Annotated in this window: 70 protein-coding genes (1 of these 70 running past the window's edge); 16 read left to right on the top strand and 54 right to left on the bottom strand. The window is 56.8% G+C overall.

Annotation, left to right across the window (positions count from 1 at the left end; genetic code table 11):
• The 15 genes from CUU80_RS08210 to CUU80_RS08145 all read right to left on the bottom strand — a co-directional run.
• Nucleotides 1-435, bottom strand: the start of a protein-coding gene (locus tag CUU80_RS08210) for a CHAP domain-containing protein (RefSeq protein ID WP_100496828.1). Its footprint begins 924 nt before the window's first position; 435 of the gene's 1,359 nt are visible here — the first part of the coding sequence; the start codon lies at nucleotides 433-435; the stop codon falls past the left edge of the window.
• 133 nt (nucleotides 436-568) lie between these two features.
• Nucleotides 569-1,492: a permease-like cell division protein FtsX gene (gene ftsX, locus CUU80_RS08205; protein WP_100496827.1), complete on the bottom strand. Its 924-nt coding sequence runs from the start codon at nucleotides 1,490-1,492 to the stop codon at nucleotides 569-571.
• A gap of 3 nt (nucleotides 1,493-1,495) precedes the next feature.
• A complete protein-coding gene (gene ftsE / locus CUU80_RS08200; RefSeq protein WP_100496826.1) occupies nucleotides 1,496-2,761 on the bottom strand; it encodes a cell division ATP-binding protein FtsE in 1,266 nt (421 codons plus the stop codon).
• A gap of 93 nt (nucleotides 2,762-2,854) precedes the next feature.
• On the bottom strand, nucleotides 2,855-3,976 hold the full coding sequence (gene prfB, locus CUU80_RS08195; RefSeq protein WP_100496825.1) for a peptide chain release factor 2: 1,122 nt from the start codon (nucleotides 3,974-3,976) through the stop codon (nucleotides 2,855-2,857).
• A gap of 271 nt (nucleotides 3,977-4,247) precedes the next feature.
• Nucleotides 4,248-4,379 carry a hypothetical protein gene (locus tag CUU80_RS11135; protein ID WP_279324995.1) on the bottom strand — a complete coding sequence of 44 codons (132 nt, stop codon included), beginning with the start codon at nucleotides 4,377-4,379 and terminating at the stop codon, nucleotides 4,248-4,250.
• 319 nt (nucleotides 4,380-4,698) lie between these two features.
• Nucleotides 4,699-5,355, bottom strand: coding sequence for a peptide deformylase (locus CUU80_RS08190; protein WP_100496824.1), 657 nt, complete (start codon nucleotides 5,353-5,355; stop codon nucleotides 4,699-4,701).
• A gap of 86 nt (nucleotides 5,356-5,441) precedes the next feature.
• A complete protein-coding gene (gene glmM, locus CUU80_RS08185; protein WP_100496823.1) occupies nucleotides 5,442-6,827 on the bottom strand; it encodes a phosphoglucosamine mutase in 1,386 nt (461 codons plus the stop codon).
• A gap of 297 nt (nucleotides 6,828-7,124) precedes the next feature.
• The gene (locus CUU80_RS08180) at nucleotides 7,125-8,018 is read right to left on the bottom strand and encodes a sulfite exporter TauE/SafE family protein (protein ID WP_100496822.1); all 894 of its coding nucleotides are present in this window, start codon (nucleotides 8,016-8,018) and stop codon (nucleotides 7,125-7,127) included.
• A gap of 543 nt (nucleotides 8,019-8,561) precedes the next feature.
• Entirely contained in the window at nucleotides 8,562-11,171 is a 2,610-nt protein-coding gene (gene pepN, locus CUU80_RS08175) for an aminopeptidase N (RefSeq protein WP_100496821.1), read from the bottom strand.
• A gap of 179 nt (nucleotides 11,172-11,350) precedes the next feature.
• Entirely contained in the window at nucleotides 11,351-13,204 is a 1,854-nt protein-coding gene (locus tag CUU80_RS08170; protein WP_100496820.1) for a ribonuclease J, read from the bottom strand.
• 69 nt (nucleotides 13,205-13,273) lie between these two features.
• On the bottom strand, nucleotides 13,274-14,179 hold the full coding sequence (gene dapA, locus CUU80_RS08165) for a 4-hydroxy-tetrahydrodipicolinate synthase (RefSeq protein ID WP_100496819.1): 906 nt from the start codon (nucleotides 14,177-14,179) through the stop codon (nucleotides 13,274-13,276).
• Between the two features lie 226 nt (nucleotides 14,180-14,405).
• Nucleotides 14,406-15,161, bottom strand: coding sequence for a 4-hydroxy-tetrahydrodipicolinate reductase (dapB, locus tag CUU80_RS08160; RefSeq protein WP_100496818.1), 756 nt, complete (start codon nucleotides 15,159-15,161; stop codon nucleotides 14,406-14,408).
• Between the two features lie 306 nt (nucleotides 15,162-15,467).
• The gene (locus CUU80_RS08155; RefSeq protein WP_417852227.1) at nucleotides 15,468-16,730 is read right to left on the bottom strand and encodes an MFS transporter; all 1,263 of its coding nucleotides are present in this window, start codon (nucleotides 16,728-16,730) and stop codon (nucleotides 15,468-15,470) included.
• Nucleotides 16,731-17,051: 321 nt separating this feature from the next.
• Complete coding sequence (locus CUU80_RS08150; protein WP_100496817.1) at nucleotides 17,052-20,960, bottom strand: ATP-dependent helicase; 3,909 nt, start codon at nucleotides 20,958-20,960, stop codon at nucleotides 17,052-17,054.
• Nucleotides 20,957-25,390, bottom strand: a complete 4,434-nt coding sequence (locus tag CUU80_RS08145; protein WP_100496816.1) for a PD-(D/E)XK nuclease family protein — start codon at nucleotides 25,388-25,390, stop codon at nucleotides 20,957-20,959. The genes CUU80_RS08150 and CUU80_RS08145 overlap by 4 nt, the downstream gene beginning before the upstream one ends.
• 130 nt (nucleotides 25,391-25,520) lie before the next feature.
• Between CUU80_RS08145 and CUU80_RS08140 the strand changes: the two genes are divergently transcribed.
• The 8 genes from CUU80_RS08140 to CUU80_RS08105 all read left to right on the top strand — a co-directional run bounded on the left by CUU80_RS08140 (nucleotide 25,521) and on the right by CUU80_RS08105 (nucleotide 40,934).
• Complete coding sequence (locus CUU80_RS08140; RefSeq protein ID WP_100496815.1) at nucleotides 25,521-26,939, top strand: serine/threonine-protein kinase; 1,419 nt, start codon at nucleotides 25,521-25,523, stop codon at nucleotides 26,937-26,939.
• A gap of 106 nt (nucleotides 26,940-27,045) precedes the next feature.
• Entirely contained in the window at nucleotides 27,046-33,111 is a 6,066-nt protein-coding gene (locus tag CUU80_RS08135) for an Ig-like domain-containing protein (protein WP_100496814.1), read from the top strand.
• Nucleotides 33,112-33,120: 9 nt separating this feature from the next.
• Nucleotides 33,121-34,737, top strand: a complete 1,617-nt coding sequence (locus CUU80_RS08130; protein WP_100496813.1) for an AAA family ATPase — start codon at nucleotides 33,121-33,123, stop codon at nucleotides 34,735-34,737.
• A 117-nt stretch (nucleotides 34,738-34,854) separates the two neighbouring features.
• Nucleotides 34,855-36,081: a DUF58 domain-containing protein gene (locus tag CUU80_RS08125; protein WP_100496812.1), complete on the top strand. Its 1,227-nt coding sequence runs from the start codon at nucleotides 34,855-34,857 to the stop codon at nucleotides 36,079-36,081.
• 215 nt (nucleotides 36,082-36,296) lie between these two features.
• The gene (locus tag CUU80_RS08120) at nucleotides 36,297-38,723 is read left to right on the top strand and encodes a transglutaminase-like domain-containing protein (protein WP_243388700.1); all 2,427 of its coding nucleotides are present in this window, start codon (nucleotides 36,297-36,299) and stop codon (nucleotides 38,721-38,723) included.
• A complete protein-coding gene (locus tag CUU80_RS08115) occupies nucleotides 38,720-39,667 on the top strand; it encodes a PP2C family protein-serine/threonine phosphatase (protein ID WP_100496810.1) in 948 nt (315 codons plus the stop codon). The genes CUU80_RS08120 and CUU80_RS08115 overlap by 4 nt, the downstream gene beginning before the upstream one ends.
• A 26-nt stretch (nucleotides 39,668-39,693) precedes the next feature.
• A complete protein-coding gene (locus CUU80_RS08110; protein WP_100496809.1) occupies nucleotides 39,694-40,296 on the top strand; it encodes a variant leucine-rich repeat-containing protein in 603 nt (200 codons plus the stop codon).
• A gap of 14 nt (nucleotides 40,297-40,310) precedes the next feature.
• Nucleotides 40,311-40,934 (top strand): FHA domain-containing protein, encoded by a 624-nt coding sequence (locus tag CUU80_RS08105; RefSeq protein WP_100496808.1) that lies wholly within the window; start codon nucleotides 40,311-40,313, stop codon nucleotides 40,932-40,934.
• Nucleotides 40,935-41,112: 178 nt separating this feature from the next.
• Here CUU80_RS08105 and CUU80_RS08100 read toward each other — a convergent pair whose 3' ends face one another.
• The 9 genes from CUU80_RS08100 to CUU80_RS08060 all read right to left on the bottom strand — a co-directional run bounded on the left by CUU80_RS08100 (nucleotide 41,113) and on the right by CUU80_RS08060 (nucleotide 66,426).
• Nucleotides 41,113-43,089 carry a zinc ribbon domain-containing protein gene (locus CUU80_RS08100; RefSeq protein WP_133119409.1) on the bottom strand — a complete coding sequence of 659 codons (1,977 nt, stop codon included), beginning with the start codon at nucleotides 43,087-43,089 and terminating at the stop codon, nucleotides 41,113-41,115.
• A gap of 165 nt (nucleotides 43,090-43,254) precedes the next feature.
• Nucleotides 43,255-44,904, bottom strand: coding sequence for an FHA domain-containing protein (locus tag CUU80_RS08095; RefSeq protein ID WP_100496806.1), 1,650 nt, complete (start codon nucleotides 44,902-44,904; stop codon nucleotides 43,255-43,257).
• A gap of 261 nt (nucleotides 44,905-45,165) precedes the next feature.
• Entirely contained in the window at nucleotides 45,166-54,081 is an 8,916-nt protein-coding gene (locus CUU80_RS08090) for a beta strand repeat-containing protein (protein WP_100496805.1), read from the bottom strand.
• A complete protein-coding gene (locus CUU80_RS08085; protein WP_100496804.1) occupies nucleotides 54,081-54,740 on the bottom strand; it encodes a hypothetical protein in 660 nt (219 codons plus the stop codon). The genes CUU80_RS08090 and CUU80_RS08085 overlap by 1 nt, the downstream gene beginning before the upstream one ends.
• Nucleotides 54,737-56,464, bottom strand: coding sequence for a serine/threonine protein kinase (locus CUU80_RS08080; protein ID WP_100496803.1), 1,728 nt, complete (start codon nucleotides 56,462-56,464; stop codon nucleotides 54,737-54,739). The genes CUU80_RS08085 and CUU80_RS08080 overlap by 4 nt, the downstream gene beginning before the upstream one ends.
• A gap of 255 nt (nucleotides 56,465-56,719) precedes the next feature.
• On the bottom strand, nucleotides 56,720-60,763 hold the full coding sequence (locus tag CUU80_RS08075; RefSeq protein ID WP_100496802.1) for a DNA-directed RNA polymerase subunit beta': 4,044 nt from the start codon (nucleotides 60,761-60,763) through the stop codon (nucleotides 56,720-56,722).
• A gap of 147 nt (nucleotides 60,764-60,910) precedes the next feature.
• Complete coding sequence (gene rpoB / locus CUU80_RS08070) at nucleotides 60,911-64,474, bottom strand: DNA-directed RNA polymerase subunit beta (RefSeq protein ID WP_100496801.1); 3,564 nt, start codon at nucleotides 64,472-64,474, stop codon at nucleotides 60,911-60,913.
• Nucleotides 64,475-64,662: 188 nt separating this feature from the next.
• Complete coding sequence (locus tag CUU80_RS08065) at nucleotides 64,663-65,436, bottom strand: hypothetical protein (RefSeq protein ID WP_165775896.1); 774 nt, start codon at nucleotides 65,434-65,436, stop codon at nucleotides 64,663-64,665.
• Between the two features lie 66 nt (nucleotides 65,437-65,502).
• Entirely contained in the window at nucleotides 65,503-66,426 is a 924-nt protein-coding gene (locus tag CUU80_RS08060; protein ID WP_100496800.1) for an iron-sulfur binding domain-containing protein, read from the bottom strand.
• Nucleotides 66,427-66,692: 266 nt separating this feature from the next.
• Between CUU80_RS08060 and CUU80_RS08055 the strand changes: the two genes are divergently transcribed.
• On the top strand, nucleotides 66,693-67,292 hold the full coding sequence (locus CUU80_RS08055) for a tRNA (cytidine(34)-2'-O)-methyltransferase (RefSeq protein WP_100496841.1): 600 nt from the start codon (nucleotides 66,693-66,695) through the stop codon (nucleotides 67,290-67,292).
• 191 nt (nucleotides 67,293-67,483) lie between these two features.
• On the opposite strand, the gene CUU80_RS08050 is transcribed toward CUU80_RS08055, so the two are convergent.
• The 7 genes from CUU80_RS08050 to CUU80_RS08020 form a co-directional block, all read right to left on the bottom strand.
• The gene (locus tag CUU80_RS08050) at nucleotides 67,484-69,256 is read right to left on the bottom strand and encodes a zinc-ribbon domain-containing protein (protein ID WP_100496799.1); all 1,773 of its coding nucleotides are present in this window, start codon (nucleotides 69,254-69,256) and stop codon (nucleotides 67,484-67,486) included.
• A 314-nt stretch (nucleotides 69,257-69,570) separates the two neighbouring features.
• Nucleotides 69,571-70,935: a PFL family protein gene (locus tag CUU80_RS08045; protein WP_100496798.1), complete on the bottom strand. Its 1,365-nt coding sequence runs from the start codon at nucleotides 70,933-70,935 to the stop codon at nucleotides 69,571-69,573.
• Between the two features lie 32 nt (nucleotides 70,936-70,967).
• Complete coding sequence (locus tag CUU80_RS08040) at nucleotides 70,968-71,240, bottom strand: ACT domain-containing protein (protein ID WP_100496840.1); 273 nt, start codon at nucleotides 71,238-71,240, stop codon at nucleotides 70,968-70,970.
• Between the two features lie 139 nt (nucleotides 71,241-71,379).
• Nucleotides 71,380-72,879 (bottom strand): MFS transporter, encoded by a 1,500-nt coding sequence (locus CUU80_RS08035; RefSeq protein WP_243388699.1) that lies wholly within the window; start codon nucleotides 72,877-72,879, stop codon nucleotides 71,380-71,382.
• A gap of 284 nt (nucleotides 72,880-73,163) precedes the next feature.
• Nucleotides 73,164-74,414, bottom strand: a complete 1,251-nt coding sequence (gene galK, locus CUU80_RS08030) for a galactokinase (protein WP_100496797.1) — start codon at nucleotides 74,412-74,414, stop codon at nucleotides 73,164-73,166.
• Nucleotides 74,415-74,455: 41 nt separating this feature from the next.
• Nucleotides 74,456-75,706, bottom strand: a complete 1,251-nt coding sequence (gene galT, locus CUU80_RS08025; RefSeq protein WP_100496796.1) for a galactose-1-phosphate uridylyltransferase — start codon at nucleotides 75,704-75,706, stop codon at nucleotides 74,456-74,458.
• Between the two features lie 6 nt (nucleotides 75,707-75,712).
• Entirely contained in the window at nucleotides 75,713-76,516 is an 804-nt protein-coding gene (locus CUU80_RS08020) for a DeoR/GlpR family DNA-binding transcription regulator (protein WP_100496795.1), read from the bottom strand.
• A gap of 155 nt (nucleotides 76,517-76,671) precedes the next feature.
• Between CUU80_RS08020 and CUU80_RS08015 the strand changes: the two genes are divergently transcribed.
• The gene (locus CUU80_RS08015) at nucleotides 76,672-77,820 is read left to right on the top strand and encodes a quinone-dependent dihydroorotate dehydrogenase (protein WP_100496794.1); all 1,149 of its coding nucleotides are present in this window, start codon (nucleotides 76,672-76,674) and stop codon (nucleotides 77,818-77,820) included.
• Nucleotides 77,821-77,956: 136 nt separating this feature from the next.
• On the opposite strand, the gene CUU80_RS08010 is transcribed toward CUU80_RS08015, so the two are convergent.
• From CUU80_RS08010 to CUU80_RS07960, 11 genes are all read right to left on the bottom strand, one after another.
• Nucleotides 77,957-79,402: an NADH:flavin oxidoreductase/NADH oxidase gene (locus CUU80_RS08010; RefSeq protein ID WP_207760107.1), complete on the bottom strand. Its 1,446-nt coding sequence runs from the start codon at nucleotides 79,400-79,402 to the stop codon at nucleotides 77,957-77,959.
• Nucleotides 79,403-79,587: 185 nt separating this feature from the next.
• Nucleotides 79,588-81,900 carry a transglycosylase domain-containing protein gene (locus CUU80_RS08005; RefSeq protein WP_100496793.1) on the bottom strand — a complete coding sequence of 771 codons (2,313 nt, stop codon included), beginning with the start codon at nucleotides 81,898-81,900 and terminating at the stop codon, nucleotides 79,588-79,590.
• Between the two features lie 151 nt (nucleotides 81,901-82,051).
• The gene (locus CUU80_RS08000; protein WP_100496792.1) at nucleotides 82,052-82,771 is read right to left on the bottom strand and encodes a Crp/Fnr family transcriptional regulator; all 720 of its coding nucleotides are present in this window, start codon (nucleotides 82,769-82,771) and stop codon (nucleotides 82,052-82,054) included.
• A gap of 49 nt (nucleotides 82,772-82,820) precedes the next feature.
• Nucleotides 82,821-84,029, bottom strand: coding sequence for a lipoate--protein ligase family protein (locus CUU80_RS07995; protein WP_100496837.1), 1,209 nt, complete (start codon nucleotides 84,027-84,029; stop codon nucleotides 82,821-82,823).
• A 281-nt stretch (nucleotides 84,030-84,310) separates the two neighbouring features.
• On the bottom strand, nucleotides 84,311-85,342 hold the full coding sequence (locus tag CUU80_RS07990; RefSeq protein WP_100496791.1) for a 3-isopropylmalate dehydrogenase: 1,032 nt from the start codon (nucleotides 85,340-85,342) through the stop codon (nucleotides 84,311-84,313).
• A 171-nt stretch (nucleotides 85,343-85,513) separates the two neighbouring features.
• Nucleotides 85,514-88,060, bottom strand: a complete 2,547-nt coding sequence (locus CUU80_RS07985; protein ID WP_100496790.1) for a S9 family peptidase — start codon at nucleotides 88,058-88,060, stop codon at nucleotides 85,514-85,516.
• Nucleotides 88,061-88,104: 44 nt separating this feature from the next.
• A complete protein-coding gene (locus tag CUU80_RS07980; protein ID WP_165775895.1) occupies nucleotides 88,105-89,439 on the bottom strand; it encodes an App1 family protein phosphatidate phosphatase in 1,335 nt (444 codons plus the stop codon).
• 98 nt (nucleotides 89,440-89,537) lie between these two features.
• Complete coding sequence (gene gcvH / locus CUU80_RS07975) at nucleotides 89,538-89,942, bottom strand: glycine cleavage system protein GcvH (protein ID WP_165775898.1); 405 nt, start codon at nucleotides 89,940-89,942, stop codon at nucleotides 89,538-89,540.
• A gap of 42 nt (nucleotides 89,943-89,984) precedes the next feature.
• Nucleotides 89,985-91,262: an NAD(+) diphosphatase gene (gene nudC, locus CUU80_RS07970; RefSeq protein WP_100496787.1), complete on the bottom strand. Its 1,278-nt coding sequence runs from the start codon at nucleotides 91,260-91,262 to the stop codon at nucleotides 89,985-89,987.
• 42 nt (nucleotides 91,263-91,304) lie between these two features.
• Nucleotides 91,305-92,150: an alpha/beta fold hydrolase gene (locus tag CUU80_RS07965; RefSeq protein ID WP_100496786.1), complete on the bottom strand. Its 846-nt coding sequence runs from the start codon at nucleotides 92,148-92,150 to the stop codon at nucleotides 91,305-91,307.
• Between the two features lie 143 nt (nucleotides 92,151-92,293).
• Nucleotides 92,294-92,926 carry an NUDIX hydrolase family protein gene (locus CUU80_RS07960; protein WP_100496785.1) on the bottom strand — a complete coding sequence of 211 codons (633 nt, stop codon included), beginning with the start codon at nucleotides 92,924-92,926 and terminating at the stop codon, nucleotides 92,294-92,296.
• A 212-nt stretch (nucleotides 92,927-93,138) separates the two neighbouring features.
• On the opposite strand from CUU80_RS07960, the gene trxA reads away from it, so the two are divergent.
• The 3 genes from trxA (at nucleotide 93,139) to CUU80_RS07945 (ending at nucleotide 95,391) form a co-directional block, all read left to right on the top strand.
• The gene (trxA, locus tag CUU80_RS07955; RefSeq protein ID WP_100496784.1) at nucleotides 93,139-93,495 is read left to right on the top strand and encodes a thioredoxin; all 357 of its coding nucleotides are present in this window, start codon (nucleotides 93,139-93,141) and stop codon (nucleotides 93,493-93,495) included.
• A gap of 180 nt (nucleotides 93,496-93,675) precedes the next feature.
• Nucleotides 93,676-94,677 (top strand): resuscitation-promoting factor, encoded by a 1,002-nt coding sequence (locus CUU80_RS07950; RefSeq protein ID WP_100496783.1) that lies wholly within the window; start codon nucleotides 93,676-93,678, stop codon nucleotides 94,675-94,677.
• A gap of 279 nt (nucleotides 94,678-94,956) precedes the next feature.
• Nucleotides 94,957-95,391, top strand: a complete 435-nt coding sequence (locus CUU80_RS07945) for a hypothetical protein (protein WP_100496782.1) — start codon at nucleotides 94,957-94,959, stop codon at nucleotides 95,389-95,391.
• Nucleotides 95,392-95,505: 114 nt separating this feature from the next.
• Here CUU80_RS07945 and CUU80_RS10875 read toward each other — a convergent pair whose 3' ends face one another.
• From CUU80_RS10875 to CUU80_RS07920, 5 genes are all read right to left on the bottom strand, one after another.
• Nucleotides 95,506-97,098: a hypothetical protein gene (locus CUU80_RS10875; RefSeq protein WP_207760106.1), complete on the bottom strand. Its 1,593-nt coding sequence runs from the start codon at nucleotides 97,096-97,098 to the stop codon at nucleotides 95,506-95,508.
• Between the two features lie 267 nt (nucleotides 97,099-97,365).
• A complete protein-coding gene (locus CUU80_RS07935) occupies nucleotides 97,366-98,784 on the bottom strand; it encodes a tyrosine-protein kinase domain-containing protein (protein WP_100496781.1) in 1,419 nt (472 codons plus the stop codon).
• A 104-nt stretch (nucleotides 98,785-98,888) separates the two neighbouring features.
• A complete protein-coding gene (rfbB, locus tag CUU80_RS07930) occupies nucleotides 98,889-99,911 on the bottom strand; it encodes a dTDP-glucose 4,6-dehydratase (RefSeq protein WP_100496780.1) in 1,023 nt (340 codons plus the stop codon).
• A 112-nt stretch (nucleotides 99,912-100,023) separates the two neighbouring features.
• Nucleotides 100,024-101,472 carry a flippase gene (locus CUU80_RS07925; RefSeq protein WP_100496779.1) on the bottom strand — a complete coding sequence of 483 codons (1,449 nt, stop codon included), beginning with the start codon at nucleotides 101,470-101,472 and terminating at the stop codon, nucleotides 100,024-100,026.
• A 34-nt stretch (nucleotides 101,473-101,506) separates the two neighbouring features.
• Nucleotides 101,507-102,877 (bottom strand): O-antigen polymerase, encoded by a 1,371-nt coding sequence (locus CUU80_RS07920; RefSeq protein WP_100496778.1) that lies wholly within the window; start codon nucleotides 102,875-102,877, stop codon nucleotides 101,507-101,509.
• Between the two features lie 138 nt (nucleotides 102,878-103,015).
• On the opposite strand from CUU80_RS07920, the gene CUU80_RS07915 reads away from it, so the two are divergent.
• The 3 genes from CUU80_RS07915 to CUU80_RS07905 are packed head-to-tail and all read left to right on the top strand — an operon-like array spanning nucleotide 103,016 to nucleotide 105,917.
• On the top strand, nucleotides 103,016-103,855 hold the full coding sequence (locus tag CUU80_RS07915; RefSeq protein ID WP_133119408.1) for a hypothetical protein: 840 nt from the start codon (nucleotides 103,016-103,018) through the stop codon (nucleotides 103,853-103,855).
• A 23-nt stretch (nucleotides 103,856-103,878) separates the two neighbouring features.
• On the top strand, nucleotides 103,879-105,618 hold the full coding sequence (locus tag CUU80_RS07910) for an ABC transporter ATP-binding protein (RefSeq protein ID WP_100496776.1): 1,740 nt from the start codon (nucleotides 103,879-103,881) through the stop codon (nucleotides 105,616-105,618).
• A gap of 32 nt (nucleotides 105,619-105,650) precedes the next feature.
• Nucleotides 105,651-105,917 (top strand): PqqD family protein, encoded by a 267-nt coding sequence (locus CUU80_RS07905; protein WP_100496775.1) that lies wholly within the window; start codon nucleotides 105,651-105,653, stop codon nucleotides 105,915-105,917.
• A 641-nt stretch (nucleotides 105,918-106,558) separates the two neighbouring features.
• On the opposite strand, the gene CUU80_RS07895 is transcribed toward CUU80_RS07905, so the two are convergent.
• The 7 genes from CUU80_RS07895 to CUU80_RS07870 all read right to left on the bottom strand — a co-directional run bounded on the left by CUU80_RS07895 (nucleotide 106,559) and on the right by CUU80_RS07870 (nucleotide 115,182).
• The gene (locus CUU80_RS07895; RefSeq protein ID WP_165775894.1) at nucleotides 106,559-107,611 is read right to left on the bottom strand and encodes an acyltransferase family protein; all 1,053 of its coding nucleotides are present in this window, start codon (nucleotides 107,609-107,611) and stop codon (nucleotides 106,559-106,561) included.
• Between the two features lie 91 nt (nucleotides 107,612-107,702).
• Nucleotides 107,703-108,752 (bottom strand): glycosyltransferase family 2 protein, encoded by a 1,050-nt coding sequence (locus tag CUU80_RS07890; protein ID WP_165775893.1) that lies wholly within the window; start codon nucleotides 108,750-108,752, stop codon nucleotides 107,703-107,705.
• A gap of 34 nt (nucleotides 108,753-108,786) precedes the next feature.
• On the bottom strand, nucleotides 108,787-109,719 hold the full coding sequence (locus CUU80_RS07885; protein ID WP_100496772.1) for a glycosyltransferase: 933 nt from the start codon (nucleotides 109,717-109,719) through the stop codon (nucleotides 108,787-108,789).
• Between the two features lie 17 nt (nucleotides 109,720-109,736).
• Nucleotides 109,737-110,828 carry a glycosyltransferase family 1 protein gene (locus CUU80_RS07880; protein ID WP_100496771.1) on the bottom strand — a complete coding sequence of 364 codons (1,092 nt, stop codon included), beginning with the start codon at nucleotides 110,826-110,828 and terminating at the stop codon, nucleotides 109,737-109,739.
• A 101-nt stretch (nucleotides 110,829-110,929) separates the two neighbouring features.
• A complete protein-coding gene (locus tag CUU80_RS11130; RefSeq protein ID WP_279324994.1) occupies nucleotides 110,930-111,055 on the bottom strand; it encodes a hypothetical protein in 126 nt (41 codons plus the stop codon).
• Nucleotides 111,056-111,075: 20 nt separating this feature from the next.
• Nucleotides 111,076-112,947, bottom strand: coding sequence for a glycoside hydrolase family protein (locus CUU80_RS07875; RefSeq protein WP_100496770.1), 1,872 nt, complete (start codon nucleotides 112,945-112,947; stop codon nucleotides 111,076-111,078).
• A 180-nt stretch (nucleotides 112,948-113,127) separates the two neighbouring features.
• Nucleotides 113,128-115,182 (bottom strand): Ig-like domain-containing protein, encoded by a 2,055-nt coding sequence (locus CUU80_RS07870; protein ID WP_100496769.1) that lies wholly within the window; start codon nucleotides 115,180-115,182, stop codon nucleotides 113,128-113,130.
• Nucleotides 115,183-115,343 lie beyond the last annotated feature (161 nt).

Genomic DNA, 115,343 nt, shown 5'->3' with positions numbered 1-115,343 from the left:
CTCGCGGGCCAACTGCGCGACGGCGGCATGGGCATCGTCATAATCCTTACCGGTCTGCTTGATCTGTTCCTCAAGCGTCGCCTGGTCTTTCTGTGCGGCGGCAAGTCGATCCGCAGCGGCATCCGCCTCATCCTGAGCCGTAGCCGCGTCTTCATTGGCCTGCGTAACCTTGGCCTGAGCGGCGACAATCTTGTTGTTGGTCAGATCATCCAGCTCAAGCACCTTGGCAGCCAGTTCCGCGTTGGCACCGGCCAACTGCTGCTTGAGCTCCGCCTCGCGCTGGGCGGATGCCGCATGCTGATTCTGAGCGTTGACCAGATCGGAATACGTGTCCGCCTGGGCAGGAATCACAGGGGTCATTGCCAAACCGGCCAGGCAGGCAGCCCCTGCCACCACAGCCGCCAGCATCGGCTTCATCACGTGTGACTTCGTCATGCGCTCAGAGTCCTTTCATTATTGTCAAGCCCTCACCATAACACGTGTTGCTGAATGAGCGTTCGTCAAGAGAGAAGTCGCATAAGACCGACTCCCCTCTCGTTCAGAAGTTCCGCTCACATGCCGCAACCGGTTAGGCCTTGAGGTATCGCCTCAGAGAAATCGTCGAAGCAACGACCGACAGCAGCACCGCGCCCAATACTAGGAACGGAGAAATAATCAGGACGGTCCACTGATTGACGTATGGAATCCACGTCACCGATTGCGCCAGCCATCCGGTGATGAACACCCGCACGATCACCGATAGCATCAGACACGACAACAGCGAGCCGATCATCGAGGCGATCATGCCTTCCAAGATGAACGGCAATCGAATCGTCCAATTCGAAGCACCCACATAACGCATGATTTCGGTTTCCGTACGTCGTGACGCTGCGGACATGCGGATGGTGGTGCCAGTCAGCAGAATGGCGACCAGCACCATGATGCCGGCGAGCACGGCCGTAACGGCCGTGGCACGATTAAGCACCGCGAAAACCGGATCGAAGATCTGCCGTTGATCGGTGACATCCTCCACGCCTTCCTTGCTGGAAAGCACTTCAGAGACCACCTGATATTTAGTGGGGTCCTTGAGCTTAAGCCACAGGGAGTCCTGCATATCGTCCGCGGTCAGCGTACGGCCTTGGAATTCGCCGTTCGGATACTGCTTGGTAAAAGTGTTGTCGTAGAAATCCTGCTTGCTGACGTATGTGATTTCGGATACCACATCGCTCAGCTCGTCACGGATGGTTTTCTGCAATGCCGTGATTTCGCTGGCAGATGGCGCGGTGCCGGAAGCGCAGTTGGCGGATTGGCTGGTGCCATCCGGGCAAAGCCAGACCACCACTTCGACCTTGTCGTACCAATCGCCCTTGGCCTTGGTGATCTGGGCCTGAGTGAGGACCGAAGCACCGATGAACAGGAACGAAATGAACGTGACCAACGTCAACGACAGCAGCATGGACAGGTTACGGGTCAGATTGGTCCAGGTTTCAGACAGGATGAATCGTGCGCGCATGCTTTAGTCTTCCTTCTCCTGTGTGTGCTGCGAATGCTCTGTATTCTGGTTTCGCCCAGCGGATGGACGCGATGGCCCGACTGGCGGAGCCGGCGGCGCAGGCGGCAGCGGAGCAGGTGGCAAAGTGGATGCAGAGGCCTCAGCAGTCTCCTTCTCGTCCTTTGGCGTATCCATTGAAGGCGTTTCGGTCTTGTACGGCGCTGCGGTATCTTGCGAGTCGGTCACGGTATCGGAAGGATTCGCAGACTTCGGCTGAGCGGTCTGATCGCTGTCATCGGTCTGATGCTCCCCATCGGCCCCGGCAGACTCACCAGACTCACCAGTCAGCGGATTGTAAGCCTGCGTACGTTCCATGGCCGCTGCCGGATCGTCAAGCGGAATGCCCTTGCCCCACGTCAACGTATCTTCGATCGGGGCGAAAGTCTCCCCATAGCGACCGGTGCGGCCGGAATGTACGGAATTAGCCAAGCGCGCGATGCCCTCGGACGGGCCTTCAGGATCGTCGGCAACCGAAACAGACGGCAACATATGATTTGCGGCCCCGGATTTGGCTTCGACCTGAGCATCCGGGAAATACAGTGCCGAATCATACGAGCCATGGGCCTCATCACGTACGATCTTGCCGTTGTGCAACTCAATCACACGCTTGCGCATCGAATTGACGATCTCTTCGTTATGCGTGGCCATCACCACGGTGGTACCGGTGCGGTTGATGGCATCCAGCACCTCCATGATGCCCAGCGACGTGGTCGGGTCGAGGTTACCGGTGGGCTCGTCCGCCAGCAGAATCTGCGGATGGTTCACATAGGCGCGGGCGATGGCCACACGCTGCTGCTCGCCACCGGACAGCTCATGCGGATAGTTCTTTTCCTTGCCGGTCAGGCCCACGGTGTCCAGCACCTTGGGAACCAACGACTTGATGGTGGAGCGGCGCGTGCCGATCACTTCGAGAGCGAACGCCACATTCTCCCAGACGGTTTTGTTGTTCAGCAGCTTGTAGTCCTGAAACACGAACCCCAAAGAGCGACGGTACTGCGGCACCTGACGGTTGGCGATACGGCGCAGATCGTTGCCGGCGACACGAATCTCACCGCCGGTGGCCTCCTCTTCACGCAGCAGCAGACTCAGCAGCGTGGTTTTGCCGGAACCGGAAGCACCCACCAGAAATACGAAGTCGCCACGCTCGATATTGAGATTGATGTTGTCGAGCGCCGGACGCGTGCCTTTGGGGTAGATCTTGGATACGTTGTCCAACGAGATCAGTGCCATAATGCTTTCCCTTGTGTAGCTCTGTAGCTCTTATGATCCGTTCCGGCCTCCTGATCCAGGAAGCCGGAACGATGGAAGTCGCTCCGCGAGAATTTACTCCTCGGAAGCGGCGCGACGCTGCTCGTGACGCCAACGGATGCCAGACTCGATGAAACCGTTGATGTCGCCATCGAATACGGCCTGAGTCTGGCTGGTTTCGTAACCGGTCCTGAGATCCTTGACCATCTGATACGGATGCAGCACATAGGAGCGCATCTGATCGCCCCAGCTGGCCTTGATGTCGCCGGCGAGTTCCTTCTTCTTCTTGGCTTCCTCTTCATGACGCAGCACCAGCAGTCGAGACTGCAGCACGGCCATGGCGGAAGCGCGGTTCTGAATCTGCGAGCGCTCGTCCTGCATGGTCACCACAATGCCCGTGGGAAGGTGGGTGATGCGCACGGCGGAGTAGGTGGTGTTCACACCCTGACCGCCAGGACCGGAAGAGCAATAGGTGTCCACGCGGATATCCGTGTCCGGAATGTCGATGTGATCGGTGGCTTCGACCAGCGGCACGACCTCGACGGCAGCGAAGCTGGTCTGACGACGGCCCTGATTATCGAACGGGGAGATACGCACCAGACGGTGGGTACCGCCTTCCACGGAAAGACGTCCGTAGGCGTACGGGGCATCCACCTGGAAGGTGGCGGATTTGATGCCGGCTTCTTCAGCGTAAGAAGTATCCATCACCTTGGCCTTGAAGCCGTTGCGCTCGCAGTAACGCAGGTACATGCGCAACAGCATCTGGGCGAAGTCAGCCGCATCCACGCCGCCCGCGCCGGAGCGGATAGTTACCACTGCGGAGCGCTCGTCGTATTCGCCGTCAAGCAGGGTCTGGATCTCCATGGAGTCAAGATCGTTCTTGATGTCGCCGATTTCGTTCTGGGCTTCATCCAGCGACTCCTGATCACCTTCCTCGCGTCCGAGCTCCACCAGCGTCTCCACATCGTCGATGCGCTGGGCCGCGGATTCAAGCCTTTTCAGCTGTGATTCGGCGGCGGACAGCTTGCTGGTGATCTTCTGCGCGTTCTCAGGATCGTCCCACAGGCCAGGTGCCGCCGCCTGTGCTTCGAGATCCTTGATTTCAGCCTTCAGTCGGTCGACATCCAACGCCTTGGCGATGGAATCATATTTGGCGCGGGCTTCGCCTATCGCCTGGGAAAAATCAAATTCAGCCATCGTTTGTTACCTTACTGTTCGTACTGTGCAATACCTTGGACTATCACGTCTTCGTTGACAGCCTGCACACATTTCCGCGACCTGTAGACGCCAGATGATGTTGAGTTTGATTCGTCATCGTTATGGCGCCTTCTGCGTATCGCTGCGCGATATCGTAGCGTTAGGACTGCGCCGTGCATCTCCATCATTCAGTTTCGCGCGAACGATGGCATGGCCAAAAGCGCTTCCGGACGCTTGCCGAGTCGCGGGGGGGCAATGTGTGCAGGCAGCGTCAAAGCCCCGCGTAGATTGCGGGAATGACCAGGGAACCCAGCATGGCCACGGCGATGACAACGCACACCACACGCACAATGATGCGGCGGCGGTTCTCACGCTGCTGGCGGCTGTCCTGATAGTTACTCACGAGGTCAGGAGTATAGCGATGGCCTGAGACGGGAATCGTGTTGAGCTGAAGCGTATCAGAGCGCCGGCCGTCTCGGCGATTCCAGCCGTCGAGGATGCCGGATCGGCCAACACGCTTCCTATCTCCTCCCTATCTCCTCCCAATCCTGACGTTACGTCGCGCACGATAACCGGGAACTTCGTGAAAAAGGTACGCTGAGTGACGGTAAGCGTTACATTTTCACGAGATATGGCCTTATTGCGGGAACAAGGAACGGCTGACGGCCGTTCATCAGCGGCGTCACAGCATCACCGCGTCACAGCGTCGCGGCGTCACAGCGTCACAGCGCGAAGCCGAGCTCTTCAGAAGCTTCGGTGGGCACCGGATCCTCGCACCAGTAATCCTCAAGATTCTCGTTGGTGGTCAACGAGCGGATTTCGGCGCGATCGATGTACAGCTCACCACTGAGGTGGTCGGTTTCATGCTGGAAGATTCGCGCAGGCCAGCCGTGCAGATGTTCTTTATGACGTTTGCCATCCTCGTCATCCCACTCGGCTTCAATATCCAACCAGCGTTTGCGTACGGCTTGATACCCGTCGAAGCTCAGACAGCCCTCATAGAAGCTGGCGGTTTTATCGCTGGCAGGCTTGTAGGAGGGATTGATGATCACATGGAACGGGAATTCAGCGATCTCACGCGGATCATCCTCGTCATCACGCACATGGTCCTCAACCACGGCGAGAGCCAGTCCCAGCCCGATTTGCGTGGCTGCAAGGCCTACACCGGGCGCTTCGAGCATAGTGGTGTGCATGGTGTCGATGAGTTTGGACAGCGTGCGCTTGGACAGCTGACCATGGTAGGCAACCGTCTGCTGGCGCAGGACCGGCTCGCCGGCCTGTACGATCGGCAGAATCCGTTCTTTGCCACCGGTTTTGATGAGTTGCTCAACGATGCGGTTGAGCTCCAGATCTACTTTGTTGTTGTTGTTACCGAACATGAATGGTGTTCCTTGAGATGGGGACGGTGTGGGTGATTCAGTCAGGAGAGCCGGAACCGTTTTCGGAAAATCATTTCCGAAAACGGTCACAAGGCGAGTTCTTCGGCCACGATCTTGGCCAGACGGGTGCAGACCTCATCCGCATACGCCTGAGTTGAGGCCTCGGCCATCACACGCACCAACGGTTCAGTGCCGGAGGGGCGCAGCAGCACACGACCGGAATCGCCCAGCAGCTCCTCTTCGTGGGCCACTGCTGCTTGAATACGTTTGTTGGTCGCGGCGGCCTTCTTGTCGACGTTCGGCACGTTAATCAGGGTCTGCGGCAGCTGCGGGAAGTCAGCGGCGAGTTCCTTCAGGCTCTTGCCGGACTTGACGACCTCATTGCACAGGGTCAGAGCCGTCAGGGTGCCGTCACCGGTGGTAGCGAATTCGCGGTTGATCACGTGGCCGGACTGCTCACCGCCGAGCGTGTAGCCGCTCTTGAGCATCTCTTCCAGCACGTAACGGTCGCCCACCGAGGTCTCCACGGTCTTGATGCCCATGTCTTTCAGGGCGAGCTTCAAGCCCAGATTGCTCATCACCGTAACCACCAGCGTGTCATGGGCCAACTTGCCCTCACGCTGCTTGGCACGGGCCAGAATACCCATGATCTGATCGCCGTTGACCATGTTGCCGTCTTCATCGACCGCCAGACAGCGATCGGCGTCGCCGTCGAAGGCCACGCCCATCACGGCATCGGTGGCCTTGACCATGGCCTGCAGCTGCTCAGGGTGAGTGGAACCGGCGTTCTTGTTGATGTTGTAGCCATCCGGCGAAGCGTTGATGACGATCACATCGGCGCCGGCACGACGCAACGCTTCAGGAGCCACTACGGAGGTGGCGCCGTTGGCGCAGTCAGCGACGATCTTCAGCCCTTTCAACGGCTTGGGCTGAGTCTTGTCATCGTTCAGCGGGGCGATGGTGGATACCAGATGATCGATGTACAGGTTGGTTGCGGTGGTCTGGTCGTGGCTCACACGCCCCACACCGGCACCGGTCGGACGCTCCCAGTCCTCGCCGAGCACCGCTTCGATCTCGTCTTCCTTCTGGTCGGGCAGCTTGAAGCCGCCACGGGCGAAGAACTTGATGCCGTTGTCCGGCATCGGATTATGGGAAGCGGAGATTACCGCGCCCATTTCCACGTTGAGCACGCTGGTCAGGTAAGCCACACCAGGGGTTGGGATGATACCGGCATCGATCACGTCAAAGCCGCCTGCGGACATGCCGGCCGAAAGAGCCGAAGCCAAGAAGTCGCCGGAAACACGGGTATCGCGTCCCACCAACGCACGGCGACGACCCTCCGGCTGGTTGTCTTTGGTGCCGGCATCGCCCAGCACACGCACGGCGGCATCGCCCAGATCCAGCGCCAATCGGGCGGTCAGATCACGGTTGGCCAGGCCACGAACACCATCGGTTCCAAACATTTTCGGCATACTCTTGCATCCTTCACTTGAGCGGCTTCATACCGTCTCATCCAATAACGTGACCCATGGTAATCGGCCCAAGGCACGATGTCATACTGATTTGCGGAATACTGCTCAATTCGGTTGCAATTGCCTGCCTAGTACCATATAAATCCCAGCAAATACATCTCCTCGCCCCGTGGTCCAATCACCCGGCTTTTCTCCTCGCTTCCCTGCTTCCGCCCCCTTGCACGTTTCGCGCGAATCGGGCGTAAAGAGGGCGTACGAAGCCGGTTTTACGTACTTTTCGCACGAAAACACGTAAGATCAGTAGGTCTTGAGGGCCAGATCGATGGTGAGCACGATGCCGGCGATCACGGCGGCTGCACGCATGATATTCGCGGGGATGCGCCGGGTAATCGGTGGGGCGATATATCCGCCGATGAAACAGCCGAGGCACAGCATGATGGCAGCCGGCCAGTCGACCGCACCCTTGATGATGAACACCACGGAAGCAGTGATATTCGCACCGGTACCGATCAACGTTTTCAACGCGTTGATCTTGTGAAACGGCCCGATTTTGGCAGCATCCAGAACGGCGAGCGCGCAGGTGCCGGCACCGGCTCCGAAATAACCGGAGTAGATGGCCACGGCCCATACGCCAATCCAAACCCACCAGGAATCCTGATTCATCGGCTGTACCGGTTGATCAATGGGAAATCCCGCTGCGCGATCTTCGGCTTTGCGCTGTTCGGCAGCCGGCTCCGATGCCACGGCTTGCACGGCTGAATTGATGTTGGCCAGCTGTGCTGCGGCATCGGCAGCGGCCTGTTTGGCCTGCATACGTCCACGTGGATTGACGGCGATGATCAACGAGCTGAACAGAATCAACGCAGGGGCCGCGAATTCGAATACCTTGGGGTCGAGTTCCAGCAGCAAATACGCACCTATGACGCCGCCAATGGCGCCGATGGCCACATAAGTGATGACGCGCAGGGTCTGGCCTTTGAGCTCACGACGCGCTCCCATCACACCGCCGATACCCGTGCCTACCACGCCGACGGTATTGGATGCGTTCGCAAGCACCGGCGGAATGCCGAAGGCGAGCAGCGCCGGATAGGAAACCAGCGAGGATGCACCTACCGCGTATCCCACGAATCCGGCACCAATACCGGCCAGCAGAATTAACAGCAGTGACAGTATGGAGAAGCCTGCAATCATCCTGTGACATCCTTTCTCACGAACCGGACGCTTCCGGCCTTGAGCGAGCTTAAGGACGTCAATGACTGATTGCGGTTGTTTTTCTGCTATATGGAATAAAGATTCTTTGGTCACGGCAAGAGCTAATTGTCCGCGTGGTGTATGACGCGTTGGGCAACGTATGGTGTGTCATGCGTGGCACTTCATTGGAAAATCATTGGAATCCGCATTATGTACCAATCTAGCCAACGGGCCAACAAACTTTGCAACCGAAAACCTGCGGAATTTCGTGGGATTATTATGCGAAACCTCGTATTTATTGATAACGTACCGCAGCACCGTGGTACATCATCCGAATAGCACCCGCTATGAAATCATGTGTACAAACCACATCAGAGAGATGATACGGGCAATCGCAATTGCCTGCCATCCCCTGAGAACTATGCCAATCGGCATTCTATAAACGCACGGTATTGGCTCCGGCATCAGGCCAACGCCAAGGGCCAAGAGCTGCGAGAAACCGCAGCTCTTGGCCCCTAGTAGCGGAAACGACGCAGATTTGCTTTACAGGGCGGCGTTGTAGTCGCGGACCTTCAGCGTACGGTGCGAGGAGGCCACGTTCTCCACGATCAAACGCTTCAGGGCATTGTCAGCGGCGAAATGTTCCTCCAGCCATGCATCGCCGAGACGGGTCAGCGTGGCCGGATCAGCGTATCCGGGATACAGGCCATTGAGCAATGCCTCGGCCATATGGTAGGTCTTGTTGGCCCAGATCCAGTCCACGGTCTCGAAGTACTTGGCGGCGAATGGCTCGGCCAGTTCGGTGTCCGGCGTGGCGGAGAAGCCACGAGCCACGGCCTCCAGCTGGGAGTTGGTCAAATCGTCATTGTGCAGAGCCTGATCCCATGCCCAATCCTTGGCCTCGGCCGTGCCCTTGACGGCACGTGCGCCGAGCGCGAACTCACGGTTTTCAGTGGTGTCTCGCCTGGCAAGCTGTGCCTCGATATCACTGTCGCCGAATTCGTTCACGCTGGCCAGCGCGTTGACGATGGTCCACGTGAAGTTGTTATCGATGTCAAGGCCCGGCAGGCTCACCGTGCCATCGAGCAGACCACGAGCGTTGGCGGCAAATGCCTCGTCGCCTTCCTCTCCGTAACCGAGGTAAGCGGTGATGAGCTGGAACTGGGTGTCGGAGCCGGCTTCAGCGGCGTTGGCCAGCTTCCACAGTCCGGCGGCCACGTGGCGCAGCACGTCTTCGCGACGAGCCGGTGCCACATAATGGTGGGCGGTGGTGCTCATGCAGGCCAGAGCGTAGCGGAAGGTGGTGGATTCGGTTTCGGTGGCCAGCAGACGCAGGGTCATGTCCACGAAACGTTCGGCCGGGAATTCGCCATCGCGGGTCATATCCCAGAACGCCAGCCAAGTCACGGCGCGGGCCAGAGCATCGTCGAAACGATGCAGGTTGGCTTCGGCGAAGGCTTGAGACTCAGCGTCGAAGCGAATCTTGGTGTAGGTCAGATCATCGTCATTCACCAGAATCAGGGCCGGTCGCGGCTTACCTGCGGCGGCCTGAACAATGGTGGTCTCGCCATCCACATCAAGTTCGAACTGCTCGGTGCGTACGATCTTGCCAGTGGCCTTGTCTTCGTTGTAGAAGCCGATGGCCAGGCGGTGCGGGCGCAGCACCGGGTGCTCTTCAGGAGCGGTTTGGGTGAGCTTGAGCTCGGCAATAGTGCCGTCAGCAGCTTCGGCCACCGACGCTGCGATGGTGTTGATGCCGGATTCCTCCAGCCACTTCGCGCTCCAAGCCTTCAGATCACGACCTGAGGTCTTCTCCAGCTCGCCCAGCAGATCGGCAAGCGTGGCGTTGGAATAGGCATGCTTGTTGAGGTAGCTGTGAATACCTTCGAAGAAGCGTTCACGTCCAACGTAGAACACCAGCTGCTTCAGCACGGAGGCACCCTTGGCGTAGGTGATGCCGTCGAAGTTCACGTAGGTATCGTTGAGGTCATTGATCGGGGCGACGATCGGATGCGTGGTGGGCAACTGGTCCTGACGCAGGGCCCAGCTCTTCTCGCCGGAGCAGAAGGTGGCCCATGCATCATGCCATTCGGTGGCTTCCGCAGTGGCGAGAGTGGAGGTGAATTCGGCGAAGGATTCGTTGAGCCACAAATCGTTCCACCACTTCATCGTCACGTAATCGCCGAACCACATATGGGCCAGCTCATGCAGCACGGTCACCACACGACGTTCGGCCAAAGCGTCGGTCACCTTGGATTCGAACACATAGGAGTCGCGAATGGTGACCATGCCGATGTTCTCCATGGCACCGGCGTTGTATTCCGGCACGTAGATCTGATCGAACTTGGCGTACGGATACGGCACGCCCCAAGTCTTGGCATAGAAGGCGAAGCCCTTCTTGGTGATGTCGAACAGGTAGTCCACATCCTTGGCGAAGGCCTCGGCCAGAGACTGGCGGCAGTACTGAGCCATCGGCACGGTACGACCATCCTCGTTCAGGTATTCGGTGTGCCATTCGGCGTACGGGCCGGCGCAAATCGCAGTCAGGTAGGAGCTCATCACCGGAGTCGGCTCGAACACCCACAGACGGGTGGTTTCGTTCGGCTTGTCGCCCAAGGTTCCATCCTGTGTTTCCCGCGGATCATCTTCGACGCTGGAAGCCGGCATGTTGGAGGTAACGATCCAGCTTGCAGGAGCAAGCACCTTGAAATCGAACGTGGCCTTCAGATCGGGCTGGTCGAACACAGCGTAGACACGACGTGCGTCCGGCACTTCGAACTGAGAGTACAGATAGACGTTGCCGTCAGAGGGATCCACCGAACGGTGCAGACCTTCACCGGTGTTGGAGTAGCGGCACCTGGCCTTGACGGTTACCTCATTCTTGGTCTTGAGGTCGTGGAGCATGACGCGGCTATCGGCGAAGACCTTGGCGGGATCCAAGGATTCTCCGTTGAGTTCGACAGAGGTCACCTCGTCGGCGATCAGATCGAGGAACGTCGACGATCCGGGCTGTGCGTTGAAACAGATCAGTGTGGAGGACTCAAAGGTCTTCGCGCCGGTGGTCAGATCAAGGCTGATGTGATAATGAATCGGCGCTTCGACGATAGCCTTACGTTCTTCGGCTTCGACGCGGGTGAGATTGGAACCGGGCATGACTTGCTATCACTCCTTACTTGTTGTTCCCGAATGGTTCTGCATGATATCCGATAATCCCGGCCGCTCGGATTGCTCGGCCGGGATTATCCGTTTTCCGTTTGTCACATACGATTCGGCACACGCATATTAGCTTGTCTCAGCTTGTCGCAGTGCCGTAAGTATTGCGCAGCTGATTACTATTTGTTCGCCTCAGCATCGACGTCCTGCGCGATGTCGGCCACAACCGGCACGATCATCGGCTTGCGATGCAACTGACGAGCGACCCAGCTGCCCAGCGTGCGGCGCACGATCTGCTGCAGCTTGTACGTGTCCCTCGTGCCCTGCATCATCTGGTCGTTGAGCTGTTCGACGATCTGGTGACGAACCTTATCGAATTCGCTTTCGTCCTCGGCCACGGCGTTCAGGTAGATCTTCGGACCGGTGACCACTTCACGGTTGTCGGTGTCGACCACCACAAAGGCGGAGACGAAGCCTTCAGTACCCAGAATGCGACGCTTCTCCAGCTCTTCGTCGGTCAGCTCACCCACGGAATCGCCGTCAACATACACATAGCCGCACGGCACGGAGCCGACGACCGCAGCCTTGCCGTGATAGAGGTCCACCACGTCGCCGTCTTCGGCAAGCACCACATTCTGCGGGTCCACACCGGTCTTGACGGCGATCAGGCCGTTGGCCACCAGATGACGGTTCTCGCCGTGGATCGGCATGGCGCACTTCGGCTTGACGATGTTGTACATGTACAGCAGTTCGCCTTCATTGCAGTGGCCGGACACGTGGACGGCCGCATTGTCGCGGTTGACCACCTTGGCACCGAGCTGTACGAGCTTGTTGATGACCTTGTATACGCCGTGCTCGTTGCCGGGAATCAGGGAGCTGGCCAGAATCACCGTATCGAACTCGTTGATCTTGATATCGCGGTGGTTGCCGTCGGCGATGCGTCCCAAGGCGGCCATCGGCTCACCCTGCGAACCGGTGCACATGTAGACGAGTTTGTCGTCCTGAATGTCGTTGGCCTGCTTCAGGTCCACAACGGTACCTTCGGGGATATGCAGGTATCCCAGATCAGCGGCTATGGACATGTTGCGCACCATCGAACGGCCGACGAACACCACTTTACGGCCATACTTGTGGGCCGCGTCCACCACCTGCTGCACACGATGCACATGGCTGGAGAAGCTTGCCACGATAATCTTGCGGGTCGCTTGGGCGAATGCCTGATCAAGAGCCGGACCGATGGAGGTCTCCGGCTTGACGAAGCCAGGCACCTCGGCGTTGGTGGAGTCCATCATCAACAGGTCCACACCCTTTTCGCCGATCTTACCGAATTCCACCAGATCGGTGATGCGGTGGTCCAGCGGCAGCTGGTCAAGCTTGATGTCGCCGGTATCGATCAGAGATCCGGCCGGAGTCTTGACATAGACGGCCAAAGCATCCGGAATGGAATGGGTCACGTTGACAAATTCCAGATCGAACGGTCCGACCTTGAGCCGGTCACGCCCGGTAACCTCGACCTTGGTGGGGTTGATGCGATGCTCTTTGCACTTGGCATCCACGAACGCCAGCGTAAGCTTGGAGCCGATCAGCGGAATGTCCGGACGCAGCTTGAGCAGGTACGGCACACCGCCGATATGGTCTTCGTGGCCGTGGGTCAGGATGAGCGCATCGACCTTGTCCAGACGGTTCTTGATATACCCGAAATCAGGCAGGATGAGATCCACGCCAGGCTGCTCTTCCTCAGGGAAAAGCACACCGCAATCGATAAGCAGCAGGTGACCGTTGTATTCGATCACGTTCATATTGCGGCCGATTTCACCCAGACCACCAAGCGGCGTAATGCGCATGGAGCCCTTGCGGTACTTCGGTGGCGCGATCAACACGTCATCCTGCTGAGGGGCGGTGGCCCGCTGCGGGGTGTTGATCTTACGCGATGGCGTGCGGTTGTTCGCGCCGGAATTGCGTCCGCGGCCCGTGCCGCGACGACGAGAGTTCGAGTTCTTGGATGCTTTGTTATTCTTCTGTTCTGTTGCCATAACTTCTTGAGATCGTTGTTCTGTAGTTGTCTCCGCTCTGTCATGCGAAGACGGAGGACGGCAACCCGTTTACAGCAGTCCAGATGCGCGCATGCCTTCTTCGGCCTTATCAAGCTGAACGGCATCGGGACCGATGTTCGGCAAACGCATTTCGGTAGAGTCGATTACGCCCTTGATTTTCAGCGCCGCTTTGGCCATGACGGCCTGATAGCCATCTCCATTCAGCGCGTGGACAAGAGGGGCGAGCTGGTTGGCGAGACGACGTGCGGTGGTGATGTCACCACGATCGAACGCCTGGACAAGCTGCTGCATGGGGTTGGAGGCGACGTGGGCAATCACTGAGATGATGCCGACGGCACCGATGGAGAGGAACGGCAGGAACAGACCGTCATCGCCCGAATACCAGGCGAGACCAGTACGCTGCTGCTTCTCCACAGCGGCCGCAAGATCGCCGGTGGCGTCCTTGACGGCCTTGACGTGTTCAAGTTCGGCAAGACGGTCATAGGTTTCGACCTTGACCTTCAAGCCGGTACGGCCGGGGACATCGTATACGATGATCGGCTTTTCGGCGGATGCATCGACAGCCTTGTAATGGCCGACAATGCCGTTCTGCGAGGGGCGGGAGTAATAAGGCATGACCACGAGCACCGCATCGGCACCCGCTTCCTGGGTTTGTTCGACCATACGCACCGTATGGGCGGTGTCGTTGGAGCCGGCACCGGAAATCACCGGGACATCGACGACTTCCTTGACGGCTCTTACCAGATCGACCTTCTCGTCCATGTGGGTGACGGGCGATTCACCGGTGGTGCCATTGACCACAAGACCATCGGCACCGTCCGCGACAAGATACTTGGCGAGCTTCTGTGCGGCTTCGAAATCGACGGAACCGTCGGCTTTCATCGGGGTGACCATGGCCGGCAGAATACGACCGAAAGGCGCCGGATCAAGAAGGTGGATATCATGCTCGCTCATAGTGCTCACCGTACTTCCCGTTGTGGACTCTTTGTTGTTCTTGTCCTTGCATCATCCGCATAGATCTCGCGGATGTAGTGCAGGTCTGCACATACCGTCCGCGTATGTGCAATATGCTGGCTTATGAGGTAGTGAAATTAGTGTTGATTGGATATTGGTTCCTGTTTGATTGCAGTGCCGTTGTGATGTCGATGGCCGCAATGATTCACAGCGGATCCGCTGTGAATCACAAGTCCAGGAAGTGATCGAGACCCACAGTCACTCCGGTAGGAGCGTCGCCGGCCAACTTGCGTACCGCAAGCAGCACACCAGGCATGAAGCTGGTCCGATCGAAGCTGTCCGCACGAATGGTCAGTTGCTCCCCGGCGTTGCCGAACAGCACCTCCTCATGAGCGTTGAGACCACGCAGACGGACTGCGTGCACATGAATGCCGTCAATGACCTGACCGCGGGAACCGCCGTCAGTTTCAGTGGCGTCCGGCACCGGGGACATGCCGGCGGACTTGCGTGCTTCGGCGATACCGCGAGCGGTATGAATCGCAGTGCCGGAAGGGGCATCAACCTTGGTGGGGTGATGCAGCTCGATGACTTCGGCGGATTCGAAGTACTTGGCTGCCTTTACGGCAAAGTAATCGGCAAGCACCGCGGAGATGGCGAAATTCGGGGCGATGAACACCTTCTGGGCATCTGGCTTCGGACCCTGTGCGATGGCTTCCTTGACTTGGGCAAGCTTCTCGTCGGTCCAACCGGTGGTGCCCACCACCACGTCCACGCCCTGACCGATCAGGGTGAGTACGTTGTTGAGGCTCACGCTCGGCACGGTGAACTCCACCACGACATCGGTATTGTCGGGGGTGATCTGAGTCAGATCATCGCCGGCGTCCAGTGCGAGGGCCAATTGCGTGTCCGAGGCGTTGTTCACCGCTTCGACCACATGCGAGCCCATACGTCCCTTGGCCCCAACTACGGAAACCTTGATCATGCTCTTCCCCTTGCTTTCTGGTGTCACCACCGCCACAGCTCACACCGGGCGCTTTATCCTGTCTTCAATCTGCTTCTGCGTGGTGGTACTCCTTGCGCATTTGGCATGCGCAAGGAGTACCACCACGCCGTCGAATCGGCAAACAGATTACCACCTGAGCCAAGGCAAACCAATAGAATGTCCATGAACACAAGGATGAGTCCAAACACGGATTTCATGATGGATTCAACACCGGGCGCGCAAGACTCCCGGGACGCTCCTGGGACGCTCCTAGGACATCATGAGGCAGCGTTGATGCTGCCCAGTTCAGGCTCGTCGCCGGGCAAGCCACCAACCCGCCAAAGCGATCGGTACCGTGGCCAAGGTAAACAGAAATGGCAGCATCATGCCGATATGAGGATCATATGCATCCAGCACAACGCCTGCCACCGATGAGCCGATCGAAGTGCCGACCGTGCCAGCGGTGGTCACCCAGCTCAATCCCTCGGTCAGCGACTCGGCCGGCACGAGATCCTTGACGATGAGGTTACCGGTGGCGAATAGCGGAGAAACGGTCAGACCGGCCAGAATCTCCACGATCCCCAGCAGGATGAGATTATCCATGGTCAGGCGGAAGAACACATATCCCACAGTCAGCAAGGACAGGAACATCACCATATGCGCCCAATGGGAGCCTTTGAGCTGTCGGGAACCGAACATCAGTGCTCCGGCGCACGAGCCTACGGCGAACATGGCGAGCTGCACACCCAAGAATGGTTCCAATCCCACGGATTTCATCGTTGCGGTGATGGAGACGTCGAAGGAAGTGAAACTCATGTTGAACACTACGAACACCGCCAATAACGGCAACACCCCGGCATAGAGCAGCACGCTTCTGGCTTTAGGAGCCCGTGTTTTCAGCTGGCGCAAGGTGAGCTGGTCCGCGTGATCCCGCGCCGAACCCGCACCGCTATCGCCGTCGTTGACATCGCGGGTCTCGCAGACGTTGCGCCCAGCAGCTTGACCGTCGTCACACAGTTCGGGACTCGACGGCACGTCGATCTCCTGTACGAGGAGGTTCGGCTGCGTGGACTTCAAGGAAAAGAACACCGTACCGCCGATGCCGCATGCCACAGTAGGCACGAACAGCTGAGAGACCGGGTGTACCGACGTAGCGAGCCAAGCGGCCATAATCGGCCCCAGAATAAATACGATTTCATCAATCGCCGCTTCCATGGCATAGGCGGTATTCAGCAAAGTATCGCCATTCTCCACATTGCGCAGCGCATACGCCCAGCGGGTTCTCACCAAAGCCCCGAAGGAGAACTGCGTGAGGCCCATGATGATGGCAAGAACGAAGAGAACCGCCAGCGGAACCCGTACCAGAGCCGCAATCGCGAACGACAGCATTGCCGCAATCTGCACGGCGAGCGCCAGCCGACCGACACGGGCTTGTCCGAATCGATCGAACGCCCTCGCATAGAACGGCGTAACGCAAGACATGGCGAGCACATATGCGGCGCTCATAGTCCCGGCCACTGTCCAATTGTCGTACAGGTGGTTCAATGCCAGCACGATGCCGAGGCTCATCATGGAAATCGGCAGACGGGCTACGGCGCCTGAAATGCAGAACGCTTTCGTTCCGGGCAATGCGAACAGACGTGCATATGGCGACTGGGGCGACTGGATGGGGTACGACTTGGCACCGACACGAGTCGTAGGCACTCTTTTACTCCTTACTGATTATTCGTCCGGCACGTGCGCCCGCCCACACGTACCTTCCGAGGGTAGCGGTCTCTGAGCAACGTCACGCGGTGCGTTTCTCCCACGGACAGATGCGCGAACATTGCGACATATGACAGTCGAACTGCTCGTATGTGCGCCGGCACCTTGTCATAGGCGTTTCATGGCCTAGTCGTTGTCGGATTGTTCAGAGATTCCGGAGCTCAACTCGGTAAGGATTTCCTGTTTGGTTTTGGCGCGGGCTTTAAGCTCGCGCAAGTCTTCCTGAGACTCACTGACATAGTAGAGGGTAGCGTCGATACTCTCCAACGCCGCACCTTCCACCACAGCGAGCAACAGCCTATACATGTCAAGCTGGGCGAGTTTACGCGCCACATCCTGTGGTTGCGTGGGTCTTTGCCCGGTTTTCCAATCGACAATGGTGAATCGTTTGGATGAATCCCGTGGATCCAATCCCCCCGCAAACACCGCATCCAGTTTGCCGTTGACAATACCAATGCCTGGCACGTCCACCACGATGGCGCGCTCCAGCCAGACCGGGGTACGCCGAGCCCAGCGGGATGCGGCAAGCCGCTTCTGCCACTGCAACAGCTCGCCTTCATCCATCGCAACAGCCTCTCTGGTGCCCCTTTCATCGATGCTTCCCGCACCGATGAACCGCTGAGCCCACTCATGGAATCGTGTGCCCGCTTCCGCTGCCGGGGATGAGATACGCGGAACCGGGCGAACGATGCTTCTCCAATACATGCGTTCTTCCCGCTCCCCCATGCCGCCGACTCGCGCCTGCAACCCGGTAACATTCTGCCGTCCTGCAGACAACACACGTTGGGCTTTTGCTTTTACCATCTCATCCAACGCCTGCCCTTGCAATGGTCCGGTCATCAGATCCCCATCGCTGACCAATATCTGCGCTCGCTGCAGCAATGGCCCAGCCGGCTGGTGGCACTCCAGCTCCCCCTGGCTCTCTTGCACGTGCCCACCAATGGCGGCGGCACCCTTGCCGGCAGCGATATGGCCGGCAGCGATACGGTCGGCTTGTTCTATCTGTTGCCGCACGGCACCGATGCCACGATCAAGCCGTTCAACGATGGATGCGCTCAGGGTAGCCGGCCAGGGTAACGACTCGGCCTTATCCTGTTGAGCGATTGGCGTGCTCCATGCCGCGCCTATCACGGCGTTGCAGTACACGGAAGCCCGCTCCCCTATGAAGAATCCCTCGGGAGCCTCAATCGGCTCGTCTTGCTTGGAGACGAGAGCCACCTTATCTCCCAGCTGCTCCACGCATTGACGAGCCGTGACCACATGGTCGTGCGAGATCAGAGCGTCATGTACTTCAAGCCAGAAATTGGAAGCCTGGGCAGCACGCGCTCCCTTAGGCACTGCAGAAGGATCGCGGCCATATTCCCCCGCATAGGCGCTATAGGTCAGCATGGCGTCCGATCGGGCACGGGTGAGCGCGACATACATAAGTCGCCGTTCATCGGCATGGAGTCTGCGACCGTATTCCTCCGTCTGCGTCAGATACCAACCAGAAGCATCAACCTCGTCTACACCATCGCCGAACTGACGCATGGAACCGAAGGCCTCATCATCAATGAGTTCCACATCATCCAGCGTCTCCAATGCCTCCATTGGAGACATCGCGACATCCGCATCATGGGGGAATCTTGGAAGAATTGCCGCATCTGCACGTACGGGTACCGGTACCGCGGTGGGGTCGGTCAGCCACGAATCGGCGACGTCCCGATACTGAGGCGCCACCCATCGTCCATGTTCCAGACCACCGGGATGCCGCTCATCCAGCTCTACTTTAAGATGATCGCCCTGATTGCTTGGGAAACCTCCTGCAGTCAACCCCACCACGGCAACGGCATCCCATTCCAACCCTTTGGATTGATGTACCGTCATCAATTCCACATCCACCGACGTATCGGGAAGATTGGCCGCCTCATCCTCCACGGAAGACAATTGATCGACCCATGCCATGAATCCCCGCAACGTAGGCGTCTGATCGATTGCGATCTCTCTCGTATAGGTATCGACCAAATCCACGATGGCATGCATGGGCATACGAGCCACCGTGGGATTGGCGTGACGTCGAGGGTCATGCAGCGCCTCAGCCACCACGGTGTCAATATCCAGATCCAATGCTTCGACACCGACACGAATCACATCGTTCAACGGCCGGCCGATGGCACCATGGACATGACGCAGCGCCTTGGCCATATGCGACACCGCAGACCGACCCCACTCGCTCAAGGGTTTGATCAGCAATTCGATATCCGTACGCAACAACACATCCGGCAGGAACACCGCATTCGCCACCTGATCGCGATGCTCCCGAACCACAGTTGCCCATTGTTCCTGAGGGGCATCCGCTGAGGCCAGTCCCGCTTGTACCAACGCTCTAAACCGTTGTTCGGTATTGCACTGTTCGGCAACACGTGCCAACAGTGTCAGATCATCCGCGCTGACGGCAAATCTTGGTGTGGCCAGCAGTCTCATCAACGATCCGGAATCCGTGTGGTCCGACGCCACATGCAGCAGTGCCATCAGATCACGAATCTCAGGTCGTTCAAGCAATGCGGAATATCCGACTACGAACGTGGTCAATCCAGCCTGCTCCAACGCTTCCTGATATTGGGGCATACGAGACTTGGACCGGAACAGTACCGCGACCGACGCCTTCCCACCGTCATCAGCCTCCTTGCCATCGCGCGCACGATATTGGCTAATCGCCTGTTTACAGAATCGCACCACCGCATCCATCTCTTGGCCGGCGGTAGCAAATCCCAGTACGCCGAGCGTACCTTCTGGTGCATTCGGCATAGGGTCGAGCGAAGAGACACCCACCTCTCGCATCAGCGAGCTGGAAGGCCGTGCCGGATGGGAACGCAATGGCAACGTCAGATCATTGGCTGCCTCAAGCACGATGCGGCTATTGCGTCTCGTCACCGACAAGGGGAACGGCTTGGAGTCCGGATCCATATGAAAATCCCGCTGAAACATGCGGAATGCGCCAGGACTCGCTCCTCGCCATGCATAGATGGACTGGAACGGATCGCCCACAGCATTGACGGCGGACCGTCCATCCTTTGTATGGAACAGCGATGCAAGCAATGCAGCCTGTGTGGTGGAAGTATCTTGGTATTCGTCAAGCAGCACATGAGTGTACCGGCGTCGTATTCGTTTGCCGATTGACGGGAAACGGCTGATCAGTTGGAATGCCGCAATAGTGAAATCGGAAAATTCCGCCATATTCCGTTCACGCTTGGCTTGTGCGTACGCTTCGACCAGCTGCAAGAGAATATCTCGTTTGCGTACGGTCTGCAGCAGTTCGCCACAATGGTATGCACAACGTGCATGCAATGCTGCAGCACGATCATCGAGCTTGGCCTGCCAGCTGGCATCCGTGTCTTTCTTGAGACGTTTGATCTTGGGGATCGTCGGTTCGGCATCAGGCACGGTCTCATGCTCCAGCACGGTTTCGATGCGCTTGGCAAATGCCGTATCCCATTGCCGCACCAGATCGACAGCTTGCGCAAAGCTGACGCAGTCGCCTCCAATCATGGCGCTTCCAATGGCGTCAGACAAGGTCAACACGTATCCGGCCAAGTGCGAGAATGATCCGAAATCCTCTTGAAACACCAAATCCATATGCGCGTCGATGACTTCGGTGGCAAGTTGAAGTGCTCCGGCTTGGCTGAGTGGCTGCGTCTGCTGGTCAAAGCCCACCAATAAGCCATATTGGCGCACAATGGTCTGGAAGAAGGCGTCATAGGTGAAAATCGCAGGTTTGAGAAACGCTCGGTCCGAAATTATGGCTGATGCGTCTGCGCTATCCGTTTCCCCCGCTACCGCCGAAGAAACTCGTTCCAGCAATTCTCCGGCCGCCTTGCGCGTGAAGGTCAGCCCAAGGATGCGTTCCGGTGCCACACCGCGGTGAATAAGCGCGATGATACGCTGTGTCATGGTAAAGGTTTTTCCGGAACCAGCACCGGCAACCACCAGAACATCCGAATCGGCTGGTGCATTGATGATGGACGCCTGCTCCGGGCTCGGGACAAATGTGCTCATGCCTGCCTCGTTTCAAATACAGTGCTGATCTGCCCAGCACACGCAGGGCATACATCTTTCATACGGCATACCTCAATATGGGTGGATTGCGGATGCGCGGTAAGTTCAGACGACCTGATGGCCGCAGCCGCATACATGACACGGGCGATCATGGTCAATGCCCACAGTGTCTGCGTACCCGCGAAAGCGGTGAATTGCTGCCAAGCCTGCACAGGCACCCCACAAGGCGGTTGGTTGACGTTCAGCATTGGCATATCCAAGAAGCGTTCAAGTTTCTGATAGTTCTGCCGTGCTGTGAACGGCGTCTCGTTCAACGCTCCGTCAACGAACAGAGGAGGTTGGAAAGCGCCTTCCGGCGCATAGCTGTGCGCCGGCGCAGCATGTTGACCAACATGGAATAGTGCACTTTGCGCAATAGTGGGTGTCTGATCCAGTCGATTGGCCTTACGGATATCGCCATCGATGACCTCAGGAAAAGCAAGACCAAGCTGGTAGCACACCAACTGCAGATCATTGAAAATTCGCTTTACGGACGGCACTTTGCCTGTTTTGTAGTCAATCAGGCGAATACGCTCGCTTCCATCGGCAAGAACACGATGCTCCATGCGATCGATACGGCCGGACAGACGCACGATAAGCCCCTCATCCATGCCTTCAGGCCAGCCACCGACCAACGCCCCCATCATGCGCATCAGAGTGGAACGGTCAATCGGCCGAACACCGGACAACGCATTATAGGCGGCTGCTATTTCATGCCACCCAAATCGTGCGGTGAATTCACGTTCACATTCGACCTTGGCCAGCCGTCCGATAGCAAAATTCTTGGCGTTCTTTCCCAAATATGCCTCTGGATCAGCATCACTACGCACAAAGTAATCGGCGATAGCGCCAAGAGCGGCCTGCGCCGATTCATCTTTGCGGGTCGCCGCATACCTGTTGCCGGTATCCGCAATGGAGGAAGGATCAGGCCTTCTGCCCTGATATATGGTCAACAAGCGCTGATGGACCGCTTCAATACGTTGATCTATTGATGCAGTGGCATCTAATCCCAAGTCCTCAAGCCGATCGGCGTGGCAGGAGAGCAAATCCAAGCCCTCCTCACTGCCTTGCTGCGCCACAGCATGAATCACAGTGCCAAAACCGGTGGCCACCGAGCTCATACGCGGACCGGCGAAACGGTTCTCCAACATCCAGCACACCGGGCATGCCCATAAGCCATCAACCGCGGAAGGCGAAAGCGTTACCACGAGCGACGGAACCGACTGCGCTGCGGTATCCGGCCCCGATGAAGTCCGCGCCATCGCTGTTCGCGCCATTGGAGTCTGCGCTGCTGCGGAAGGAGCCGACGAACAACGTTCCTCCGAAGACCGACCGTGTTGTCGACAGTGCTCTGTCCCATCCGTCCCATCTCTATGGCACACGTCTTCTGCCTGATGCGCATCATCGCCACCGTGATGCCGTATAGATTGTTGTTGCGTAAACGCCCAATTGGCGGGATCCGCTGATTCCACTCCATGTACGGCAAGTAATGCCAAAGCCTGAGCGGCGTCCCGCGCAATGACCTCATCTGGCTCATGCGTCGCCATTACGGTACGCGCCGCCGCCACCAATCCTCTGGGATCAGCATCCAATCCCGCGTAATCCGGATATGCGTCATCAGAGGAATCACCTACGGCAGCGAATTGCGCCTGCTGTCGATTTCTTGGGAAGTATTCCGGCATATATCCGAAGAGGAAATCCGAGGGACTTAAGTCATCGTTCCATACGGCGCTGATCGCGATTTGCTCGGCACGGGTCAACGCAACCAGAAAACCTTTTTTCTCCGCAGACATCACAGCCGTGAACTGCGGATCCTGATTCATGCCGGAACCACCCACGGCATTGTGTGATATCGCTTGCGGCCCCCTCAACACCAGTTCGGCAAGGTCTTCCCCGCCGAACATGGTATTGCGACCGGCAAGATTCGGCCACACATCCTGTTGCACCTGAGGTATCCAGGCATAACGCCAATGTCTGCCTGCTGCGCCGGCGGGCGTAGTCAGCATTACGGCATCTTCCACCGGGCCCACATGCGCCAGTGAATCAGCCTGTACCTCCATGCCACGCACTTGCGCCATGAATTCCTCCAGGTCACGGCTCGCGGCGGCATCTTCGGCAAATTGGAACAACCGCATGGCAGCGTCTAAACGATCATTCGCCGTACGTCCATCTTCGGTATTCAGCAGCGCCGTTCGTTGCCATACAGATGCAAGTCCCGCAGCCTCCCATGCCGCGGACAAAGCGTAGCGCGGCTGTGATCGCTGTTCCACCGGCAAACGACGCAAGGCGTTCGATACCTTGCTCACCATGGCCCATAAGTTAGCGAACGCCCGCGCCTGTGGATCTTCGCCAAGCACCGCATGCACGGCTTCCACTACCGACCGAGCCGGGGCCGACGGTAGATCCAACCCCAGCATCACATACAACGCATCAGCACCAAAAGACAACTCGGATCCGTCGTCTTGCTGTGCGATGTCGAGGGTCTCGATCACCGGTGAACCAGCATCAGACACCCCACTACTTGTTTCACAACCTGTTTCACACAGTGTTTCACAGCCTGTTTCACAAGCATGGCTGCGTATCGAATCACATATGGACTCCCATGATGAGAGCAACGAACTGAGAAACGCGCTATCTTGGGCAATCGGCGCTAAAGACTCCAACGCATTCATCGCCGAATCCACCGGAGCGATGCGCCCGGGAACTCCCCTTCCCGGAGCGTCTCCGGTAGTTATCAGCGGTCCACCCATTAGCGCTCTCACGCGCGAATGCACATAAGAGGCACAGTCAGCGGGTTTCATGCGAATCGACTGGGTCTTATCAATGCGTAACTGCGCAAGTTCCAGTACCGCGAACAACCCCTGTACCAGACTCTCATCCTTGAGGGGCCGAGTAATCGACGAATAGCGCACAGGTACGCCATCGCGGCGTAACCGTTCACCATAGCGACGGACGGTCGCATTGTCATGCGCAATGATCACCATGTCATTCCACTTGACGTCATGGTCCAGATGCGAGCGCTTCATGCGCCATACCACGTCATCAAGTTCCTCGCGCGCGGAACGGTAAAGCCTCGCGAACAATGTGCCATCATGTAAGCCAGGCTCACACGTTTTATTCAAGACATCGGTGATCTTGCCTGACCTTAAGGCAGGCGGCAACGGCTCGTCTTCCGGAGAAGGAATTGACAGGGAAACACGGCTGGCGACCAATCGCACCATACTGATAGGGTCGCTTATAGGGCTTACGGTCTGGGTATTCGCAAGTTGTTGCGCACCTTCATGCCGCGCCAGAGGTTCTTCAATCGCTCCAAGACTTCCCCGCACCGCACGCCGCATCAGATATTCGGGATACGAGCCACGGAACGATTGCACCGACTCATCCGGGTTACCGACCAACACCAGTTTGACACCTGCTGCGCCAAGGACCTCAAGAAAACGCATACCCGCCAGTGTTGTATCTTGTACATCATCCACCACCAGCAATCGCGGGATGCTCATTGATTCCAGTTGAGCGGACATGTCAGTCCCTGAAGCATCGACCTTGCCCGTCTGCCGCCAGAGTGCCATAGCCTCACGCACCGCATGCATCCCAGCCACCAACAGGTATGACGCATCCAAACGATACTGCCCCGGATATGCCTGACGCTGAGCGACGATATATTCCTTGCGCAAGGCAAAAGCCAGTTTCCATTGCACCGTCAGCCGAGGCTCCGCAATCGCCCGGCGCAACAGTCGATCTTCTTCATCCGGACCGACGCCAAGCTCATCTAATCTCGCGAGCATATCGCGCAATTGCCCGATGAAAGCATCTGAAATGCCGCGCGTGAACACCTCTACGCTGGAAGATCCACCGACCACCGGCACCGAATCGTTGGACTCGCGAAGGTTTGGCGAGTCCATCGTGCGGAATGCATCTCCACCGGAATCGAAACGTATCACATGCGCCCAATCATCCTGAGCGAAGTATTCACGCAACAAATCGCAAGTATTACAGTCATCGCCCAAAGCTGCATGTTTCAGATGCACCGCCATCACCGTTCTCAGCAGTGCATCCTGCTCGGCTCCATTCAGCAAACGGGGAGCGACCAGTCCTTGAACAGCCCGCAAAGCGGATACCACGCGGAATGCCATAGCGCCCAAAGTACCGACCGGACGCGTCTCTTGCGAGAATCCCAACCGGTGAATTACCTCATTGCTCAAAGATTCCGCAGCCACACGTCCCGGTACGGCCATCGCCGCCCCAGCTCCACCGTAGCGGCGTAAAGCCTCTACCAGCAGCGCCACGGCAAATCCCGTCTTGCCGCTTCCCGGCGCGCCTATGATCAGCCTCGTCACACCATCGCGATCGAGGCCGTTCATAATCTCATGAGGGTCAAGTCTGTTCGTCATGGCTCAAGCGTAACCCCCGGCATAGGAGGGCGGTAAAATTTTACCGCCCTCCTATGCCGGACTGTATTCTTAGCGGTATCCTGTTGCGCAAGCGCGAAGAGCGCATTCATCAATGAAGAAGGAGGGGACCATGACCGGCATACCGATGAGGCCGCCGAAAATACCGGGATATGATTTCGTCCAGTTGCTTGGCAGTGGAGCCACCGCCACCGTATATCTATACAACCAACGCATGCCGGTTCGTCCCGTAGCGGTAAAGGTAAGCGCCAAGACATTGGATCCACGCGCAGCGGCATTGTTCAACCGCGAAGCGAATTTCATGGCCAAGCTTTCCTCGCATCCCTATATCCTGCCCGTATACGGCGCTGGCGTCACTTCGGACGGGCATGGATACATTATTATCGAATATGCTCCGGGCGGCACCTATAACAGCGTGATGAAAGCCCGGTCCATGACCTGCGATCAGGTACTTGATCTGGGAATCAAACTGTCAAGCGCGCTGTTCACTGCGCATCGGGCCAATATCATTCATCACGATATCAAGCCCAGCAATATTCTCATCACCGCGCAAGGCTTGCCGGTATTGGCGGATTTCGGTATCTCCACCGATGTCTACGACCGCACTGAGACCGGTTTCTCCCCGCCATGGGCACCGCCTGAGGTCCTCCAGCATCTGACCAACGGATCGGAGGCCGCCGACATTTATTCTCTTGCGGCCACGCTGTACGCCATGTTCGTAGGATATTCGCCATTCCAGCATGAATATCATCCGCATACCCAATCGGAGCTCATCTCACTGATCATCAACCAGCCGCTGCCTCGCCTGAACCGTCCGGACGTGCCAGCGGACGTGGAAGCGGTGTTGCGCCGGGCACTGAACAAGAATCCAGACCAACGCTACTATTCCGCGCTGGAGTTCGCACGAGCCATGCAACGCGTGCAATTCGCGAACTTCGGCCATGCCACACCGGTGACGGTGGAAGGCATGCCACCCTACCCCAAAGACATTGAAAGACCCCGTAACGGCAATGCACCAACTGTTCGCAGCACCGTCCAGAACCGGGCATGGATTAAGCCAGCGGCCATAGCAACGGCAGTAGCGGCTGCGATAGTTGCGGTGGCATTGGTATTCGTCTATGGCGTACTCCCCCGGCTGGATAGCACTTCCGGGGCCGAGACCAAGCAATTGGCCGGTGCCGGCACCCAAGATAACGACAACACCCTCAATCAGCAGGACGACACCGTTACCGGCACAGACGATGCCACAGTTCCCAGTCCTGAGCATCTGACCGGCACGTACGCCGCAGACGGCTCATCCGTGACCTTCACCTGGACGAACCCAGATCAGCAGCAGGGCGATTCCTACGCTTGGGCCTTGGTGCAAGGAGACGGTACGGATCAAAGCACTCAGACCACAACCACCTCCGACACCACTGTGACCGTTGACCCGCAAGATGGTCAACAGACATGCATACAGGTATCCATCGTGCGCAAGAACCATCAGATGTCCGCAACGCCGACAATCGGGTGTGCCGCCAAGCCACAATAAGGTACACCTCACCTACGTTGCACGTTTAAGTCATAGTCATGGCTTGGACGTCCCAAGGCAGCACCATTACACTGACGAGTAGAAGCGAGAAGGGGCAGGGAACCACATGAGCGTATCAGCCCAGTCATATGAGCGGCGCAGACGCCTAAGTGCCATACTGCGTCGACTTATGCCTTCCGGCGGACATCGATGGACGCTGCCGGTGATTACGTTGTTGCTGCTCGCCGGGCTGGTGGCCGGTTCTCTGATTATCAGCACCGTCACCCGACGCCATGTCCAGCTGGATGACGGCACTGTTTGGATCACGTCTCTCAACAATCACAAAGCGGCACGATTCAATGTAAAGAACAAAGAGCCGGATGCTGGTGTAGCCTCCACCGCGTCACGTTTCGATGTCGTTCAACATGATGGCGACACCGTACTCACCGAGCCGTCCAAAGCATTCTCGATCAAAGCCTCCACAGTAGGCACTGACGCAAAAACGGATCTCAAATCGCAGACCACCGCCGTAATCGGCGGCGATGCCATCGCCTTCATCAACGAGAAAACCGGCAATGTATGGGCGGGCCTCACCGAACATCTCGACGCGGTGACGCCAACTACCTCCGAACCTCAAATGAAACTGGGCGAAGGAGGCCGTATCGCTGTAACCAACGACGGCACAGTATACGGGTACAGGCCATCCGATGGCATGGTACTTACTCTCGACAGTCCAGAAGCCTCGAACGCCCAGGAAGTCGGATCGCTGACCAATGGCGCGCAGCAAGCGGCTGACAGCTTCACAGTCGTTGGAACACAGCCGGTAATTGCTTCCGGCAACATCGTTATTTCTCACAAGGGACGCGTGCAAGTAGACACCACCGGCTCACTCACCTTGCAAGCGCCGCCCACCGACGACAAGCAGGACAGCTGGGTAGCCGCATCCTCACCTCGCGGCCTTGCCTTGATACCGCTGAAATCCGGTGCCTCGGCGAACTTTATCGCCCATTCAGGCAAGGCTGAAGCGGCGCAGCCGGTGTCTACCAATGGATGCGTATATGCAGCCTGGAGTCAGAAAGCCAGCAACTACATTCGAGTCTGTTCTGCCGCAGACACCAAGCAATTCGAGAGCCTTGACTCCGTCAACACCACGTCCGAACTCGTGTTTCGCACCAACCACCGTCTGGTGGTGCTTAATGATGTAGTTGACGGCAATGTATGGAATCCGGATGATTCCACCAAGGTCATCAAAATTCAATGGAACCGAGTCCAAACCGAGCAAACCGAAAAGGAACAACAGAACAGCGATTCGGCCAACAACCATCACGATTTCGCAAAAACCTGCTCGGCACAGTCCGGCCAGATCAAAGCGGAAGACGACGAATTCGGCGCTCGGGCGGGTTCGGAGCAGATTCTCGACGTATTGCGCAATGACGAGCAGACCGACTGCTCCGTACTCCGCATCAATTCGGTCGGAGCTCCGAACAATAAAGACGTTACTATTTCACCGATCTATGACGGACGATATCTCCAGCTTGATGCGTCCTCCGCATCGGCAGGCACACTCACCTTCACCTATGAAATCTCCGATGGACGAGGCCAGACATCCAGCGCCACAGCGACTGTCACGCTCAGTGGATCAGACAACCACGCACCGCGACAGTTCGACACGCCGCCGGAAATAGACGTGGAACAGGGAGCCAGCTATACAGCCAATGCACTCGGCAGCTTTATCGACCCGGATGGAGATCCGCTCACTCTGATCTCGGCCGTGGCCCAGAACACCGATCAGGTACAGGTATCCACACGAGCGGACGGACAGCTGACGTTCAATACCGGAGCGCTGGAATCAGGACGAGTGGGCGTGGAACTCACCGTCTCCGATGGCGAAGATACCGGAACCGGCATGATGTACTTTTCCATCAAACCGGCAAACACCTTGGCTGCAGTTATCGACCCGGTGGCAAAAACCACCGCCCCCAATACAGACACCGTCATCGAACTCACCCCTTATGTGCATGCCACATCCTCGCAGCCCGCGCAGCTCAGCCAAGTGGATACGCCGAAAGGGGCCAGCACCACTGCGAATGCAGCCACCATGTCCATCAACTTCAAGGCCAACGATCCCGGCACCTATTATGTGTCCTACACCATCACCCAAGGATCGCTTCCCGCCACTGGCCTTGCCCGTGTGGAGGTGCAAGCCGTAACCGGTGAAGCCGCCAAACCTGTAGCTGCCAATGATGTGGCTTTGCTGGGTGCAGACAACACCGCAATCGTGGAACCATTGACCAATGACGTCGATCCAATGGGCGGAGTACTTTCCGTGACCTCCGTAAATGCCGACGCCAGTTCTGGTATCAAGGTCGGACTGGTCAGCCATAAGCGTGTCTATATCACAGCACGTCAAGTGCCTTCAAAGCCGGTATCCATAACATATACAGTGGCGAACGCCAAGGGATCGGCAAAAGGTACCATCATTCTGCAGCCGCCGGCACTTACCGCAGCAAATTCGGTGCCCAAAGCCGACAACGTCAATACGCAGGTACGCACCAACGGCATCGTGTCAGTGGACGTACTCGATCATGTCACGTATTCGGACGGCACCACGGTAAAACTGAAAAACAACCTGCAATACGATAAGAACACATTCCATGGTCTGGTATTCGTCTCCGGAGACACCGTACGATATCAGGCATCCGACACAACCGGCGTATTCCCCGTCACCTATACGGTCGAGGACAATCTGGGCAATGTAGCTTCTGCCATCATTACCATCACCGTGCATCGCAGCGACGCTGCCGGAAAGGCCGCTCCCACGCCGCATGATGTCGAAGCTCAGGTGGCAGCCGGACAGAAAGTCCGCATTCCCATCACCTTAACAGGCATCGATGCGGACGGCGACGATGATCAGCTGCTCGGATTAGGCAACAAAGCACCATCTCTGGGCCGTATCACCGAAGTCGGTTCGGATTACCTGGTCTATGAGTCCTACCCCGATTCCTCCGGCACCGATACCTTCTCCTATGCAGTGGAAGATTGGACCGGACAACGAGCACAGGCCCAGATTCGAGTGGGCGTGTTCCAAGGTGCCTCCGATTCAGGCGTGTACGCCCGTGACGACGAAATAACGCTCAGGCCAAACACCGCGGCCACGGTGCCGGTCACCCAGAATGATATTTCAGGGGACAATACCGAGTTGACCGTCGACAAGCAGCTTGAGGTCCAAGGCATTGATGGCGTGACAGTGACCGACAATATGCTGTCATTTACCACTCCGGCGAATGCCACCACAGCTTATATCGCCTACACGGTCAAAGACAAGGCAGGACTTTCCGATACCGCCACATTGACGGTAAACGTCGATCCGAACGCCCCGATCGAGCCACCCACTGCCTATGATTACCGCGTACCATCCGCAGCCACCATTGACAAGAAATCCGTGGATGTCGATGTTTCTCAGTGGATAGCGAATCCTTCCGGAACAGTCGGCGAACTCAAGGTCGGTGTACATCCTTCCGCAGCGGACCATGCACGGGTCAAGGGCAGCGAACACTCAACCATCATCACGGTCGATCTTACTTCGCAGGCACGTTCCATTCCCTATACGGTGACCAACACCACCTACGACATCACCTCCACGGCGTTCATTCAAGTACCGGCCTATGGCGTTTTCCCACCCACGCTACGTCCCAAGGCTCCGGAGTTGAAGGTCAATGCACGTGAGACCATCGAAATCAACATCAATGACTATGTCCGCGTAGGAGCAGGCAAAGAACCGTATATCGAAAGCGCCGGATCCGTCAGCGCAACAAAGGCTTCCAATTCCGATCTGTATGTGAACGACAAAACGCTGAAGTTCACCGCCGCCAAGGATTATGCCGGTCCCGCTTCGATCACCTTCACCGCAGTGGACGGCAAACAGGGAACGGATAAGACCAAGATCATCAATACCGCTGTGATCACCTTGCAAATCACAGTGGTGGGACGCAATGTACCACCCCCAACGTTCTCGTCATCCACCATTGACGTCGAAGCGGGAGCCGGAACAAAAACCATCGATTTGACCGCACTCACCCATGCACCGGCAGGCGTCTATGACGATGAGAAACAGTACACCTATTCAGGCGGCGGGGCATCGTCCGCACAGATCACCACGAATCTGTCTTCCTCCGGCACCCTGCAAATCTCCGCCGCCAAGGATGCCTCTCCCGGTACGACCGTATCTGTGCCCATCCAAATCGCCTACAGCGCCGGTACTGTCAACGCCGGAGTAACGGTACGCGTGGTTTCCTCCACACGACCATTGGCTCGTGTGAACGGAAAGACGCTGCAGATCAAGGCCGGTAGCAACGATTCCGTCAATATTCTTTCCGGTGCCTACAATCCGTTCCCGGATACTTCCCTGACGGTGGTGGGATGTCGTGTCGATAATGCCGGCAAACTCACAGTAACCGGCTGCGACGCTTCAGGGCGTATCACCATTGCCGCCGCATCGAATCTGGGAGCTTCATCCAGCAATGTCATTGTCACCGTGCAAGACGGTACCAAAACCCGGGAACGTGAAATTACCGGTACGATCACCGTATCGGTGATCGACAAACCCGATTCCCCATTGCTCTCGCCAGTGGCCGGAGAACCACAGGACGGTGCGGTGAATCTCTCATGGACGGCCGGCAATGCCAATGGCAGCCCGATCACCAACTACCGGGTGAACTGGACCGGAGCCAGCGAAGGAGAAAAGGATTGCGGCGCAGTCACCGCATGTCAGGTCACCGGCCTGAAGAATGGCGAAACCTACTCGTTCACCGTTGCGGCGCAAAACGAAGTTGGATGGTCCAAGCCGTCCACATCCGTCGATGCCACGCCGGACAAAGTCCCCACCGCGCCTACGAAAGTAACGGTATCCGGAGGAAACGCCAAAGCCACAGTCACATGGAAGGCACCGACCGGCGACTTCAGTGCCGTAGACAACTATTCGGTGACAGTGACCCTCAGCGGAACCGGTGCGCAACAGACCAAGGAAACCGGCGGCACCAACACCGAAATGGTCTTCACCTTCAACAATGCGGATATTTCAGATGGCGCTACCGTAACCGCAACCGTCAAGGCGCATAACAAGGTCAATTGGGGTGCGGCATCCGCTGCATCCGAGCCCAGTGACATATGGGGTAATCCGGATGCGCCGTCGGTAACGTTGTCCAACAATGGCACAGACGGCAAAGCCGTTATCACATTGAACAACAACCGTAATGCGGGATGCGAGGAAATCCTCATCGGCGGTGATACCAATGACGTGGTCGACTGCTCCGTGCGCAACATCACTTTCGATATCGCTGAATCCCAGCTCAACACCGATGAAATCACGATAACGGCCAAGGTGGTGCCGGAACGCTCTTCCGCCACAGCCGCCACAGGCAAAGCCTCATTCGTTCCGCATTACACGGTTCCGTCGCCCACCGATGTGACCACGAGCGGAGACGACGGCCAGTGCACCGTCGAATGGAACAAGAACGGTCACGCACAGTCATACCGGGTCACCGCTGATGGATTTGGGAGCAAGACCGTCACCGGAACTTCAGCGACGTTCACCATGGAACCATGGACGGTGTGCAGCAATGCAACCGTCACGCAGATACTCAATGGCACGGAAAGCGCCCCGGCTGCAGGAGGACCGTCAGGCGGTAGCCCATATACCTACAAGGTCAAAGCAAAGATCAGCGCGCCAACCGAGCTGCGGTGGGCGGAGAACGGCAATATAGTCAAAGTCACTGGTGGAACGGTCAACACCTATGGCAAACCTGCCGATATCCAAATCATCATCAACGACACGCCATTTACGTGGACGCCCGGCACTCCGAATCAATCGTTGGACGTCACAGACCTTCCAAAGGCCGACGATGGCGAATATCACTGGAGCGTCAAAGTCACCGGCAAACAGGGATTGGATGAATTGTCCAACACCGCCGAGGGCGGCACCATCGAGGGCACACGACCATCGACATCAGATGGAGGAGACAACAACGACAGCAGCTCAACCGGCGAGGACAGCAATGACAATTCAGACTCACCGAGCGCATCCATGTCATCGTTTAAATCCGGAGTGCATGCGGACACCCTCATCAATAATCCTTGGATACTCGGCATGGCCAATACCCCAATACGTGACACATCCACCAACCAGCAGCAGTAGGAGAATCCCATGAGCGAACACATCGATGATGCGACTCGGCTTTCCGATATGACGCAACTGTCTGACGCAACGCATTTGTCTGACGTCACACATGTTACAGACATCGCGTCTCAACAATCCGGTAATATTGCAGACCAAATTGCTGCGGAGTCGTCAGATTCAACATCTCATGTCACAGCCGGAACGCCGTCCACGGCAAAGCCAAACCTGCCCCAACGCCCAAGCACCACGCGTTCTGCCGCTGTCGTTCCCGCATCGAACGATCATACGGCGGTCAAACCACAGCCTCAGACCATACCTGCGTTGCCACACCAATCGCACGGCACCCAGCACACGAACAATGCCACTCGAACCTCAGCCAAGGTCGCCTTGCCTCGCCCTGGGAAAACCGGCACATCCTATACCGCAGGTCATGCGGGAGACGCCTCCGGCGAACCGCACGCCACTGGGACGCTGCCACCGCAATCCAGAACACAATCCCAAACGCAATCCAACATGGTGCGGCCCAATACGCAGGCATACGTCCAATCCAATGCTTCCGCTGCGGCGCGGAATCAGGCTCCCTCATCATCCCAATCCCCCGCACAGTCCCAATCCCCTGCGCCCGCACAGCAAGTCGCACAGCAGCGGACACTGCCTTCCAATATCAATTCCGGCCTATTGTCACAACCTACCGCCGAAGTGCAGGAATTCCAACGTTCCTTCACTGCTTTGGTTGAGAATATCTCGCAAGTGGTCATCGGCAAAGCCGCACCAATCAAGCAATGCGTAACCGCGCTGATGGTCGGCGGCCACGTGCTGCTTGAGGATAACCCAGGTACCGGCAAAACCCAGTTGGCACGAGGTCTGGCCAATTCCATCGACACCAGTTTCAAACGTATCCAGTTCACGCCTGATCTGCTGCCCTCGGATGTGGTGGGTGTGACGTTCTACGATCAGAAACGCGGTGAGTTCGAGTTCAGGGAAGGCCCGATTTTCGCTTCCATCGTGCTGGCCGACGAGATCAATCGAGCCTCGCCGAAAACCCAGTCCGCGTTGCTGGAGGTTATGGAGGAACAGAAAGTCACTGTCGACGGCGTGACACATGACGTTCCTCAGCCGTTTATCGTAATCGCCACGCAGAATCCCATCGAGCAGCTCGGCACCTATAAGCTACCCGAAGCCCAGATGGACCGATTCCTCATCAAAACCTCGGTCGGGTATCCCGGCCATGACGTTTCCGTGGATATTCTCAAGCAAATTGACATTACCGATCGTGCACAGACCGTTTCCCCGGTACTGACCGGCGATGAGGTTATGCATATGCGTCAAGTCGCCTCCGGTATCTACGTGGATGACGCCATTCGTGAATATATCGTACGTCTGGTCGAGGCGACGAGGCACAACGAGAAAATCACAGTAGGCGCATCCATGCGCGGAGCTCTGGCCCTCACCCGTTGCGCTCGCATCTGGGCTGCGGCGGACGGCAGAGCCTATGTTGTGCCCGACGATGTCAAGGATCTTGCGTTGCCGGTGCTTGCTCACCGCATCACGCTCACTGCGGAAGCCACTTTCGATGGAGCCACGGCAGAAAGCCTGATTGCGCAGATATTGGACGACGTTCCCGCGCCCACCATCGGCGCCTGACCTCTCAACCTCCATAACTGATACATCGCATCGCTGGGTATCCGGCATCCGGCTCTTCCCCTCCCGAGAACGAGAACAGCTCCGGCGCAAAGCCACTTCCCTGAGGAAAGGTCTTCTATGGCATTCTCATCCGCGTTCACCGCATCACGCCACCGGCGTGCCGGACGCACGCTCACACGCCTGTACAGACGTGTTCGACGGCTGCTCACCGCGTACGTCTCTCCGCTGGGATGGGCCGTCACCGGAGCCGGTGTGGCATGCCTTGTCGCATTCCTCATCGTAGGCTGGCATGAGTTGCTGGCCTTTGCCTGCGTATCGGCGGTGATGATGTGCGCCGCCATTCTGCTGTCCCTTGGCAACACCCGGTTCCACGCCTCGATTGAGGTCTCCAGCCGACGGGTCACCGCCGGAGATACCGTATCCGTCATCGTCGGCATCGACAACGCCGGTAAAACACCTACCGCCACAGCACGCGGCGATCTGCCGATCGGGCAGGTGCATGAGCGTTTCCACATTCCCATGCTCGCGCCCGGGCAATCGAAACAAACAAACGTGGAATTCCGCGCTATTTCAAGAGCATTGCTCACCGTCGGCCCACTGCGTATCCGCAAAGGCGATCCTTTTGGCCTGATTCGTCACGAGAAGGAGCTCGCCGAGCACATCACCGTGTTCATTCATCCCAAAACCGTGCGGCTGAACCCTCTCAATGCCGGAGTGCCCCGCGATCTGGAAGGCCAGCCTTCAGGTCAGATCGTTGACGACGACCTCGACTTCTACGGCTTGCGCGAATACGAGCCCGGTGATGATGTGCGTAATGTCCACTGGCTCAGTTCAGCTAAAACCGGTTCATTGATGATTCGCCAATACGAGGCCACCCGGCGCACTGACACATCGGTGACCATCGACATCAACCCTGATGATTACACCACTGGGGAGGAATTCGAATTGGCGGTGTCCATACACTCCTCCATCGGTGTGCAATGCCTGTTGCAGGATCGTCCTCTATTCGCCCATGCGGGCGACGCCCATGCCCAGCCCCGCAATGCCATGGCGTTTCTCGACGATGCCAGCGCCATCGAGCCGGATCGCGAGGATAATCCGAACCTTGCCGAAAGCACGCTCAAGCACAGTCCGGACGCCTCGTTCTATTTCTTCACCGTGGGATCGCTGAAAAATCTGGACCATATCAAACGTATGACATTGGCACTGCCCCGCTCAGCACGTTGCGTGGTGCTCCAAGCGAATGCCGGAGCCAACCGCGGTATCCGCCGGTTCGCGAACTTTACCTTGGCCACTATCGGCGAGCTCGACGATCTGCCCATGATTATGGGGGTGCTGGCATGATCTTCCATCGATTCACACCCGCAACCGGGCAACATTTCCACGGTGCACGCACAAACGCAACCACAACCGTGACCGCCGAACACACGCCCTTCTCTCCCGGATCCTCCGGTTTCGACGCATCATCAGGCTACAGCCATACCGATGCCACATCGTCAACGTATACCGGTTCCACCACTACCGGATCATGGGCGGATTCCACACATTCGGTGATCTGGATGACTCGCGGCAATCTGTTGCAGGGACGCAGCCTCGGCGGACAGCTTTGGAGCCGTCAATGCATCAGCATCGTGGTGATATCCGTGCTGATGCTGCTTGCGCAGGCTAATCTTATCGACGTTTATGGCAGCGTCATCATCTGGGCCACCGCTGCGGTGCCAGCTACGATCATAGGTGCCGTAATCGCCCTCATGGGCACCCAACCAGCACTACGTTTATGGTGGCAGCTGGTGTTTCTGGCGTTCGCGCAATGCATCATCGGGCCAGTTATCGCGTTGAATGAGACGACCATCTCGCACGTGCTTCCCACGATACGAACGCTGAGCATGGGATGGCAGACCACATTCGGCTCATTCAAATACCTGATCTCCGTCACCCCTCCACTGGGTACGTCCGACGGATGCCTGATGGCCGTGTGGACCATCGGGCTCTGGCTTACCTTCTTGGCCGGTATATTCGCCGTAGATTCCAATGCCGCGATAACGTCATTGAGCTGTCTGCCATATGCCGCTGCCGTAGCCGTCTGCGCACTGCTGGGCACGGACACCGGATGGCAGCGAGCCGCGTGCGGCATCGCCGCCGCCATCATACTGATGGTTTGGCTTTCCTGGCGTTTGGATCTTCTGGAATGGGGACGCTGGATTTGCGCCATCGTAATTCTGGCTCTGGCGGCAGGTCTGGCTTTCGGAGGCACACTGCTGGTCGCCCAACATCGCGCCACATTACGGGATCACTACGATCCTCCGCTCAGTCCTTACGATTACACCAGCCCATTAAGCGGCATGCGGTCCTATATCAAAAACCATAAGAATGATGTGCTGCTGAGCGCCGAAAATCTTCCGTCAGGAACCCCGGTCAGGCTGGCGGTGATGGACCGATTCGACGGCACGGTCTGGAATCTGTCCGATTCGTCCGAGGCCTCAAGTTCCTCGAACTACGAGCGTGTGGGCACAGCAATACCGACCGATGACAAAGGCAGCAGGTTCAAGACGACGTTCACAGTCCACCAGGGACTCAGCGACACGTGGCTGCCGCTTGCCGGTGCCGCCACAAGCGTGGCATTCACCGGCAACGCCAAAGATTCCGGCGATGATCAACAATCCGATAAGACAAGCAGCGCGCGCAACACCACCGGTTCAGACAGCAACGTCTTCTACTACAACACGGACACCGATTCCGCCATCATTCCCACCGGCACACGCGGAGGTATGACCTACATCGAATCCGGAATCCTCGTCAAAAAGCCATCGGACCAGCAGATCAGCCGAGCGAAAGCCGCGCGCATCAGCCAACCGCAGGCACAAGACGTTCCCGACTCGGTCAGCAAACTGGCTACGGCCATCGCCGGAGGCAAATCCTCGGGAGGAGCGGCCGCCACCGCATTGGCCCAGACTCTGAAAGATTCGGGATGGTTCTCCCATGGTTTGCAAGGCGATTATCCGTCCGACGCCGGTCATGGCAATTACCGTGTGAACAAACTGCTTGCCGGCACCGCCATGGTGGGCGATTCCGAACAATACGCTTCCGCCATGGCACTCATGGCCAGAGAGCTCGGCTTGCCGTCCCGTGTAGTGCTGGGGTTCCTTCCCAAAGACGAAAACGGCAATATCACCGATGCACGCACCAAAACAACCGACGGCAAGAACACCATAACCGAGTTCACCGGCAACGATGTGACCGCTTGGGTGGAGATCAAACTGCAGGGGCTGGGGTGGGTGGCCTTCTACCCCACGCCGAAAGAGACCAAGGTTCCTGACGAGAACCAGAATCTCACGCCGCCGAACCCGCAAACGCTGGTCCGTCAACCTCCGGTACCGTTGACTGATCCGTTGCGCGACCAGACTCAGGCCAAAGGACAGAGCTCTTTGGCGGGTGCCGATGCCGACGCGCAACCCACGAATCTGTTCTGGCTCAGATTCTGGCGAGTCACCCGTGCGGTGGCGATATACGGCAGCCCGCTATGGATACTGCTTATAGTTTGCACGCTGATTCTCACCGTTAAGGCCATATTGCTGGCGCGAGACCGCCGGCACGGCACACCAGCCAACCGGGTAGCCGCGGGATGGAATGCGATTCGTTCACTTGCCTTGCAAAGCGGCATCACCGCCCAAGGAACCCGACGGGATCAGGCCACAGCGATTGCGCAACAACTCGGCACCGGTCAGCGGGCGCTGATACAGCTCGGGCGCGAAGCCGACTATGCCGCGTTCTCCGGCCAGAGCGTTCAGGATACACAGGCACGTGCCTATTGGACGAATGTCAGCAAACTCCGAAAGGCCATGCTGGCATCTTTGCCTTATCTGCGGCGAGTACGAACACGACTTTCGTTGAAAAGCGTGTCTATACTGGCACATAGACACGCAGCAAAGCCGCATACGTCGAAAACACATGCACCGGGCAACGTTAAGAAGGGGAAGACGGCATGACCACAGGTCCAATCCGTATCGCGATGACCAGTGATGTGGGTCTGAGACGCAAAAACAATCAAGACACCGGATTTGCCCAACAGGGCGTATTCGTAGTATGCGATGGCATGGGCGGCGGCATGGGCGGCGAGCAGGCCAGCCGACTCGCGGCACAGCATATGGCTGAGCTGGCCAGCCTAGCCCGTCGTACACGAGAAGACATCGACAGTACCCTGGCTCAGGCACAACAGGATATCCTCGCCCTCGGCACCAAACTTGGCGGTGTGGCCGGCACCACATGCACCGGTCTGGTATTGCCATCGGGATGGCTGGATACCACCGGCGCTCCGGAAACAGGCGATACCTGTGATCCGACTTTGGTAGACGACGATACATCCGAGTACGAGAACCTTACGTATGTGATCAATATCGGTGATTCACGCACGTATCATATGAATCCATTGCCGCAGAACGACGAACCAGCCGCTCTTTCCGGAACCGTATGGGATGCCGCATCGTTGACACGCATCACGCGCGACCATTCTCAGCGGCAGGAAGCCATCGATTCCGGCGAGATGCTGCCTGAGGTGGCCGAAGCAACTATTCCGCGTAACATCATCACCCAATGTCTCGGCGATCCGGAAGGTATCGCTCCCGACATCTATGTGGCCGATATGACCGGCCGTTTCATTATCTGTTCGGATGGACTGCACGGCGAGGTGCCTGATGAGCGCATCGCCGCGATAGCCGCCGCACATTCCGACCCGCAGGAAGCCGTGGACGCTCTTGTTGCGGCCGCGCTCGACGCAGGCGGAACAGACAACATCACCGTGATTGTGGCTGATATGCCGATGCCGGAGCCTGAATACCATGCGTTCAGCGCATTCAAGTTGGACGCGGGCGAAGACATCGGCGCCATCGAAGACGCAACACTACAAACCCTACGGACCATACGTTCGGCATAACCGAGCGAACATAAGGAGGTACTCCCATGGTTGATTATGATGCTGCGGTCGCTGCCGTACAGGATCCTAACGCGGATCCGATTCTGTTGGCGAAAATCGCATATGAGAATCCGGAATTCGGCGCGAATGTCGCCGTAAACCCGCGTTGCTACCCCGGTCTGAAGCGCTGGATCGCTGAATTCGGCGATGAACGGGCCCGCGAAACGCTGGCACAGTACGGCTTCACCGCCGATGCCATTGGCGGACCGGTGCAGGACCAGGAAGAATCGCAAGCTCAGCCCACTGCCCAGCCCGCCGCGGAGCAGTATGCCCAGCCGCAGGCCGAAGCCGCCCAGCCCGTTGCGGAGCAGTATGCCCAGCCTGCCGCAGAACAGCAGTACGCACAGCCGCAGCAGGCCGAACCGGCTCAGGCCGCCTTCGAAGAGCCCGTAGCCACCAATCCGTACGGCTTCACCGCCGAGCTGGCGCTGACCACCACGGATCAGATGCAGATCGCCCAGATTGCGCAGTATGCTCCTGAATTGCGCGTCTGCATCGCTCGTAACCCCAACACCTATCCCGCGCTGCTGGACTGGCTCGGCCAGCTCGGCGATCCGGCAATCAACGCCGCACTGGCGTCTCGTCAGTGAAAGGACGGCAAACCATGGCCAAACTTCCTTATCCTCCCGCACCTGAATTCGGCTGGTATTCAGACGATCAGCCGGAGCCTGCAGCTCAGCCTGAGGCCCAGCCGGCCACCCAGCCCACAGCAGAACCGGCGGCCGTGACCTACGAAGAGCCACAGCCGCAGCAGAACGCTCAACCGGTCTATGAACAGCCGGCGAGCGGCCCCCAGCACGCCGCAGAACCCAGCGCGACGCCGCACGCCGCCGAAGACGACATCGAGGATTGGGACAGCACTGTGCTGTCGTCCTCGTTCACATCCAAGGCCCCGCAGAAGACGTACCAGTTGCATAACGACGTCACCGGCCAGACCATCGTGATCGATAAGAGCACGCTGCTCGGCCGCAAGCCGTCCATGGACGTGCCGCAGGGTGCCAAGTCGGAGAAAATCGAGGATCCGACCCGCACCACGTCACGTAACCATGCCGCTATCAGCATCGATACCGATGGTGAACTGTGGATTGAGGATTACGGCTCGCTCAATGGCACCTACATCATCAGTGACGGTCAGGAGACCCAGGTGGTCAAGGGCACACCGCTTAAGCTCACCGCTCCGGCCACCGTGCGCATCGGCGATCAGTTCTTCCAGCTCACCGAGCAGTGAGTGACCGGAAACAGCTACTGAGGAACGCTATGGGTGGACGGCCAGCGATATCGAGTCCGCCAATCGTCCACCGGCACTAATGCAAACAGTAATGGCCTGTTGGTTCGTCGATCGGTACACGATCAGTCGAATCAACAGGCCATTACTGTTTGTTCCGTTATCGGTATCCCCAGTATCCCTACTTCTCGCTCTTGGAGCTCTTAGAACTCTTAGAGTCACCGGAGCTCTTGGAACTACCGGACTTCTTGGAGCTGCTGGAACTCGAATCAGAATCGGAATCAGAATCAGATTTATCGGAAGAATCCGCTGAATTAGACGAATCCGTCGGCAGATCAGGAGCCGGATCTCCCGGAGCCTGACCGATGGTCACGATGATGCTGTTGCTGCCATCGGATTTCTTGTTCCACATCATCCATTCCATCTGCGTATGGTCGCAATCCGCCGGATCGTCGTACACCGGAAGCAGGGTATAGTTGCCGACCGATTCACCTTGCGCGTTCACGATGATCTGTTCATCGGTGGTCTGCACGTATATGGTTTTGGTCAGGTAGTTGATGCCCATGAACTTGCCGTCGGTGAGCAGCAGACGCGCCCACTGCGACCCGTCCAACACTTCCGTCGGGCTCAAGTCCGATCCCATCAGGAACACACGACGACCTTCGTTATTGTCGTAATCATCGGTCTGCACGTACATCGTACCGTCCACGAACTGGTCTTTGGCTTCGATGTGTTCGTCCTTGCTCAGACCCAGCAGATCGTGCAGCGACTGCACCTTGCCAGTCGATGAATCGATCACCTGATCGTCCACTACATACTGGTTGTCGCCGAGAGACCATACATGATACACATCGCATGACCAACTGTTCTTGGGGTTGCAGTAGTTCGTAGGGAAGCTTATGATCTGCTTGTTGTTATCCACGGAATACAGGTGATACGTATCATCCTCCACCAGATACGTGTCGGATACGTCCGTCGAATTCACGGATATATCAGTCTTCTTCATGGACTGGTAACCGTTGCTGTCGGCGGTTACGGCGATCTTGTCCTGGAAGGTCTGCAGCACCTGCGCGGTATCCTTGCCGCGAGTCACACCCATCACCTGCGTATGGTCCACATTGGTGGTATCCGAATCACCGTTGGTGGTGTACGACTCGTCGCTGTGCCAGGTTTTGGCGATGGCCACCATATCCCGGGATTCGGCGAGTATCGAATACTCATAGCCCTGCTCGTAGTCGATGAGGTTGTCTTCCTCGGTCTTCAGGTCGATACGGTCCGACAGTTCGCCGGTTTCGACATTCACCTCCTGCGCATACAGATGCACGCTTTCCGGAGTGGTGCCCACCGCCTTCGTCTTCACCGCATAGAACACGAACACCGCAGGATTATTGCCGTACGTGGCTCCCACCTGCGGCTCGGAATACTCCTTCTCCCCCGACTCAAGCATGGAGACATGGATCTCTTTGGAGGCATCCAGTGCAGGAGTCCATAGTCCGAAGGAGTACTCGCCGCTGCCGTCCAACGAATCGCCCGAGGAATAGGACGAATCCGAATCCGCGGTGGCATCGCCATCCCAGCAGTGGATGACGTTGGATACCATGGCACCGCCCACCCAATTCCATGAGTTGGAGTTGGTGTAGTCGCACGAGAAGCCAACCATCTCCACTTCGATGGCTTTGGTCATTGTGGATTTAGGCTCGGATTCTTCGGTTTTGGTGTTGTCTTTCGACTTGGACTTTGTCTTGGATTTTGTCTTGGACTTCGACTTCGCCGTCTGTGAAGTGGTTTCCTCTTTGCCGGCTTTCCAGTTGCGCCAGACGAAGAAGCCCGCGACTGACCCCGCTACAAGTGCCACCACGACGACTATCGCTATGATGATGGCCGCGATGTTGCGCTTGTGGCCGTTGTTCTTGCCATTCCCGGCGCCATTGGGGACCCCGGACATAGGAGGCACGGCGGCACCGCCCCACTGCCCGGTAGCCTGTCCTTGCGGAGCGGCAGACTGCCCTGGCACAGCTTGTGCCGGCATGGCCTGCCCGGAAACACCTGGGACGCTCGACACACTCGGAGCATACGGTTGCTGCGGCTGGGAAGGCTGCTGGGCATACGGCTGCGGCACACCGACGTTCGGCATGGGTACATTTGGCTGCGGAGGCATCTGAGGGACCCCTCCGCGTGCAACTGGCGCAGGCATCGGATTGCCGCACCGGGCGCACACCATCTGGCCGTCGGCAACCCCACTACCACATCTCGGGCATCGTCTCATAGTCCTCTCCCCTATCTCACGGCATCATTGTCTTCGATTGGTCTCTCTCGTATGCCTCTATTGTAAGAGCGTCACCACGAAAGTATCGTCAGCCAGCGTAAAATCACCGCCCGAGGGCAGATATTCGCGGCCGCCCTCGGCCAGTTCTCGTCCTCCTACTTCAGTCCCGTTGGCCGAATGATTATCGGTGATGGAGAACCGCCCGTCATCCAGCATGTCGATAACCGCATGAATACGACTGACGTTGGTATTGCCGCCCATATGGATATCCGCGGTTTTCGATCGTCCGATGGTGGCATGGGCACCATGTACCGTTACCGATTTGCCATCACGCAGTCGGGTGACGGTGAATCCGACGGTCTGCTTGGTCGAGGGACGCAAAATCGTCTCGCCCTCATTATCGCTTTCGTCGAAATCATCAAAGGCCGGCTTTACAGGCTTGCGCAGCGGCGGTTGCGCAATTGCCCGGGCGGACGCCCGTTCATCCGCGATGCTGCGCCGGGAAACGGTCCGCTGAGGTATGGATGGAGCCTCTACGGTTGCGGCCGGAATGGTCGAAGCGGCCGGAATGGTCGAAGCGGCCGGTGTGGTCGAAGCGGCCGGAATGGTCGGAGCAGCCGGTGTGGTCGGAGTTGCCGAGGAGACGGCTGGCGCGGTCTCTCGTTCCACGCCGGGCCATTGCATCGGTGTCACTGCCGCACTCTTCTCGGCATCCGGTATCTCACCGAACTGCTGATGTTGTTGAGGCTGCGCCTCCTCAGATTCCGAACCAGATGCGGAACCTGCATGCTGCTGATCTGTCATTTCGGCTTGGGTCGAAGATGACGGCTCAGGCAGAGCCGGCCCCTCGCTTGGCAGGATTCCCTCAGACAGCACAGGACGTTCGGATGGCATCGAACGGTGAGCCAACGACGAGAGCACCGTACTGCCGTCCTGACCATCATCCTCAGATACCGACGACGGCGCAGAGTCTGCCGGCACAGTCGAAGTCGACACATTGTCGGAACTGAGCAGTGTGCTGCCCAATCGAGTGGCGCCAAGCAGCGTATCGCCGAATCTCGTAGCCCCGAATTCGGTACCGTCGGCGACGTCTCCCTGTTCGGACGGTATTTTCGCGGTCTGCTCCTGCACGGCGCGAGGTTTCACACTGGCCGGCATCAGATGAGCCAAGAGATCGTGCAGCACCTCGGCACTTACCGTCTGAACCTGCCCGATCAGTCCTGCAAGCGCCCGTTGATACTCCTGCGCGGCATCGCCGGAGATACGGGTTTTTTTGTCGTCGGACAGCAAGGCCAACAGCGTGGTGGCACTATGACGGTCCGGTTCAACGCCCAATGCCGGTATCACCATAAACAACGGCTGGTTCTGCGATGAAATGCGAATACGTTTGGGATCCCACTGCACGTAGGTCAGAGGGAGCTGCTGCGCTTCGCACTGCTCCATCACTGAGAGCACGGCAAGCAGTAGCCCGGCATACTGGTCACCGGGGACCACTTGGCGCAGCATGTCATGCAACGACGTCGTGCTGGTCGCATCGTATTGGAATACGATTTCGTTGCCGGTGCTCTCATAATGCAACGGCAACAAATACCAATGACTTTGCGTCAGCCATTTCGCATGCTCCACATCGAGCGACTCACCTCGTGTGGTGCGCGCCGTAAGCGTCTGCACGCCGGTGTACCAGTCTTTGGAAAACTTCACTTTCATGATTGCCGCTCCATCCCTATGCTCTTCCGTTCTTTCCCTGTTATTGCAGGTCGATGCGCCGAACCAGAATCCGCTCTGCGTGACTATGCCAAGGGCCGGTTGAGCCGCCGCAAAACCCGCACAAACCCGCAAAACCCGTAACCGTATAAACCCCGTATATACGCAGACGGGCTGGCCCGACAAAGTGTCGTTCCAGCCCGTCATACGTTGTCACTTCCTGTCCGTCAGACTATCTGTTGCAGTCACGGAAGCCGCAGCATTTCAGCGTGCGTTCTTCCTGCGCTGGCTCGCCCAGATAATCGCGCCGGCGATGGCGGCCAGTGCCAGCAGGGCACCGAAGACCATCGTGTTGCGGATCCATCCGGTGTGCATGGCGTACTGCCACCAGTTGGACGCCACGTAGACATTGTCGTAGGTGGCGGTCGCCTCGTTACCGGCCTTATCAATCGTGTGAATCACGATCTCATGGGCCTTGGCATCGGCGTCCAGCGTCATGCTCGGCGTGGACTTGAGCAGTTCGGCACCCTTCCAGCTACCCTTGAGCTGGCCATCCACGTACACCTCGGTGGAATCAAGGGCAAGGTTGTCCTTGGAATCAATCGAGACATTGTGGCCCTGCTGATCGTAGTAGACCGAACCGGAGCGGACGCCCAGCAGCGAGGCGGTCGGCGCGGTGGAGTCGAGAGCGAAGTTCACTTCGGCGTTGCCCTTGCGTTCTTCGTCCTTCTTGTCCATCGTGTTCTGGGAGAGGTTGCCCGCCTCATCCACGGACTGCACCTGCACACGGTAGTAGCCGTCGGAAGAGAAGTAGGATGCCGGCACGGTGTAGATCGTGCGGCTCCAGCCACGATCGTCGGAGCTCTTCGCGGTGAAATCACCGGCCTTGAGCGTGGTCGCCTTGTCGTCCTTGGCTACCACGACCTGACGGGTGGTCGGGTCAAGTCCGGAGACGTTGATCTCGGTGATCACCACATTCGATGCCTTCTTCAGATACGCGCCACGCAGGTTGGTGGTGTCGGAATCGAACATGTAGGTGGAGCCGAAACGGTTCACCGAGAAGGTCTTCTGGGCTTCGAACTTGTTGCCTGCCATATCGGTGGCCGTGGCCTTGATGGTGTAGACATCGTCCACATCCACCTTGCGGTCGAAGTCCGTGAAGTCCACGGTGCGCGTGTTGTCGGAATTCGTGGTGATGCTGCGAGGCAGATTCTCGCCCTTCAGATCGCCGCGATGAGCACCGACCAACGTGTAGGTCACGTTGTTCATGTCGATGTTCGTATCGTCAAAGTCGATCAGCGGTGCGACGGTGCCGGCATAGGCGGTCTTGTCTTCCACACGGTCGATCTTGATCTGCGGCTTGGTCTTGTCGATCACGAATTCGGGCTCGCTCACCTCTTCAGCCACGTTACCGGCCAAATCGGTGGCCGTGGCCTTGATGGTGAAGTGCGCCTCGCCGGTGAATGCCACCGTGTTGGTCCACTCGGTAGATTCACGCTCGCCACCGGTACGGCTCCAGCCGGAAGGTCCGGGGGCAGCGGCATCCGCACCCTTGTCGTCCTTCGCGGTAACGGTGATCACCGATTCGCCATCGGAGAAGTTACGCTCGACTTCCTTGACGGTGGCGGTACGGTCGGCGTCATAGTACATGCCGTTCTTCGCGCTGTTGTTGTCGAAGGTGAGCGCGAGCTTCGGCGCGATGGTATCGACCGTGAACTCGTCGTGAATGGTGTTCGAGGCATGCTCGCCCGGATCGGTGTAGGCGATATCCACCACCCAGTCGCCATCACTGTTGGCACCGAAGCTGGCGACATAGGTCTTGCGATCGCCGTTCAAGTTCGTGAAAGCGGAGACCGGCACGGTGGTCTTGGCTCCGTCCACGGTGGTGGTGACGATCACACGGCCGGGCTCGTTCTTGACGGAGAAGTCAAAGTTCGAGTCGACCAGAGTGACGGTACCGGTGCGGTGGGCCTTGTAGTACTTGCCGTTGCGCACATCATTGTTGTCGTATGCCAGAGAGACCGTGGGTGCCACGGTGTCGATGGCGATGCCGTCAACGTTCTTGATGTTGTTCGCGGCTTCAGTACCGTTCACGCCGGCGTACTGGTTCAGCGCACCCGTATCCACCGGGTTGCCGGCGGCATCGGTCAGCTTGATCGAAGTGTTGCCCAGCGTCAGACGCTGGCTGTCTCCGCTGAAGCTGAAGCTGATCGAGCCGGAGGCGGCGGAACCGTTGTAGGTCACCTGCGGAGCCGGATGGGCGGCGGCATCGGCAAGACGGTTGTCGAAGCCGAGTGCGCTGAACGCCACACTCTCCTTGTTGCGGGCGGAGCAATCGTTGCCGTCGGTGCTGGCGGCGCGAGCCGAGCAGATGCCGGAGATCGGATCAGTGACGCCGTTAAGGGTTACGGTCACGGCATTGTTGGCGAAGATCCACTTCCACTTGGCCGGCGAGGTCACCGAGGAGGTGAGGTTGCCGAGCTTCGGGGCGGTCCAGTCCATAACGAACTGCTTGGTCACCTGCTTCTTGGCGTTGAGGCCGGAGTAGGCGAAGTTCAGTCCGTAGCGGCCTTCGACTTCGTCGTTCTGGTTGGTGTTCACGACCTGCTGACCGGAAATCTTCCACGTGTAGGTCTCGCCCACCTGGCTCCAGCCGGCGTCGGTGACCTTCAGGCCCTTGATGCCGGTGACGCCCGCGTTCGCGTCCTGCGGAGCGGTGTCGCCGGTGCTGCCGGCGAGCAGGTTGCCGTGTAACTGGTTCAGTTGCTGGTAGAGCGGGAACCACTTATCGGTGACTTCGTAATCCACCACGGTCTTGCCGCGGAAGTAGTAGCCGGCAACGGTGGAGTCGGCGTAGTCAGAGGCCTTGGAGACCTTGAGACGAACCGAGTTGTCATCGTTCACGTCAGCCACGATGGCGTTGTAGTTGATGCCGTCCTTGACGACCTCTTCCTCGCCGTTGCCATCCAGTACGGAGTTGGCCTTCATCTCGTTGCCGGCCTTGTCCTTGGCGGTTACGGTGATCTTCGCGAGATCGTAGAAACCTTCCTGCGCCAGAGTGATGGTGAAGGTGCCCTTGGTGGCGTCGACCACGGCAGTCTTGTTCCTGACTTCGGTGCCGATGGTCTTGCCGGCCAGATCGGTCGGTGCCGGGATGGTGTAGATCACGGTGTTGTCCGTGATGCCGGAGGTGCCCAGTTCGTTCTTGGCGTCGCTCTCGCGGTCACCCTTCGCGCGCTGTTCGGCGGGCAGCAGATCCTTGACGGAGACCACGAACTGCTGCTGGCCGGCCTTGGCGTACACGTTGTACTTGGTGCCGTTCACCTCGTAGTTCTCGACCAGATCGGTGCCCTTGGTACCCTTGGCCGCGCTGATCTTGGTGATCTGCGGGTTGACGGTATCGAGCACGAAGCTGGCCTTGGCCGGGCTTGCGAGCAACGTGACGGAATCAGCGGACAGCTGCGTGCCGAGCACGTAGTCGCCGTTGACCTGACCGTTCTGCCTGTCAAGCGGCTTAATGAACTTGGCAAGCGTGTCACCGCTCCAAGTGATGGTACCGGCGGACTTGTCGAACTCGCCGTTGCCGAAGGTCAGACCGTTGAGTTCCACGCCATCGGGCTTGGCGGCGTAGGTCACGGTGCTGCCGGTGAACACGTCGGTGTTCTTATAGGCATCGGAGGTGAGGATATCGGAACGGAAGCCGAATGCCGGATCGTCCGTAATCTTCAGGCTCAACGAGTCGATGGACTTGTTGTAGGTCGCAGCGACCTTCGCACCGTTGATCAGCGTCTGGGTGGTGCCAGCTGCGGTGGACACGGCGATGGAATCCGGCACACCGTTGGCCTTCAGCGCCTTCTTCAACTCGGCAAGGGTGCTGGTGGCCTTGTCCACGGTGTTCACATCGGCGCTTACCGTGCCGTCCTTGGCGATCTTCCAAGCACGGTCGGAGGCGGTGATGCTGATGTTCTTCAGCTCGTAGATGCCGTTGTCGGCGAGGGTCATGGTGAAGGTGCCGTCGGCGTTCTTGGCGACCGCCAGCTGCTCTTCCTTACCTACCTTGCCGTCGAAACCGGTGATCTTGGCGGTTGCCTTGACGGAGTTTTCGTCCAGACCGGAGGTGTTGTTCGCATCGCTCTTGGCGTCGCTGGCCGCATTCTTGTTGGCCAGCAGATCATGCACGCTGAAGGTGATCGTGCGCTGACCGTTGGCGAGCAGCTTGGCCGGGGTCTTGGCGTTATCCGCGAGATCGGTGTCCTTGCCGTTGTAGGTAAGGCCGGTGAAGGACGGAGCCTCGTGATCCACGCCGATCTGGACGGACTGCGCGGTGTAACCGACCTTGCCGCCATCTTCCAGAGCACCGAACAGCGTCTGCAGAGCGGCGACTTCCTTGTTGGAGGAGTCGTAGGTTCCGGACAGGGCGAAGGTCAAGGTGTACATACCGTTGTCCGCGCCGGAAAGCAGCGCCTTCTTACCATCCGCGGGCTTGCAGGTGATGAGGTAGGCGTCGCCGGACTTGACCGGTTCGGTGGAGGTGTCCAGCACGCAGGCGCCGTATGCCTCACCCTCACCGGTGGTCGCGAGCTTGCTCGTGATCACCGCGGCGTTCTTGTAGTGCTTCTTGACGGCCTTCCAGCGGCTTGCGAAGGAGGTGTTGCCCTCCACCTTGAGCTGGATGGTCGGGATGGCGTCGCCGTCCTTCAGGTTCAAGTACTTGCCGTTCACATCCTGCTTGCCGTTGACCAGAATGGTGGTCTTGATGGCCTTGTCGGCGTCGGCGTTGCTGATGGTGATGGAGTCGATGCCCTTGAGGGTGCTGTCGGCCAAGTCGTCGGCAAGTGCTTTCAGGGACTTGGACACGGTCACGTTGCCGATGCGATCGGTAACGGTCAGGTACATCGTGCTCATGTCATAGCGATGATCCGCCTTGTTGAGCGTCAGCGTGTAGCTGTCAGTGGCGGCATCGTACGGAAGAGTGGTGGTGGCACCATCCTCCTTGACGACGACTTCCTTATCATTGGCCAGACCAGACACCTGATCGGCATCCGCGGCGGCCTGATCGGCGCCATGTCCGGGCAGCAGATCAGCGGCCTTGATATGGATGTAGCGGGTGGTGTTGCCGTCCGCGGTGATGATGTCGCCATCTTCGATGGTCTGGTCCACACCGTTGTTGGCGTCATATGCGATGCCGGTCACGGTTGCGGCGGTGTTGTCGAAGCGGAACTTCACGGAAGTGGGCGTGTCGGTATCCTGCAGCTTATCCACCAGGGTAATGGTGTGGTTGCCGTTCTTCTGGGCATCCGGCAACGCGTCGAAGTCCTTCGTATCCACGCTCAGCGTGAACACGCCATTCTTGTCCGGGCCGGACACGGGACCGGCGTACAGCTTGTACTTCGCCCCCGTCTCGGAGGTACCGGAAGCCACAACCGGCTCGCCGGCATCAGGATCGTTCGGCAGACTGTCGATTACGGACTTGAACCACGTGGACTTGGAAGTCAGCGCGATGCCATCAAGCGTGTTTCTCGTGGCAACGCCATCGATATCGGTCGCATCCGGCTTCACTGTGATGGACGGATACAGATCCTCGGCAACATTGTTGTTGGAGACCATGAACTTGGTGTACTTGAAGCTGTCCTGTCCGGCAACATCGAATGCCTCGGCAACGTTGGAGACCTTGTCCTGAGCCACAGCGGTGGCACCGGAGAAGGAGTACGTGCCCGCAGCAGTCAGTTCCACGGTGTAGGTGCCATCGCCATTATCGGTGGCGGTGAAGCTCTTGGCGACCGGTGCGGATTCGTTGCCGTCGGCATCGACCTTGGAGAACTGGACGTTGTCCAGCGTGACCTTGGCGATACCAGAGCCCTTGCCATTGGCATCGGCATCGGAAGCAGCAATGATCAGCTTCGCGGTGCCGTTGATGTAGATGGTGGTACCGTTCAGTTCCTCGGTGGTGCCTTCAGGCGTGTAGGTCACGGCGGTTACCTTGGCCGGCGTGGTGTCCACACCGAAGTTCACACCCTCGACGCCATTGGTGCCGAACAGGCGCTGCACATCCACGCTCGGGTTGTCGGCAAGCTTGAAGGCGTATTCGCCATCGTCGCTCAGCTGGGCCCACGTCACGGTTGCATTGCCGTCCTTGTCAGCGGTCACGGCGAGGTTGCCCAAGGCGATGTCAGTGGCATTGCCGTTGAACGTACGAGTCACCGCTGCATCGGTGCTCTTGCTCAGAGCCGAGGCAATCTTGGTAGCCAGCGGATTGCCGGTAATGGTCGCCTTCACGGTGACCGGCTTGTTGTACCACTTCAGGCCGTCGGCACCATCCGCTGCATCCTTGCCATCGGCGTCCTTGACCACTTCGAGCTTGGTGTCGATAGCGGAAAGCTTGCCGGCGATGGTCAATACGGACGGCAGGTCGTTCTTCGTGGCGATGGCATCGATATTGGTGAGCGTGGAATTGTTCACCTTATCGTTTACCTGAACAGTGATGCTGCTGAAATCGTAGGAACCAGTGGCCTTGAGGGTCACGGTCACGTTGTACTTGCCGGCCACGTCTGCGCCGTTCTCATCGGTTGCTGCAGTCACGGCGTCGATGCTGTAATCAGCTGCCTTCAGGTCACGGGCCTCGGTTGCGCCAAGGTCGGTGACCTTGCCGTTCAGCTTGATCGCAGAGGCATCACCGTCGGTAATGCCGGAACCGACATCGGACAGCGCAAAGGTCAGCGTACGGCTTGCAGTGGAATCGGCATCCGCGCCAAAGGCGATGGTCTCCTTGTCGGAGGCCTTGAAATCATTGGCGTCAGCGGCATAAGTCACGCTGTCGACAGTCGGATCCGTGGTATCCACGCCAAAGCTGGTTCCCGCGATATCCGCGGTACCGAACAGACGCTGAACGTTCACGCTCGCGGCACCGCCCGTGTTGGCGATGCCGAACGTGTACTCGCCATCGGCATCAGGCTGACGCACGCTCCACGTCACGGTCGCCTCACCGTTCTTGCCGGCGGTCACCGTAAGGTCGCCCAAGGTGACGGCATCCTGAGCCTTGCCGTTCAGCGTACTGGTGACAGCTACATCCTTGCTGTTCTTCAGCGCCTCAACGATCTTGGAGGCCAGCGGGTTGCCGGCGACGGTCGCCTTCACCGTGGCGGGCTTGTTGTACCACTTCAGGCCATCCGCACCATCCACTGCATCCTTGCCGTCGGCGTTCTTGGCCACTGCAAGCTTGGTGGTGACGTTCAGCGCGCCGGCGATCGTAAGCGGCGTCGGCAGTGCGGCACCGGCGATCTTGTTCAGCGCGGTGTCGCCGGTATCGTTGCCCATCTGATCCTTGACGGCGATGGAGATCTTGCTGAAGTCGTACGATGCGGCGGCCTTAAGCGTCACGGTCACCGTGTACTTGCCGGCCACGGGGTTGCCGTCGGCATCGGCGACCTGTGCCACGGCGACGTCGTAATCATCGGCCTTCAGGTCACGAGCCTTGCTTGCACCGAGATCGGTGAGCGCGCCAGTGCCCTTAAGCGTGATGGCGGAAGCATCATCAGCGGTGATGCCGGCGCCGGAATCGGTCAGCGTGAAGATCAGGGTACGCTTGGCATCGCCGAAAGCGATGACCTCGCCGTTTGCGCCGGCCAGATCGTTGTTCTTGTCGGCTCCATAGGTCACGGAGCTGACGGTCGGTGCGGTGCCGTCGATGGAGAACGTCTTGCTTTGCGCGGTGTCGGCGGTCAGTCCCGGCAGCTTGTCGTTCAGCGCGACGGTGAAGTTGCCGTCCTTGAGGTCAAGGCCTGCTGTGCCACAGTCCACGACCTTGTCCTTGGCGGTGTACACGTCGCATGCGGCAACGGCCTTATCGCCTGCACCGGTGGTCAGCAGCTTGATGTTGTTGTCCTTGAGCAGGGCAAGTTCGGTATCGAAGTAGTCGCTTTCACTGGTTACGGAGAAGCCTGTGACGGACTGGTAGTACTTGGCACCGTTCACGTCCTTGCCATCTGCCGGCTTGCCGTTCACCTTCAGGGTGAGGTTGCCGGCCTTGGTGTCGACTACCGCGGTTTGGACTGTGGCGTTGGCATCGGCGGCCTTCAGCAGGTCGGTCAAAATAGCGGAATCGGACACATTGCCCGCAGCGTCAGTGGCGGTCACCGAGAACTTGGTCAGATCGGCGCTGCCTTCAGGCAACGTCCACGTGTAGCCGGCATCGCCCGCAGTCAGATCCTGGGACTTGGGTTTGTCGCCGCTCTTGTCGGTCAGCGTGAGCTTTGCGGCGTCTGCCGGAGCGGTGAACGTTACGGTCGGCGCAGCGGTCGTCAGCCACTTGGCGCCATCCTTGCTCTTCAACCACGTGGCGTCATCGTTGAACTTGGCACCAGAGACGGCATCCGGCTTGGTGGTGTCATGAGTGAGCTCAGGAACAACGATGGTGCTGTTGCCTTCAGCATCCACGAACTTGCTCAGGTCGAGCGGGGTTTCCTGCGCGGCATCGTAGACCGGCGTGTCCACGGTAATGGTGAACTTCGTGCCGCTGTCACCGTTGAGGGCAAGCGACGGACCGTCGTTCGGCTTGACTTCATAACCGGTGACCTTGCCATCGGCATCGGTCACCTTGGTGAAGTCGCCATAAGAGATATTGAATCGGCCACCCAACGGCTCGACATCGATGGCCAGCGCGGACTGGTCCTTCTGGGCACCGGTGTACTTGCCGTCCTTATCGAAGGAATCGTCGGTCGGGAATCCGGCATCATTGGACAGCGTGATGCCCAAACGTACGGTGGATGCGTTGGTGGCGCCAGAGGTCAGCGGCTTGGTGCCGTCGGCCACCACACCGTTATCACCGGCGGCATATACCGCGATGTTCATCGACGGGGTCGTGGCGGAGGCATCCGGATTGTTGCCGGCGTCACCGGTTCCATCGGCCGTACCGTTATCGCCATCGGTATTGCCATTGTTGGCGTCGCCGCTGGTGTTGTCGGCAGCGTCACCGGCATCGTTCGCATCGTTCTGCTTGACGACCTTGAACGTACGCGTCGACGTTACCGTATTGGCGGCAGAGGCAGAAGCCTGAACATCGGGATTGTCTTCCGGAGCGGCGTTGGCCACCACGGCGGAGGCACCCATGGCCAGCGCGGCCACGGACACAGCCACGCCGATAACGGGCTTCAGCCAGTTCTTTTTGGTATGCAACGAATTCATCAGTGTTTCTTCCCTCCACGAACCAGAATGGTGCGGGATTCATCGTCATCGGACGGTTCGTCAGTAGTCTTGCGGAATTGCATGAGGGCGGTCTCGCCCTCATCCGCCAGTTCGGCGGCGGAGGCCATCGACACCGGAATCTCAACCACAGATTCAACGGCTGCCTTGGTACCCAAGCGCGTGCTTTCGTCTTCTTCCTCGACCGGCGCGGAGTCGGTCTTTGCGGCCGACCCGGCAGAGCGGGCGGCATCCGGGACGGCAGAAGGCTTGTCGGCAGCTGGTCGAGTCACGCCCCCCTTGGTGGAGGCGGAGCCCAGCGAGCCGGAACCGGTGCCCGAACCCGTACCGGTGACCGGACGGAACTCGATATCGCTGGTGTCGTGCGTACCAGTACCGGTGCCGGTGGTGGAATCGGACGCGGAAACGCCCTTCTTACGCTGCTTGCGTCGCTTGCCTTCGCCCATCTCCTCGGCGTTCACCCAAGAGCCGGCGCGCACGCCACGCAGTTCGGCGATCTCACGCTCGGCACGCTTGCCGGTGAGTGCATCGCGCACTGCAGGAATGTTGAACTTGCGGAAGAGCACGACGGCCACAACCGCAAGAATTATGGCCAAAGCCAGGAATACGACTGCCAGAGTCCTATAGGTATCAGCGTTCACTTGGCATCCCCCTTGATATCGACGAAGGCGTTGGCGATGGCGTCCTTGGTGGGTTGTACGGCTTCCTGCGCGGTTTTCTTGCTGGCGTCCAGCTCGTCGGTGGTGGTCTGAGCCTGATCGGCGAGCGTCGCGGCGGCATCCGCCAGATCGCTCATGGCCTGCTGCTTGACACCATCGGCGCGGAACTTGCGCGGATAGACGCGCAGTGCATCCAGAGTCAGGTTGGCGGCTTCGAGGCGAATCACATCGTTATTCTCCTGACCGGCCGCGGTCACCAGATCGTTGAGCTTGGTGAAGTACGGCAGGTACTTGCCCGAATCGGAACCCTCGTTGATCAGCGGCACGATCTCGGTGTTGAAGTCGGCGATATCGGCATAGATCTTGGCGATCTTCGCGTTCTTGAAGTTGGTGTCCTCGGCGGCGTTGTGCATCCACTGCGAAGCGGCACGGATACGCGCGTAACGCTGCGGGTCCGTGTTGGTGGCCGATGCCGTCTGGCTGGCCATCTTGGAGCCGGAATAGTAGTACCAGTACATACGGCCGGTGTCGTAGCTCAGCGAAGCCCAGCTGTCCGCATCCTTGCGCAGATCGGTCGCATGCTGGCTGATGAGCTCGTTGTAGATCTGTTCTTCAGCATCGGTGAAGTCACCGTCAGCGGTGTAACGCTTGATCAGTTCCTCATACGGCTGGGTGGCGGTGGTCTTGACTTCGGCGGCACGCACGAACGCCGCTTCGGCGGCTGTATCATCGGTGTTCTGCGCGCCCTGGGCCATCCAGTAGTCGTAATCGCTGTTCTGTGCGTGGTTGGCAAGCAACATGCAGCCGCCGGCCAGTGCGAGGCAGACCACGGCGGCGATCGACGTGCCCAGGAAGCCGTGCCACTTGGCCTTCAGCGCGCTGCGCCAAGCTTCGTCTTCCTCACGATAGTGCTTGAGCGCGTATGCGAAATCAGCGCAGGTCTGGAAACGTTCGTCCGGATTCTCGCGGGTGGCCTTCTCGATGACTGCCTCAAGACCCTGAGACAGCGACGGGTTGATCTGGCGAATCGGTACGATGCCGTTCTTACGCGGGTGGGAGCCGGTCAGCAGGTAGAACAGCGTGGCACCCAACGCATAGATATCGGTGCGGGCGTCCACCGTGGCGCCTTCGGTGAACTGTTCGGGCGCGCCAAAGCCCGGCGTACCCAGCTGACGGTCGTCGCCCACCAGCGGCTTGTTGTCGGCCCCCTTGCCGGTTTCCAGCGCGATACCAAAATCGATAAGCTTGATGGAACCTTCCGGCGTGAGCATCACGTTCGAGGGCTTCATATCGCGGAAGATCACCGGGTGCTTGCGGCGATGCAGATAGTCGAGCACATCGCACAGCTGAATGCCCCAGTCCACCACGTCGTCTTCGGACTGCGGGCCTTCCTTCTTGAGCAGGCTTGCCAGAGTCTGGCCTTCCACGTAGTCCATGACTACGAACAGGCTGCCCTTTTCCTCGATCAGATCGACGATGCGCGGAATCGCCGGGTGGTCGAAGCGCTTGATCATGTTCGCCTCGACGGTCAGGCTTTTGATGACCAGATCACGCTGCACAGGATCGGAGACGTTACGGATCTCCTTGACCGCCCACTGCTTGTTCAACGAGGAATCCATGGCCAGATACACGGCCGACATGCCGCCCTTGCCGATCTGGGTCAGGATCTTGTACCGCTTGCCGACCACTGTGTTCAATCCCACCATAGGTGGCCCTCCAACACTTGTCTTCTTCTCTACACAATCACGACGTGCAGGAACGAGCCGCAAACCACCGGTGAGATACCTACACTCCTAGACCGCCACCCTACACGTTCCCCTCTACCGGATACCTTCCCGGAAAGCTTGTTTTTATTACGATTGCATGAAATATGAGACGGCCCGGACCCTTGATGAAGGTCCGGGCCGTCTGAGTCACCTCATACGAGGCCGTCGAATTGCCGAATCACGACCGGGCACGACTTACTGCTGGTCGCCCAGGCCGAGGTCGTCGCCCTGGTCGGAGTAGAAGTCGTCCGGGTTGAAGTCGTCGCCGAGCTTCAGATCGCCGAACTCAAGGTTCGAGAAGTTCAGGTCGGACAGGTCGGCATCGGAGAAGGTCGCGTCGCCGAGGTCACCGTCGCCGCCCAAGCCGAAGTTCGGGTAGATGGTGTCGCGGATGGCCTTGTCGGGCTCGACCACGGCGTTGCGGTAGCGGGCGAGGCCCGTACCGGCCGGGATGAGCTTACCGATGATAACGTTCTCCTTAAGACCCTTGAGGTCATCGACCTTCTCGGAGAGGGCGGCTTCGGTAAGCACGCGCGTGGTCTCCTGGAAGGATGCGGCGGACAGCCAGGAATCGGTGGCCAGCGAGGCCTTGGTGATGCCCATCAGCGCCGGACGGCCGACGGCCGGCTTGCCGCCGTTCTTGACCGTGTTGCGGTTGATCTCGCGGAAGCGGGCGTTGTCCACCAGCTCGCCGGGCAGCAGATCGGTGCTGCCGGAGTCGATGATGGTCACGCGACGGGTCATCTGGTGCACGATGACCTCGATGTGCTTGTCGTGGATATCCACGCCCTGGGAGCGGTACACGGTGTGCACTTCTTCCACGATGTTCACCTGGGCGGCGCGCTTGCCGAGGATGGTGAGGATCTTCTTGGGGTCCACGGAACCTTCGACCAGCTGGGTGCCGACCTTGATATGGTCGCCATCCGCCACCTTGAGCGGCACGCGCTTGGAGACCTGATAGGTGATCGGCTTGATGATGCCCTCTTCCTTCGGAGCGCCGGAATCGGCGTCCGGGGTCAGGATGATCTGACGGCCGCGATCGTTCTCCATGATCTTGATGGTGCCGGCGAACTCGGTGATCGGCGCCTCGCCCTTCGGGGTACGCGCCTCGAAAAGCTCGGTGACACGAGGAAGACCCTGGGTGATATCGGAAGCCGCGGCCACGCCACCGGAGTGGAAGGAACGCAGCGTCAGCTGGGTACCAGGCTCACCGATGGACTGGGCAGCCACGATACCGACGGTCTCGCCGACGTCCACCAGCTTGTTGGTGGCCAGGGACCAGCCGTAGCACTTGGCGCACACGCCACGCTTGGATTCGCAGGTGAGCACGGAACGGCACTTGACTTCTTCGACGCCGTGGGCCACGAGGTCGTTGAGCACGTCCATGGACAGAGCGTCGTCGCGCTTGTACAGCACGGTCTGGCCGTCGGCCGGGTCGATGACGTCGGCAGCGAGCAGACGGGAGTACGGGCCACCATCGGCGGCCTTGACGAGCACCAGGTTGCCGTCGGCGTCGCGATCGGCCACGCGGATCGGCAGACCGGCCTTGGTGCCGCAGTCCTCTTCGCGCACGATCACGTCCTGAGAGACGTCCACCAGACGACGGGTCAGGTAGCCGGACTCTGCGGTACGCAGTGCGGTATCGGCCAGACCCTTACGTGCACCGTGCTGGGAGATGAAGTACTCCAGCACGGACAGGCCGTCACGGTAGTTGGACTTCACAGGACGAGGAATGATCTCACCCTTCGGGTTAGCCACGAGGCCTCGCATACCGGCGATCTGGTTGATCTGCATCATGTTGCCTCGTGCGCCAGACTGCACGATGATGGCCAGGTTGGAGGTCGGGTCGAACTTCTCCTCGACTTCCTTGGACACCTCGGCGGTGCATTCGGTCCACAGGTCGATAAGCTCCTGACGGCGGGCTTCCTCGGTCAACAGACCCATCTCGTAGTTGGCGTTGACCTTATCGGCCTTGGCCTCGTACTCGGCGATCTTCTGATCGCGCTCTGGCGGCTCGTTCACGTCGGAGAAGGCGAAGGACACACCGGACCACGGTGCGCGGGTGAAGCCGAGATCCTTCAGGGCGTCCAGCGTGACGGCCACCTGCTGGGTGGAGTAGCGCATGGCGATATCGTCCACGATCTTGGACAGACGACCCTTGGCCACCTGATCGTTGACGAACGGGTAGTCGGTGGGCAGCGTCTGGTTGAACAGGATGCGGCCGTAGGAGGTGGCGAACAGCACACTGCCGTCGTGCATACGCTCTTCCTTGGCCACGTCGCTCTCGCCTTCGCGAGGATCGAGCACTTTGACCTCGCCCGGCTCCCAGTTCCTGGGCAGCACGAAGGTTTCCGGCAGACGAATCAGCACCTTGGCCTGCATGTCGATCTCGTGGCGGTCGAGCGCCATTTCGGCCTCTTCCAGCGAGGAGAACACGCGGCCCTGACCCTTGGCGCCCTCAAGCACGGTGGACAGGTAGTACAGACCGAGGATCATGTCCTGAGACGGCATGGTCACGGTGTGACCGTCGGCCGGCTTCAGGATGTTGTCGGAAGCCATCATCAGCGAGCGGGCCTCAGCCTGGGCTTCGGCGGACAGCGGCAGGTGGACTGCCATCTGGTCGCCGTCGAAGTCGGCGTTGAAGGCGGCGCAGGCCAGCGGCGGCAGGTGGATGGCCTTGCCTTCCACCAGAATCGGCTCGAAGGCCTGAATGCCCAGACGGTGCAGCGTAGGTGCACGGTTGAGCAGCACCGGATGCTCGGAGATGACCTCTTCGAGCACGCCCCACACTTCGGCGTCGCCACGGTCCACCAGACGCTTGGCGGACTTCATGTTCTGCGCGTAGTTCAGGTCCACAAGACGCTTGATGACGAACGGCTTGAACAGCTCCAGAGCCATCGGCTTGGGCAGACCGCACTGGTGCATGCGCAGGGAAGGACCGACCACGATCACGGAACGGCCGGAGTAATCGACTCGCTTACCGAGCAGGTTCTGACGGAAGCGGCCCTGCTTACCCTTGAGCATGTCGGACAGGGACTTGAGCGGACGGTTGGAGGCACCGGTGACCGGGCGACCGCGACGACCGTTGTCGAACAGGGAGTCCACGGCCTCCTGGAGCATGCGTTTCTCGTTGTTGAGCATGATCTCCGGAGCACCGAGCTCGATGAGGCGCTTCAGACGGTTGTTACGGTTGATCACACGACGGTAGAGGTCGTTCAGATCGGAGGTGGCGAAACGGCCACCGTCGAGCTGGACCATCGGGCGCAGATCCGGCGGGATGACCGGGATCACGTCGAGCACCATGGCCTCTGGCTTGTTGCCGGTGGTCAGGAAGGCGTTGACGACCTTCAGGCGCTTCAGAGCCTTGGTCTTGCGCTGCTCGGAAGCGTCCTTGATCTCCTCGCGCAGTTCCTTGGAGATGGACTCCAGATCGAGGGACTGCAGACGCTTCTTGATGGCTTCGGCGCCCATGCAGCCGTCGAAGTAATCGCCGTAGCGGTCCTGCATCTCGCGCCACAGGTCCACGTCGTCCACCATGTCGCCGGGCTTGAGCTTCTTGAACTTGTCGAAGACGGCGTCCACACGGGCGATCTGATCGTTGTAACGGGTACGGATGGCGGCCATATCGCGCTCGGCACCGTTGCGCAGCTTGGCACGGGCCGGGCCCTTGGCCTCTCCGGCCTCCTCAAGGGCGGCCAGATCCTCTTCGACCTTCTTGGCGCGGGCTTCGATGTCGGAGTCGCGGCGCTGTTCAAGGCGCTTGATCTCCGAATCGAACTCGTCCTGCAGGCCGGGCATATCGTTGTGACGGGTCTCGTCATCCACCTCGGTGACCATGTAGGAGGCGAAGTAGATCACGCGCTCCAGATCCTTCGGAGTGACGTTCAGCAGGTAGCCGAGGCGGCTCGGCACACCCTTGAAGAACCAGATGTGGGTGACAGGGGCGGCCAGCTCGATGTGGCCCATGCGTTCACGACGCACGCGGGAGCGGGTCACTTCCACGCCGCATCGCTCGCAGACGATGCCCTTGAAGCGCACACGCTTGTACTTGCCGCAGGCGCACTCCCAGTCGCGGGTCGGACCGAAGATCTGCTCGCCGAACAGACCGTCCTTCTCGGGCTTCAGGGTACGGTAGTTGATGGTCTCGGGCTTCTTGACCTCACCATGGCTCCAGCCACGGATGTCATCGGCGGTGGCGAGGCCGATGCGAATCTTGTCAAATGCGTTGACGTCCAGCACTTGTTAATCCGTTTCTTTAGAAAATGTTTCGTTCACGCTTAGCGGTGGAGCCGTGCTCAAGGCCGCCCGCCGTAGTCCTGCATATGCGTTGCGTAACTCGCAGACGTTGCAGGACGGGCGGCCTTGGCATGCACGGCCCGTGTTGGATCACTGGTACTCGGGCTCTTCGGCCTTCTGGTCTTCCTTGGCGGCCGCGTCGGGGCGGGCACCGATGTTGAAGCCCAGATCGTCAGTGGAGCTGACCGGATCGTCTTCCTCATCCTTCATGTCGATGGCCACGCCTTCAGCGTTCAGGACCTCGACGTTCAGGGACAGGGACTGCATTTCTTTCAGGAGCACCTTGAACGACTCGGGGATGCCGGCCGGCGGCAGGTTGTCGCCCTTGACGATGGCGCCGTAGACACGCACGCGGCCGTCAACGTCATCGGACTTGGTGGTCATCATCTCGTGCAGCGTGTAGGCGGCACCGTAGGCCTCAAGGGCCCACACCTCCATCTCACCGAAGCGCTGGCCACCGAACTGGGCCTTACCGCCGAGCGGCTGCTGGGTGATCATGGAGTACGGACCGGTGGAGCGGGCGTGAATCTTGTCGTCGACCAGGTGGTGCAGCTTCAGCATGTACATGTAGCCCACGGAGATCGGCTTGGTGTACGGTTCGCCGGTACGGCCGTCGAACAGGGTTGCCTTGCCGTCCGGGCCGACGAGACGGTCGCCGTCGCGGTTCGGCAGTGTGGTGGACAGCAGACCCTTGAGCACCTCAGGCTTGACGCCGTCGAACACCGGGGTTGCCACCGGGGTGTTCGGCTCGGCCTTTTCGGCACCGGAGGGGATGAGCTTCTTCCACTCGGCTTCCATGTTCGGATCGAGGGAGATGTCCCAACCGGAATGAGCGATCCAGCCCAAGTGCAGTTCGAGCACCTGACCCAGGTTCATTCGGGAAGGCACGCCCAGCGGGTTCAGCATGATGTCGACCGGGGTACCGTCGGCGAGGAACGGCATGTCCTCTTCCGGCAGGATGCGGGAGATGCAGCCCTTGTTGCCGTGACGGCCGGAGAGCTTGTCGCCCACGGTGATCTTACGGTGCTGGGCGATGTAGACGCGAATCATCTGGTTCACGCCGTTGGGCAGCTCGTCGCCGTCCTCCTCGGCATCCTCGCGGGTGATCTCCTTGACCCCGATGACGGTGCCGGTCTCGCCGTGAGGCACGCGCAGGGAGGTGTCACGCACCTCGCGGGACTTCTCGCCGAAGATGGCGCGCAGCAGGCGCTCCTCCGGGGTCAGCTCGGTCTCGCCCTTCGGGGTGACCTTACCGACCAGAATGTCGCCGGCCTCGACCTCGGCACCGATGCGGATCACGCCGCGCTCGTCGAGGTTGGCCACTGCGTCCTCGCCGACGTTCGGCAGGTCGCGGGTGATCTCTTCGGCACCCAGCTTGGTTTCGCGGGCGTCGATCTCGTACTCCTCGATGTGGATGGAGGACAGGGTGTCGTCCTGCACCAGACGCTGGGAGATGATCACAGCATCCTCGTAGTTGTAGCCGTTCCACGGCATGAAGGCAATGAGCAGGTTCTTGCCCAGTGCCAGATCACCGTTCTGGATGGCCGGGCCGTCGGCCAGAACCGAACCGGCCTCCACACGCTCGCCGTCGTGCACGATCGGGCGCTGGTTGTAGCAGGTGGTCTGGTTGGAGCGCTGGAACTTGGCCAGCTTGTAGGAGCTGGTGGTGCCATCGTCGTTCATCACGCGGATCAGGTCGGCGGAGACGTAGGTCACCACGCCGTCCTTGTCGGCCTTGATCACGTCACCGGAGTCGTTGGCGGCACGCCATTCGGAGCCGGTACCCACCAGCGGGCGCTCGGATTCGATCAGCGGCACGGCCTGACGCTGCATGTTGGTACCCATCAGGGCTCGGTGGCCCTCATCATGTTCCAGGAACGGAATCAGGGAGGCACCGAGGGAGACCATCTGGCGAGGTGAGACATCCATGTAATCCACGGAGCTCACCGGCACATCGACCGCCTCTTCCTCGCCCACTCGGGCAAGGGCGGACTTCTGTACGAAGTTGCCGTTCTCATCGAGCTCCTGGTTGGCCTGTGCGATCACGTGGTCGAGATCGCGATCGGCGGTCATGTACTCGACCTCGTCGGTCACATGGCCGTTGACGACCTTGCGGTACGGGGTCTCGATGAAGCCGAACGGGTTCACGCGGCCGAAGGTTGCCAGAGAGCCGATCAGACCGATGTTCGGGCCTTCAGGAGACTCGATCGGGCACATACGGCCGAAGTGGGACGGATGCACGTCGCGCACCTCCATGGAGGCGCGGTCGCGGGACAGACCACCGGGGCCCAGAGCGGAGAGACGACGCTTGTTCGTCACGCCGGAGAGCGGGTTGTTCTGATCCATGAACTGGGAGAGCTGAGAGGTACCGAAGAACTCCTTGATGGTGGCGTTCACCGGACGGATGTTGATCAGGGACTGCGGGGTGATGGCCTCGGCGTCCTGCGTGGTCATACGCTCGCGCACCACGCGCTCCATACGGGACAGACCGGTACGCAGCTGGTTCTGGATCAGCTCGCCGACCTGACGGATACGACGGTTGCCGAAGTGATCGATATCGTCCACGTCTACGCGCAGGTCCACGTCCTCACCGTTGCGCTTGCCCGGGAAGGTCTTGGCGTCGTCGTGCAGGGCCACCAGATACTTGATGGTGGCGATGATGTCTTCCTGATGCAGGGAACGATCGTTGAAGTCGGCCTCAAGACCCAGCTTGCGGTTGATCTTGTAGCGGCCCACGCGAGCCAGATCGTAACGTTTGGTGTTGAAGTAGAAGGAATCCAGCAAGTTCTTGCCGGCCTCCGGGGTCGGGGTGTCCGCCGGACGAATCTTGCGGTAGAGGTCCACGAGGGCCTCGTCCTGGGTTTCCAGGGTCTCACGCTCCAGAGCGTCGAGCACCAGCGGGTAATCCTTGAAGGCCTCGCGGATTTCCGGCTTGGTCATGCCGATGGCCATGAGGAACACGATGGCGGACTGCTTGCGCTTGCGGTCCACACGCACCTGCGGCTGGTCCTTCTTGTCGATCTCGAACTCAAGCCATGCACCGCGGGACGGGATGATCTTGGCGCCGAAGACCTCCTTGTCGGAGGTACGGTCCTGCTGACGGTCGAAGTAGACGCCCGGGGAACGCACGAGCTGGGAGACGATGACTCGCTCGGTGCCGCCGATAATGAAGGTGCCGTGCGGGGTCTGCAGCGGGAAGTCGCCCATGAACACGGTCTGGGACTTGATTTCGCCGGTGTCGCCGTTTTCGAACTCGGCGTTCACGTACAGCGGGGCGGAGTAGGTGTAGTCCTTCTCCTTGCACTCCTGAACCGTGTGGCGCGGTTCCTCGAAGTACGGATCAGAGAAGGTCAGGGACATGGTCTGGGCGAAGTTCTCGATCGGGGAGATCTCGTCGAAAACCTCATCGAGGCCGGAAGTGTGGGGCACGGTGTTGGTGCCGTTGGCCTCGTCCTCCTCGACGCGCTTCTTCCAGCGGTCGGAGCCGATCAGCCAATCGAAGCTGTCGGTCTGTACGCCCAGCAGGTAGGGCACATCGATAGGTTCCTTGATGGAACCGAAGTTCACGCGATCCGACGCCTTGTGCAGGTCAATGTCATGCTGGTCGGCGCGTGCGATGATGGTGGTGGTGTTCGTCGTAGACTCAGTAGCCAATGGACGTTCCTTATCGCTCGCTTAGATTACTAGTAATTCCCCTGGGAGCGCCGACATGGCCACCATATGCCTATGCGGACGCTTCATTGTCGATGGCATGCCCGCAATATGACACACCTCATGCAAATTCTTCAGTATAGCGATATATGAGGACAACCCCAGTCGCGGATTGCAGCCGCCCAGCCTGCTTATTCTACGGTGAACACCACCTTGTCGCTGGTGACCTTCGGATGGTCCTTCAGGCTCAGTTGCGCCACATAGGTACCGGCGTTGACTCGCGCCCACGTGTCTTCATCCGTGCATTCGGCAAGCGAACCATTGGCATCTGTGTTCCATGTCAACGTCTGGGTGTCCTTGTCTCCCTTGGCCATGAGCAGCATACGGGAGTCGGCCGCACACAGATCAGAGCGATAAATCGTATCGTTGCCGGAGGTGATGGTCAACACACGCCCGGCATCCGAGCCGTCTACCAGGCAGCTACTCGACCCCTCATATACGATGGTCGCCGTGAAATCCAGCGATCCGCCCACGCCCACGGACTGCGATTTAGAAGACAACTCCAGCGACACATCCTTGGCTGTGCAATCCTTGACGCTGCTGACCTTCTTGGGAGTAGGCACGGCGTCACGCGAAATCGCATAGATATCGTCATGATGGATCAACGTATTGATGGCACCGATGCCGCGGCCCAAGCTGTATACGCACGTACCGATAAGCGCCAGTCCCACCAGCACGATCAATAGCGCCACAATGCGCCGGCGACGGTACATCGCCCGCTTCTTCTTGCTGAGCTTGCGCTTCTTCGATCCGGCCGGACGGCCGGGCACAGTCGTGCGCATCCCTGCGCCCCCGCGATCAAGACGGCCGGAGCGCGCGGACATAGCCGATCGTCCAGCACCAAAGTCCGCTCCCCTACCGGACCTTACGCCGTTTGCACCCGAATTGTTCTTCTGCACTGCCATAACGTTTCCAGTCTACGGTCGCACCGGCTCACACACACGGCAAGGGTCGTCATTTTCACCAGAACATCAGCCTTGCGGCAAACGCAACATATCATCTGCTGTGATTTCGATCAGTCCGTCATCGTCAAGACTAGCGATGCAGGAGGCAAGCTGCACCTGATCATCCCACAGCTTCTCGGCGTCCTTTCTGGGCAGTGACGCACCGGCAGGCAGCTCGCGCAACGACGCAAGCACCAATCCCCTCACCTGACGGTCGGTGCCTTGGAATCGTTGGCGAGGACGAGTGCGGCGCTGGCCTAAACCGGGACGGCCGAGTTTGAGGAACATGCAATCGTCCGCAACCGGACAGGCCTCGCACAACGGTGATTTCGCCGTGCAGACCACGGCCCCCAGTTCCATCACCGACTGATTCCACGTCACCGATTCGCCCACCGCGCCCTGTTCGGGCAGCACACGGTTGGCGAGCGCCCGTTCGGCCGGGCTGGCCGCTCCTCCAAGCGACTCAACGCCTAGGAACACACGGCTGAGCACGCGGCGAATATTGGTGTCGATCACAGCGATACGTTCACCGAACGCGAAGCTCAGCACGGCAGATGCCGTATAGTCGCCGATGCCGGGCAGACCGATCAGTTCCTCATAGGTATGCGGCAGTTCGTCATGGTATTGCTCGGTCACCACGCGAGCGCATTCCTGCAATCGCAGGACGCGGCGAGGGTATCCCAACCGTCCCCATGCGGTGATCACATCCGCTTTGGGCGCGTCTGCGAGCGCTTGTGCATCCGGCCATCGTGCCATCCAATCAGTCCAGTACGGCACCACGCGACTCATCTGCGTCTGTTGGCTCATCACTTCGGAAACCAGTACGCCCCAAGGGCTGGTTCTGCCGAACCGCCATGGCAGATCACGCGCGTTCGCCTCCCACCATGCGGCGAGCTTGATACGAGTCCGCTTGCGCTGCTGCGCATCAGTATCTGCCGAATCTGCCGACATGCTCGTCCCGCTCCTTGGGTCCTCTATATTCCACGTGTTTCCTGACTTTTCGAGTATCAAGTATCACCTTGACCAACCCTGCCGACCGACTTCGAGACTCGTATTTGGTTTTCAGGCCAAGCCCGCGGTGTCGGTCATCGTTCTTATTCTTAACAGCTATGACGAACGAGACGGCACTGACCCCGCACACCGCTGACCATCAATCAACCGATGAAGCCAACCCGGCATCCTCCTCCGCATCAAACCCGGAATCCAAAGTCGAGAAGATGTTCGAATACGGCTACCGCAAGTCCAATTACGGTCCGGATGAATTGGTGACCGACGCGCACGGCAATCCGATCAGCGTGGTCGATGCGATGCTCTCGGCTGAAAAGGCCGCCGCCACGGAAACCGTCACACCGCACCTGTGCTATTACTCCCCGCGTATTCCCGGCAACACCGGTTCGGCCATCCGTCTGTGCGCGGTGACCGGCACGATTCTGCACTTGGTGGAACCACTAGGGTTCAACCTGCGCGACACCAAGCTTCGCCGTGCCGGCCTCGACTATCATGACATGGCTCATGTGGTGCTGCACCCGAATTTCGAGAATCTTGTGGAGTCGATGCCCAATTCGCGCATCATCGCCTTCACCGCGCACGCCACCAAGCTGTATATGGAAATCGAGTATCGACCGACCGATATTCTGCTGTTCGGTCCCGAGCCGGGCGACATCCCCGATCCGATGGACATCATGGCCGGCCCGCACGTGGCCGAGCAGGTCAGGCTCCCGATGCGCCCGTCCCTGCGCTCGTTGAACCTGACCAACTGCGCATCCATCGCCATTTATGAGGCATGGCGTCAGCTGGGCTTCGCCGGCGGGCGGTGATTGAGTCTGGAAGAACGTACGTTACGATCAGCCGGTCATCGTCCCGATGCCGGCACGCCGTTACGAGTCGGTACGTTACGAGGCGTCCAGGTGTGGGACAGGTCAAGCGCCGTGACGATCCGGCACGTAACGACTTACGTTACGGGACGACGATTCAGGACGACTCACGTCACGAGACAAGTCAAGACGCGTCACGCCACGCGCTGACCGCACTGCGGGCAGAATTTGACGCTGGCATCGCCCAACGCAGCTCCGCACGACGTACAGAACTTCGGTCGCGGCTGCCCGGCTTGGGGACCGCCCGGAACCTGGCCGGGATGTTGCCCGGACTGAGCCATAGTCGGTAGCGGAATAGCAACGCTTGATGGTGCCGGCGGCATGGTGCCTGACGCACCAGAAGCAACCGGTGCGCTTGGCATACTCGGCTCATTCGGTATATTCGGTGAATTTGGCATCACGGGAGCACTCGGCATACCAGACATGTTCGGCGCATTCGGCATCCCCGGAATGCCCGGCATCGCAGGCACCCCAGCACCAAACGCACCGCCACCGGCACCGGTCACACCGCCGGCTGCAACCTGCCGACGCCGACGTTTGCGCGCCCGCACCACCAGCAGCACGATCACCACCAGCAGTATCACCGCCGCGCCGGCACCCGCGCCGACCATAATCCAAGCCTTCGGTCGAGACCACAGGGTGCCGCCTATGCCGGTGTTATAGATCAACAGTTTGGCGGCGTTATCTCCATCTGCATACCCCTCACTCGTAGGCACCGTGGCAATCAACAACGTGCTGCTATCAGACGACAAACTGAATGCTGACGAACCGAGATACTGACGATTCTTGTCCGGGGTCGCCGCTGTTGATTTCGTGCCGGTCTTCATATCGATGACTTCAACACGACCATCGGTATCACCCGACGACGACGCAGCGAATGCATACCGGCCATCTTCCGACAGGCTTACAGACGAGACGCCACCCTCCCAAGCAAGCATCTTCATGAGCGACGAGTCGTTCACGTTCCACATCATGCGACCGGCAACGGTATCGTAGACGCCTACGGACGTTAGATCACTCACGTCGGAGTATCGCAACGGCTCGGATGGGCCACCCGATTTGCCTTCATAGACAAGCGCGTATCGATCACCGCCCATAACGCCTACGGCAGTCGGCTTGTCCGAGAGGTAACTCATCTTCCCGGTTTTGGTATCCAACCTCGCATATATCGCGTCATAATCGCTGGTATAGAAAACCACCAGCATTGTCTTGCCGTCGGGCAAAAACCAGTATGGTCCCACAGTGTCGAAATTGATGCCGGAAGGGAAGGTGACTGACACCGATTCGGCTTCCTGACCGGTTGTCAGATCATAGGTATGCAACGTGCCCGAGGAACTTCCCGATGAAGCTTCAATCGTATACACATGAGAAAGCGTCGGGTCGGTGACGTATCCAAAAATATCGCTTAAGTCCACGGAAGGTAGCAATCGCTGCTGTTTGACGTCATATATGGCAACTGCCGCGTTGTCGTCTGTGTTCTCGGAAACAAACAGACGATCATGATCGGCCCACGATAAATACCAGCCGTCCTCCAAGGTCAGGCCAGGCAACACGGTGGTCTTCTTCGTGGCGACATCGATCATATTGACTTCGCGGTCCACGGAATCATAGAAATAGACGTACTTGCCATCCTGAGAAACCATTGTGGAGTAAGACTTATTGCTGTCTATTGTCGTGCTGGCGATTTCGGTCAAGGACACATCTTTGGTCGTCACCATGAAATATTTCAATACTTCCGTCCCCTGATTCGACGCCGAAACGACTGCAACCGAACCATCTTCGGATACGCCGAGAATCGAAAGATCCGTGTAGTTCTTAAAATCCGCGCTGCCGGTCTGCTTGAGGGATGGCCCATCGGACAAAGTGCCGTCCGCCGCCCAAGCCGGTGCGGGCAACAACAGAGTCATAAGGAGCAGGGCCGCCGAGGCAAGCGCCGCACACGCCACTCTCACTAGACAAAATACAGCAGATACAGATCGCAATACCGGCTGCTTCATAATTCATCTCCCTTGACCTCTCACGGGCCCACGGGACATATCACAACAGCACATCCCATGTCCCAATCGCACGATGAATATGCGCGCACCCCACCTCACACGAACATCGTTGTTGCTTACCTTCTACGATACCCTTTCTATACGAAAAAAACGTACGCTGCCGTTTGCTCAGCGTACGTTCTTCCAGATCAAGGGCGATGAGACGCGACGAAAAGCAGCCCTCGTCAGTTCTTGAACGAGTGAATCGGCGCAGGGATGCGGCCGCCGCGGGTCACAAACGCCTCGCACGAGGTCTGGTTGACCGGCATAATCGGCGCATACCCCATCAGGCCGCCGAAGTTGGCCATCTCTCCCACACCCTTGCCGACCACCGGAATCACACGCACGGCGGTGGTTTTCTGATTGACCATGCCGATGGCCGCCTCGTCCGCGATAAGGCCGGAAATGGTGGCCGCCGAGGTGTCTCCCGGGATGGCAATCATGTCGAGACCCACCGAGCATACGCAGGTCATGGCTTCAAGCTTTTCGATGGTCAGGCATCCGGAAGCGGCCGCGTCGATCATGTTCTTGTCTTCGGAGACCGGGATGAACGCGCCGGACAGTCCGCCCACATACGAGGACGCCATAATGCCGCCCTTCTTCACCTGATCGTTGAGCATCGCCAGAGCCGCGGTGGTGCCAGGCGCGCCGACCTGTTCGAGACCGATCTTCTCCAACACTTCACCCACCGAGTCGCCCACGGCCGGGGTCGGGGCCAGCGACAGGTCGATGATGCCGAACGGGATGCCGAGACGTCGCGAGGCCTCCTGCGCCACCAATTGGCCCACACGGGTGATCTTGAAGGCCGTACGCTTGATGGTTTCGCACAGGAACTCGAAATCCTTGCCCTTGGCGGCATCGAGCGCACGAGAAACCACACCCGGGCCGGAAACGCCCACGTTGATTACGGCATCGCCCTCGGTCACGCCGTGGAAACCGCCGGCCATGAACGGATTGTCATCCGGAACGTTGCAGAACGCCACGAATTTCACACAACCGTAGGAGTCATTGTCTGCGGTGCGTTCGGCGATGTCTTTGATGATATGGCCGAGCAGTTCCACCGCGTTCATGTCGATGCCGGTTTTGGTGGAGCCGACGTTCACCGACGAGCAGACGATATCCGTCTCGGACAGGGCCTGCGGCAAGGAACGAATGAGCAGTTCCTCGGCCGGGGTCATGGCTTTGGAAACCAGCGCCGAATAGCCGCCGATCAGGTCCACGCCGACTTCTTTGGCCGCCTTGTCGAGCGCGTGAGCGATTTTGACGAAGTCCTCGCTGGTCTTGCACGAACTTGCGCCGACCAGTGAAATCGGGGTGACGGTGATGCGCTTGTTGACGATCGGGATACCGTAATCGTTTTCGATGGCTTGACCGGTGGAAACGAGATCCTTGGCATACGTGGTGATCTTGCGGTAGATGTTCTCGCAGGTCACGTCAACGTCGTCCGATGCACAGTCGAGCAGCGAAATACCCATGGTGATGGTGCGTACGTCGAGCTTTTCCTGCTCGATCATCTGATTGGTCTCGTGGACCTCCATGATATTCAGCATGGTCAAGTTCCTTTCGGTTTGGTCCGGCGAGACTATATGCGGTGCATCTTGGTGAAGATTTCCTCACGCTGGCAGCGAATGCGCACGCCGATATCGTCGCCAAGATCCTCCAAGTTGCCGACCATCGCGGAGAATTCCTTGTCGGACTTCGAGTAGTCGACGATCATCATCATGTTGAAGAAGCCGTCGATGATGGTCTGTGAAATGTCAAGAACGTTGACGTGATGATTGGACAGGTAGGTGCAAACTCGTGCGATGATGCCGACGGTATCCTGGCCTACGACGGTGATGATGGCCTTGTTCATGGCGCTCCCTGATTGATGATGATCGGAAATGATTTCGAACATGCGTGAAAAACGGGTGCTCCCCAGTATAGGGGAACACCCGTTACGCCTGATGACTCATCTCATGACTCATCCCGCTTGCGTAGGAAGAGCGCACAGGTCAGGCGGCCAGTTTCTCGATATCCACATGCACCGGAACCAGCTTCGGTTCCTCCTGACGCTCCTTCAGCAAGAAGGAGCATGCCAGCACAACAACAACCAGAGCCAAGCCGAACAGGTAGCCGTAACGCGAGCCGTCCACAAAGCCTTGTGCGGGATTCGTGCCGCCCGCCGCCGTATAGTTCATCTGCCCAAGGCCGAGCAGACAGGTGGCCACGGCGGTGGCGATGGCACCACAGACTTGCTGCATGGTGTTCATAATCGTGCTGCCGTCCGCCGCCATGTGGCCGGGCAGCGACTTGAGCGCCGCGGACTGCGAGGATTGCTGGATGAACGGAATGCCGATCATCACGATCATGTGCGCGGCGAGGAACAGGGCGATCGGCGTGGAAACACCGATCGCGAAGAACAGCGCGCCACCGATGACGGTCAGTACCGAGCCGGCCCACACCAGCTTCTTCGCGCCGTACCGGTCGAACAGTCGTCCTGCAGCCAACGTGCATAGCGCGTTGATCACGCCTCCTGGCAGCATAAGCAGACCGGCGAGGGTGGAGCTCAATCCCATGCCGCGCTGCAGTTCCTGAGGCACCAAGTACATGAACGCCAACGTACAGGAGAACGAGCAGCTGATCATAATGGCCGGCGTACGGAATGCCGCAATGCCTAGTGCGCGCAAGTCAAGCAGCGGATCGGCGATATGCAGCTGACGGTACGCATAGCACGCGAGGACCAACACGCCGACAACAAGAAGGCCGATAACCGCCACGGAGAAGCCCATGTCGCTAATCAGGCTCACGCCGGCGACCAGACAGCCAAAACCGATTGCCGAAGCCAGGATAGAAATCACATCGACGCTCGGACGGGTGCGTTCGATAGGCGTTACGAAGAACAGTGCTGTGCACACGATTGCCACGACGGCGACCACGGCGAACAGCGCGAAAATCGCACGCCACGAAAATGCGCCGATCAGCGCGCCGGCGATGGTCGGGCCGATGACGGGCGCGAACATGATGACAAGTCCAGCCACGCCGTTGGCCGCGCCGATCTTATGCAACGGGAACACACGCATGATGGCCGCATACATGGTGGGCAGCACGATACCGGTGCTGACGCCCTGCATGATACGTCCGACCAGCAGAATCGGGAACGTGGGCGCAATGGTGCACACGACCGCACCGATCAGGAAACATGCCAGTGCGAACAGCACGAGCGTCTTGGCCTTAATCCATTTGAGCATGAAGCCCACGCACGGCAGCACCACGCCGATGGCCAGCATGTAGCCGACGACCATCCACTGCGCTGTACCGGACGAAATGCCGAAATCAGTCATCAAGTCGGGCAGGGTGATGTTCATGGACGTTTCCGACAGCATGCCGAGAAACACACTGATGTACAGGCCGAGCATCACCTTGTGCGGATGGTCGAAATGCTTCGGCTGATTTGCGACGAACGCGGAATCGTTGAGTTGCGTATTACGAATGGTTGTCTGCTTTTCGGACAACGGAATCCTCTTCTTATTGCTTTTCGTTCGTTGCCGGTGCGCAGCGCACGCCACGCATGCCGCCGCGCACTGTTGCCGTTCACGATGATCACGTGAACTCACGGTGTGCGACTTCATTGGCGAGCGCCGAAAACCCCTAACGTCCGGGTCACATTCGGCAACAAAAAATCGCATGCCATCCGGCAAGTAATACGCCGGTTGGCATGCGATTATTCAAAACAGAACGTCACCGTAATACGTTTTTCAATTTTTCGTAAGTACGGCCGCGCGTGTCGCGGGGCGAATCAGGCCTCGCGGCTAGCGCTCGGCGCAGCCACAGCAGCAAGGGCGCGTGGCGCGTGGAAGCCTTGCTTTTCGAATTCGTCGGCGATGGCCTGGGCGACTTCGTGGCTACGGCCCTTGTCCACCAGAGCGATGATGGAACCGCCGAAGCCGCCGCCGGTCATGCGAGCACCGTAAGCGCCGTTGTGACGGGCCACATCCACAGCCACATCGAGTTCGGGCACAGTGACCTCGTAGTCGGCAGCCAGCGAGTCATGGGATGCGTTGAACAGACGTCCTGCGGCTTCGATGTCGCCTTGAGCGAAGGCACGCACGAAGGAGCGCACACGCTCGATTTCAGTGACCACGTGGCGCACACGCTTCTTCATGGTCTCATCCGGCAGAGCATCCAGCGTCTCCTTCAGAGCCTGGAACGGATCATCAGCCTTGGCGATGCCGTCGGCGGCGACGCGCAGATTGGCCACACCGAGAATCTTGGCGGCCTGTTCGCAGGTGGCACGGCGCTGGGCGTACTGACCGTCGTTGAGCTGGTGCGGAGCCTGGGTGTCCACCACGAGCAGTTCGAGGCCGTACTTGTCCAGATCGAATTCCTGCTGGGAGACGTTCTCCAACGGAGTGAGCTCCGGACGGCAGTCGAGCAGCAGCGCGTGGCCGGCAGTGCAGCGCATGGAGGCGTTCTGGTCGAGACCACCGGTGGAAGCGCCGGCCATCTCGTTCTCGGACTTGATGGCGGCATTGATCAGGGTCACACGGCCGGCATCGGAATCGCCGTAGCCAAGACCATACACGTCATCCAAAGCCAGCGCGGTGGAGCAGGTCATGGCGGCAGAGGAGCTCAGACCCGAGCCCAGCGGCACGCAGGAGACGAAGGCGGCGTCAAAGCCCTTGACCTTGTCAAAACCGGCTTCACGCAACGCCCAAGCCACACCGGTCGGATAGGCGGCCCATCCGTCCACTCCACGGGCCTGAAGCTCGTACAGATCGGCTTCGGCGACCTTGTCTGGAGCCACGTCGGAGACCACACGCACCTTGGTGTCCTCTCGTGGGGAAAGCGCGATGAACGTACGGTGCGGAAGAGCGATCGGCAGACACAGGCCGGCGTTGTAATCGGTGTGTTCGCCGATAAGGTTCACACGGCCCGGAGCGGCCCACACGCCTTCCGGCTCAACGCCATACGTCTTGGAGAACAGGGCCTTGGCCTGCTCCACGCCGGCCTCATGCGAAATCGGTTCGATGAATTCAACAGCAGTCATTGATGTTTTGTCTTTCTTGATTTGATGCGCACGGCAATCGATCAGTCGGCGATGTCGATGTCGCCGAGCTCGTGGAAGCGCTTGGCAATGAGTTCAGGCGTGGTATCGGAAATCCAGGCGGCCATACCGGATTCGGAGCCGGCCAGATACTTGATCTTATTGGCTGCACGGCGGAACGAGAAGAACTGCAGGTTCAGGCGGTAGTTCTCGCGGCGCTTGTCGTGGATCGGGGCCTGATGCCATGCGGCGATGTACGGCAGGTCCATGCCCTTGCCGTCACCCTTGTCGAAGAAGGCGTTGCCGCGCTTCAGAAGATGCGAGTACATGGAGGCGAGGTCCCAACGCTCTTCGTCGTTAAGCTCATCGATGGTGAGCACGTCGCGCACCGGAGCCACATGAACCTCAAGAGGCCAGCGGGCAGCGGCCGGCACGTAAGCCACCCATGAATGGTTGCGCATCATGACGCGTTCCTTAGCTTCAAGCTCGGCGTTCATGATGTCCTTCAAGAGGTTGCCGCCGGTCTTGTCATGGTAAGCCTCAGTGTGCTGCAGCTCCTTCTCCATCTTCGGAGCGATGAACGGGTAGCAGTAGACCTGGCCGTGCGGGTGGGCCAGCGAAACGCCGATCTCCTGACCGTGGTTTTCGAACGGGAAGATCTGCTCGATGCCGTCCATTTTGGAGATTTCTGCAGTGCGGAACGCCCAGGCCTCCACTACGGTACGCAGACGAGACACCGGCAGGTCGGCCGGCAGACCGTTCTCGTCCGGATCGAAGCAGATGACTTCGCAACGTCCGGCAGCCATCTTCTTCTCCCACAGCGGGTTGCCGTCAACGTAGGTCACGTCCTCGGAACGGCCCGGCACACGCACCATCGAGGGGAAACGGTTCTCGAACACCACGACGTTGTAATCAGTGTCCGGCACTTCGCCGTCCTGATACGGGTCTCCCGGCTTGCGAGCGGCCAGCGGGTTGCCCTTGGCGGTGGCACCGGGACCTGCGGTGATCGGACGATTCATGCGGGCGGTCGCCATCGGGATCCAGTCGCCGGTGAGCGGATCGCGACGCATTTCGGGAGCCGCGTACGGCACTTCCTCACCAGCCGCGTTCAGCTGATTGCTGAAGCGATACGGCAGCGGGCGCGGATCCTTGAGCTCGCGGGTCTTGGCACCGGAGACATACTCCGGATCATCGTCCAAGTAGAAGAAGTCACGACCGTCGGCAAGCGTTGTCGGCGTGATGCGAATATGCTCCTTCGCGTACTCCCCCGGGGTGTAGTTGGCAAAATCAGCCATGGGTGATCACTCACTTTCCTCTATGGTCTCGCTCTGATGCGCCAGAACGAGTTCCTTTACCAAATCCTTGGTTTTGGCGGCGGAGTCAGGGTCGAGACCGTCGTCGGTAATGACCGTGTCCACCTGATCGAAGCGCGCGAACAACGACAGCGACGTGCAGCTCCACTTAGTGTGATCGGTCAAAACTATGGTTCGATCGGCGATGCTCATCATCGCCATATCGGTTGCGGCCTCCAGTGAATTCGGCATCAGGAAGCCACGGGGAATCGACACGGAATGCGTGCCGAGGAACACGGTGTTCACACGCAATGAGGCCACGACCTTGTCCGCGATCGGGCCGACCAGCGAATTCGATCGGGTAATCACACCACCGGTGACGATCACCTCGACGTCTTTCGATTCGAGGGCCTGTACCAGTTCGGCCACAGGGATCGAGTTGGTGAGAATGGTGATGCCGCTGGACTGCTGCGATTCAAGCAAGTGCTGAGCAAAGACGTACGCCGTGGTGCCGCCGCCGATGGCGATCACATCTCCAGGTGCCACGTATTTGACAGCCTCTTGGGCGATGGCGTCTTTCAGTCCGATATCCATTTGGGATTTTACAGAAAACAACGGCTCACTGAGCAAGGTGCTGGTGGTCACGGCGCCACCATGGACGCGCTTCAACAAACCCTTGTCTGCAAGCTCGGCGATATCGCGGCGGATGGTCATCGCTGACACACCCAGCTCCTTCGATAGCGCGGTGATGCGCACGGCACCACGTGTGCGCAGCCTGCTCAATATAAGGTGCTGACGTTGTGACGAAATCATGTGAACATTATCGCACACAAAAGCTCAAGAACCAAACCGACCTGAGCGTTTTGAGGACAACACCCCGTATTTTTTCTCCCAACGCACGATCTTTCGACCTAAAACCGCGCAAAATCGCACATTTACGGAATGCAAAACGTGAGACAATAGTGGTCATGACTTACGTTTCACAAAGCTTCTGGCATGACGCCGTCAACAAGGCGACCACCGATCTGTTCACCTTCGGCTACAAGCACATCATCAAGCCCAACTTCGTGTTCAATCACCGTCCCGACGAGGCGCACGACCAGATGATCCAGTTCTGCAGTGCGGTCAAGCACATGCCTCTGCTGCTGTGGGCGGAGCGCACGATGCTCAACTACACCGACCCCGTACTGGAAACGCAAGTGATGGGCATCGACTTCACCAATCCGTTCGGCCTGTCCGCCGGCCTCGACAAGAACTGCGAGATGCCGGTGCTGCTCGACAACGCCGGTTTCGGCTTTGAAACCGTAGGCTCCACCACATCGCGTCCCTGCCCGGGCAACCCTAAGCCCTGGTTCCACCGTCTTCCCGAATACGATTCGATGATGGTGCACGTAGGGCTGGCCAACATCGGCTCGGACAAGGTGATCGAACGCGCCGAGCAGGCATGGACACAAGCCCGACAGATGCAGGTATCCGTATCGATCGCACGCACCAATGACGCGCAATGCGGCGATCTGGAGGAAGGCATCGAGGATTACTGCATCTCCATGCGCCGCGCCGCAGGACGCACGGCGATGGTGGAAGTGAACGTCTCCTGCCCGAATACGCATGTCGGTGAGCCGTTCACCGCCTCACCGGAAGCGTTGGATCGCCTGTTCACCGCGTTGGATCAGATCGATCGCCCGCAGCCTACGCTGGTCAAAATGCCACTGAACAAGCCATGGTCCGAGTATAAGGAACTGCTGGATGTGCTGGCCGAGCACAATGTGCAGGGCCTGTCCATCGCCAATCTGCAGAAGGACCGCACCGGCTTGGAGATTCCGCGCGACTGGGAAGGCGGACTGTCCGGAGGCCCCTGCTACCGCGCCAGCAACGATCTGATCCGCAAGGTCTACCGCGAATACGGCGACCGATTCGCCATCGCCGGTATCGGAGGCGTCTTCACCCCCGAACAGGCGTACGCCAAGATTCGCTCCGGCTCTAGCTTGGTGATGTTCATCAGCTCCCTGATGTACCGCGGACCGCAGCAGATCACCGTATTGAAGCGCGGCTTGGCAGAGCTGCTCAAGCGCGACGGCTTTGATCACGTGGCCGATGCCGTCGGCGTGGATGCCTGAGCGCGATTAAGCCCTGCGGCTCCACACCGCTTAACAGATGGTGTCGTCCGACCGGAGATCCCGAACGTCTCCCGTCGGACGGCACAATCTGTATCAGACGCTGTCTGTATCAGACACCATCAACTCGGCACACCGATCAGTATGCCCCGCGCACATACTGCGGCGCGTACGGCGCTTCGGACGAAGGCACCCCGAGTTTGTTGGCGGCACGCAACGGCCAGTACGGGTCACGCAACGCGGCGCGACCTATTTCAACCACATCCGCCTCACCACGGGACAGGATCTTGGCCGCCTGCTTCGACTTGGTGATCAATCCCACCGCGCTGACCGGCACATCGGCCTTGGTCTTGATCTGCTCGGCGAACGGCACCTGATAGTTCGGCTTCACCGGCACGGATACGCCGGAGACCATGCCGCCGGTGGACACGTCCACCAGATCGACGCCATGCTCCTTGAGCATCCGAGCCAGTACGATCGTCTGGTCAAGATCCCATCCGCCCGCTGCCCAATCGGTAGCGGATACGCGCACCAGCACCGGTACGGAGTCCCCGACCGTGCCGCGCACGGCATCCACCACTTCAATGAGGAAGCGGGAGCGGCCGGTCAGATCGCCGCCATACTCATCGCCACGTTCGTTGATCAGGGGATCAAGGAACTGAGAAATCAGGTATCCATGAGCCGCATGAATCTCAACAGCCTGGAATCCGGCGGCCATCGCACGGCCGGCAGCGGCGGCGAACGCGCCGACCAAACCATGAATCTCATCCACCGATAATGCACGAGGCTTGTTCAACGCACCGAACGGAATATCGGATGGTGCCACGGTCGGCCATCCGCCAGCCTCCTGCGGCACGCTCTGCCCTTCATAGCCCACGGCGAAGCAGCCAGTGGAGGCCTTGCGACCGGCATGATTGAGCTGTACGGCCGCCACCGCACCCGCTTCGCGAATGCCATCGACGATCCAACGCCACGAATCAATCTGACCGTCCTCCCACAACCCCAGATCACAGGGAGAGATACGTCCCTCCGGCGCTACGGCCGTCGCTTCGGCAATCACCATGCCGAAGCCGCCAAACGCGCGGGACACATAATGCTGATAGTGGAAAGGCGTCGGACGTCCGTCGCGAGCGTATGCCGAATACGTACACATCGGCGGCAGCCAGATGCGGTTACGCACCGTCACTGCACGCATCGTAATCGGAGTAAACAGTCCCGGACGGTCCTTTTTCGCGGATGTATCTTTTTTGTTCATGGTGCTCCCTACGGTCTCGCCGTGCCTTTCCTGAGTGTTGTTGGAATCATTGCCGGATACGTTGGATACGTCGTCGTGGCTGGCGTTCTCGTCGCTGCCGCGTTTGCTGGCTTTCCTTGATTTTGCTTTATTTTTATCCTTGGTTTTGGCCTTATCCCCACCCTTGGCCTTCTCTTTGCGATCACGTTTGCCCTTGTCTGAGGCGCCGGCCAGCGTAACCGCCTTCAGATCGGGAACGTCAAATCCTCGGAAATCGAAATTCCCGTGAGTCAAATCCTCGCCGGACGTCTCGTCATTGTCACGAGTGATTGCATTGTCGTTGTCGGCCATATGTTCCCCTTCCAACACATGTGCATAGACATGCCTTGCCGTATTCAACCACATCGGTCCGGCATGGGGCATACCATGCCCGCCGCTTCGATGCGCCCTTCATATTGTAAAACGGGCGTCACCTGAAACCAGGTAACGCCCGTCAACTACGTAACTTCAGCAATGTCTATCGATCAGTCATGCCGTCAGTTATTGCCCTCGCGGTTGGTGTTCGCGTCGGCCTGATTGTTGTTCGACTGGCTGTTGTTATTGGTGGTATTCGACTGGTTATTGTTGTTGGTATTGCTGTTGTTATTGGTCGACGTATTGGGCACGCTGAACGTACGGCCGCCAATACCCAGATACTTGCCGCTGGTGGTGTACTTCGCAACCGGCTGGCCATAGCTGTTGTCGATCGGCAACTGCTTGGCGTCAGCATAGGCGTTGAGGAACTTCGTCACCGCAGGCGAAGCGATCGTCGAACCATCCCAGTAGCTGTTGTACACGCCGTTGATGGCGATGTTGGCGATCGGGTGGGTGTACGGGTTCTGAGCGTCGCCGACCACTGCGAACGTGGCTATCTGATTGGGGATGAACGAACCTGCCGTCACCGCCAGATCACCGCTCGTACCGGTTTTACCGAACGACTTGCGTCCATTGCTGAGCTGGAAGGTGCCACCGGCACCATCCGATCTGGTCACACCTTGGTTCATGGTGTAAGCCAGCGTCTGGATGATGTCCTTGTCCACCGCCTGATGGCAGTTTGCGGAAGGCACCTTGAGCTCGTTGCCGTCCTTGTCGGTCACCTTATTGATGGCGATCGGGTTGCACTGCACACCGTTGGAGGCGTAGACCGCGAAGATGCTGGCCATGGTCAACGGCGAGACGTTCACAGAACCGATCAGCATGGACGGCGTGTATACGCTGGTCTTTTCGATGGTTTCTCCGGTGGCCGCATCGTGGTAGCCCACTTCAGTGGCCGTATCCGCGATCTTGCAGAGCTTCAGAATCGAACCCATCGTAGCCTGTGTCGTGTTATGCGAGCGAACCAGACCCAGGAACGGGCTTTCCGGGTTCACGGTGCCGGAACCCAAAGCGTTCTGCACGCTCCAGGAGTCAGCGCCGCCGGTGTAGTTGTCGCAGGCGAAGTCCGTGGTGGGATAGACCGTAGTGGTCTGCAGGTTGTCGTTGATGGAGTGCCCCGCCTCCATCCATGCGATCAAGTTGATCGGCTTCCACGATGAACCGATGGTCCAGCCGGAACCGCCGCCATCCACCAGATCCACGGCGTAGTTCTGACTGGACTTGGTGGCATCGTTAGCTGCCTCAGGGGTGGCGTCGTAGTAACGGTTCAAGCCGAAGCCCAAGACCTCGCCGGTACCAGGTTTCACCGAAGCCATGGCGATTTCCATGCCGCTGGAATCGGCCGGGTCAACCGTGGCACGGGCGGTTTCCATCATCTGCTTGTTCGTCTCCACATCAAGCGTGGTGATGATTTTCAGACCGCCTTCCTGCAGCAGCTTGTTACGCTCGGCGCGGGTGGCACCGAATTCCTCGGAATTCTGGATACGGTGCACCACGAAGTCACAGAAGAAGGCGTAGTCGCCGGCATCCTGGCAACCGACGTTCACATCCTGCACCTTCAAGGTATCTACCAGAGGCGTGTTCACGGCTTCGTCATACTGGGCCTTGGTGATGAACTCCTGATCGTACATGAGCTTGAGCACGATGTTGCGCTGCTCTTCGGCTGCTTTCTGATTCTCTTCGACCAGCGGATCGTAATGCGTCGGGTTCTTGGTGATGGCCGCGATGGTGGCGGACTGCACCACGTTAAGATCGGCGGCGGATACGCTGAAGTAGCGCTGTGCCGCGGTTTCCACACCATATAGGTTGGAACCGAACTGTGCGATGTTCAGGTATCCCTGCAGAATCTCCGCCTTGGAGTACTTCTTCTCCATCTGCACGGAGATCAGCATCTCACGAATCTTACGGGCGATGGTGTCTTCGGTGGCATGGTACTGGGCGATCGGATCGTCATCTTCAATGGCCTGCATCAGCAATACATTCTTGACATACTGCTGGGTCAGGGAGGAACCACCTTGAGTATCTCCCTTGACCAAATAAGTCTGCACGAACGCACGCATCACGCCCTGCACATCCACGCCGGCATGAGTCCAGAAGCGGCGGTCCTCGCGCGCCACCACGGCCTGCTGCATGGTTTTCGAAATCTTCTTGAGCGGCACCACGATACGGTTCTGGTTATAGAACGTAGCGATCACAGTGGAGGCATCGTTCGCATACATGGTGGATTTCTGCGGCAGACTGGTCACATCGAAGTCCACGTTCTCCACTTTCAGAGACGGGATCACCGCTTTGGCGGCCTTGTTGGCGCTGATGACGCCAGGCAGGAACAGCACGCTGGCAACCACGCCGCCGCAGACGGCGAGCATGATATAGGCCAGAAGGAGAACAAACACACGACGGACTGTGAGGGACTTCTTTTTGGGCATGCGCCCCATTCTAAATGGGGTGCCCTACCAACACCGGTTCAGAAGGACCTGTGCGGACAATCATCACAAGAACCGCACCAGCCTAAAACTCGCTGAAAGGTAACCGAAAGACGGTTTTCGATGGCCTCCGGCGGCATCGGCACCACCGATGGCATCGGCGTTATCGGCGCGAGCGCCGAATCAGCATACCAGGCTGGAAGATAACGATCGAACGACCGTCGCGTGCAATCCACCCACGGTTCGAGAAGTCCATCAACGCCTTGTTTACGGTTTCCCGGCTGGAGCCCACGAGCTGCGCCAATTCCTCCTGCGTCAGATCATGCGGCACTTTCAGCCCCTCTTCCACGGGCTCGCCGAAACGTGATCCCAAGTTGAGCAGCGTTTTGGCCAGACGAGCCGGCACGTCCATGAACACCAGATCGGAAATGCGTTCATTGTTGGCGCGTTGACGGTTGGCCATCACCTGCAACATATCGATGGCCACGCGCGGATGCTCATCCAACCAAGCGAACAGGGCATCACGCTCCAGCCATGCCACGTGGGTGCCGTTGCTCATGGCCACGGCGGACGCGGTACGCGGACCGCCATTCGGATCGAACACCGGTATTTCACCAAGTACCTCGCCCGGGGCGTGAATGGATAGCAGCTGCACACGGTTGTCCGCGGAGGTGCGGATCAGCTTGACCCGTCCGCGCTCCAGCAAATACATACGGTGGTCGGTGGCACCTTCAGAAAAAATGTATTCACCTTTGTCGAATGAAGCACGATGAAGATGCGGTAGTAGCTCCTCGGCTTCGGCCGGAGAAACCTGCTTGAACAGCGCCGTATGCAGCAGGATGTTCTCCTCGTCGGCAAACGCATTGGGCGTATCCAAGCTCATCAGCACCATCCTTGTCCCTGAAAAGGCCGTCCTCAGCCTCAGCCATCCGTCATATTGTAACGCGGCTTGTCTGCGCCCCAAACCATCCAATCAGATGATTGATAATTTCCTCACGGGCCATTCCGGTCTGACTGCGCAACGGATCGACTCGTTTAACGGCTGATTTGACGGCTTTGTCGGACATTTTCTCCCGACTGGTGTTGAGCACCGTCGCCATGGTTACGGCATCGATGTCGTACGCCATCGTCACATGGTGCAGCACCGAGCCCGGGCCTGAGCCTGAATTGAGGCCTGAGCCCGAAGATCCTGAGCCCGAAGATATGGAATGGCTGGCGCTGCCCGTGCCCACATACCCGGCACGCCGATCATCTCGCGGAGCCGGGAATCGACGTTGTGCCGCTCCCCCGATTTTGCCGTACTGTGAGGCAATGTCATTCAGTCCGGTGAACCGCACGTCCAGCGACAGGTCGCGCAACGCCTCGACCAGCCACCAATCACACAAACGATAGGATTCCTCGATGCCGACGCCCTGCACAAACTCCAGCGGCGCATACAGGGAATAAGTGATGGTATTGCCCGGTTCGATGAACATCGCGCCGCCGCCGGTGCAACGGCGCACCACGTCAAAGCCGAGACGTTCGGCTACGTCCAGATTGACTTCGTCCGGTGCGGATTGGAATCGCCCGATCACCACGGCCGGCCCGGCCCACTCCCAGATGCGCAACGTAGGTTCACGCTGCCCGCAAGCAACTTCACGCGCCCACGTTTCGTCAAGTTCCATCTGTTCGGCCGGCGAGCGCGGCACATCATGAACGACCGTAAGGTTGTGCGTAAGCTGTTCCCAACGCGACGCATAGTCGACGGTATTGCGTCTTGCCGAAACACTGTGTCTCTCTGGAGCATCGCACCGTCCTAGAGCACCGTGACTTCCCGAGGCATGGCCGGATGCGGCAACCGGATCCCGCCGGCGATCATCATTGCCCACCGCCCGAGCGTATGCGGTTTCGATGGCGGCGGCATCAGCGCCGACCAAACTCACGCTCGGATGCAGGTCCATCACCGATTGCACCGGCCGGCCGGAGACCAGAGCCGCCTCGATGCCGCGCAGCAACGCATCCGCCTGCGCGTTGGACGGCGCTTCCATAAAGAAATCACCGCTGAGCTTGCAGGATCGGACCGTTCCCTCGCCGTCAAACGCCACTTCCGCAGCCACCAGTTTGCCGCCCGGCACCTTGTATTCCCCACGACTCGTTGTCATCATTCCCTTACCATAGCAGCGACACCATTGTCGCTGGCTTCTTCCTCCCCTCTTACGCCCCCTCTTTCGTCTCTCCCCCGCGAAAATGTACCGCTATGACCGTCTCAATGAGTCATTTTCGCAAAGGGGTATGAAAGGACAGACAGACGAGACAGACGCAAAATGCCGTATTCCCAGTTGAGCTGAGCTGGGAATACGGCATTTCAACAGAGAAGCGAACGAACATGTGTCTTATTGGTGACGGTTGACGCCACCCTGCCGAATCCGTTCTCTCGCAACGATCACATACGGTTCAGGATGTCCTGACCAACCTGATCGGTGGAGCGGACGGTGGAGCCGAGCTCCTCGATGTCCGCTTCGACGGCCTGGTGAATCTTCTTGGCCGCATCGTCAAAACCGAGGTGTTCCAGCAACATGGCGGCGGAGAGGATTGCGGCGGTCGGATTGGCCTTGTTCTGACCGGCGATGTCCGGTGCGGAACCATGGATTGGCTCGAACATGGACGGATATTCGTCGGAGGCGTTGATGCAGCCGGAAGCGGAGTAACCCACGCCGCCAACCACGGCACCGGCCTCGTCGGTGATGATGTCACCGAAGAGGTTATCCGTCAGGATCACGTCAAAACGAGACGGATCGGAGACCAGGAAGATGGTCGTCGCGTCGATATGCAGGTAGTCGTGGGAGACTTCCGGGTACTCCTCGGCGACCTTGTCCACAATGCGCTGCCACATGTCACCGGCGTTGACCAGCACATTCTTCTTGTGTACCAAGGTCACATGCTTCTTGCGCTTCATGGCCAGCTTGAATGCGTAACGCACCACGCGCTCCACACCGTATGCGGTGTTGATGGAAACCTCAGTGGCCACTTCGTTCGGAGTACCGCGACGGACTGCACCGCCGGCACCGCAGTAGAGACCTTCGGTGCCTTCGCGCACCACCACGAAGTCGATGTCGCCCGGGTTGGCGAGCGGGGACGTGACGCCCTTGTACAGCTTGGAGGGGCGCAGGTTCACGTACTGGTCAAGATCGAAGCGAAGCTTCAGGAGCAGACCACGCTCCAGAATGCCGGCCTTGATGCGTGGATCGCCCACGGCACCGAGCAGAATCGCATCGTTGTGCTTGATACGTTCCTCCTCATCTTCGGGCAGAATCGCACCGTCGCGCAGATAACGCTCGGCACCCAGATCGAAATGCTCGTACTCGAAATCGGCCACGCCTTCAGCGGCCTTTTCCAAAGCCTTCTGCGCCCAGGGCGTGACTTCCTTGCCAATGCCGTCGCCGGGAATCACGGCGATTTTATATGTCTTTGTCATAGCATCAGGAGCCTAGTCGGCCCGCCACGTGCCGGGAATATTCCGCTCAGCACGTGGACATGCACATATGCCACGACAAATCGCATGACGTTCGGTCTGCCACGTCGACCAGCCAATCACGCCCGAATCAACGCGGCAAACCAACGCAACCGCTTCAGCAAACGACCACGCCTAGCGCGTGATATGCATCACCGCCATGCACCAGGCGTTCTCATAGGAGACTTCCTCCCACTGCTTGTAACGCCCGGAGATGCCGCCATGGCCGGCTTCGACCTCGATTTTCGCCACCGCGTCCACGCCGGCGGACTGCAGACGCGCCAGCCATTTCAGCGGTTCGACGTACAGCACGCGCGTATCGTTCATCGAGGTGGTGATGAAGATCTTCGGGAAATGGGCTGCCGGAGTCGTCACTTCCTCGGCATCGTTCGCATCATCGCCAGCCGCCTCGACACCGGCATCGGACCCCGACGGCGCATTCTCGTACGGCGTATACGACTTCATGTACCGATACACATCTGGATCGTGCAGCGGGTCTCCCCATTCGTCCCATTCGGTGACGGTCAACGGCAAATCCGGGTCGAGAATCGAGGTTAGGGCGTCCACGAACGGCACATCCGCCTCAATGCCCGCATAGCATTCAGGAGCCATATTGGCCACCGCGCCCATCAGCAGACCACCGGCCGATCCACCATTGGCCACAGTGCGGCGGGGGTCTGCCAGACGTGCACGCTGCAGCGCACGTGTGGCGTCCACGAAGTCCTCGAACGAATGCTTTTTGTTGAGTCGACGCCCCTGCTCATACCAAGCGCGTCCCATTTCGCCGCCGCCGCGGATATGCGGCACGGCGTACAGCACGCCACGGTCAAGCATGCTCAGTCTGGAAACCGAGAAACCGGGGTCGGAAGAGATCTCGTAGGCACCGTAGCCGGTGATGAACATCGGCGCATCCTGTGCCGGACAGTCACGATGCCATACCAGAGACACGGGGATGCGTTCGCCGTCGCGCGCGGTAATCCATACGCGACGCTCCATATAGTCGCGCGGGTCGAATCCGCCGAGCACCGTGGCCCGCTTCAGCAACGTATCCTGTCCAGTGGCGGGGTCGATTTCATGCAGCTCGCCGGGACGTGTGTAGCTGGAGAACGAATACCGCATGCGTGGGGCATCGTATGAAGGATTGCCGCCGGTGCCGATGCTGTACAGTCGCCGGGTTTCGCCGGGCAGATGATCATCACTCGCGCCGTCGGACGACGACGTGTGGTCCACGGCGGCAGCACCGCTCGCGCCGGACGCAGACGCCTCGGGCACACCGGCATCCTCGGTCCATAGCCATTCGCCATGGTCGCCGGTCTCATCGTCTCGCTCGGCGGCCACCATATCCCAATCATTGTCCAAAGGCGGCGGCAGCAGCTCACGGAACCGCCACGGACGGCCGGCCAAGAAGTCGGCGGCAGCGGCATCCTTGGGCATATACGCCACATGCGGCTGGCCGTCGGACCGGTAGCTCAACGTCACGAAATGACGATGCAAGGCGATTCCTTCGATGCCCAGACCGTGGGCACCTTCCAGAATCGCCGGATTGACGGGGTTGTAATACGCCTCGGTGATCGGCTTGTCAATCTCGCCATGCTCACAGCCGTACGGCGAACCCGCCGCCACGCATACGCCTTCTCCCAAGCGGTACGGCGGCTCATGTCGACGCATATCGATCACGTCGATTTCGAAGTTCGGATTATTGGCGTTGTGGTACACCACGGCGAGCGGAATATCGGAGCCATCTTCTCCCGCGCCTTCAAAACATGCGAAGCTCACATCGTATTCGATGCCGTCCTGACGTGGAATGAAGGCGGCGAACTCCCCTTCCGGCGTGGCCGTCGGCAACATCAGCACCTCGGTGGTGGTTTTGGAGCCTGTGCCGATCACGATGTTGCGCTCGTCGAAGCTGATACCCACACCGGCCCAGAATCGTTCGTCGGTCTCTCGGTACACGCACACATCCGATTCGACCGGAGCGCCCACCCGGTGACGCCAGATGGCGAACGGACGCCAGGAATCATCGATCTCCACCCAGAACACCCACTGGCCGTCCGGGGTGAAGCACGCCCCGCCGATGCCATTGAACTGTTCAGGCAACTCCACTGGCGAACCGTCTTCCTTACGAGCGGCAAGGTCGCGAATGCGGTAATCGTAGCGTTCGTCACCGCTGACGTCCACACCGTAGAGCATCCAACGTCCGTCACGACTCAAGTCGATGCCGCCAAGCCGGAAGAAATCATGGCCTTCCGCCTCCGCGTTCGCGTCGAACACCACCTGCTCGCCGGGCATGGAACCAGGCTCGCCTTTGGGATCCACTTCAGGCGGATCCCAATCGTCTTCGCCGCGCACCGGCATACGGCACTGCACGCCATACTGCTTGCCTTGCTGGGTGCGGGTGAAATACCAATAATCGTTGATGCGCGTGGGTACAGACATATCCGTCTCTTCCACGTGCGATTTCAGTTCTTCAAACAGTGTGCTGCGGAAACCCGCCAGATGCGCCATACGCTGTTCGCAGTAACGGTTCTGCGCCGACACATAGTCGCGTACTTCCGGCGATTCCTTGTCGCGCATCCATTCGTAGTCGTCGAAGAACACATCTCCGTGAAATTCGCGACGTTTCGGCTCGCGCTTGGCATAAGGCGGCATCGCGGCCGCCGCGTTGTTGTTCGGCTCAGTCATAACAGGCGATTATAGGCCCGCCCCGAAACGTCGCCGAATGACCTTCACTGCCCCAGATGGGCTTTCAAGTACGGCAACATGGTTTTCAGCAGATTCGACCCGGTAGTACCGGTGAACACCGGCACATCGGTTACCGGAATCGGCTGGGTGGCGGTCACGCCTGCCACCGAAGCGATGCCGGTGGATTCCTTCGGACTCAGCTGACGAATCGCTATCGCCAACACACGCCCCGGGTAGCGGCGTGCGATGGTGGCGTACGTCGTCGGATCCTTCTGCCCATCGTCGCCCACGAGAATGAATTTCATGTCCGGGAAGTCGGCCATCAATTGCTCGGCAAACTCCAGCTTGTGTTGCGGACCGGACGGTACGAATGTTTTGGGCCGGGGATCAAGGTCACGCAGCAACAGAGGCCCTTCAGGGAAGCCATGATCGGTGATGAAATGCCGAATCGAGCTTTCCACATTCCACGGCGAGGTGGATAGATAGAAGAACGGCGCATCGGGGAACAGGTCGGCGATGCGTGTGAACAGCACACTCATCCCCGGCACCGAAGCCTTCTTCTTGGGATTGAGGAACAGCAGGTTGTAGGCGGCTTTCCAGAGCACCGGTGCCTGAGTGATCATGATAGTGTCGTCCACATCGGAAATGATGCCCACCTTGGCGCTGGCCGGAATGGTGTACAAATTGGCGCTCACCGGCTTGCGGCGGTTCACCCCATACGACACCTGATGGATACCAGGCGTCAGGCGATGCTGCGCCACCAGATCGAGGTATCCGGCCGAATCGGAAATGGCGTATTCGCCACTGCGGTCCAGCGTACGGTCCACTTTGTCGTACACCTCGGAAGTGCCGATCTGCATGGTGTTCAGCGGCATGCCGTCAATGCTGGCCTGTACATGTGTACGCGGCGCAGGCACGGCCAACATCCCGCGGATGCCACGACTGAGCACGCCGGACTGCGCATGTTCGGGCGCATACACCGTGCGGCAGATCAGGCGGGAATAGTCGCCGGTGCCATATCCTACGTACGGTTCCACGCGCGGGTACCAGCCCCATTGGCGTACCACTTGTGTGGAGATACGCGACCAGACTCCGAACACGTTGGTGATCACGCGACGTGTCAATCTGGTCAGCGGCGGCTTGACTTCGATGCGCTCACGCTTGGAGGGATTATCGAATGTGGTGACGGCTTTGCGCGCCGGGATCGGCACTGTGGGCATGTCATCAAGATCGTTGCCAACGTTGGCGTCATTGCCAACCACGCTGCCGGCAGCAACGCCTTCGGCACCGGCGGCATTGGCAAGCGCCGCACGATGCGCCGCGTCATGCCAGGGCAGGTGCTTGCCAGCTGCTTCAAAATCCTCACGTGGGCTTCTCATAGTCACCAATATAAGCTATACGTGTTATGAAACAGTCGCCAATGCCCCGGGATTCCCCTGAGAAGAGCCCTCAGGGGAATCCCGGAAATCACGCATGATCAACGAATGATCTTGGCGTACTCCTCAGCGCTCAGCAGATCCGGCTCGTCATCATCAAGCTCGATCTTCACAATCCATCCCTCGCCGTACGGGTCGCCGTTGATGACGGACGGATCGTCCGCCACATCACGGTTCACATACTTGACGGTGCCGGCCACCGGGCTGATCAGCGGCTGGACGGCCTTGGAGGATTCCAACTCGACGATCTCGTCACCGGCTTCCACGCGGGAACCGGGTTCAGGCAGGTCCACGAACACGAGCTCGCCGAGCTGATCGGCGGCGTATTCGGTGATGCCCACGATGGCGGGATCGACGGAACGATCCACCCACGCATGCTCTTCGGAGTATTCGAGGTGGTCGGGGATGTCGAGGTTCAGCGGCTGTTCATTGTCGTTTTCGTTCATACGCACCAGACTAACACCGTCGAAGCTCCGCCGGGCTTGCGACTAGAGCTCGCGGCCGAGCCACTCCTCGATCATGTAACGGGCGATGGTGGCGCGACCGGGTGCCACCATACGGCCGGAGATCAGTTCGGCGGTGTATTCGTCGCGCGTCACCCAGCGGGCGATCATCGTCTCCTCACCATCCACCTGTATATCGGTGGTGACCGCATGCGCCTTGAACGCCATCATCAGCGAAGCCGGGAATGGCCACGGCTGGGAGCCGAGATACCGCACCTCCCCCAGCTGAATACCGGTCTCCTCCATGGCTTCGCGTCGGCAGGCGTGTTCAAGGTTCTCCCCAGCCTCCACGAATCCAGCGGACACCGAGTACAGTTTCGGGTCTTTCCAAGCGGTATTGTGCTGCAACAGCAGACGGTCACGGCCGTCCACGATGGCAGTGATGACCGCAGGCTCCACGCGCGGGAACAGCACACGGTTGCCGTCCGCCTCATTCGTGCAGCGCTGCGCCCAGCCACCCAGCGCGGGGCGTACCGGCGAACCGCACGTGGGGCAGAACCGCTGGCGAGAATGCCAGATGCTCAGCGTGATGGCGCTAGTGGCCTGACCGGCTTCGCGAGCGCTGGCGTGCGGCGCGAATCCGCGAAGATCGACCCAGTCGAAACGGGTGACGGCCTGTTGCAGCAACGTCGGTTTTGCGGGCGGCACTTCCCCGGGCAGACTCACGGTTTCGTCGAACGCGTCATCGGCGCCCTGCCCGGCGGAATCCGGCACACTCAGGGCCACGGGATGCGAACCGTGCGTATGGTTGCCTGGCATACGGCCGCAGCTGCCGGGGTCACCGGACTGTCCGGCGACCCCGGCTTTGCCCATCGCCCCATCGACTGTGCCGGAATCCTCGACTCCCAGCACATCGGCACCTCTCGTTCCTGCAGCAGCGATATCTGCTGTGACGCCGGCTTCCGGCACACGGGTGATATCCACCGCGACCACGGACGTGCCACGTGCTCCCGCATACGCGCCTAGGAACATCGCCACCGCTTCGGGGTAATGCCTCAGCTCGGCGCTCACATATGCTCCCGGTAGCGTGGCCAACCGCATTTTGACGTTTTCGTAATCCACCAGATCGCCTTGGCCGCGCGGCACCGCGATGCGTCCACCACGCGTCAGCACCACTTTGGTGTTCGGGTCCGCGAGCAGGTTCTCGATGAGATTCGGCTCGCCGCGACGATCGACCTGATAATCGATGTCGCCTTGAGCCAACGGCAGAAACGGCAGCGCTCGGGTCAGCGCCAGCGGTGAAAAATGAATATCGGCTGCCATATCAGACACTCCTTGATTTCGTCAGCGATTTCGTCAGCGTCGTCAGCGTTCCTGCACACGCCGCACCAGAGCAAGCAGCGCACGCGCCACCGTGTCCGGATGTTCGACGGCGCTGAAATGCCCACAATCCGGGATTGCCACGAACTCGGCGCCAGCGATACGCTCCGCCAGCGGCTTCATGACACTTGGATTACTGGTGGGATCGTTTTCGCCGGAGACCACCACGGTCGGCACGTCAATCGTGCCCGGCACATCACCCAACTCCGGCCTGCCGTAGGTCATACGCTGCCGCCAGGCCAAGCCAGCGGGATTCTGCTCGCTGATCCACCGGCTCATCGTTTCGATGAATGCCGGCGAGCGCTTCACCGTGGAGTCTCCTTCGGCCGGCTGCGCGAAATGCATCACCGGTTCCACGGAATGGGTTTGTTCGGCGGCGTTCGCCATGGTGAGTCGCGCTTCGCCGCCCACGCCGTCCGATGCGGCCATCGTATCGCACAGGGCCAGTCCGCCCACAGCCTCGGGGAACAGGCGCTGGATATCCATCGCCACATAGCCTCCCATCGAAAGACCAACCCAAATGGCCTTGCTGTACCCGGCGGCTTTCACCAAGTCCACATAGGCTTTGGCCAGACGGTCCAACGCCTCGCTGTATGCGCCATTCGCCATGCGAGGGCCGCTGTCGGCGTCGCTCGGGACCGGCGAAGCGCCCGAACCGGCCATGTCCGGCGCCCAGATCGGGAAGGGCGGCACGTCGTCCAGATCAGCGAAGTCGGCGAGCGCTTTCGCGCAGACATCCCACATGCGATGGTCCACCGGATAGGCGTTCATCAGCACCACCGGCATCCCCTCACCGTCACGATAGATATGATTGGCCAATTCGATTGCCATGCTCCATCTCCTTGAAGATTGAAGACGATTGTTTGCATACGTCTTTTGCCATGTCTGGTATGAGACCGGCGCGAACTCGATGCGAGCTCAACTCAATACACGACTCAATGCACGACGCGTCAGCTCACAATCGGATATCCACTTCAGATACCCGCCCAAGCCAGTGCCTGACGCACAATACGATCGTGCCCGTTGCTCATCTGGTTGATGAACGTCTCCATCATGTCGCTTCGAGGCGCCACCCATTCCACATCCAACGTCTCATCCTGCGGCTTGCAGTCGCCGCCGATGGCCACCACATAGCACAGTGCAATGGCATGCTGACGTGGATCGTAATACTCGCTCAATCCCGGCGTGGGGAAGAATTCGGCCACGGTGAACGGATGAAGCGATGCCGGCAGCAGCGGCAATGCGATGTCTCCCAGATCCTTGGCGATGTTGCGAGCGATGGCCTCACGCAACGTTTCATGGAACAGCACTCGCCCGGTAATCAAAGTGCGTTCTATGGATCCGTCGTCCGATACTCGCAGCAATGATCCCACTTGGGCGATGCGCCCCAGCTCATCGGTGCGCACCGGCACGATCTCCACGTAAGCGATTGGCATTTGGTGACGCGCCCGGTTGATATCCGCAGGTCCAAGCCATCCCGGCGGATTACCGTGCCCGGCTCCACCGCCGTGGATGAAGTCCTCGGGCGTGATGTTGTCGAATTCCCCGCGCTTGCGGTCAGCGTCGAAATCGCCCTCGTCGGGCACTTCATCATTCATGACTGGCATGTGTCCCATTATCGCGCGTGAATGCGTTTCCTGTGTCACCTTCCAGCGAAATCTGGGCAAATGTTGTGCTTCCGGATACGATCCGTCCCGCACAATGCGGATTTCGGCTGAGGGCATGACGATTCGCGCAAATTGTTGGGTGGTGCTGGAAAGCTGGTGTGCATCCGATAGAGAGATTGTTTACTGGAGATTGCTACTGCAAGGAGGGAACCATGGCCACCACTGCCATCACGTCTGCGGATTTCGAGAAGACCGTCACCGATCACGATATCGTGTTCGTGGATTTCTGGGCCACTTGGTGCGGTCCGTGCCGCGCGTTCGGCCCGATTTTCGAAGCCGCTTCCGATAAGCCGGAGAACGCGGACATCGCATTCACGAAGGTGGATATCGACGCGAACCAGGATCTGGCTCAGGCCGCCGGCATTCAGGCCGTGCCGACGCTGATGATCGTCAAGCAGGGTCAGGTGGTCTTCCAGCAGGCCGGAGCGTTGCAGGCGGCCGATCTGGATGATCTGATTGCGCAGGCCAAGGCGCTCGATCTGAACGCTGCGAACGGAACGGCCGCCTGATCATTCGGCGCTTTCGCTGATATCCGCGATTTCCGCCGGCATCTTCGACGCGTCATCTGCTCGCTCTTTGCCGTCTATTTCACGGTCTATCATGGTGAGTGATGTGTGTAAGGAATTCGTGTACACAATGTTGTGATTGTGCGTGTACACGAATTCATGTGCGATCGATCAAGGAGCGCAATGACTAAACACGGCAAGCGTACCCCTCTCCTCAAGTCTCTGCTGACCAGTCAGCAGACGGCGAAGGTGGCGGCATTGGTGGCCGCCGCAGGGTTGATTACTGCTGCCGGCGTGGTGTCCCGCAATTTCTACCAGTCGGATTCCACGGCCCCCATCAATACCGTCACCGCTTTTTCCGCCACTGATTCGGCCGCCTCGCGTTCCGCCGCTCGCGGTGCGATCAACAGTGCAGATAAGAACACCACGTTCGTCACGGTGAAGATCAACGGTGATTCGCGCGTGGTGCTCGGCGAAAAGCCGGATATGACCACCGTCAAGGACGTGCTGGAAACCGGCAACATCACACTGGATCCGAGTGATTCGGTTTCCCCCTCGCTGGATTCCAAGGTTACCGAAGCTACAGTGATCACCATTGATCGCGCCAACGCCGATGTGGAAACCACGGAAACGGAAATCGCCTTCAACGAGGTCCGCAAGGAAACCAGCGATTTGCCGAAGGGTCAGGAGAAGGTGGAGACTGAAGGACAGAACGGCATTCTGGAAACCACTGCTCTGGTGACCAAAGCCGGCGATAAGGTCGTGTCCTCCAATGTGTTCGCATCGTGGGTCAAGCAGGCTCCGGTCGACAAGGTGATTTTGGTGGGTACGGCTACGGCGTCTTCCTCGTCGTCGTCCGCTTCGCTTGGCACTACGACGCCAGCTGGCGAAATCCAATCGTGGGCGCATCAGTACCTGCTGTCCAACGGATACAGCGAAGAAGATTTCACGGCTGCGAACTACATCATCAGCCATGAATCCGGCTGGAGTCCCACGGCAACCAACCCCACGTCCGGCGCTTACGGCTTGGCGCAGGCCTACCCGGGCAGCAAGATGGTCTCGGCTGGCGCTGATTGGCAGACCAACTATAAGACTCAGTTCAAGTGGTTCGTGGACTACTGCAACCAGCGTTACGGCGGCATTGTGCAGGCGTACAACCATTGGGTGACGTATAAGAATTACTGATTTTCGACATCCGACTTTCCTGATTTTGATTCGTCAGGATTCGTCAGGAAAAACAAAGTCCTTTTCGTGAAGAAGATTCACGGAAAGGACTTTTTGCATTGCACTGCATGCGCGGTTCTTTTATGGAATAGCTGAAACTAAAACTTACGATTTATTGTCGGTTTTTCATTCGATAATTGCCTGATCATATCTCCATAATTGCATTTGCATTATTCCGTTATTATTCACTAGAATAGCCAAGGAAAATACATATATTATTCGACTATTAAGGAGATCATTATGGCTTCCTTGCTGCAGGGATTTGAAGAGGTCCGTCTGGTCAAGCCGGTGGGCAAAACCGTTATGACAGTGACCGATTCGATTGTTCGTTTCAACAAGGCTACCGTTGAAGTGCTTGGTTTCCCGCCGTTCGTCAAGGTGCTGATCAACGAGAAGACCAAGCAAATCGCCATTGCTTCCGCTTCGGATAAGTCCGATAACGCGGTGAAGTTCAGCAAAGCTGAAGGCAAGCAGACTGCTTCCGTGAGCATTAAGGATCCGGCGATCGTGGAGGCTGTGAAGGCCTATTTCACGCTGGCTGAAGCCCCGGAAGGCGAAGTGGCTTATGCTTCCGTCAACGGTGCCGCCTATCCGGAAAACAAGACCGTGATCTTCGATGTGGACAATGCCACCGCTGGCACGATGAAGCGCCGCGGCCGCAAGAAGACCGCCTGATTCGGGAGCGGTTTTCGGCTTATATAAAAATGTCCTGCACCACTTTGCGTAGTGCAGGACATTTTTATTGTGTATTTATTATACGAAGTTCTTCATCTTTTCTGTTTCATAAGATCAGTCGGATTCTTCGCCTCCCGTGGTGCCTCCCGTAGTGCCGCCGGTCGTACCTCCCGTGGTGCCTCCCGTGGTACCGCCGGTCGTGCCTCCCGTGGTGCCTCCCGTGGTACCGCCGGTCGTGCCTCCCGTGGTGCCTCCCGTGGTACCTCCCGTGGTACCGCCGGTCGTACCTCCCGTGGTACCTCCCGTGGTACCGCCGGTCGTACCTCCCGTGGTACCTCCCGTGGTACCGCCGGTCATGCCACCCGTCAAACCACCGTTGTAATAACCGGTATCGGCTTGCGACTGAGTCGCAGCCTGCTGCTGGGCGGTATAGGCGGCCATGGACGCGTTGACGGCATCGATATCCGTGTTCAGCGTGGTCACTGCGGCCTGCATCGTCTTGATATCGGTGGACTTGTTGGCCAGCACATCGTTGGCGGCATCGATGTCAGCGCTCAGCGTGGTACGCGTGGTATCATCCGCCACGGCATACAGGCTGGAATCAAGCAACGTCTGCGCCTCAGTGATCTTGTCTTGCAGGGACTGCTTGGCGTCGTTCACGTCCTTGGTGTTCTTGCTGTCCGTAACGGCCTTGGCGGCGGTGGTAATCGCCTGAGCATTGCTCTCCGCAGTCTTGCTCTGCGTAGTAGCCGTTTTTGCGTATTCCTTAAGGTTTGTTGTAGATGCGGATGCCTTGCACTCGATGGTTTCACCATCCTTCACTGCAGAGACCGCCTTCTTCAGCGCGGTTACGGTAGTGCCGTCTGCCACTTGGTCAGACTTGATGGCTTGAGCGCTCTTCGCGTTGGCAAGCGCCTTGGTCAATGCCTCTTGTGCGGCAGAGTACCCATCCACCGCCTTCTCGCATTGCGCCAACGCAGCGCTGTGCAGACGACGAGCCTCCTGACGCTGGTCATCAGTGCGCCAGTAATAAATACCGCCCACAATCGCCGCAATCACGCCCACGACTGCGATCACCGCGACAGCGATAATCTTGCCCCTACTACCGCTCTTCTTGACACGAGCGCCGCTATTATCTTCGTGCTTCGGATCCTCCACCGGTTCCGGGTTGTGTTCGATGGCACTGAAGTCGATATTCAGATCGTCGTGTTCATTATTGCCCTTGGACGTATCGGACGACGCCGTATCGACCGGCGCGAACAGAGGCAGTGTTTGTCCGGCGGAAGCAGAAGACTGTGCGTCAGCCGATGGCACGCTCGGCATCGCCATCGTCGCGGTTGGAGCATCGGGCTGCGTTGCCGCATGAGCATCCGGGAAAGTACCAAGCACCGCAGTTTCGGCGTTGTCGGCCGAGGACTTTGCCGATGATGCGGAGGAATGGGCGGTAGGCCACTGCAGCACGTCATCGAACGAAGGGAACGACAACCCAACGCCTTCGTCTCCGCTCAATACATTCGTGCCGTCATGCAAGCCCTTCAGTGTGCCCTGAGCTTCGTTATCGGTTGTAGCAGATGCACTAGCGTTACCGGATTCAGGGGGAAATTCGATTGGCGGAATGTCCCAGAAGGTGTCAACGATGTCTCCGCTCGCGGGCGCTGCGGGAGAACTTGCGTCCAGCTTCGGTTCAGGACGTCCCTCTGTTCCCATATCTTTCATTCCTTTGCAACTCACTCAAACTCACACGCACCCGTAACGGCACGTCCCAGCCTTATTCCAGTCTGTCTATCGAACTGCGTATCAAGACCGTACCAAAGGGCTAGTCTATCCAGACCCGTTGCCATAACGAACCGATTGTCCGCAAGACTCTATATTTCTTTACCAATAGTTGAACTAACAACTGAAAAACGAAACATGCCGGCTATGGATTCACATCCACAACCGGCACGTTCAGCGAGATTCTTCAGCCAGAGAAGATCACTTCTTACGAGAGCGGTTCTCCTTGCGGGAGGAACGCTTGTTGCCGTCCTCGTAATAGTAGTAGTAATAGTTCTTCGAATGAATCTTCTTCGGATCGGCGAAGTTGAAGATGAAGCCCAGAATCGGCACTTCGGCGGTCTTCAGCGCCTGAGCGGTGCCTTCCAGCTCCTTCTTCTCCACAACACCCTTACCTGTCACCAGCACCAAACCGCCGGCCATACGGCCGAATACGGTGGCGTCGCTGGCCACAGACAGCGGTGCGGTATCGATGATCACGTAGTTGTACTGGGTGAGCGCCTGCTCCACCATCTCCTTCATGATGTCGGAGTTAAGCAGAATGCTGGCGTTGGCCGGACGCTTGCCGGCGGGCATGATGTGCAGGTTCTGCTTCCAGTACTTCTGGATGACGTCCGCCGGAGAAGCCTGACGGGACAGCACGTGGGACAGACCCACATGGCCTTCGATGCCGAGCTTGTGAGCCACGGACGGGTGACGAAGATCAGCATCGATAAGCAATACGCTCTTGCCTTCCTCGGCCAGAGCCACGGCCACATTGGAAGAAACGGTGGTCTTGCCTTCGGACGGGTCGGTGGAGGTGATGACCAGCAGACGGCCACGATCGTTGGTGGCGGTGGTGGTCAGGAAGGAGAGGTTGGTGCGAATACGACGGAACTCCTCGGCCTCGCTACCGGCGGGCTGGGCGACCACCACAGGACGGCTGTCGTCAAGAATCGTTGCGGACGGCACGGTACCCAGCGAGGAAGCGTGGGTGATTTCGCGCACGTCGTCGGTCGTATCGACCTTGGTGTTGAGGATATCCTTGAGCAGGGCCACGCCCACGGCCACAATCACGCCCAGCACCAGACCGGCGGCCAGGTACAGTGGAACGTTCGGAGAGCTCTGACTGGTAGGCACCTGAGCCTTCTGCACCACGGAAAGCTTAATCGGCGATTTGCCGCCGTCCGTGATATACAGGTCTGAAGAAATCTGATCCGAAAGGTTCTTGGCCACGCTGTTGGCGATGTCGGCGGCCTGCTGCGGATCACCCACCTCAGCAGAGATATCCACCATGAACGTGTTCGTCGGGTTCGTGGCGGTCACCACATCGGCCAAGTCGGTGGTGGTCATGTCGAGACCGAGATCGTCGATTACCGGCTTCAGTACGGATTCGGTCTTGACCAATTCTGGATAGGTCTTGATCTGGGTGTTCAGATAGTTGGTGCCGGAACTCATATCGTTCGTGGACTGCTCCTGACCGGAAGGTCCGGTGTACGTGGCTAGCACCTCGGCAGTGGCCGTGTACTTGGGCGGCATAATGAACGTGACCGCAGCGATAGCGGCGAACACCACCACAAACGAGATAATCGCGGATACGAAATGCTTGCGTAAAATCTGCAGCAAATCAGCGATGGTCAATGGTCTTCCCTAACTCTTCGGAAAAAATCTCACATATAGTCAATCAGATTAATACCACCCCACGAGTTTTAGCGGGGTGGAGTGCGGGGGGTAAGGATTTATGTTCACTGCCCCTGCTGCTTGTACTTGGCTTCGGTCGCGGCCTTGACGGGTTCCCACCAGTCGCGGTTGTCGGTGTACCAAGCGATAGTCTGCTCCAGACCCCTCTGGAAGTCGGTATGAGTGGGCTTCCAGCCAAGTTCGGTCTGCAACTTGGTCGAGTCGATTGCGTAACGACGATCGTGCCCCGGACGGTCCTTGACCCAGTCGAAATCGTCGGGGCTCTTGCCCATTACGGTCAGGATGTCGCGCAAAACGGTCAGGTTGTTACGTTCGCCGTTCGCGCCGATCAGATACGTCTCGCCGATGCGGCCCTTGGTCAGGATGGTCCACACGCCGGTGGAGTGGTCGTCGGTGTGAATCCAGTCGCGCACGTTGGAGCCGTTACCGTACAGCTTCGGCTTCAGGCCCTCCAGAATATTCGTGATCTGGCGCGGGATGAACTTCTCCACATGCTGGTAGGGGCCGTAGTTGTTGGAGCAGTTGGAGATCGTGGCGCGGATGCCGAAGGTGCGGTGCCATGCGCGCACCAGCAGGTCGGAACTCGCCTTGGTGGAGCTGTATGGGCTGGACGGATGGTACGGGGTCTCTTCGGTAAACTTGGCCGGATCGTCCAGAGCGAGGTCGCCATATACTTCGTCGGTGGAGACGTGATGGTAGCGCACGTCGTACCTGCGGGCGGCTTCCAACAGGCGGAAGGTGCCCTCGACGTTGGTCTTGAGGAACGGCTCCGGGTTGGCGATGGAGTTGTCGTTGTGGGATTCGGCGGCGTAATGCACGATTGCATCGTGGCCGGGTACAATCTTGTCGAGTAGCTCGGCGTCGCAGATGTTGCCGTGCACGAACTCCACTCGGTCGCCCAGAATGGACTTGATGTTTTCCAGATTGCCGGCGTAGGTCAGCGCATCCAACACCGTGATATGCACATCCGGGTGGTTGTTATAGACATAATGGACAAAGTTGGAACCGATGAAGCCACAGCCACCGGTCACAATGATATTGTGTGGAGTGAAAAGTTCTTCAGCCATGGTTCTTTATATCCATGCATGTATCCTGAATTCCGATTCTGTGCATTACCAAAAGTACAAGCACCTAACCGTACTATTCGCATAGTCATGCTTACGAGCTATTATATTTCTGTTATTTCCCTATGGCTTTAAGCACGCCACTTAACGTCTGGGACACAAGATTCTCCTTCAGCACCATGAGCATCACCATCTCTGCAATGCCTAAGAAACAGGCACCAATCAAAAGATTGACAAATGGATTGAAATGAAGAATCCATTGTTTGGACATGCCTAGGACACATGCCGTAATAAACAATGAGAGGACGATAACCAGCACATTTCTGACATCCAAACTTTCTCGAATGTACTTGCGGCAGAACACTAGCTGTACGGCAGTAATAGTGGTCTCAGCCGCAAGTAGCGCAAGCGATGCGCCAAAAGCGCCCATTGATGGATCAAGCAGTACATTCAGAACAATATCGATGATCGCACCGATAATAGTGGAAATAGTCATATACTTTTCTTTACCGAGCGGAGTAAGAATCTGAAAACCCGTCACACCGCTAATTGCCACCACAATGATAACAAAAGACATGATTTGCATAGAAGGCACAGATTCGATGAAATTCGATCCGGCCAGCAATAGTACAATATCTTGCGCCATGAAAAATAAATAAATGGCTATCGTTCCACTAAAAAGAATAGAAAAAGAGGATGTCTTCTTAAGTAAAGAGAAGAAAACATCCGTATGCTTACGCACCTCATACGAAAGCCGGGGAAGGACGGCATTACTGATTGAGCCCATTCCTGCCAAAATCACATTTTTCAAGCGCATTACCAATTGATACAGGCCCAACTGATATGAACCAACAGTAAAGAAACCCAAAAGAATAGTATCAAGGGTCAGATAAAGGCTGGTAGCTAGATTATTGCCAAAAAACACCATGATAGGCTTCATATGATGAAGAGGATGTATTGAAAGCTTTACTGACCAATCAATAGATTTAATCAGCCTAAACATATTAAATATATTCGAAGCACTAGCTGCGAATACAATGAATGCACCGTAAAAAACATAATCCTGCTCCTGACGCACGAGTACGAATAGACCGATAATTGCAATTACCTTGAAACACAGGCTTCGAACAGTAATATACACATACTGCTCAGTAGCCTGATAGAACCATTCGGCACCAAATGCAGTAAGAACTATACCGACGCTAAAAACAGCCATAAGCAATTTGTCTTCGGCAAATCGAGGGACAGTGAAAACTAAAATTGCAAAAATGACCATGGTTATAGTGGTGCATATAGCGATAATCAATAACAATTCACGAACAACCCGCGAGAGAGCTTCTCGGTCATCGCGAACTTGTGCACAGGCTCGGATTCCGTATGTCTGTATACCCAGTGTACAGAAAATCGCTGCAAAACCGGTTACGGATTGAGCGAAAGATACCGCACCATTCGCTTCGACCGAAAGCACACGCGATACATATGGAACAGTAATAAGCGGGAATATCATTGATGAAGCCGAAAGAATCAGATTCATCACAACATTGATCTTGATGGACTTACTCATCTAAATTCCTGTGCCCCGATATCTATAAATTAGATTAGTTTACACGGATAGGGATTACCTCAGAAACAACCCTTTTCCGTACAATATAATTAGTGAATATTGTAAAAGCAATAATGGTCACAAGCTGTTTTGCAAAGCCAAGATGAACAACATTTTGGAAGATAAAATGAGCAAAGAAAGTCATAGCAAGCAGAAATGAGAAATAACCATAGAGCACTTGGGCAATAGACAACCTTGAATCATCCGCCCTTAAGGAAATCTCATATATTGCTTGCATAACGATAGCGAGCACAAATATTAATAATAAACAACCAGCTATGCCAAAATCCTTAAGAGGAGCGAAGAATACGGTATATACGTTACCAAGTGGATAAATACCAATATCACGGTAAGGAAGAGAGACAATCTGATCCGCCTCTACGCCAAACTTGGCAATAAGAGTTTGAAAGAGGAAATTAAATGTGTACTCGCCCGGTACAGGACTAGGAGTTATAGACTCCGCAATCGCCGAATCAAGATTCTTAAGCGGCGCTCCAAGATAAACGGACAAGTAGTATATAGGGGTCATCGTATTGTCTCGGCCCATTGCAAAAGTCAACATATAAAAGGCACCGAGTAGCGCCACAAATGCAATAATTCCAAAAACAATGTACTTGACTTTAATCTTAGCGATTGAAGTGATTTTCCCTTGTTTTTCCAGAAGCAGAAGATAAATAATGCCGAATGTAAATAGAACAGACAAAGGCCAAGTTCTATTACCGGTAGCAAAAGCAACGACAATAGCAACTAAAAGTGCTAACATACAAACCGGAGACGAGGAACGACCTCTATTGGCCAACTCCTTAGCGCCTAATAATGCGACAAAGAAAGTCAAACCTTGCAAAACAGCGGAAAGCTGTGCCGGAATTGTAGGAAGAATTGCATCCGCATCAGTGAATTTATTGAGATTATTATACCCAGTTATTACATCAGCAATACCTGATACAGGAAGATATTGACTTACTACCTGTTTCTCTGCACGAAATACAATAAGAAATAGGATAATCTGGACAATAATAATTAACCAGTAAAACCGTGTGGGAATGTGTATAGGACGATTATATGCATTTGCCGAAGACAATGCCACTGGACGATCGGATACATAGCGGATTTTATTGTTTGAACCGAGAGTGTGATGTACTAAGACACAGCCAAATGCAAAGACAAAGAAACAGCCGGAAACTATTGCAACCGTTTCCATATGCAGATTAAATTCCCAAATTCTGTAGAACAGGAAACCGTCAAGAATCTGAAAAATGAACGGAACGAAGAAGAAAACGACAGGCGAAATCAGTCGTCGTCCTGTTAGTACAAACGAAACCCCAAGGCACGCAATGAGTATTATGAGTAGGAACAGGGTATTCATCCAACCGGCCTTTATCCTAGGTTCATCAACAAAGCAATAGCTTACTCTATCTCTAGGCCGCGCCAAAGATAGGAAAATGCTTCGCCAAGAAGGTAGACTACTGCTTCTCGCATCGACGAGACCGTTATAATGGCACCTATGGCTGATTATCTATTGCGCATGGCTGATCTCACAATAGCTGTGCATTCTATTCATGACCGTCTTGCGCAACAAGGAAAAGCCTACCTGCTTCCCTCCAATGGATTCGATAGGGATTCCGCTATTTCGGATTTGTCGGTTTACATAACTCAGGCCGACATTGAACGTGAACGGAGTCTAAGCGAAACAGGCAACTGGGATGATTCATATCTTGAGACTTTGGCCATATTACGTAAAATTGCCGAAACGATTCCGACTTTTCGGCGTCTGGTTTTTCATGGAGCAACGATTTCCTACGCCAACCATGCCTATATCTTCACCGCACCGAGCGGTACCGGAAAAACAACTCATATTCGTCTATGGAAACGGCTGTTCGGCGATGAGGTGAGTGTTATCAACGGCGATAAACCGATTCTCAAAATCGATTCTCCTCGGATAGTCGCCTATGGCACTCCTTGGGCGGGCAAAGAGCGTTGGGAAACCAATATGCAGGCACCTGTAGCTGGAATATGCATCGTGACGCGTGCTTGCGAAAAGGACACGTATCACGATGACATGAAGCATTCCATCGATAGCACAAGATTTACTGATGAGCATGGAATCGCTAATTCATGCACCAGAATCAAGCCAGACGAAGCTTTGCCGCTCATCTTGCGGCAAACATATATGCCGACCGATCCAAAATCCGCCATTGCAACATTGGATCTACTGGATTCGCTACTCCGTGACATTCCTATCTACCGCTTGCGCTGCACCATCAGCAAAGCCGCAGTTCGAGCAAGTTCATCAGCTATGGTACACGGGGCTCACCAGTTCATCAGTTCGATCAATTTTCATTGATCGTCACAAATAACGGTACACATATGGAATCCAGTAAAACCATACATTTGTCTCAATGGACAATTTATCTGTGGCTACTACGCGTATGCAAACAGACTTCGCTATTCGTAGTATTGATGTGCGTCCTACAAGCCGGTATCGCTGCAATAGGAGTCGGCTATGCCTTATTGATGCGAGATGCCATTGATTCGGCCGCAGGACACAATTCCTCGCGTTTTTTCACTTTATGTGTCATCTTCATCATGGCGTTGATGTTACAGATCATTCTTCGAGCAGTGTATATCTACATTGGGGAACGGTCGAAGTCCTCGATCGATAACCGCCTCCGATCCACAGTATTTGAGGGCATTCTTCGCTCGGATGCCGCATTTGCAACCAGATATCATTCCGGCGAACTTATCAATCGATTGACCTCGGATATCACCGTCGTTTCGGAAAACATCACCACCTTGGCTCCTATAACCGTGTCAATGACCATCCGTCTTGTCGGCGTTATTGCGGTGATGTTCGTACTCTCACCCGAGCTGACCGGCATGTTCATATGCGCTGGACTCGTCATGGGAATGATGTCGATGCTGCTACGCAATTGGCTGAAACATCTACATCAACGTGTGCAAGAGGCTGAAGGAGCCGTTCGCTCGTTCATTCAGGAATGTCTTGAAAATCTCTTGGTCATCCGAGCTTTTGGAGTGCAGGCAAAAATATTAAGGCATGCCGAAATGACCATGAAAAGTCATCAGCAAGCTCGTATGAGGCGTATCGTCGGTAATGATATTGCGTCCACAGGATTGACCTTTGCTGTGCAAGGAGGATATGCTTTAGGATTCATATGGTGTGGTCATGGCCTATTGGCCGGGACAATTACATACGGCACGCTTTTAGCCGTAATCCAACTCATCGGACAAATTCAGACACCATTTGTCTCTCTTGGCAGCATTTTCCCGCAACATGCCGCACTACTCGCAAGCACTGAACGACTCATCGATCTGCTTCCCCAACGTCATTCCAGTGCAAGAAACGAAAATAACGCATGTTTCGATATTAATGATACGTCTTTGCCGGCAAGCCTCCTATATCAGCAAATGATGGGGCTATCCTTCCGTGACGTCAACTTCAGCTATGGCCGTAACAATGTACTGCACAATTTTTCCTACACCATACATAAAGGCGATTTCATTGCAATTACTGGTCGCAGCGGCATTGGGAAAAGCACATTATTGAAGCTAATCCTCGGCTCCTATGTGCCACAATCCGGCAAAATTGTATTAGAAGCAACCGATGGAAAAAACAAGTACGATCTTGAGCCCAATGCAATTCCGGATGGTTTCTATGCATATGTGCCACAGGGCAACGGTCTGATGTCCGGTACTATACGTGAAGCGGTGGCTCTTTCTGACCCACATGATGATTCGAGTCTATTCGATGAAGAACGTATACGTTGGGCTTGTACAGTTGCTGATGCAGCACATTTTATCGAGCAACTTCCTCAGCAATACGATACGATCCTCGGCGAACACGGGGCCGGTCTCTCTGAAGGACAAATGCAACGGCTGGCGGTCGCCAGAGCACTATACAGCCAGGCTCCCATATTGTTGTTAGACGAATCCACCTCGGCACTGGATGCGAAATCGGAATATAATATGCTGAGTCGTATTAAAGCATTACATAATAGAACTGTGCTCATTGTGTCACACCGCAAGGAAGTTTTAGGATTCTGCAATCAGATCGTTCATCTTGATTATTCCGACCAAGAAAACATGTAATCATATTAAGTTATATGAAAAGAAGGTAAGCAATGAAGATTAAACCAGGGTTTGTGCTGCGTGAAGTTGCTGGGCAAAGTATTGTGATTGCTACTGGAGAATCAAGCACACATTTTCACGGTATGATAAAACTCAACCCTACGGGTGCGTTTATTTGGAAAGCGCTGGAACAAGGCAGCACCGAGAACGAACTCATTAATACTCTAACAGAACAGTTTACTGTGTCACAGGAGACGGCCAGCAAGGATGTTGCGCAATTTATACATCACATGAATGAGCATGGGTTCTTAGAACAATAAAGAAATACCATGAATGCTAAATCGACAATTAATTCAGCGCGAATCATTAAACTGGAATACTCTCATATATATGGATAGTTCATTTTCTTCCAGCGTCGAGAATGTTGAACAGGTGCTCAATAACGAGAAAATATTGGTGTCCACTACGGCCGGTGTAAGTATGTGGCCGATGCTCTACAATCGGCGTGACACCATTATTGTCGGTCAGCTAGCCGCTGTGCATCCAGATAATTTATTGCACAAATATGATGTTGCTTTGTACCGACGTGGTGATTCATATGTATTGCATCGAGTGGTAGGCATACGACATACGGAACAAGGAATACTATATCTAATTCGAGGTGACAACACCTATACGAATGAATATGTATATCCGGCTCAAATTATTGGGATACTTGTAGGCTGCTATCGCAAAAATAAAAAAATCAATATTAACGGTATCGGATATCGTTTGTATACCCGCGTTTGGGTTTGGAGCTATCCTCTAAGATTTATATATAAGAAGCTCCGTCTCTATCTTTCAAGTTTGTTGTAACGAATACTATATCGCACCCAATTATCAAATGCCTTATGTTCTCTATTACTAACAGGCAATAGAGAACATAAGGCGGTGGAGCCGCATAGCAATAACTATTGATTACTTAATCGGTAACAACTTTCTTTTTCATGCCAATCCCCCACCATAGATATTTACGCACAACCGGCATCAAATAATACACAGAAGCAACAGAGAGAATAAGAACTGCAAAGGCAATAGTTATTTGAATCAACCAAGGTTGTGTCATAGGCGAGGGGAATATCTTAAACGCAATCAATTTAAAAATTTTCAGCATAAGATCATTGAACGCATAGTATACCAAGGTTGATACGCCAATTGCTTGTAGCCATCCAGGGGGGGGCAGAATACGAGCAAAGGCAATAATCATTGTAATACCGCATACGGCCGCGACTACGCCGACCAATTGCACAAACAACCAATTGGCTCCTGCTATCGATACAAATACAACAGATACGCATGCAAATAATATGACAGATGCAAGCAGCACAACACGAGCCACGGTACATCTCAGTCCAAGAACAATTTCACGTGATACGTAACCTAATGCCACATATGCGGTAGAGCTGAGTACACGATTCATAGTAAATGGAAGCGCAATAGTTATATAGTGTTGAACCAACACATCACATAATAATAACAATATAGACACGGCAACAATGAGTCTCTTATTATCATGTAAAATTCTGATAATTATCCACACAAAAATAGAAGCCCAGAACAGCGACCAGAAAAACCATAATCCATTGGTTGTATTAAATATTATAGCCAAAATCTCCTGCCATGCGGAACCATTGATAACGCTAGATTTCTTGCCCGCATATATTTGCGGAAACAGAACATGACCAATCGGCTTCCCTAACATCAAACATGAAAAGACATAGTAGGGAACTAGTAATTGATACGCTCTACGAGTTAACAATTCCCTAAAATTATACCGAGCATGAAAAAATAAACCGCTTAAAAAGAAAAACAACGGCATATGGAACAGATAAACAACAACGAAAGAAGTTTTCAATACAGGAAACCAGTATTCACCAAGATGCCCATAAAAAACCAAAATCATCGCGATGCCCTTTGCGGCATCAATCCATACAACTCGTTTCCGAGATAATTCCATTTCACCAGCACTACGCATATTCATTATATATTAAAAATAATAACTTTATCGCTTCAATTGGTCTCAATTAATCTACAAAATAGATTCGAACTTTAATCCATTGCGATCATTAATGTTTCAGCTGACGATGCCGTAACCACGCTATGAAACTAATAAGCAGGAATAGATTATTCTTTGCAAAGAATAACGTGATACGTCGCGTTATTGAGTCAATCCTGTTCAGGGGAACGGTTTTCAGCGCATGAGCAAAATGAGTGTTCCTACATGTTTCACGAAAAACCATTCGTCGTTCTCGATACGACCATGGTGCATTTGGGTTACAGATCCAATTCATTATCAATAACAATAGACGGTCTAAACAATACAGGCCGAATACCGTATTGAATACATCCTGAGATAGCTCGCTACGTCTCAAATCATCATCAATTACGTTAACAGTTTGAAGGATATCTTCGAGATAGTGATTATTAAACGATCTTACCGAAGATGATGGGTTATACACGTATATATACGTATTGTCGGGTATGGCGGTGATATTCGGCATATGACGTACAAGCCTAACGAGATATTCCTGATCTTCCCCATTAAGTAATCGAGAATCAAACCTCTCGTTGGAATTTTTCAAAAAGCGACTCTTAAAAAGCTTGGCCCAGACAGTACCTTGATCACTGCCAACCGACAATACATGTTGGATGAAGTTTAGCGAATCCGTTTTATCCCAGTATTTTTTTTCATCATAATAGGAAATTAACTGCTGGTTTTGACCATGCTGGCGCGCATGATTGGATACAATAATATCGGCATTATTTGATGTGGTCTCATTAAATAATGCCTGAATCGCACCATCAGGCAAATAATCATCAGCATCTACAAACAAAATCCATCGGCCTATAGCTTCATCAATGCCGCGGTTGCGAGCTTGAGCCACTCCCCCTGCGCTCTTGACAATCACGTGGATATGCGAATCACTATCCAGCAGACCGCTGTTCAAAAGATCCTGATTGTTCTCTGCACCATCTACGACAACGATAATCTCATAACGGATTGCGCTAATTCCATCTTGCTTGGTAATCGACTCAAGACAGCGATGGAACAGCAATGGGCTGACGTTATACACCGGGATAATTATTGATAAATCTGTAAAGCCTTGCGATTGCACCGCTATATCCCTTAATACCTTTGCATATCTACTACTAACGATTATTGGGCTTCCAGCCAGGACGATAAACCGAGTGTAAGCCTAAACGTTCTGAAACCGCATCCTGAATTGCGTGCCAATATAACGTTCTCTCTTCCTTGGTCCTCTTTTTGAGGATTGCAGAAAGCGGACCAACCTTTTTCAATAACTCAACACAGAGCTCGAAGATGAACGCTGGTACTCCGCCATGATGCTTGTAGGTGAGAAGCTTATTACGCAAATAATAGTAAGACTTCCATGTTGTCTGATTACGAACCGAAAAGCCCGTATCATGATGCATACAAATATCCGGCAAGAACAGAATTCGTCCCTGTTGAGCCAGACGCAGAGAATAATCAACATCATCATAATAGATAAAGAACCCGGCCTCGGGCAGGCCAGCGGCCTTTGCTGCCTTGATATTAATGAAGGCACCGACAAACGTCAAAACATTAATGTTGTTAACCTCATTCTTGTACTCTTCAAGGGTGCATGGCTTATCGAATACCTTGGGACCGACTACCGACCAACGTCGACGCTGCAATCGATCAGGTTGACCATTATTAAGCACTGTGGTGCAGAGTGCTGCGACATCCGCACCAGCTGCATACTTGGCAACAGCACGTTCCAATCGTTCTATGGTCGTTGTCTCCGGATAAGCATCATCATCTGCAACGAGCATCCAGTCATAATCCGAGTGCTCGAGATAATCAAATCCAGCAGCAAAACCACCAGAGCCACCGGTATTCTGTTTCAGACGAATTACCTTTTTTCCATATGCAGCATCTTTATGCTCCCATTCATTCAGATAGTTAGGAGTATCATCGGTACTTGCATTATCAATGACTAGGATCAAATCAGGAGCGACCGTCTGATTGTCATACTTATCTAATGTAATTTTCAGGCAATCAAGTCGATTGAAGGTAACTAAGAGTACCGCAGTTTTCATGATTCTCTACTTTCTCATTAATCAAGCAGGTCTTGCATAAAACTCGAAACCTGTTTGTTGATATCGAAATCGGACCCGAGCATCTTATTAATGGAAACACGAGTGATACCTGTCTGAGGAATCACCGTTCGCCAACCATCAATATTTTCAATGGATACTTTTCGTATGTTATCATTCACTATTCCTTCGTCCGATAAGGTATCCGAAATTAAACACGGAAGACCATTGGACTGAGCTTCCAATAACGCAATGCTCACGCCTTCAAATAATGATGGCAGCACGAAGATATCCATCGCATTATATAAATCGGCCATATCATGGCGAACACCCAATAACTGGACCGAGGCTTGTAGACCGAGATCGTTGATTTCCTGTTCCAACGAAGGTCTCAAATCTCCATCGCCTACAATAATGAGGCGATATCGGGCATCTCGATTGGACAACGCCGCAAATGCTTTCAGGAGGAACGACTGATTTTTCTGTGTATGAAGTCTACCGATATTACCAATAAGAATCTGCCCATCTTTGACGCCAAGCTCCTTGCGCTTCGACTCTCTGATCTGTTCATTGAACTGGTATTGTGATGGATCAACACCATTGGGGATATAACGATATCTTGGATTCGAACGAATACCTTTGCCGAAAAACCACTCAGCAGCATTATCGGAACACGACCAATAGTCGGTGGCATATCTTGTAATACTTCGACGATGCATATCATGAAGCACTCCGCGTAATGCATCATTCATATTACGTGAATTATGGCAATGTACGATACGCTTAGGGATGCTATAACGCGCAGCCATCTTCAGGTAATCTATATTAACCAAGCTACACAAATTAGCCCAAAGAATATCGTAATCTGTGGCATGTTCAGCAAAGAACCTATGTAACTCAATTGTGAATTTGAAAGGATTAACGCGACGTGCGGTGATACTAAATATATGAGCACCAAGAGCCCTCGCCTCGGACTCATACGCCATTGTCGGAGTCGTAATCAAGAAATCAAACTGTATACGAGACCTATCCAGTTTGCGATAATAATTCATCACGACGGCTTCTAGGCCACCCGGATTCGCCGTCATTCCAACTACAAGTACGCGTTGCATAATTGCTCTTTTCAAATCATATATGAAAAATGTGCGCCGTTATGTATACAAAGTATAAATAACGACGCACATGCAATAGTGAAAACAAATCAGAACGCTACTCACGCATTCGGATTGAATTCTTCACCAGGACCAACCCCAATGCCGCCATCAGACAGCGTCACCACATCAGCGGTGCCAAAGTCGATAATCTGCGCGGAGGGCGTCTCATAATCCTTCTTCATCATAGTTACACCTCTTTTCTAATTCACTTATCCGTATCCGATGATGTCACGACCGGTGGCCAAGTACTCGATCCCGCTTGAGCCTGAATTGCTTCTGCGACGGTAAACGTACGAGCAATACCATTCACACGCGTACCATCGGGAGTGACCCAATATGGCGTTACAGTAAAGCTCGTGCTAAATGCATTATTCGGTATGTTCCAAATGCCATAGCTTACGAAGTACGCAGAATCAGAAGAGAACAACGTCGGCTTAATGGAATCCATAACCGCGTTTTCACCGGAGGTATTCTTGTTATATTCCTTCAGCTGACCGTAAACAGCAGTAGATGAACGATCCTTTGGTGCATTCGACCCCTGCTGAATATTGAATCCGGCAACCTGATAGTTCAAGGAATCAACGGTAGTAAGTAGGCGAAGGCTGACCTTGTCAGACTGCAATGTCGAATTATATGTCACCTGACGTTTAACGCTAAGTACATTGGCATCAACGAACTTGGCATAAGCCTGACCGCTAGTTGTAGACTCTTCCAAAGGCTGAGTAAAGTCTTTGTCCTTGTACCAACCAGCAAACACCTTACCGTTCTCGGTCGGAGCGGTCCACTGGCTCTTATCGAGAGCCTGCCCATCCTTCTCCTTGTACTGAGCCACATCCAAGGTGCTGGCCTGAGGGAAGTTTTCACTACGATACAAATCCCATACGATCTTCTTGGCGGTGGGATCGGTTACCGCAATGACGGTACCGTGGCGGGGCGTAAAACTATTGCCTGCTGCATCAGTAGCTACCACCTGAGCAGGATAACCGCTAGGCCAATTGTTCACATCTGTTGTAGTGGCAACATGTACACCAACACCGCCATCTACCGCAAGACGATCCGCGTACATCAAATACTTTCCATTAAACTTTGTCAGCGAGGGGCCTTCGAAACCGATGCGGTTGAAGGCGTCTCCCGTCACTTCAGTCCACTTGCTAGCATCAGATGCGTTGCTCAAATCGTCAATGGAGAATACGGCAATATGTCCGTCAGCTTCAAGGCTCAGGTAATATTTACCATCGCTCTTGAATAGAGCGGGGTCAAGAATATTCTGAGAAATACCCGGAAGGTTCACAGGATACAGCTTCTGATCAGAACTTCCGGTCGGGGGGAATGAACGGCCATCGGTTTCTGTATCCATCTTGCTGGTGCGATCAAGATTCTTCACACTGGCAATAAAGACCTTATTGGTAATCGTCGGCTGTACTCGATCATCGCCGTGCTTTGGACCATAGTAGCCAGCCGTACTCACGAACCAAGTCGTCCCATCTTCATCTTCAAATGATTCAGCGCCAGCTGAGTCAAAAGATCCATCAACGGTATGACCTTGCCCGTCACCTTGGCACCTTGTTTCGTCCACTGGGCAGGATGGAGGTAATTCCGTAGGGAACAATTCGGAAACCTTATCGTTCTCCACCCAACCATCACTCTTGTACTGGGCCCATCCACGAGGCTGAGTCCATGTAGTCAAATCCTTAGACGAAGAGTACATGGGCTGGAGGAAATGGCCCTTGGTCAAATTATCGGTATCATCCGGATCGGACCATGCCCAGCCGGAATTAAGCCAAAAAGCACCGTTCTTGTAAAACAATCCAGCATCCTGCTGGAACTCACCCATATCTGTGCTGCTATTACTGGTGATAGCAGTGCTTAGCTTGTTGAAATGAACACCGTCAGTAGACATGTAAATGCTATTGCTCAGTGTACCGTCTGCATTCGTGTTCCAGAATGTGCCCAGCAACACATCTGGGTCATTCTGAGTATTGGTGTCCACCGCCATAGCAGTGCCAGCTGCACCAAGCAACAACGCTGCAGCGGCCACTGCCGAAAGACATTTCAATAATCTCGAAGAGTTTCTCATCTCACTCCTTCGTCCTTATGCTCAATCACCCGCTATATAACCGGTGATTCTGCTTTCTTATCGTAAGGGAGGGGGACGTCAATAACAACATTTCTCACTACAAGTAGTCACGAAAACATCATCACTGATCGCCGCTGCCCATGGTCCCGGTTCTCGCTCTCACCTATGATGAGCTATCCGTTATTGTATAGCGTCGCTTACAGTGAAAACGCGATTGACTCCTTCCACACGTGTACCATCCAAAGTAATCCAATATGGAGTCACAGAAAACTTTGTCGCAAACTTATCATTTGGAATATTCCAATATGAATATGTAACAAAGTATTTCGAATCCGGCGAAAAAACAGTCGGATCATTGGCCACAACGGTTGTCCCGTCATTCGCAGATATCTTTGTATAGACGGTTGATGTCTGTTTATCACTAGGCTGCCCATCATTAAGGGCAACTTCAAAACCTGCAGATTGGTAATCCAAGGAATCGACCGTTGTCAGTAGTCTTAGATCTGTTTCCGCAGACTGAGCAGTAGTACCTGCAGAAATCTGTCGCTTTACGGACAAAACATTACCGTCAACAAAGTGAGGATAAGCTTTGCCGCTCGTCTCAGTATATGGTTGTGCACCCTTCCATGGCTCGGTAAACCAGCCAGAGAAGACTTTACCTTTTTGAGTAGGCACCTTCCATTGAGCATTATCTAAATCAACACCATTAGATTGCTTATACGCTGCGACATCCTGAGGCTCGGAAACCTGTACGGTAATGGTTCCGGTCTTTCCTCCGACCTTTGCACTAATTACGGCAGTACCGGATTTATGCCCAGTCACCGTTCCAGTCTTGTCAACAGTGGCAACAGAGGAATCAGAAGAGGACCATGCTGGATTCCCCCAATCTTGTGCCGCCTGTGATGGAGCGACAGACGCGAAAATCTTGGCCGAGGAATCCTTATCAACATACTTGATTCCGTCTCTCATGTCATCTGCACTCAAGGAGATGGAGTCGACTGGTGTTTTCTTTACCAATGCAGCCTGAGCTGTTTGAAGCTTTGCCAAAGTCTCATTGACAGTAGTGGCACTGGTGGAAGCGTCTCCCAACAGCTTGCTTGCCTGGGAAGTCTCAGCACTCAACACATTCCACGAATCAGTAGTGTAGTCGTTGGCATCAAGCTTATGAATATCATTGACAACACGTTGCAACGGAGCCAAGGTCTCGGTCAATGCTTCAGCGCTTACCCAAGCGATATCATAGGAATGCTCAACGTCAGGGTCCGTAGGATAATCGAATGGCGTCAGCCACGATTTCTTGGATTGTGCACCGGTATTAAGTACGAAATAGAATCCTTGCTCCGCTTCAGCCTCAGTCTGGTCGAAGGACTGACCTGCATGGGGCCCCTGCACATGCTTAATGTGTTGATTATTGATGTAATAATCAGTCATCGGCACGCCGTTTGCATTCTTGCTCAGTACTACAGTGAATTTGTAATACTGGTCAGTAAAATGATACTTGGAATTATTCGACCACACACTATCATCCCATGAAAGGGTTCCGTTCGCATTCCTCTTCCATGGATGTCCGGTTTGCATAGTGCCCTGTCCACCATCTCCTTGGCCACCATAGAATTCTGCTATATCAAACTCTGGCGGCCAGCCTCCGGACTTCGCCAAAAGCCAAAAAGCAGACCACACACCCTTTCCTTTGGGAGCCTTTTGGCATACGCTGAATTTACCGTATTGTTGTGCGAAACCATTGGTGCCACTGGGGTTACTGGTTACAGCACCCGCTGTGTATGGTAATGGATCGTTCCAAGGATAACCATCGGTATATGCAGGCATCTTACCCGTATACGGCTGTTTCCAACCCCATCCATTGGAATTTTTAGGTGAATCCTTACCCACCCAGGTGAAGTTCTTTTTCCCATCCTGTCTTAGCCAAAGACGTAGATTCCCGTTATTGACTTCAACGTTTTCCGGCGCGGTATAGCTTGAATAAGCATCACTGATGTAATACTTTCCTCCCAAACTTCCAACCGACGGCCATTTCATTGTATCGATGGAGTCACCATCAAAATCATCATGGAATGTCTCAGCACTAGAATCAGCAGCTTCGCATGAGCTCGGAGAAGCCTCAATCCCCGAATTATCAACACCGACATTGCTTTCATCTGCATAAATGGATGAAACCGGCATTACCATACTGAACGCCAATAACGCCGTAATGGGTATAAGTGCACTTCTTCTCAATGCCCCTCCTCAGAAATGAATATGAGTGCCATTCAATAGTTTATTGAATGGCACTCATATGTTAACTATCTTGCGAGTAGTGGGGCGACCTGCTCCTCGTACGCGGTCAAAGCCGTGTCGATCACATTGTGCATGTCGTAGTACTTGTACGTGCCCAGACG

The sequence above is a fragment of the Bifidobacterium scaligerum genome, from assembly GCF_002802865.1.
GTDB classification, from domain to species: Bacteria; Actinomycetota; Actinomycetes; order Actinomycetales; family Bifidobacteriaceae; genus Bifidobacterium; species Bifidobacterium scaligerum.
This window is presented reverse-complemented; position numbering and strand designations above follow the sequence as displayed.

Bases quoted from the DNA above. Each gene is read 5' to 3' on its own strand.
- CUU80_RS08135 (WP_100496814.1), top strand. From the start codon at position 27,046: ATGAGCGTATCAGCCCAGTCATATGAGCGGCGCAGACGCCTAAGTGCC.
- CUU80_RS08095 (WP_100496806.1), bottom strand. From the start codon at position 44,904: ATGAAAGTGAAGTTTTCCAAAGACTGGTACACCGGCGTGCAGACGCTT.
- CUU80_RS08055 (WP_100496841.1), top strand. From the start codon at position 66,693: ATGTTCGAATACGGCTACCGCAAGTCCAATTACGGTCCGGATGAATTG.
- CUU80_RS11130 (WP_279324994.1), bottom strand. From the start codon at position 111,055: ATGATGAAGAAGGATTATGAGACGCCCTCCGCGCAGATTATCGACTTT.
- CUU80_RS08050 (WP_100496799.1), bottom strand. From the start codon at position 69,256: ATGACTCTGTTGTTGCCCGCACCGGCTTGGGCGGCGGACGGCACTTTG.
- CUU80_RS08065 (WP_165775896.1), bottom strand. From the start codon at position 65,436: ATGGCAGTGCAGAAGAACAATTCGGGTGCAAACGGCGTAAGGTCCGGT.
- CUU80_RS08105 (WP_100496808.1), top strand. From the start codon at position 40,311: ATGGCCAAACTTCCTTATCCTCCCGCACCTGAATTCGGCTGGTATTCA.
- CUU80_RS08005 (WP_100496793.1), bottom strand. From the start codon at position 81,900: ATGGGGCGCATGCCCAAAAAGAAGTCCCTCACAGTCCGTCGTGTGTTT.
- CUU80_RS07980 (WP_165775895.1), bottom strand. From the start codon at position 89,439: ATGAGAAGCCCACGTGAGGATTTTGAAGCAGCTGGCAAGCACCTGCCC.
- galK (WP_100496797.1), bottom strand. From the start codon at position 74,414: ATGACTGCTGTTGAATTCATCGAACCGATTTCGCATGAGGCCGGCGTG.
- CUU80_RS08060 (WP_100496800.1), bottom strand. From the start codon at position 66,426: ATGTCGGCAGATTCGGCAGATACTGATGCGCAGCAGCGCAAGCGGACT.
- CUU80_RS07875 (WP_100496770.1), bottom strand. From the start codon at position 112,947: ATGAGAAACTCTTCGAGATTATTGAAATGTCTTTCGGCAGTGGCCGCT.
- CUU80_RS08125 (WP_100496812.1), top strand. From the start codon at position 34,855: ATGGCATTCTCATCCGCGTTCACCGCATCACGCCACCGGCGTGCCGGA.
- CUU80_RS08020 (WP_100496795.1), bottom strand. From the start codon at position 76,516: ATGATTTCGTCACAACGTCAGCACCTTATATTGAGCAGGCTGCGCACA.
- CUU80_RS08150 (WP_100496817.1), bottom strand. From the start codon at position 20,960: ATGAGCACATTTGTCCCGAGCCCGGAGCAGGCGTCCATCATCAATGCA.
- trxA (WP_100496784.1), top strand. From the start codon at position 93,139: ATGGCCACCACTGCCATCACGTCTGCGGATTTCGAGAAGACCGTCACC.
- CUU80_RS08080 (WP_100496803.1), bottom strand. From the start codon at position 56,464: ATGGTGGGATTGAACACAGTGGTCGGCAAGCGGTACAAGATCCTGACC.
- nudC (WP_100496787.1), bottom strand. From the start codon at position 91,262: ATGGCAGCCGATATTCATTTTTCACCGCTGGCGCTGACCCGAGCGCTG.
- CUU80_RS07895 (WP_165775894.1), bottom strand. From the start codon at position 107,611: ATGCGTAGTGCTGGTGAAATGGAATTATCTCGGAAACGAGTTGTATGG.
- CUU80_RS08180 (WP_100496822.1), bottom strand. From the start codon at position 8,018: ATGATTGCAGGCTTCTCCATACTGTCACTGCTGTTAATTCTGCTGGCC.
- CUU80_RS07950 (WP_100496783.1), top strand. From the start codon at position 93,676: ATGACTAAACACGGCAAGCGTACCCCTCTCCTCAAGTCTCTGCTGACC.
- galT (WP_100496796.1), bottom strand. From the start codon at position 75,706: ATGGCTGATTTTGCCAACTACACCCCGGGGGAGTACGCGAAGGAGCAT.
- CUU80_RS10875 (WP_207760106.1), bottom strand. From the start codon at position 97,098: ATGGGAACAGAGGGACGTCCTGAACCGAAGCTGGACGCAAGTTCTCCC.
- CUU80_RS08000 (WP_100496792.1), bottom strand. From the start codon at position 82,771: ATGAGCTTGGATACGCCCAATGCGTTTGCCGACGAGGAGAACATCCTG.
- CUU80_RS07880 (WP_100496771.1), bottom strand. From the start codon at position 110,828: ATGCAACGCGTACTTGTAGTTGGAATGACGGCGAATCCGGGTGGCCTA.
- CUU80_RS08190 (WP_100496824.1), bottom strand. From the start codon at position 5,355: ATGTTCGGTAACAACAACAACAAAGTAGATCTGGAGCTCAACCGCATC.
- CUU80_RS07905 (WP_100496775.1), top strand. From the start codon at position 105,651: ATGAAGATTAAACCAGGGTTTGTGCTGCGTGAAGTTGCTGGGCAAAGT.
- CUU80_RS07990 (WP_100496791.1), bottom strand. From the start codon at position 85,342: ATGACAAAGACATATAAAATCGCCGTGATTCCCGGCGACGGCATTGGC.
- prfB (WP_100496825.1), bottom strand. From the start codon at position 3,976: ATGGCTGAATTTGATTTTTCCCAGGCGATAGGCGAAGCCCGCGCCAAA.
- CUU80_RS07925 (WP_100496779.1), bottom strand. From the start codon at position 101,472: ATGAGTAAGTCCATCAAGATCAATGTTGTGATGAATCTGATTCTTTCG.
- CUU80_RS08090 (WP_100496805.1), bottom strand. From the start codon at position 54,081: ATGAATTCGTTGCATACCAAAAAGAACTGGCTGAAGCCCGTTATCGGC.
- pepN (WP_100496821.1), bottom strand. From the start codon at position 11,171: ATGCCCGGTTCCAATCTCACCCGCGTCGAAGCCGAAGAACGTAAGGCT.
- CUU80_RS07985 (WP_100496790.1), bottom strand. From the start codon at position 88,060: ATGACTGAGCCGAACAACAACGCGGCGGCCGCGATGCCGCCTTATGCC.
- dapA (WP_100496819.1), bottom strand. From the start codon at position 14,179: ATGAGCGAGCATGATATCCACCTTCTTGATCCGGCGCCTTTCGGTCGT.
- gcvH (WP_165775898.1), bottom strand. From the start codon at position 89,942: ATGAACGAAAACGACAATGAACAGCCGCTGAACCTCGACATCCCCGAC.
- CUU80_RS08170 (WP_100496820.1), bottom strand. From the start codon at position 13,204: ATGGCAACAGAACAGAAGAATAACAAAGCATCCAAGAACTCGAACTCT.
- CUU80_RS08100 (WP_133119409.1), bottom strand. From the start codon at position 43,089: ATGCCTCCGCAGCCAAATGTACCCATGCCGAACGTCGGTGTGCCGCAG.
- CUU80_RS07965 (WP_100496786.1), bottom strand. From the start codon at position 92,150: ATGGCAATCGAATTGGCCAATCATATCTATCGTGACGGTGAGGGGATG.
- CUU80_RS08145 (WP_100496816.1), bottom strand. From the start codon at position 25,390: ATGACGAACAGACTTGACCCTCATGAGATTATGAACGGCCTCGATCGC.
- CUU80_RS08010 (WP_207760107.1), bottom strand. From the start codon at position 79,402: ATGGCCGACAACGACAATGCAATCACTCGTGACAATGACGAGACGTCC.
- CUU80_RS08040 (WP_100496840.1), bottom strand. From the start codon at position 71,240: ATGAACAAGGCCATCATCACCGTCGTAGGCCAGGATACCGTCGGCATC.
- ftsX (WP_100496827.1), bottom strand. From the start codon at position 1,492: ATGCGCGCACGATTCATCCTGTCTGAAACCTGGACCAATCTGACCCGT.
- CUU80_RS08015 (WP_100496794.1), top strand. From the start codon at position 76,672: ATGACTTACGTTTCACAAAGCTTCTGGCATGACGCCGTCAACAAGGCG.
- CUU80_RS08155 (WP_417852227.1), bottom strand. From the start codon at position 16,730: ATGAGCCTCGGCATCGTGCTGGCATTGAACCACCTGTACGACAATTGG.
- CUU80_RS07920 (WP_100496778.1), bottom strand. From the start codon at position 102,877: ATGAATACCCTGTTCCTACTCATAATACTCATTGCGTGCCTTGGGGTT.
- CUU80_RS07885 (WP_100496772.1), bottom strand. From the start codon at position 109,719: ATGAAAACTGCGGTACTCTTAGTTACCTTCAATCGACTTGATTGCCTG.
- CUU80_RS08045 (WP_100496798.1), bottom strand. From the start codon at position 70,935: ATGCTGAATATCATGGAGGTCCACGAGACCAATCAGATGATCGAGCAG.
- CUU80_RS07960 (WP_100496785.1), bottom strand. From the start codon at position 92,926: ATGCCAGTCATGAATGATGAAGTGCCCGACGAGGGCGATTTCGACGCT.
- glmM (WP_100496823.1), bottom strand. From the start codon at position 6,827: ATGCCGAAAATGTTTGGAACCGATGGTGTTCGTGGCCTGGCCAACCGT.
- CUU80_RS08130 (WP_100496813.1), top strand. From the start codon at position 33,121: ATGAGCGAACACATCGATGATGCGACTCGGCTTTCCGATATGACGCAA.
- CUU80_RS08140 (WP_100496815.1), top strand. From the start codon at position 25,521: ATGACCGGCATACCGATGAGGCCGCCGAAAATACCGGGATATGATTTC.
- CUU80_RS07945 (WP_100496782.1), top strand. From the start codon at position 94,957: ATGGCTTCCTTGCTGCAGGGATTTGAAGAGGTCCGTCTGGTCAAGCCG.
- CUU80_RS07915 (WP_133119408.1), top strand. From the start codon at position 103,016: ATGGCTGATTATCTATTGCGCATGGCTGATCTCACAATAGCTGTGCAT.
- CUU80_RS08120 (WP_243388700.1), top strand. From the start codon at position 36,297: ATGACTCGCGGCAATCTGTTGCAGGGACGCAGCCTCGGCGGACAGCTT.
- CUU80_RS07910 (WP_100496776.1), top strand. From the start codon at position 103,879: ATGGAATCCAGTAAAACCATACATTTGTCTCAATGGACAATTTATCTG.
- CUU80_RS08115 (WP_100496810.1), top strand. From the start codon at position 38,720: ATGACCACAGGTCCAATCCGTATCGCGATGACCAGTGATGTGGGTCTG.
- dapB (WP_100496818.1), bottom strand. From the start codon at position 15,161: ATGATCAAGGTTTCCGTAGTTGGGGCCAAGGGACGTATGGGCTCGCAT.
- rfbB (WP_100496780.1), bottom strand. From the start codon at position 99,911: ATGGCTGAAGAACTTTTCACTCCACACAATATCATTGTGACCGGTGGC.
- CUU80_RS08110 (WP_100496809.1), top strand. From the start codon at position 39,694: ATGGTTGATTATGATGCTGCGGTCGCTGCCGTACAGGATCCTAACGCG.
- ftsE (WP_100496826.1), bottom strand. From the start codon at position 2,761: ATGGCACTGATCTCGTTGGACAACGTATCCAAGATCTACCCCAAAGGC.
- CUU80_RS07995 (WP_100496837.1), bottom strand. From the start codon at position 84,029: ATGACAACGAGTCGTGGGGAATACAAGGTGCCGGGCGGCAAACTGGTG.